Raw genomic sequence first — 115,343 nt, 5'->3', positions numbered from 1 at the left:
ATCGTCTCAACCTCTACAGGTGGGGGAGGGGGCGGTACAGCTGCAACTTTTCTGTTCATAATGCCAAAATCCCATTTATAGATCCGTTGCAGAATTAAAATCACTAATATACTAGCGACTGAAATGGAGATAAGACTTGCTACGGGATCGAGATCGTGTAACAGAAACAAAGCATCGGTCTGTAATGCCGATGCTTCGTGTGTGACAAGCAGGGCGGTGAGTGCATTGTTAATGAAATGAATGCCGAGAGCCAGTTCAATGCCATCATCGAGGATGGAGATGAGCCCCAGCATCAACCCCATGATAAGATACTGTGGCATAGAGAGCCAGAAGCCATACTCTTTTACTTCCGGATTAGCGAGGTGCATCAGAGCAAACAGTACAGAAGGGATGATCAGTGCCCACCAGCGGCTTTTAGTCCATCGTGCCACACCTTGTGCCAGATAACCGCGGAATAGAAGTTCTTCGATACTTGTCTGGAAAGGCATTACAAGAAGAAGGATCAGTAGTAGCGGGAGAAAAGCGCCTGCATTGAACCGGAATTCATATTCACCTGGTGAAGAGACTAACAGGCTGATGGCAGTATCTGCGAGAATGATGATCCCCCAGACGATGATTCCCATCCGGATACGGTCCCAGCGTATCTGCTTCCGGCCGTTGATGGTCTCGCGCACCGTACGCCCGTGTAGCGGTTTTACCAGTACGGCAAACAGAAAATATGTGATAGCGAAGGTAACCAGCATCACCAGTAGAAAAAGATTAGATGAAATACCGTAGTCGGATGGATTTTGAATGGCGGCCGAGAGGTCACTGATATTTCCCCCGTTCGACAGGATAGCAGGAAGCATTATCAAAAACAAGGGAATAGCAGCTATTTGTGCTACAACCATTACAATTACGGCCATTAAAATGTACCGGCCGATACCGTTTTTGCCTTGTAAAGCACGTTCTAAGTGTTTCATTTGTGTATGTTTTAAAAGATTATTCTTTCGCTAAAATTATTCATCTCTCCACTCCATAATATCTCCCGGCTGGCAGTTCAACTCTTTACAGATGGCTTCCAGCGTACTGAAACGGATGGCTTTGGCTTTCCCCGTTTTCAGGATAGAAAGATTGGCCGGAGTGATTCCCACCCGTTCCGATAACTCGTTCAGGGAGATTTTTTTCTTGGCCATTTCCACGTCTAAGTTTATAATAATAGGCATAAGTCTTTTTCTAGATAGTTAATTCTTGTTCTTCCTGCATTTTTATACCGATCTTAAAAATATAGGACACAAAAACAAGTGTTCCGCCAAGAATAGCAAGAATGCGTGCCCCTGAAGGTCGATCACCTGTAAAGTAACTAAAAAGTATGTCAGATAAAAGTCCCAGGAAAAGGATGATAAAACCAAAATAGCGGAAGGTTATCTCATTTCTGCGAATAAAAACGCCTTTCTTTTTTATATTTTGTAAAATTGTAACATAAAAGGCAATAAGAAATACCGACCCAAGTATAAAAACACTCTGGGGAATAAGATTGTTTGTAGAATTTTCAGGTACATTGGTGAGTAGAAAAGGATAATCCAATATATCTTTGAGAATGAATATTCCCAATAAAAATCCGATTAGGTTGCTGATCCTTTTGTAATGCTTTATTTCCATATCTGTCTTAATTAAATAGTGAGCTCCTGTTCTTCCTTTATCGCGATGGCGCGTTTCATTACGGCCGCGACAATCAGTGCGACTACTCCGAATAGTAACATTTCATTTGCCAACTCTGGAAAAGCTATTTTATATTTCTCCAAATCTATGGCGGTCTTTGCCTGAATATACAGGTGTAGCCCAAACAAAAAGAAATAGGCATATACGATAATACAGAAAAGACCTATTCTTTGTATTCTTTTTACGTTTTCTGTTGTGAAAACATGATTTCGGTATAAAGAGAAGATCAACCTGTAAAAAAGGACAGGGATAAAGACCAGTAAAGCCATAACCGGTAAGGCTGCAAACATTAGGAACATCAGAAAAAGAATACTCCATAATGGTTGGCTTTCTTTGAATTGATAGAACACATGGACGGTTCCAAATCTGGCCGGAAGGATTTCATTGGTTGTGGTATTTAAAATCGAATCGGGATAATAATTCTTCTTGTCTTTTATTTTCAGTCTTAAAAAGTATGACTCTGAATAGAAGTCGTTGTAAAGATCTTCATCCATTGTTTTCGGAGATGATTTAAATCCCTCTTTCGCCCCCTGAATGCCTCCTTCCACACCTTCAATGACAGTAGGAACCAAGATCAGCAAATAGACAATACCTGCCAGAATACAAAGAAGTGCAAGTGAATTTTTACCAGAAACTCGTTTCATGTTCGGTATATTTTAAAAGATTGACACGGCAAAGATAGAATATTAATTTGACATAACAATAAAAATATATCGAAAAACAATAAATATTTATTGTGAAATGAATTTATGCTTTATAATGCTTGTCGTTTAATGTTTTTTGTTGGATAATTCGTTATCAACCGACAAGTAAAAAAAATGTGCAACCCCTTTTTGAATTGGATTACACGTTTTTGAGTTGTCCTGAAATAAAAATTATTTTATATTCAATGTCTTTTCATCCCGCCTGCTGTCCCATATTGTTAAGACAACAAGAGTTGTTTCATTTATTTCGTAGAATAACAGATAATCACGAACAATCTTTACCCTCACATTTTTTAGCGTAGTTTTTCTCCCCGTATTAGGATATTGGGCAGCTAATCGCAGCGTTTCCTTTATTAATTTATTCAGTTTTATACTGTAAGCTTTAGACTGATTCCGTTCTATTCAATAAGCCAAAATCTCTTTTCGCTCCTGATTAGCTTTTTGAGTCCAAACTATTTTTCGCGTAACCATCGCTCAATTATTTCATTTGCCTGCTGTTCCGGCAAGATATGCCCTGCGAGATATTCGGCCTTTGCTTCACTAATTCTTTGCTCTTGTTCTGTAGTTAGTTGGTATGTCTCTTTCTCAAGCTCAAAATCGAGTACTTTGCGAAGCTCCTCTATGATGCCGGGTTCATCTGTGCTGGCAATGCGGTTTATTAAATCTATTTTTAATTCGGCAGTACTCATTATTTCAATGGTTTATCGTTTTCTCTATTTCTATCCACAAATATAACCTTTTCAGTCGAATGACAATTCCTATGGAATCAATTTAACGTTTGTTTATCCTGTCGAACATTCTCTATATCTTTCGTATTGACTGGCCTCACTCACTAACACCTATTCAATTCATTCGAATTTTGCCGTTTTTCCATGCTCTTTTCTTATCTTTGCATCCTGAAAACTTCTATTTTTGAATTGACGCCCCTCTGTCGGCGTTCCAACCCGGTTATACGATATGCACGAAAAAATTATCATCCTCGATTTCGGTTCGCAAACTACGCAGCTGATAGGTCGCCGCGTGAGAGAATTGAACACCTACTGCGAAATAGTGCCTTACAATAAATTCCCTTTCGGGGATGACTCGGTAAAGGGAGTGATCCTTTCCGGGAGTCCTTTCTCGGTGAATGACACCGAAGCTTTCAAAACCGATTTAAATGAGATTCGCGACCAATACCCTGTATTGGGTATTTGCTACGGTGCGCAATTAATGGCGCAATCGGCTGGAGGAGCTGTGGAGAAGAGTGATAGCCGTGAGTACGGGCGTGCCCGTTTACGCGTTACAGATAAAAATGATCCTTTGCTGGGATTCATTATTCAGGAGAATCAGGTATGGATGTCGCACGGAGATACAATTGTTCGTATACCGGACAGCTTCCGGGTGATTGCCTCAACCGATGACGTAGCTTTGGCCGCTTACAGGGTAGATAATGAAAAAACCTGGGGGGTGCAGTTTCATCCCGAGGTGTTTCACACGGAACGCGGAACGGAAATATTGGATAATTTTCTCGCTGTTTGCGGCGTGAAGAAGGACTGGACACCTGCCTCATTCATTGAAACCACCGTACAGGAATTAAAGGAGCAGTTGGGTGACGACAAAGTGATCCTTGCCCTTTCGGGAGGTGTGGATTCGTCGGTCACGGCAGTGTTGCTCAACAAAGCCATTGGCAGGAATCTTACCTGTATTTTTGTGGATCACGGCCTGTTACGTAAGAATGAGTTCGAGACCGTATTGGAGAACTACGAACATCTGGGATTGAACGTAATCGGGGTAGATGCAAAAACCTATTTCTACAAAGAACTGGAAGGCGTGACTGACCCGGAGCGTAAACGTAAGATTATAGGGAAAGGATTTATCGATGTGTTTGATAGGGAAGCCCATAAACTGGAAGATATCAAATGGCTGGCACAGGGTACCATCTATCCCGATATCATCGAGTCGCTCTCTATTACCGGTGTTACCATTAAAAGTCACCATAACGTAGGGGGATTACCTGAGAAGATGCACCTGAAATTGTGTGAACCATTGAAGCTTTTGTTCAAGGATGAAGTGCGCAAGATAGGCTTAGAACTGGGTATGCAACCTCACCTGATCCATCGCCATCCGTTTCCCGGACCGGGATTGGGCATCCGTATCCTGGGAGATATTACCCCTGAAAAGGTGCGTATAGCACAGGATGCCGACGATATATTTATATCAAATCTCCGCTCAGCCGGATTGTATGATAAGGTATGGCAGGCAGGAGCTATTTTGTTGCCGGTGCAGTCGGTCGGTGTGATGGGGGATGAGCGCACCTATGAAAATACGGTCGCATTGCGAGCCGTGACATCGACAGATGCCATGACGGCCGATTGGGCACATCTGCCTTACGAATTTCTGGCGAAAGTATCGAATGAGATCATTAACAAGGTGAAAGGGGTCAACCGCGTTGTGTACGATATTTCATCGAAACCCCCCGCAACCATCGAATGGGAATAATTCTTATTACTGCTCCGGCCGTTTTAATTCGGGATAGGCAATTCGTGAATGGTACATCGTGACAAGTTTTTCCACGAAAACATCTTTCACAGTCTGTATATCTTTAAAAGTGATAGGTGCCGATTTGAAATAACCTTCGGCCACCTGGGCGTCTATAATTTTGTCAACCAGGTTACGGAGTGATTCTTCCGTATATTCAGGCAGGCTGCGCGATGAGGCCTCTACCGCATCGGCCATCATCATAATGGCAGTCTCTTTTGAAAACGGATTGGGTCCCGGATAACGAAAATCTGCCTCATTAGCCTCTTTGCCAGGATTGGCATTTTTCCAGGAGATATAAAAATACCTGGGCATACTTGTCCCGTGGTGGGTCTCGATAAAATCGACAATCTGCTGCGGGACATTATACTTTTGTGCGATCTTCACTCCGTCCTTCACGTGATTGATGATAATGCGTGCACTCTCTTCGAAAGGTAATCCCGCATGAGGATTCATACCGGGTGCCTGATTTTCCGTAAAGAAGGCAGGATTGGCCATTTTCCCAATGTCGTGGTACAGTGCTCCTGTTCTTATTAAGGATGCATTCGCTCCTAACTTTGCCGCTGCCGCCATTGCCAGATTGGACACCTGTAATGAGTGCTGGAAAGTACCGGGCGCTTTTTCAGACAGTTCTTTCAATAGCGGCTTGTTGATATTGGAGAGTTCAACTAATGAAACACCGGAAATAAATCCGAATGATCTTTCCACCAGATAAACCAGCGAATAGGAGAACATAATAAAGATGAAGTTGATAAGGAAATAGACCAGTACCACCCAGTGGATCTCTTTCACATTTCCTTCCTGATACAATTCCAATCCGATATAAACCACAATATAGGTGAGCAGGATAAAGAACGAACTTTTGATTAGCTGCGAACGTTCCGACAACTCTTTCAACATAAATATGGATACCATGGCTACCGAGATCTGGATGACGATGAATTCGAAAGGAAACGGTACCATAAGCGAACTCATAAGGATGGTGGTAAGGCTGGCAAATAATGCCGTGCGTGAGTCAATAAAGGTGCGGATAAGAATGGTGACGATGGCGTAAGGGATGATATAAATACTGAAAAGTTCAAATCTAACGGTAATAGCTGTGAGCAGTACAAAAAATGCTATCAGCAACACCATGAAAACCACATGTTTCCGGTTCCGGTATTCTGTCGGCCGGAAATAGAGAAGAAAAGTATAAAATGAGCCGAATATGAACAATATAAGCATAAACTGCCCCAGCAGCATCCAGTTGTTTCTTGTGGTACCTCCACTGCGCTCTTCCGTTACCCGTTTCAGAGAGGAGAGTATGTTATATGTCTGTGAGTCGACAATCTCACCCTGATCAATGATACGTTGCCCTCTTTGGACCATGCCATGGCTTATGTCGACCTGTTGAATGAATTCGTTTTGAGCCTTCTCCGATGTAGTTGCATCATACAATACGTTTTCCCGGATATATTCATTGATATTGGCGGTTTTGAGGATATTGGCATCGATACTTGATGGAACATCATTCAGCACTTTCTCATAAGCAGAACGGATAGTAAAGAAAGTTTCCACTTTTCTGGACTCGGCCACATTGCCTTTTTTTATTCGCAATGCCTGCGTACGTGATTTGTATATCCGGTCATAATCTTCCGAACGCATAATGCCGTTATTATATACCTCATTTAATTTATTTCGGATATAGAGTTTATATTCGGGAGCAAGTTCGGCAAGCCTGGCTTTCAGGTTTGCATCCGCATCAAATTCAGCAAGGGCACCATTTTGTATCTCCTCATCAATCAGGAAATAAGGCTCATAAAATTCCAGGATACTGTCCTGCTCTGCTTTCAGTTGTGCAGCAGGTTTATACACAGGGAAATCGAACGGAGCGGTGAGCAATCCGTATTGCCACGGCCTGCCTTCGTTGAAGTTATACTTGAAACTTCCTTGGCGGGGAAAAAAATAGGTAATAAAAAGAACGGCGATAATAAAGACTAACGGTACAAATATTTTTGTCTTGATTCTTATTCTCTTTTTTTTCGTTTGCATAGTCTTTGTATGTATGGTATTTACATTTTTATAAAACATCTGACCTCCATGAATTGTTTATTACATTTGTGATTATCATACTACAGTTAACCAACATAAGATTTTTGATTCGCCCTCTTTCTCTTTATGTATAGTTTTTCAAAACAGTTTCAAGCCGCCCATTTTTGATCGATTTCTCTTCCGATTCGATTTTGACAGTTTATCATCTCATAATAGGAGGTTTTTAGACCTTGCGGTTATGATCCGCCTCCGGCGAAAACTACAGATATAAATCCGGGAGATTGTCCTGATAAGACAATCTGATTGCGCAGCTTCCTTTGCCAGTAAAAGAATCTGGACGTTACAATACATTCATTCCGAAAAAACTCGTTTACCCGTAACCCGCTGGATTGGTAACGGGCATAAATCTCTTCAAATTGTTTCTGGTTCCACATAGACCTTTTTCCCACAAAAATAGGATACCCTAAACTGGAATGAAGAAAGAAGGGTGAGGTAAAATGCTTACAATCATTGAGATTGAGATGATGGATAAAAAATCTCGTTGTATGGAACGAGTGTTTGTAGTTCTCTTTAAAAATTAAAAAACTAGGGAACAGAACAAATTGATATTTTGTCAGTTCCCTATGTGTATTTATATTTGTTTGATATTTAGTTGACTAGTTGTTCTGAAATATCATTATGCATAATGTTTATAGAAAAATAGCATAAGTTTGGAAGATAAATATAGATTTTTATTTGCAGTAAGATTATCTCCAATATTGGATAAGTCCAGAATTGGTGAAACCAAAACCTGTCATATATACCCATGCATTTGTACCTTTAGGATTGTCTATTGCTGTGAATACTATATCAAGTTTTCCGTCATTATTGATGTCATAAATAGCACAATCTCCACCTTGGTGCTCATGTCCTATATTCATACCAGTAAATGTTGGTGCCACGTGGGTTGGAGAAATATATGAATAGCCTGCACTATTCACATCCCACAATATTTTGTATTGGAATTTATTTTCACCATTAGGATTGTCTAAAGCTGTAAATAGGATATCCGGGATTCCATTACCATTTATATCGGCCACCGCAACACCAGCACCTTGCCCTTCATTTCCAATACCATCTATATCGTATTGCCCTGATACTCCTCCTTTTGGTATTCCGTCGGCATCGAAATCATAAGCAATTCTATACCTAAATGTATTTCTTCCTTTAGGATTGTCATATGCCATATAAATGACATCTGGTTTTCCATTCTTATTAAAATCATATACATCTATTCCCACGCCCTGATAGTCGTGTCCCATAGCTGGAAGTGATTTTCCCCCAGAAATGTATTTTGGTTTTCCGGTTAAATCAACATCAAAAGCAACCTTATAAAAGAGAGGATTTGCTATATTTTTAGGATAATCTGCTGCAGCAAAAATAATATCAGATATTCCATTATTATTTAAATCTGTAACAGCAATAGATCCTCCTTGATTTTCATAGCTATCTACTTTCCCTAATCTCATCTCAGCGGAATATCTGTTCGAATTGCCAAATTCATCAATATCAAATAATATTTTATAGTAATAATAATTATCCTTAGCAGGATTATCCACGGCCATTAGGATAAGATCTGGTATTCCATTTCTGTTTATATCCGCAATTGCTACTCCACATCCTTGATTTTCGCTTAGGGTCAAAGGTATATTTCTTACACCACCGCTGGGGCTATAATTATTCACAGATTCAGGCTTGGCATCATCAATGTATTTTTTTACGTAACTTTCAACAGCAGACCTCTTGGAGGGATTATCTATTAGTTCATATATTGGTATAAGTGTATTTGGTTCAACCTTTATAAATCTGGGGGTATCATTCTGTATTGACTGAGACCATTTTACCATATCTAATTTGGGAGATTTAATATTAGTTCCATCTACATCCATGAATTCTCCCGACTCTAATTCAAATGTTCCTCCTACAGTTTTATAAAAAAACTTAGAATTCCGCGTCTTATTCACTAAAGACTCATTATAAGAATAATTTACATCTGTCTTAAAAAGTTGTTTGTATGTATATGCTAACTTAGCATTTACAGCTTCTTCTTTCTCTGAAGTTGTAGCTTCTGTTTCTAGATATGCTTCTAATCTTGCACCTACATAGACGCTTTTCAGAATGTGAGTCCCATATACCTCTACAATTTGGGTGGGGCTCATGGAGTTTAGATGATTTTTAAAGTTAGTGGTTAAATTAGCTTTTATATCTTGTGTGGATGCACTAATTACATATCTTTTTTTCAAATATTCGAGACTATAAAATGCGTATGATTTTTTTGAATCGAACTTATAACTACTCTTGAAATTAAAATTAAGACTTCCTGAAAATGCGGGGGAACTTAATCCTATTTCCGCTGACATGTCATTACTAAATTTTACGATATCTGTTCCTGAACTATGAGAGAATGTCGTTTCGTTAAAGTTCCCGAAAGTTATTAAGTTTTGATTATTTAAAGATGTAACATCTATTACCAAAGCCCTAGTTGAGGATCCGTCCAAATATTTCCCTGTTATGTCATATCCATGTCCCAGTACGTCAAATTGCCCGTCGCCAAGGCTTCTCAGCGGAATAGATTCATTAATGAGTGTGTCACCATTTATGTCTTCAACTAAATTGTCTTCCTTACATGATATGAAAGACAGAAATAAAAAAACACTTAAAAGAAAAAGATTTTTTTCATAAAATTTTAATTTTTTTATTAGTAATTGTTTGTATTTGAAGATTGTATATGTTTAATAATGTGGTTGGTTTTGTAAATCTATATTGCAAAGCAATCAGTTATTTGGCATATATGAAACGAAGGTATGAAAAATATTGTATGATTTTTCCTTTCTTGCAATCTCTTATTGAAATATAAGTAAACTTTAAGTTATTAAGGAAAAATTTATGGATGCTTATTTAGTGATATCGTGCAAATTTATAGAGTTTATTAATAGAAATATAGTTAATAATTAAGACTTTGTAGTGACGTGCCCTTTTGCTTTTGTTTTCTTGTGTCGCGTTGCGTTATTTTTTTTGTTTTGTTTGCATATCTTTGCGGATTATTATTGTGCTTTTTTATGATAGGTATGAAGATAATTAGATTTAAAGATATAGAATTTTCGAGCTGCTGAAATTGAAAATAGTATATTACAAGATTCTCAAGAAGGATGTTTGAACTTGACTTTATATATTAGTAGTTGAAAACATTGGAAGTTAATGATAGAATAGCTACAACCCAGGCAATAGCTATGGTGCCTGTCAAGTCTGAGAGAAAGGAGATCACTTCCTCTGATGAAAAATGAATTAATATGCGTAAATTTGCATTTCATGACTAATTTGTTTTGTATGGACAAATATATTATTGAGTCAATAGAGAATGGAATAAAATTAAAGCAGAAACTATTGAATAACAGTGTAATGCTGGCCGAAATAGGAAAAGTAGGAGAATTGGCTGTTCGTGCAATATGTTCCGGCAATAAGATCCTTATATGTGGAAATGGCGGTAGTGCGGCAGATGCCCAGCATATTGCAGCCGAGTTAGTCGGTAGATTCCTAAAGGAACGAAAGGGGTTATCTGCTATTGCACTTACGACCGATAGTTCCATACTTACCTCCATAGGGAATGATTATAGTTTTGATGAAATATTTTCCAGACAGGTTGAAGCTTTAGGTATAAAGGGAGATATATTGATTGGGATTTCTACGAGTGGTAACTCTGAGAATGTATATAAGGCCATGCTTAAGGCGAAGGATATGGAGATGAAGACGATCGGCTTTTTAGGCAGGACTGGAGGTAAGTGTAAGGATGTAAGTGATAACCTTCTTTTAATTGATTCTTATGAATCTGCAAGAGTCCAGGAGATTCATATAATGTTGGGCCATATTATATGTGGAATAGTAGATCATTTACTGGACGAACTCTATAGACAAGAACCATAAATTTCAGATGACTCAGAAGGCTGTTTTTTTAGATAGAGACGGAACGATAAATGTTGATCGCGGCTATGTATATAAATTATCCGACCTGGAACTGTTGCCAGGCGTCGGAGAGGCTCTGCAATTATTCCAGAAGAATGGTTTCAAGTTGATAGTGATTACAAATCAATCAGGAATTGGCAGGGGCCTTTATTCATTAACCGATGCAATAATGTTTAACAATGCATTAGAGGCCGAATTGGGAAAATACAATATACATATAGAAGAGTTTTTTATCTGCACACACGCTCCTGAAGATAACTGCATTTGTCGTAAACCTTCTCCTTTTATGGTGCTTGAAGCGATAAAAAAATATCATGTCGATGTGGAAGCTTCTTATCTGTTTGGAGACAAATTGTCGGATTTGGAATGCGGTGAAGGTGCAGGAGTACCCTCTTTTTTAGTAACGAAAGATAATTCATTGCTATACTGGGCGAATTTATTATTAAGACAGTCTTAATGAAACTTGAAACAATTCGAGGTAAAAGAATCCTGATCATCGGAGATATCCTGATTGATAAGTATTATGTGGGTGACGTCAAACGGATATCACCCGAAGCTCCGGTACCGGTTGTCAGAATAAATAATACCTATTCTGTGTTAGGAGGTGCAGCCAATGTTGCACGCAATCTGATCGGTATCGAGTGTAATCCTGTTGTTTTGGGACTCACCGGAAACGATGAAAACGGGATATTGATTAAGAGAATGTTTGACGATATAAAAGCCGAATGTGTTTTATTTCCGACATTGGAAACTACTACTACAAAAATCAGGATTCTCGGGAATAACCAGCAAATAGCGCGGCTTGATTTTGAAAAAGAATTCCACTTTTTATCCCGCCACGAAGAAATGTTATTGATCCAGGCAATGGAAAAACACATTCCGGAAGTGGATGTCGTAGTCGTTTCGGATTATGGGAAGGGTGTATGCAATGAATCGGTATGTAAAAATGCCATTAAACTATCCACTCAATATCATAAGCCTGTCATAATAGACCCCAAAGGAGTTGATTGGCATAAATATGAGAATGCCACCATTGTGACTCCAAACCTAAAAGAACTGTCTGAAATTTACGGGAAAGAAGTTGAAAATAGGGATCACCCCATTAGTATGACAGGTCGGTTCATTCTAAATAAATACAATATACAATCATTATTAGTGACCCGATCTGAAAAGGGAATGTCTTTTATAGGTCGAGAGATGTCAGTACACATACCTACGGTTGCAAAGGAAGTATTTGATGTTTCCGGAGCCGGAGATACTGTTGTTGCTACCCTAGCGGCAGCTTTGGCAGCGGACTTTTCGCTACATGATGCTGTCACACTGTCGAATAAAGCTGCCGGGATCGTGGTGGGCAAGATAGGAACAGCCCCGATCCTGTACTGGGAACTGGAAGGCGATATCAGGAAAAGAAAGGATAATAAAAAAATTATATTGGCCGATGATGTGACGCAAATAGTAAAGAGGCTAAAGGATACTCAAGCTAAAATTGTATTTACCAATGGCTGTTTTGATATACTACATCAGGGGCATATCTCTTGTCTGCAGCAAGCAAAAGCGTTGGGAGATGTATTAATTGTCGGAGTAAATTCTGATGATTCAGTTAAAAGGTTAAAAGGATCCTCCCGGCCTGTGAATGATGAGCTCTCCCGAATGATCGTATTAAGTGCATTGGAGTGCGTGGACTACGTAGTGGCTTATGCAGACGATACGCCTCTGGAATTGATAAAAACGATCAGCCCCGATGTGTTGGTAAAAGGAGGCGATTATGCCGTTGATGATGTTGTTGGAAAAGAATTTGCCGGAGAGGTTGTTATCATCCCTCTTGTGGAAGGATTTTCCACCACTTCCATCATTGATAAATTAAATTGAAGAAATTAGATGAGGGCACGGGAAAGGCGCAAAAGAATCTACTCTATCATCCTGATCCCACGGGTTCTGAAGATCAGGCGATTTTTAAAAAATTATATTCGAAAAGAACAAGGGAATGTCTCTATCATCGTCCTAACTGAACATATAGGTGATATTGTTGCCTGTGAACCGGTTTCTTATTGGCTGAAGAAAACATATCAACATAAAGTTGTCTGGCTGGTACAAAGAAAATATCACGATCTTCTGACCATGTTTAATAATGTGGATGAAATTGTAGATCTGAGTTGTCTCTCCGAATGGGTATATCTTGACAAATTTACCCACTTGCCGAATCTCTATAATCTACATTTCGATGGCAGAAAGTGTTCCCGTTTTTATTTAAAGAACAAGTCGTCGCAGAAAGATATTGGTTTTGATAATTATTACAATTATGGCTGCTTATTGGAAACTTTTTGCATGGTAGGTAAGTTGCCCCGGTTAAATAGTAGGCCTCGACTTTTTTTAGCCAGGAACACCCTCTCTTTCAATTATTCTTTGCCGGATAGATATATTGTGGTACATGCCCAATCAAATGATGTTTCTCGTAATTGGGATATACACAAGTGGAATCAACTGATCGCTTCCTTTCCCGATTATATTTTCATTGAAATGGGGTTGACGCCGGTTTTATCCGGGAAAAACTGTGTTACATCGTTATGTGGTAAACTGACATTTCAGGATATAGCATTCATTGTGAAGAATTGTTTCCTTTTCATTGGGATAGACAGCAGTATGGCTCATTTTGCCAATGCTTTGGCAAAGCCCAGCCTTATTTTATTGGGAAAATATGCTACTTTTGATAAGTATATGCCCTATTCAGGGATTTCTGAGAGTAAAGACTTTCGTGTAATACAATATCCGGAATATGTATGCGATCTTCCGGTTTCGAGGGCAAAAGAAGAGACCGAAAGACTCATTGCACTATTATGATCAAAAAGATTATTTTGATTTTATTTTCGTTTAATTAAAAAAGAAATGATGGATAATAATGGAAACGCCATAAGGGCGATAGCTTTCTATCTCCCTCAATATCACCCGATACCGGAGAATAATGAGTGGTGGGGAAAAGGCTTTACCGAATGGACAAATGTGGGTAAGGCAAAGCCTTTGTTTAGAGGCCATGACCAACCCAAGGTTCCTGCCGATCTTGGATATTATGATTTGCGTTTGCCCGAAGTACGTATGGCCCAGGCAGAATTGGCGAAAGAGCATGGTGTCGATGGGTTTTGCTATTACCATTACTGGTTTGGCGAAGGGAAACAGTTATTAGAAATGCCTTTTAATGAAGTGCTGAATTCAGGGAGTCCCCTCTTTCCCTTTATGCTTTGTTGGGCAAATGAAAGTTGGCACTCCAAATTCTGGAGTTATGATGGCGTTTATTCTAAAAAGACACTTATTGAGCAAAAATACGGAGATGAACAGGACTATGAAAGACATTTCTTTGCCCTTTTAGATGCATTCAAAGATCCCCGTTATATACAGATAGAAGGGAAGCCTGCTTTTATGATCTATAAACCTCTGGATTTTCCCGGGATCGAGAATTTTATAAAAAAATGGCAATCGTTGGCTATTGAAAATGGTTTAAATGGTATTTTTTTTATAGGACAATACGGCAATCCCCGGGGGAGCAAAGGTGAAATGATAAATAAAGGCTTTTCTGCATTTAATTCATTGAGGCTATTTGATTTGTTCTATAGAAGAGACCTTAAGAATAAGATTTTGAAAAAATATAGCTCTTTGATTTATGGCCCTCATATTATTAAATATAAGAAAGCTATGAGAACCTTTATCACCGAGGAAGATCGTGATAAGGATGTCTTCCCGACTATTATCCCGAACTGGGATCATACACCAAGAAGTAAGTATGCAGGAAATTTACTGAAGGATTGCACCCCTGGACTATTCAAAGAGCATCTGGAAAATGTTTTTTCAGTGTTAAAAAACAAGGATGGTGAACGTATTTGTTTTATTAAATCCTGGAATGAATGGGGTGAAGGTAATTATATGGAACCTGATTTAAAATTTGGCTTGAAATATCTTGAGGTTTTTAAAGAAGTCAAAGACAAGTATAATAATATGATCTCTTGATATTGGTTGCCACTGTAAGTATCAAATGCTCGCTTACAAAAAGAATAAACAATTTATGGATAAAATAGCAATAATCGTACAGCGATATGGTAGAGAGATCAACGGAGGGGCAGAAGTGCATGCACGGTTGCTGGCAGAGCGTTTGAAAGAGAAGTATGACGTGGATGTCCTGACCTCTTGCTCTTTGGCTTATCCTGCATGGGATAATTATTATCCTGCAGGTGAGGAGATGATAAATGGTGTACGGGTATTGCGGTTTAAAGATGAAGGTGCAAACCGTAAAAAGACCCGACGGTTAGGACGCTATCTCCGTGGAAACTGGAAGTATTACCATAGAGGATATACGATAAATAATTTCATCACCCTTTCTATTAGGCGTATATGGTACAGAAGAAAAAAAAATCATGGCAGGGTCTTTGATCGTTGGATTGTGAATCATGGTCCTGTTTGTAAAGGAATGATAACATATCTGGAACAGGAGAAGAATCAGTATAAGGCATTTATTTATTTTAATTACCCGTTCTATCCTACTTATTTCGGGTTGCAACACACATCTGGCAATAGTATTCTTATCCCATTGGCGCATGACGAGCCGATGCTTTATCTTTCAGGCTTCGAAAAGATGTTCTCTCTACCGGGATTCATCATGTATAACACAGAAAGTGAGAGGCTCCTGCTTGAATCAGCTCATCCCGTTACGCGAACAATCAGGTCTGACCTTGCAGGTGTCGGTTTTGATTTGCCGGTATTGGATGAAAACAGTGAACCCCCAATCGGTTTTCCTTATTTTGTGTATATCGGGCGTATAGATGTTGGTAAAGGGTGTTTGGAATTGATGAACTATTTTTCTATGATGAATAGATCGCAACATAGAAATATAAAACTGGTAATGATTGGGAAGAACCATCTGAAAACCTTTGTGAAGGATGATAATATTATTTTTACCGGATTTATCGGAGAGGAGGAAAAACTGTTATACCTTCAGCATTGTGCGGGTTTAATTATCCCTTCACGACACGAAAGCCTGTCGATGGTTACCCTGGAAGCAATGTCCTTTGGTAAACCGGTTTTAGCGAATGGTTATTGCGATGTGTTGAAGCGACACATAGAGAAGAGCCAGGCAGGGTTCCTCTATTATGACGTGAAAGATTTTAGCGTACAGGTTGATAAGATACTGAATCTTTCCGATAACGACAAGCAGGTTATTGCACGAAATGGCATGCAGTACGCCGAAAAAAATTATCGATGGGAACGCATCATTGAAAAATTTGACGATGCAATTGACTATGTGGGGGCGTAAGATATGTGGAGAAGAAACAAGAGAAAACAGACGAAGGTTTTGGTCGATTTGTCGGAGTTGAGCAACACCTACTGTGGGTTAAAGCAGGTTGCATTAGCTTATGGGAACTATTTCAAGGAGAATTATAAAAGAAATGAGTCCGGGTATATATTGACGCTTCTTATGCCCAGAAAGATGTTCGGCAAGTTTGGACGTGAAGTACACTATATCAGTTCTTCGAGTTGGCTTTTGAGACATTGCCGTTATCTGTTTCCTTCATTCGATATATGGCATGCTACCCATCAGTTAAGCAGATTTAAACCTGCTTATTCCCGGACGAAATTCATACTTACGATTCATGACCTGAACTATCTCTATGAAGCCACCGGTGAGCAGCGGGAAAGGAAACACCGGCGATTGCAGCGTAAAATCAACCGGGCTGATGAAATTGTTTGCATCTCGGAATTCACCAAACAGGAAGTGGAGAAAAATCTGGTATTGAATGGCAAGAGATGCAAAGTCATTTATAATGGTGTTGAAAATATCGTTCGGAAACCTGCTTTGAAACCCAATAGAGAAATAAAAGGACATTTTTTCTTTACCATAGGGACGGTCATGAAGAAAAAGAACTTCCACGTATTGCTCGACATGATGAAACTAATGCCGGACAGGCATCTTTATATAGCCGGCGATAGCAGTCTGGAAGAATATGGCAAAATGATAAAACAACAAATTGAGACAGAAGGGATTCAGAATGTTACTCTTTTGGGAACGATTCCTGAAGAAGAAAAGGTTTGGCTTTATGCGAATTGTAAAGCTTTTTTGTTCCCTTCGTTATTCGAAGGTTTCGGACTTCCTGTCATAGAGGCCATGCAATTTGGCAAACCTGTTTTTTCATCCCGAGAAACCAGCCTGAAAGAAATAGGAGGGAAATTCGCCTATTTTTGGAAAAACTTCGATCCGCAAGAAATGAAACGGTTAATCGATGAAAACCTGGAAGGATTTTATCAGGACAAGGATTTGGTACAGAGACAAAAAGAATATGCCCATTCCTTTTCGTATGAAAAGCATTTTAAGGAATATCAAAAACTATATTCCTCTCTTTAATTTGTAGCTTAAGTTAATAGTATAGATTTGTAGTTGGATTAAAAAAAGCTACATTTGTGATTTGATGCTATCGGTATGAGTGTGCCGCAAATATAAAGTTATGCAACCATTTGATATTGACTTGGTATATCTCTGGGTAGATGGGGATGATCCTAAGTGGTTAAAGAAAAAAGAAAAGTTTACAGGAAAATTGGCAGATCGTTCGGAAGAGAATAATAAGGGGAGATATGTCAATAACGATGAACTGAAATATTCATTGAGGTCTGTAGAAAAATATGTTCCATGGATCCGGCGAATTTATATCGTCACAGATAATCAATGTCCGGAGTGGTTACAGGGAGATCATCCCAAAATTCGTATCGTTGACCACACCGAGATACTTCCCGAAGAGGCATTGCCTTGTTTCAATTCAAGTGTCATCGAGTATTTCCTCTACAAAATACCCGATCTTGCTGAACATTTCCTGTTTGCAAACGATGACATGTTCTTTAACAAAGCACTTTCCCCGGATTATTTCTTCAATAAAGAGGGTTTTCCTATTGTCCGGCTGAAGAAGAAGTTTTTTGGGAAATGGCATTACCGCTTAAAAAAACTTATTCGCAAAAGGTTGGGACAATATATCTCGATGGTGGTGGAAGGCGCTTCACTTGTTGAACAGAATTTTGGGAAGTATTATTCCGGTATTCCGCATCACAATGTGGATGCTTACGTGAAATCTGATTACAGATATGTTGTAGAGCATGTTTTTGAAAGTCAGGTGAAGAAGTCATTATCGAGTCATACCAGGATGTATGGAGATATGCACCGTTCCGCTTTCTTGTATTACTCATTGGCTGTAGGTAAAGGAGATATGAAATATGTGGGACGGAAAGAATCTAATCGCATACTTGTTCATAAACACAAATATGCCGACCGGATAAATAAATACCAACCGGACCTGTTTTGTTTAAATGATAGCCAACGCACTAAAGACATAGACCGTGAAAGAATAAAACCTTTTCTGGAGGCGTTATTCCCGGAGAAATCCTCTTTCGAAAAGTAGTTCTTGCCACCTCTACTTTTGCATCCGGATCCGATATGTATGCAACTAAAGCGGAGATATTTTAGATGACTTATGGAAACCCATTGCCCGTGATGAGCGTAAAAAGAGTAAGGGTGGTGAGGTGAATCTTTTTCAGGAAGGGGCCTGTCAAAAATGCCGTGATATATATTTTCTCCAGATATAAGAGATCTTGTCCGAGTTAATTCCGGGTATTTTAAAATTGTGTTCATCAGCAAAATTGAGAATATAGGATCTTGCATGAAGCCAATCCCGACGATATTTTTCACGATGTGCTTTCTCCCGGATTGTTGATATGGAATTTTCCCAATTATAATAGAAATAGATAGTATTGGGCACGACTACTAATTTATCGGCATAGTATACTGCATGAAAAGAGAATATAAGGTCCTCCACAAGACGTCCTTCCTCAAATCTCAAATTCTGCTTTTTTAGAAAATCAACTTTGAAAAGGTATCGCCATACATATCCCCATTTTCCGACATAAGTAGCTTTGAGTTTATCGTGTGTCGAAGTATATACTTTGGTTTTTCTGAAGCGTTGCGATTTATAACTGAATCTTTCATTCCACATGCCACCGCAGGCTATATCGGCATCGGTTTTCTTAACAGCTTTCGCCATTTCCCTGTAATAATCGGGATTAATAGAGTCATCCACATCCATGAAATGAATATATAGCCCTTTAGCTGTGTCTATACCGACATTTCTGGCTGTCGACAAGCCCCGATTCTGCCCAAGATGGATTACTTGTATCGGATACTCTTGTGCGATAATTCCGGACTGATCGGAGGAACCGTCGTTTACGACAATAATCTCCAGATTCTTATACGATTGGTTAAGTATGTTTTCTATACATGGCCTTATATACTTCTCCCCGTTATAGACAGGGATAATAACAGAAATTAATGGTTCTTTCTCCATAGCACAGAGTGTGGATATGACTATAACTCAAACCGGGATTTTTCCGGCAGGATAAATTCAAAAGCTTTTTCTATCTCCTGCATAACCTGTGTATAGTTCCTTATATGGGCATTGTCATTGAGGCAGATCAACTTGTAACTCTGATCGTAGATGGCTTTTATAGCCTTCTTCGACCGAAGTACGAGCGGGAACATCTTTGTATTCTTGTAGGTGTTGTAAGGTTCAAAGTTTGAACGGCAGATCTGCCAGGTACGGAATAACTCCTGGGTGTAATCCTCGGGACTGCGAAAGCGGTTAGTCGATACCGCGGTCAATTTGTCTCCGGCGTATTCCCAGACCTCTTCAAAAGTCGATTTGAGGTAGGGCTGGGCATTATGTGGAGTAATAAGCGTCACAAACTTTCCGTAAGGTTTCAGTAATCGCGTCAGATTGGCTTTCTTTCCGTAAGAAGGATGGAACCATTTATCATGATCGCGTTGCAGCACTTCATGTTTATCAAACCTTTCGTTGATAATCCTGATATTGTTCTTCAGGCATTTCGACCATAGTCCCATTCCTGAATTGTAGCGGAATGCGGCAATATCATTGGGTAACCCATTGGTATAAAAACGGCCCTCTCCGATATGGTCGATGATGAAAAAATCGTCATTGAAGTAAACAAAACGATCTGCCAGATCCGGGATTTTATGAAGATATATTTCTATGAGCGAGGAGTTGAATACGGGTAAGTATTTTGCGGGGATGTAATCATTGTGATTTACCAGTGCCAATTTGGGATGATCGGCATTGAGCCATTCCGGTTTCTGACCACAGGTGACGAAATGTATTTTCCTCACCCATGGCGCAAATTTCTCTATCCCTCTGAACCAATATTTCAGAAAGCCATAGTCACGGAAACGGGCTTCCGAAACCTCATTCTTCGAGTTGTCGATTTTACCCGAATATTTGGTGAAATCGGCTTTCCATTTTGGATCGTCCATATCAACCCAGGTAATCACAAAATCGATATCCATTGCTGTTATACAGAATTAAATTTATCTCTACGGCAGAGTAGATATTGCCTGTTCCAAACGGTGGAGTGTTTCCTCTTTACCGATCACTTCGGTAATGTCGAACATATGCGGTCCCTTTCCGGCACCTACGATGGCCAACCGGAATGCATTCATAACGTTTCCGGTATGTAATTGGTTCTGTTGGATCCAATCCATTACAGTTTTCTCCTGGTTTTTTGCAGAGAAGTCGTCTGTTCCTTCAAGCAATGCTGCTAATTGTTTCATCTGCGCAGGAGTCTCTTCTTTCCAGCGTTTATTTACCGTTTTTTCATCGTAGGCCGTGGGGGCGACAAAGAAAAAGGATGATTGATCCCACAGCTCACTGATAAAATGTACACGCTCTTTTACCAATCCGACTGCTTTTTCCACTTTTTCTGCGGGTGTGGAGATCCCTTTTTCATATAGAACAGGTATAAACAGTTTTGCCAGATCAGGGTCGGACATTTTGAGGATATATTGGTGGTTATACCATTTGGCTTTTTCCACGTCGAATTTGGCTCCGCTCTTACTGCATCTGTCGAAAGAAAATGCCTGTACCAGTTCATCGAGGGAGAATATCTCCTGTTCCGTACCCGGGTTCCATCCTAAAAAAGCGAGAAAATTAATGACTGCTTCCGGTAGATAGCCGCTTTCGCGATATCCCGACGATACTTCACCTGTCTTCGGGTCTGTCCATTGCAATGGAAAAACGGGGAAACCAAGGCGGTCTCCATCACGTTTGCTCAGTTTGCCGTTTCCTTCCGGTTTGAGCAGGAGCGGGAGGTGGGCGAATTGCGGCATACCTTCTTCCCAGCCCAGGCTTCGGTACAACCATACATGCAAAGGAGCCGAGGGAAGCCACTCCTCACCACGGATCACATGGGTTATTTCCATCAGATGGTCGTCCACCACATTGGCCAGGTGATAGGTGGGCAGTTCATCGGCCGATTTATAGATCACCTTGTCGTCAAGTACCGAGGAGTTGACAACTACCTTACCGCGGATCATATCATCGACGATAATCTCCTGATCAGGGTCTATTTTGATGCGGACAACATATTGTGTGCCTGATTTTATCAAAGATTCTGTTTCTTCTTCCGGGAGGGTAAGCGAGTTACGCATCCTATCCCTGGTAGAAGCGTCATACTGAAAATTGGCAATCTCCGCCCTTTGGGTTTCCAGCTCTTCCGGTGTGTCGAACGCGATATAGGCTGCTCCTTTATCGAGCAGAGCATTGACATATTGTTTGTAGATATCTTTTCGTTGAGACTGTTTATAGGGTCCGTAGCTTCCTCCTTTCAGTGGGCTTTCGTCAAAGGGAAGACCCAACCAGTCGAATGTTTCCTGGATATACTCTTCCGCACCCGGCACAAACCGGGAGGAGTCAGTATCTTCAATTCGCAGGATAAAATCTCCGCCCTGTTGTTTGGCAAAGAGATAATTGTATAGTGCCGTACGTACCCCGCCGATATGCAGCGGTCCTGTGGGGCTGGGCGCAAAGCGTACCCTTGTCTTGTGATGCATCATAATTTTTTATTCAAGTTCCGAAGGTGTTCATTTCCTGATATATCCTACCGAAAGTAAAACCCTGTTTTTTCCGGCTACAAAAATAGAAAAAAATAGTGATGAATTGAAATAAAGCAGGAACGGATGAAGGAATTGATTTTCTAATACCGGTATCAAAAATGTACCCTGAAAAAAAAGTAGGAGAAAACTACTTTTTTTCTCCTACTCTTAGTCTGTTTTTACTCTACCCCTTCATTCATTGGTATCGTAGAACAGTGTCCATTCTGCTAATTGGAATATACTGGATCCGTTATTTGCGGTAACCCTTAACCTGTAATGAGAGTAGGGGGTCACATTGGATAACGGGAATGTCTTCTTCTGGAAACGTGTTGTAAACTTGATATCGGATTGTTGATCGAGTACAGTCCAGTTGCTTCCGTCATTTGAACCTTCCAGTACCCAGTCTTTCGGATCTCGGTTGTCGGCATCATTTGCCGATGTGAGTTCATACGTGTTGGCAATAAATTCACGGTCCATCTTCCACATCATCCATGTGAGCTGGGTTCCGCACAGGTATTTGGTGTTAGGATTGCCATCGACCAGCATCTGGATACCTTCGCCGCCTCCGGTGTTATGCTGGTCGGATACGGTTCCGGGAATTGTCATCAGATTGATTTTTACCGGTTCTACCGTAATTGTCTGAGTGTTGGAAAGCCATACTTCGTCAACAGAAACCAGATTGCCCTGAAGAGGCCATACAGAGACTTTAATATTAAATGTATAATCCCCTATAGGTAGAAACGGTAAAGATATAAGGTCGGCGACAGGAATATCAACTTGAGGCTTCCCTGCCAACTCAGGTAAGTAGATTTCGTCTGATAAAGAGAAATCATCCGGTCCGGTAACCGTATATTCAACATGACCCGAGAAATTCATCAACACGTTTGAGGTTCCCATGATCGACATGTATTGATCGGGACCGATTGTCTGGACAACCACCATTGGCGGTGTTAAACTTTCGACAAAGGCTTGTGAAATAGGGAAAGCAGTAATATAGGTCGGCACAGACAGGTTGTTATGAGCATCCATTGTGTAGACAATGAACTCGTAACCGGTCCCCGCAGTTAATCCTTCAATACTGATAGAATCTACCAACGTGTCAAACGATATAACAGTGCTGTCGCTACCATATACAACCCTGATCGATTTTGATTTTTGATCTTTTGGATTATCCCATGCCAATATTACTCTCTCATAACCGGGATAAACGCGCAAACTGTCGATCTTGCCGGAATAGTTATATTCTTCGAGATATTGCTTAAAATTATCCTCCATACTGTCGCATCCGTAGTTCCCCACGAAAGCAATGAGAATACTTAATGTTATTATTGATTTTATTTTTTTCATCTGTATTATTAATTTGAAAATTAATGTACCGTTGATTTATTCCCATCCTTCTAAAACACCTGTCAATGTTTCAGGATCTTCGATAATGGATCCGTCAGCTTCCGTACCGAAAATGGTGATTTCGGAAGTACATCCCGAATTTCCACCTCCAAAAGCCTTGATACCTTTATACCGCAGATAACGGAAAGATTTGGTAAAACGTGGATTATCAGGATAAAACATGTACTCATGTCCGTTACGGGCTTCGTTTCTTGCTTCAATTACATTCGAGGGCTGGGTAATCCGGTATCTTCCCACATATTCCCATCCGTCAAAGACACCGTCAGTCGGATCTTTATCGTCACTGATCCATATCTCCCATATCTCCACATTCTCTCCGCCGTATAACATACCCCACGCATCGCGTTGCCATATTTTAAAACGGCTTCCTTTTACTTCACGTCCCAAGTCTATGAAATAGGAAAACGGGTAGCTGACTTGCCCTGTATTGAAATAATTGAGGTTGAGTTTAGGCTCATAATCATACTCATTATCCCAGAATTTCTCAATACGGCCTTCTACATGAGACATGGGTGCATTCATCATGCTGTCTTTGCGATAGGTGCCTGCATATTCCTCAAACGGTTTCTGTTCAAAAGGATTAGGACTGCTGTTATAATCCCACCGGTTACCATACAATAACTGATCACGAAGGAAAGACCACTGTTTTTTCGAGATCGCTCCATCCATAAGAGGAGTGATTTCCCCAAAATTCCTCACTTCCGTCTGATTCTCATAAGTATCTCTGATATATACATTTACCGTATGTGGTTCTCCTTTCAGATTATCAATCATAAAACGATCTTTCTCAAGATTGGAAGCATAAATTTTGGTGGCTTCCGTTTCCCCGACTTTTACATTTACGTAAATGGTTATGTTCTTTTTCTGATCGTTTTCCCAGTCAACCACCAATGAGGAAAATCCGGGCTGTACCTGAACGGTTTCCAATACTGCCAGTGTGGTAGGTTCTAACGGTACCACTTTCATAGTGACGGGTGAGGATTGGTTATTATTTCTGTCAATCGAAAAAATTTGTACATCGTACTCCTTTTCTTGTCCGAACCCGTCGATAAATAGTGTATCGGAATAGACGCTGCTGGTTTTGGATATTTTCGCCCCGGTGTCAATGATGTATTCTGCCCGGGTATAGAGAAAATCTGCATCGGATGGAATGGTGTAAGTGAAGTAACCTCCACCGTATTGCGGCGTGAAAATCACGTTTGTAACCTGCCCCGGGGGAGTAGTGTCTCCCACCGCAGTGTCCTGGCAGCTGTTCATGATAAAAACCGCTGCAAATAATAAGATAGAAGTGTAAAAATAATATATTCGTCTCATAATTGTTTATATTTTAATAGATTACCATCCCGGATTTTGCACTAAATTCGGATTTCTATTTAAGTCTGAAATGGGTATGGGCATCAGGTAGTCGCGGGGTGTCTGCCATCTGCGTGGTTGTAATGTTGTTAGCACGTAGAATTGTTCCGGATCCACACCTGTAGTGTTCCATCCTCTGACAGGCGATAAAAAGTACCTGTCTGCCTGTTTCCAGCGCAAAATATCAAAATAACGATGCCCTTCGAAGGATAGCTCGATCAGGCGTTCCCGTTGAATGATATCGCGCAGCCCTTCTTTCGTGAGGTGTTTGTCTGGCGTCCTTACTATATTGGCATCACTCCATACTTGTTCTATCGGTTTCAGTCCGCTTGTGGCCCGCACTTTGTTTAGGTAATCGTATGCAGGTGCTCCCGGTCCGTGATACTCGTTATATGCTTCGGCATACATTAAATACAGATCCGATAATCGGATAATGGGATAGGGGTATTTTACCACACGTGCCCAGTGACCGGTGCCCGACTCGGGATGCACCAGTTTCTTTACCCCGATACCTGTCCAGTAAAAGTCGGTTGTGTGTTGAGAACCTCTACCTCCCGGGAATTCGTTGTATCTCATTTTTACATCGTTGGCAAGGTCATGTGTACGCCAAATACTTCTGTCTACGACCATCCATGCATAAAATCTCGGTTCCCGGTTCAAATGTAATTTAATGGTTCGCTGACCGGCCTGCATGTATCCCTTATGATAATTGTCATCAGGAATTTCAGTGATCTGGAGTCTGTTGTCGTATTCGTAAGTTTTATCCTCTTCAATGGGTACTCCATTTTTTGAATAGAAAAGTTCAGCCATTCTGTAGTCGGCACCCAACCATTGCCATGCGTATCCGGCCTGCGTGGGGTCGGCTACAGAGCGCATATTGGTAGCGTGGGCAAACCCTCCCTGTCCTTCATAATCCAATCCGGAATATCCCCAGATCAATTCGTCGTTCCAAGAATCGACAATGGCGAAACGCTTATTATAAGCATATTGTATGATTTCTGAAGTTTCAAAGTTGTCCACATCCCAAAATTTAGGTTGCCCGTTGAATGTATATAACTTCTTGCCACGGGTTTCGGCGAAATCAATGGCTTCTTTGATGCCATCCAATGCTTGTTTCCATTTCTCAGGATCGTATTGCATAGGGAAATAGGTTTCTCCCGCTTTATTCCTGAAGTTACTGAAATATTCGGAGTTGCCGTTAAACAGTGGGCTTGCCCTGGTGAGGAGCACCTGGGCCTTAATGGCGCGGGCATTGATCTGGTCTATCTGTCCGTAATAGGCACTCTCTCTCTCAACGGCGAGTTCAGATCTCGGGCTTCCACTCTCGTCATACAATACTTCATCGATCAGATTCAACACGTAATTGAAGCAGGAGTCTATCGTTTGCCTTTCCTGCCTTACCTCTTCTACAGAAGAGAACGGTTCCAGATTTTTATCGGCAATAACAATCGGGCCGTATAGCCTGAGCAGGTAATAATGGTAATAGGCTTTCAGTATCTTCACCTGTGCTACCCAGTCGTTACGCTCAGCAGGTGTCAGGTCCGGAACATTGTCTATATTTTCGAAGAAGATATTACATACACGAATGCCTCGATATAGACCGGTAGCTCCTCCACCCTCTGCCCAGTAATTTAAAATGGGATCGTTAGAGTTGTTCCATCCACGCATCAGTTGCATCCCTCTCAGCAATCCCCTGTTTTCACCATGGTCGGCATCCAGACGTCCCACCCATTCATCGCCGGCAAGGGACATGGAGTAGTGAAGTTTTTCATGATTCGGCATATATCTGTAGCAGGTGGATAGTGCATTGAGCGCCTTATCCCGGTTTTCGAACAAGCTGCCCACCTGTACCGTGTTATCCGGGATAATGTCCAGATAATTACAATTCGTCAGAATGACGGATAAGCTTAAAATAAAGCTTATGGCAATTATTTTTGATTTCATATGATTACTCTTTTAATAATTAAAATGTTATGTTTAACCCGACGTTGTACACGCGCTGCAATGGATAAGCCAGCCCGTTTCCTGCCATTTCCGGATCCCAGAGTTTGAAATCGGAAATGGAGAGCAGGTTCTGTCCGGTGAAATAGAGGCGAACCATGCTGAAAGGTACTGATCCGATCCACTTATTCGGTAGTGTGTATCCCACTTCTACTGTTTTTAACCGTAAAAAACGTCCGTTGCGGAGCCACCAGGTTGAATTCTGCACGCTATTGTTCTGGTTGATGGTGGCGGACAATCTCGGCCAGAAAGCATGCGATACCGGGTTATTCGGATTCCAGTGATCCTCGGCGATAATTTTAAGAGCCCCTCTATGTCCGGCGAAAGGTGCTATACCGAATCGGTCGGGATCGTATCTTCTTGCATTCGGGTCGATAAAGAAGGAGACCCTGTCTTGTCCCTGGAAGAAGCAGGAGATATCGAAATTCTTATAACCTCCGGACAATCCGAATCCGTAGGTGATCTCAGGTACGGTCGGATAACCAATATGCACCTGGTCGTCGGAATTTACCCTTCCGTCGCCATTGATGTCTTTGTATTTGATGTCTCCCGGTTGAGGAACACTTCCCAACTCCTGTACAGGCGAATTATTCACATCGGCCTGATCGATAAACAACCTTTCGGCGATGTATCCCTTCCATGTATTGATGGGCCACCCGATGTCACTCAAATAGGGCCAGCGATATTCAGGTTCTTCGTTTTGGACATATTCATTCTGTGCGAAGGTGAAATTGAAACGTCCTTGAATCCAGAGATCCTTGTTAAACGAATGATTTACGTCGATAGATCCGTCCCATCCGCCGCTCTTCACCTCTCCCACGTTACCATGTACGGCACTGGTCAACCCCATGGTTGCAGGCAAATTAGCACGTGCCTGATAGATCTGTTTCCGGTTTTCTGTAAAATATTCCAGGATCAATTTCACTGCGTGGTTCTTGAACAGGTCTACCTCGATACCTATATTCTGTTTTTGTGCAATTTCCCATGTGATCATGGGATTGGCATAACGGTTGATGTTAAATCCTCCATAATTGGTGTTGAAATCCCTTCCCCAACGGTATCCGCCTGCTCCGGTAGAAATGTCGGAGAGGAAAAAGAATCGATCTGCAGCTCCGGCAATCTGGTCATTACCTACTTTTCCCCAGGAATATTTCAATTTAAAATTGGAGATAGTATTCTCAAGTGGAGACCAAAACGGTTCGTTCGACACGATATATCCTAACCCAAAAGCCGGGAATATCCCCCAGCGGTGTGATTTGTCGAATTTCTCCGAACCGGTGTAGGTTAAGCTTAGTTCAGCAAGATATTTTGAGTTGAATCCATAATTAACACGTGCCCGTAATCCTTGGTTCCGTTGAGGTAACGTCCTTTGGATGGTCATATCCTGCGGTAGATAGATTCCGGTGTTTTTTGCTTCCTCCTGCGTATAGATCAACAATCCGCTTACGTCATGTAAATCGTTTAACGTATTGGCGTAAGTGAGTCCGCCTTCCATATATACTTTGAATTCACCATCACGGGTGATAGTGGGATCACTTAAGGCATCAGTCCCTCTGCGTACCTCTTGTAGTACGTAAGTGTCGCTAAACTCATCATAGCTTTTTATATTATACAGATACGGAACGTAACTCCTGTAATTCTCATACCGGTTGTCGTTCTTAATGGATATTTTGGCTCTTGCCATCAATCCTTCCAAAACGGCATCCATATTCTGATCCAATGAAAATTGTGAGGTAATCCGCCCGAGAGAACCGTCTTTATAACCACGCACCATTTGTGCATATGGGTTGATCATCGTACCGGTGGCATCTGAACCGAACAGCGTATGTTTCACGTAGGCAGTTTTTTCGTCGGGCAGGTAATATTTAGGAAACTCCACCGGATTCGAGGCTACCACACTGGCGAAGATATCATTCGTGTTATCGAGCGGGCCTGTGAAGTTCTCGAAAATGGAATTCATATTGATGTCCATCTTAGTGGTGGACGTAAGGTCCATAGTTATATTAGCAAGAATATTGAATCGGTCGATGTCGATATTGTTCTTGAAATTATTCAACTTATTATCCCGCAGAATACCGGTATCCTTATCGTAAGATACGGATAAGTAGTATTTTACGACAGAGCCCCCTCCACTCACATTCATGTTATAGTGCTGGTTGAATGTATGGGGTTTGAACATGATATCATACCAGTCGAGATTCGGATAGGCGTATTCATTCAGATTATCAATGGTATTCTGTATTTTTTGCGCGCTGTAATAGGGTTCGAGCAACGGGTTGTCGTTGAACTGTGCTTCGTTGTATAGTCTCATGTAAGTAGGACCATCCACGGTTTCCAGCACTTGGGTGGGTGCGGACAAACGGCCGTCGGCACGAATCGATATCTTGGGTTTTCCGGCTACCCCTCTTTTAGTAGTAACCATAATTACACCGTTCGCACCTTTCGATCCGTATAAAGCGGCTGCGGTAGCATCTTTTAATACAGCAAATTGTTCGATATTATCGGGGTCTACTCGTGCCAGATCAGAAGAACTTACTTCAAAACCATCCAAAAGGATGAGCGGGCTGCTGGCGTAACCGAATGTGGTAACCCCTCGTACGAAGAATTGTGCGTTGTCATTGCCCGGTTCCCCACTTCGCTGGTAGGAAATCACTCCTGCCAATCGTCCCGCCAGAGCAGTTGTAAGGTTACTCGAAGGAATCCTGAGTTCTCTGGGATTAATGGTCTCTATGGAAGAAACTACGCTCTCTCTTTTTTGTGTAGCAAAAGCGGTAATGGTAACCTCGTCCAATAACTCGGCATCTTCCTGCATAGTGATGTTAAGGGTGGTAAGGTTACCCGCTACTGTTGTAACCTGTCTCATCCCAACATAACTGAACCTCAATGATTCTTCAGGGGCTGCATTGATAGTGTATCGTCCGTCAATATCGGTTATTACACCACCTTCCCGACCTACCACTTGCACAGTTACACCCGGTAAGGGTTCTCCATTCGAGTCCGAAACGATACCGGTAATTGCCCTCCTCTGCTGTTGTACTTCGAGATTATTTGCTGAAATCCCTGAAGAATTTGCTACAGCATTCTGAGCAGAAAGTGAAAGAGTTATCACAAGCAATGAAAGCCATAGCTCTCGTTTTCGGCTTGATACGTAAATCTTTTTCAGATTTTGTTTAAGATTGATTTTTCTGTTCATGCAATAATGTTTTTAAAATGGAATGATATTATTATGGATAAACGACTGTCCACTTCATTTGAGAGAGATTTTTAGCCGTTAAATTGTATTTTTTTAATGGTTTATTTTTTGTGTTATCCCATCCTTCAGATTCCAGTGTCTCAGCGTCGTAAATATATATATACAAGTACCCGTCAGCACTTTCTATTACTTGTTCCCAGCATGAAAGGGTGATGCCTATTCGGACTTTCTGGGTTTGGCCGACGCCTATTTTATAATCTGATGCATACGTCGGATTCGACGGGTCATAGTTGAGAAAACCGTCTTTTAGTGTAGTAGCATAATAAATTGAAGATTGTGAATTATTTTTCAAATACAAAGACTCATTGCAGTCTTCAAACTTTTTACTGCATGATATCGTATTTAATAATAAAGCAATTATTATACTTAAATAGGCTGAATGAATTCTTTTCATATCTCGTATTTTTAGTTAAGAAATAAATAATTCAGAGTATGCGAAACGTTATCGTTTCCTCTCCATAATATTGAATATCCTTTTCGATAAATAGTGAGGTCGTCTTGTAATGTTGGAATCAGCCACCACTTTAACAATCCTGAAGAACGTTGGACGTTGTACAGGACCTCATTTGAATGAGTATTTAGTAGGATTGAAAATATCTTTTTGGAAAAAAGAGTAAAAAGTTGATTAAATAAAAGAGGCAGATGAATGAACGAAAAGGTATATTTAGAGAAATAAGGTATAGTATTCCGCAAGTATCGGAACACAACCAGTATTGGAGTAGATGCAATATACTCCAATATTAATCTTATTGTATTAATTAATGTTAATGGGGGGGGGGGGGGGGGGTAAATATGTATACACTTTAGCATACAACAAATGTGTTGCTAAATGTAAATTTAATTTAGATTTATTTTTAATGTATGCGCACATTAAATTGAGTCTTTTTAGATATTCTCTTATTGATATTAAATAATGTTGATTTATAATTGATATTTCTCACTATATTTAACGCTGCAAAGATAGTAAAAAAGTATTATGTACAAATTATTAATGTTAAATTTTTTAATGTTACAGTTATTGATTTTCTTTTTCAATTGAGGAGGGTGGTGTTAAATATTGTGTTTTAAGGCTTTGTGGTATGAATATTTATCAGGTAAAGTCTTGCTTCGTTGCCCAGGTTGAAAAGCAGATCGATAATACTCAAATTTGGAGTAAATCCCAGTTTTTCGGCAAAAACCTGGTAATATTGAGGTATTTCGCAAGAGGAGGTCTTTTTTGGATCTATGGTTTCGCGCAGATCTATTATATTTGGAGGAGGTTCTTTCACATATTCCAAAGTATAGCTATACGGTGTTTCAATGCCGATAAAACTACAGATAAGCTGACGTAGTTCCTCGTTGAAATCGTGCAGGAATCGGAATTTGTTTTCATAGAAAGGCCGGAAATCCTCTTCAAAATATTGAAAAAAAGGGGTGGAATTATATGCCGAAATAATGGCGTTCCAATGCAGATGTCGCCAGTCGCCGTGTTCCGCGATACGTATATCCTTCATCCGGCTTTTTCCTTTTTCCGGCTTCTCCACCGGGATACTCAGGGAGAGGGGGCCGTTTGCTCCGCCAATGATGCAACGGTTACGATACGACTGCTTCCGGTAATTGTCCTGAATCTCAATAATCACATTTTCGGCATGAAAAAGTGCTGCATAATACTCGACCGGCGCCAGGTAAAAAGATGACAGCAGTATCATCACAAATAAATCAATAAATCATCAAATCTCCACATCAACACATTATTTTCATGCCGGTATCTTGGCGCTACGGAACAATCTTTTCCATCTTATCTTACCGTTGAACCAGTTGTTGTCTTTTTCCAGTGATAGCCAGATAAGAATAGGTTGCCCTACGATATGGTCTTCAGGGACAAATCCCCATACGCGGGAATCGGCGGAGTTATGGCGGTTGTCTCCCATCATAAAATAATAATCGAACTTGAAAGTATAAGAGTCGACTGCCTGCCCGTTGATATATACTTTACCGTCGCGATAGGCAAAGTCATTGCCCTCATAATTCTTGATGCACCGCTCGTATGCGGCTACCTTGAAATCAGTGTCAGTATCGAAATTGATGGTCGCACCTTTCTTGGGAATCCACAACGGGCCGAAAGTGTCACGTGTCCATCCTGTCTCATAGTTGAGTGGATAATAGTAAGCCTGTCCCGGTCGTTCCTTCTCTTTGATTATATCCCAGACAAAAGGTTTGGCTTTCAACTGCTCTATCATCCCGGAGGTGAGAGGAATGCTGGAATAGACTCTTCCGTTATTGCCATTGCGTGGATGCAGGCCAAATAGAGATAGGCTAAGACTATCGACGCCGGCGAGATCTTCCGAGCGGGGGCCCATCTGTCCATAGTTGTTCAGTCCGAGATAATCTGCTTTGTTAATGCCTAAATCCTTGAATACATCGGTTGCAATGATGGTTCCGTCAGTATGTATCATATAGTTGTGTTGTGCCAGGCGAGGGTTAGGCAAAAGAGTACCGTCGATGAAAACAGAATCGTTTTTCATCTCGATGGTTTCCCCGGGAAGTCCTATACACCGTTTTACATAGTTTTCGCGCCGGTCGACCGGTCGATAGACAATCTCTCCGTAGGTACGCTTGTCCGACCGTATGCCGGCACTACCGTTTGGATTGTATCTTGAAAGTAGGTAAAAATCCGTAGCCTGCTGATTAAGGGCGACAGTATCGCCGGTAGGGAAGTTAAATACAACGATATCGTTTCTTTTCACTTCACCAAACCCTTTTAAACGCCTGTATTTCCACTGCGGTTTTTCAATATATGATTTTCCACCGACTACCGGCATGGTGTGCTGGGCCAGTGGGAACGACAATGGTGTGATCGGGGCGCGGGGGCCATAGCTCAGTTTGCTTACGGCCAGAAAATCACCTACCAGCAATGATTTCTCAAGTGATGATGTGGGTATCTGGTAATTCTGAAAGAAGAAGGTATTGATGAAATAGACGGCTATCAACGCAAACAGAATGGCATCCACCCATTCCATGGTTTTTCTGAAGGTGCTGTTCTTTGACTGTTTCCAGAAAGACCATGGTACGAATTTAGTGACATAAATATCAAAGAATAGCAGGATAAAAAGCAATATCCATAGGGAACCGGCCCATACAGAGAACAGTATTGTAGCCACTAGCCATACGGCAAACCACACCCATTGCCGGCGTGAGGCATTTGAAAGTCTCATGCCCAAACTGGAATGAGACGTTGCGGCATTTTTAGCCTGTTGATTTTGAGATGGTTTATTGCTCATTTTATTTCTTTTAATTATCTTTCGAATACATTCGCACTTACGTTACGCCTGATGTTTCAACGGGTGAAATCCAACAGGTCTTCCATTGTAAGGAACCCTTTCTTCCCTTTGGTGAATTCCGCTGCGAGTACGGCGCCGAGGGCGAACCCTTTCCGGTTTTTCGCATCGTGTGTGATACGAATGGAGTCGGCATCTGATTCATAAATCACCGAATGGATGCCAGGCACTTCTCCTTCCCTAAAAGCATCGATACGCAGTGTATCTTCATCTGTCGCATCGTTACCCAAAGCCCATCCCTCTTTTCTGTCGATATTCGTAAGGATACCTTCTGCCAGGGTTATAGCTGTGCCGCTTGGTGCGTCCAGTTTATGGATATGATGAGTTTCCTCCATACGTACGTCGTAACCGGGGTAGTTGTTCATCAGTCCCGCCAGATAATTGTTCAACGCGAAGAAGATATTGACTCCCAGACTGAAGTTGGAGGCATAGAAAAATGTTTTTCCGTTTTTCTCACATGCCTCCTTAATTTCATCGAGGTGAGCAAGCCATCCGGTTGTTCCCGATACCACCGGCACTCCGGCGGTAAATGCCTGTCTATAGTTTTGTAAGGCGCTTTCGGGAGAAGTAAATTCAATCGCTACATCTGCACTTTTGAATTCGGGAGAACCGAACTTTTCCTCCTGGTTCATATCAATAATGCATACTATCTCGTGACCTCTTTCGCGGGCAATTTTTTCAATCTCATGCCCCATTTTTCCGTAACCGATAAGCGCTATCTTCATTTTGACCTTTTATTTATGATAGGCAAAAATACAAAATTAATGGATATATCTTGTTGTCGGTGATGATAGATTAATCTTTTTTGCAAGTTGCTTCATAGCCAAACGGTCGATTTTGCCGTTCCCTGTTTGTGGAATGGCCTCGGCAATATGGATAAGCATTGGTTGCTGATGACGGGGAAGGAGTTGTCTGATGGTTTTTTCTACGTAAACCGGATCATCCGATTGTTCTAGTATAAGAATAATTGCTTCGCCTAATTTAGGGTGGGGGATGGAAGTAATCGCGAAATTCCCGGTGATATGAGGCTGTAAAACCTGCTCGATCTCCTCTATCTGTATTTTTATACCACCGGAATTGATCACGTTATCGATTCTTCCTATAATGCGGAAACTGCTATCCGGGCGAAGTTCGGCAATGTCATTGGTTGTGAATGGTTCATCTGCCACCAAAGGAGCATCTACTATCAATCTGTTGTCTTCGGATAATGCCAGCCGGACGGATGGAAGAGGAGTATAATAGCTGCTGGCTTCGATCCCGCTGATCCTGCGCAGAGCGATATGTGAAAGGGTTTCGGTCATGCCGTAGGTAGAGTAGATCGCGTTCGGAAACATTTTTAGTTTTCTTTCGAGAATTTGATCTATTGCTCCTCCGCCGATGATAAGGTGTTTGATCCGGGATAAACGTTGTTTTTCTTCTTCGGTTTGAAGGGAATTGTACACCTGCAGCGGTACCATGGCTGCAAAATCAAACGGAATATCTGTATGGGCAAGAGGATACCCGTCAGGCACTACCGGATAGATATCCAAACCGGCATATAAGGCACGGACAACCATCATCTTGCCTGCAATATAATCCAATGGCAGGCAGAGTAATGCCTTGTCCTCTTCTTTCAGAGTGAAGAAATCGCATGTGCTCTTTGCACTTTGCAACATCTGTGCTTTACGTACAATAATTTCCTTTGGTATTCCGGTAGACCCTGAAGTGTGCAGACGGAGCGTGGGAGAATCGGAGAACCACTCTTTCAGGAACAGGTATAACTGGTGATGGAAAGAGGATATGCCTGCAAAATCACTTTCCCGATCTCCTGTAAAGTCGGCCGGAGTGTAAATGATACCTTCTATGCTTATTTGGGACATTTTTTTAGAAATAAGAAATAAGAACTTAGAAGAAGTTGAGAAGTCTGAAGTAAGAAGTTTAGAATTCATTGGTAATTAGTAATTCTCCAGGTACCTCAGTCTCCCCAGTCCCCTTCCCGAACCACAACTGATCTTGCCTGATCTCCAAAGGTATTGGGATATTATTCGTATAGAGAGTTCCGGTACCTAATCCCTGTGGTAACGGGTTATTGAATGTAGCACACCATTGAGCAATACTGTTGAGGCCTATATTCGATTCCAATGCCGAGGTGATCCACCATCCGATATTCATTTCTCCGGCTATTCCGATCCACTCGGTACATCCGGCTATCCCCCCGTGTAAAGAGGGTTTTAATATGATATATTGGGGACGGATAGTTTCCAGCAATTTTCTTTTTTGATCAGGATCGTTGACCCCGATCAACTCTTCATCGAGTGCGATGGGTAGGGGAGTGGAGGCACATAATCCTGCCATTTTCTGCCATTGTCCCGCCGGAATAGGCTGTTCGATGGAATGGATATCGAGTTCGGATAATTGATGGAGTTTGTCCAATACCCTGTTATATTCAAAGTTGCCATTGGCATCCACGCGCAAAGTCGTTTCCTTTGAGGTGTAATGACTTCGAATGAAACGCAGCAGATCGAGCTCCCGCTCGAAACCGATCGCCCCGATTTTGAGTTTGATACAACGGAACCCTCTTGACAATAAAGATTCTATCTGTGTCATCATGCAGGCATGATCTCCCATCCAGACAAGCCCGTTGATGGTGATACCATCTTCTCCGCGACTGAACGGTGCATCCCATAACTGCCATGTCCGCTGTTGATAGTGCCGCATAGCCGTCTCCAATCCGAAAAGAATTGATGGGTAATTACGCAATAATTCCGTGTCGACCTGCTGTTTTTCTTCCGTTATTTTACAGAGAGCGGCCAGCGTCTCAACGTAATCTGGAGTATAATCACAACTGAGGTCATGGAGCGGCGCACATTCACCTATCCCAAAATGAGATTCATCCTCTTCGTCCTGAAAAATGACATACCATACCTTGTGTTCGGTATAAACACCTCTCGATGTGCCTGCCGGTCGTTTGAACAGGAGATTGTATGGTATGATCTTTATACTGAACATAATCCTCTTCAATTTCATTGGTTGTTTTGAGTCGCCTTCGCTCCTCTCTTTGTTAATTGAGTCGCCTTCGCTCCCCTCTTTGTTAATTGAGTCGCCTTCGCTCCTCTCTTTGTTAATTGAGTCGCCTTCGCTCCTCGATTTTCAATTCTACGCTCGGCAGAACAAATAAATTTGACTTTGTCTTCTTCCTTCGAACCTCACCAAAATCCAAACAAGTTTGTTCTTTGGTTTCGGTTTGTCGTCAGGCTCTTGGGTCTTGTTCAGGGCAGTTTGGGGAATTGTTTGAAGTTCGGTTTCCGTTTTTCCAGGAACGCCTGTTTTCCTTCCTGTGCCTCGTCAGTCAGGTAGTAGAGCATGGTGGCGTCTCCGGCTAACTCCTGTATTCCTGCCTGTCCGTCGAGTTCAGCATTCAGCCCTGCTTTGATCATGCGGAGCGCTAACGGGCTATGCTGCATCATCGTTTCTGCCCATTCCACCACTTCGTCTTCTAATTGGTCGAACGGTACGACTTTGTTCACCAGCCCCATTTCGAGCGCTTCCTGTGCGTTGTACTGGCGGCAGAGAAACCATATCTCGCGGGCTTTCTTTTGTCCCACAATGCGGGCGAGGTAAGAGGATCCGAAGCCGGCATCAAAACTTCCCACACGGGGGCCGGTCTGTCCGAAGATGGCATTCTCCGATGCAATAGACAGATCGCAAACTACATGGAGTACATGTCCTCCGCCGATGGCATATCCGTTGACCATTGCGATTACCGGTTTGGGGATTGACCGGATCTGCTTTTGCACATCCAGCACGCTTAGGCGTGGTATACCGTCTTTGTCGATATACCCTCCTTTTCCCTTTACATTCTGATCGCCTCCCGAACAAAAGGCTTTGTCACCTGCCCCGGTGATTACCACCACACTGATATCCGATTCTTCACGGCAGATGCGCAGGGCATCGCTCATTTCACCGGTGGTAGTGGGTGTAAAAGCATTGCGGTAGCGCGGACGGTTGATCGTGATCCGCGCGATCCCATTATAAAAATCGAAAAGAATATCTTCGTATCCCTTGATGGTTGTCCATTCTCTGTTTGTCATAGTTCTATTAAAATTAGTCGTTTTGTCACTTTAGTATAAACTGCACAGGTTTGACTTCTAGTCATCTAACTTAAAACGTCTTTTTTGCTTATGATAATATAATCGTATTTGTTCTGCATTCTTTTCCATGGAAGTAAACACTTCCAATAGAACCGGTTTTTCGCTGTCAGTATCTGTAAAGAGTGGCAATTGCTGTTCCAATTCCCCGGCGTTGTGGGCAGAAAGATAGAGAAATCCCTGTTGTTCTGCCCAGGCCTTTGCTTCGGTTGTATGAGCGGCAGCAATATACTCATGCAATACTTCCGACTTGTTCAGTCCTGGAAGCATACCGAATATCTCTCCTCCGCCGTTATTATTCAGCAGGATGCGTAAATTGCGGGTGCTGTAATTATTCCAAAGTCCGTTCATATCGTAGAAGAAACTTAAATCGCCAATCAACAGAAAAGTGAGTTTACCCGACGACGAAGCATATCCGACCGCTGTGGAGAGTGAGCCTTCTATCCCGTTGGTTCCCCGATTACAAAACATTCTTACCGACGAGGGGATATCGAATAACTGTGCCAGACGCACACTATTGCTGTTTCCTAACTGTAAGGAAGAGTTTTTCGGCAACGCATGCATCAATGCACCGGCTGCATAAAGATCGGAGAAGGCCACGTCCGGTTCCGATACGGATGCACAGGCTCTTTCCCAAAGGTCCCGGAAACCTCTTGCCTCTTTGGAATTTTTTATTTCCCTAAAATCTTTTGTCTCATCGAACTCTCTTACCCTGCTAAATTCTTTTTCCTCCAAACAGGGCAGTCTCTCTGTCAGATAGAGCAGAAATGTTTCATTATCGCTCCTTACAATATCAGTAACCCGCTGAAATGTATCTATGACTTCGCCGGAGGGAGAAATATGCCAATGTTCGCGGATACGGGCTGAGCGGATGAACTGTTTCAGCCGCTTGGAAACGATATGTCCACCTAATGTGATGACCAGATCAGGTGTTAACTCTTCTAATTCTTTTTCCGATGCCGCATAAAGTACCGTGTCAAAAACTGAAGTCTCTTTTACGGGGATATTGGATAACTGCTCCGCCAGCACTACAACGTCCCATTCCTTACGGAGTTTTTCCAATATTTCGGTTAAGCCATTGCCCGGCAGCAATTGTCCGACAATGACCATCCGTTTGGAATAACTGCCGAATCGTTCTCTATATCTATCTTCCTTATGGATCATGTATCCGGGTGCAGATTGCCGGATCACACGGACAAGAGGGAGGGTTGGTGTATTGAAGCCAAACAGAGGTTCACCTAAAGGGATATTTATATGTGAGGGACCTTTTACCTCGTTATCCAGGCTGAGTATAGCCTCATTGATCAACCGGTTGCAATACCATTCTTCCTCCTCATCTGCTATTTGGGGGAGTTGAACCGACCGGCGGGTGAGATCTCTGAACAGGCCGCTCTGCGGAATGGTTTGCCCGTCCATCTGCCCGATCCATGCGGCAGGGCGATCCGCAGTGATCACTAACAGGGGTAACTGCTGATAAAAGGCTTCAGCCACAGCCGGGCCGAGGTTCAGTGTTGCCGTTCCCGATGTACAGCAGACAGCTGCCGGTTTCCCGATAGCCTGTATGATGCCCAAGGTAAAAAAACCGGCGCTCCTTTCGTCTACAACACTGTAACAGGTGAAATCCCTGTCTGTCGCAAAAGAATGGGTAAGCGGTGAATTCCGTGAGCCGGGAGACAGCACGATATGGGTAATATCATGCGCTTTGAGCAGCGCTACCAATTGTAAAACATTTCTTTTTTCGGAATACATGCCTTTATTGAAGTATATTCAACATCACCTCCAACTTATGTTCGGTTTCTTCCCATTCGTCATCCAAAGATGAAGATACGAGTAAACCACTGCCGGCAAACAAAGTAAGCAAATTTTTCTCAATATGCATGCATCTGAGGTTTACATATATGTCGGTTTCTCCTTCTGTGTCGAGCATGCCGAGGAATCCGGAATAATAAAGACGATCTTGCTCTTCGTTATGCTGAATAAACTGGTAGGCTTCATCTTTCGGAAGTCCCGATACTGCCGGCGTGGGGTGGAGCGCTTTTAGTAATGTACCAGGCTTTGGCGTTTCCGGCAAGTTGAAACTGAAGTCTGTCCGCAGATGCGCCAGATTTCCGGCTTTTATTGTGTAAGGCCCGTTTATTTCCGGTGTGATATGAAAGGAGGAAAGTTGTTTTAGAAGATAGGACGTGACCAGATGCTGTTCTCTTAGATTCTTGTCATCCCACGTTACAGTGCCCGAATTGGGATAGCGGGTTCCGGCAAGGGCGACTGTATGCCATTCATCTCTTACCCCTCTTAGCAGTATTTCGGGTGTGCTTCCCAGCCATGTGCCGCTTTGAGGTGTATGGAAAAGGTAAACATACGAATGGGGATATTTCTCCACGGCATTGAAAAAAGAACGTCCCGGAGAAAATGTGTCTTTTCTATCGATGATCTTGCTTCTCGACAGTACCAGTTTTTTCAATTCCCCGTTTGCCAATGGTTTGTGGAATCGGTCGAAGAGGTAGCTGTACTCAACTTTATTCTTGCTTATATGCTTTTGGAGATATGCTTTTTCCTGCCCATCTTTCCGGATAGAGATATTTACTTCCGGAAAAGTGGTACGATCCGGCCGTATCACTATGAGGGGAGATGTTGCGTTTGTCCGGAAAGGAGCGATCACAAATCCCTGTTGCTCGTTCAGTTCCTCGATATCCCTGAGGATAGAGGGGGTACCGGACGTTTGCATCACAAACCGGGGTGCTGTTTCGTGCGGCAGCCTGAAAATCGCGAAATAGGCGTCCTGTTCGATCAGTACATCTAAAATACGGTAACTATGTTGTTCTGTCATCTCTTTTTTAATACACTATTGACAACCCTGATGGAAGAGATTAGTTTGTTGGTCGAAGTAAAAACATCTACATTCCATACATGAGATGAACGTCCTTTGTGGATAATTGTTCCCACAGCCCGTACCGTATCGCCTTCGTGGGCCGAAGATATATGGTTACCGCTAACCTGCATCCCGGCAATAATCTCATCCGGTTCGCAAATTAGCATCGATCCCATTCCGGCCACTGTTTCGGCGAGCGCTAATGTGGCGCCGCCATGCAGTACTCCAAAGGGTTGCCGGGTACGTTCATCTACGGGCATTACCGCCTCAATCCGGCCTGACGAAGCATAGGTATATTGAATGCCCAGATTACCCATCAGTGTATTACGGTTGCCGGCATTCAATTTGTCCGGTGGAATATCTGCTGGACGGACTGCGGCAATGATAAATTTCTGGACTGCAATAGCGACTCCGTCATTATCATTACTTTCGGTGATATAATCGGCACATGCCTTGATCGAGTCCTGCGCATTTCCCATAGCAATACCTAAACCGGCGAGTTGGAGCATCGAGAAATCCCTCCGTCCATCACCGATTGCCATCACCTCTTCCGTACTGATCCCCAGCTTTTCAATCAGGACACCCAATGTATTTCCCTTATCGACAAACTCCGGTACCACTTCAAGGAAGAACGACTCCGACCGGTATACGTCCAGTACGCCGGCCAAACGTTTCCTCCACTGATCTTTTAAAGCTACCAGCGCCGTCTCGTTATCGCTGACCAGCACACACTTACAGGGAGAGAAGTCCACAGCTGCGGAAAGGTTTTCTACCGCCACAATTTCCATGCCGTTGAGGGTTGCTTCTTCCCGGATATGTTTGTTTTCCGGATGTGTGGTAATAAGTTGATTACTGTGATAGGTGAAAATGCCGAATCCGTTCTTCAGTGCTTTCCTTTCCAGATAGGGAAACATTACCGGATCTATCCTCTTTTCAAATAGCACCTTATCGTTTCCCGCATCAATAATCTGCGCACCATTATATGGAAGAATATAACCGCCCCATTTCTTCATTTCCAGTTTTTCAACCAGATGGCGGAGTCCATACGGTGATCGGCCCGAAGCCAATACAATGCGTATGCCTGCGTGCTGTATCTTCAACAGCGTAGTCAGTGTCTGTACGGATAATTCTTTTTTGCTGTTCACCAATGTGCCGTCCACATCGAGAACCAATAGTTTATATTCCATATTTATTTAATTCAAAATTTAAGATTATGAAATTTTCACTTCTCAACTTCCGACTTCTTTTTTAATCATCATATCATTAAATTGTTAAATCATCACATCAATCAGAGCCATCCCTCTTTCCGATACCACTCAATCGTTTTCTCAACCCCCTCTTTCAATCTGTATGCCGGCTGAAAACCGATATCTTCTTTCAATGGAGCAATCTCACAAGCCCAGTTGCGTTGTTTCATAATCCTATACTTATCGCTGTTAAAAGTAGTCGCTTTACCAAAAATAGCAGCGGTTTTTTCACTTATAAATGCTGCGGACTTTACCAGAAAGAGCGGGACTTTTAACCTCAATACATTTTTTTTATGCAATACATCCCGTACAATGGCGTTGAATTCACTATCAGTATACATATCTCCGTCGGAGACGAGATACTCTTTTCTTCGAATCCCTTTTTCAATCAGGGAGAAAACTATATTTACCAGATCTTCGATATAGATAAACGAGAGGAGTTGTTTTTTATAACCTGCTCCCACGTCTAATCCACTTTTTACCGCTCTCATCAGGATAAGATAATCCCTGTCGCGGGGGCCGTAGACACCGGTAGGGCGTAGAATCAGGTAAGGAAATCCGTCGATACTCTTCAGCCAGTTTTCGGCTTTCAGTTTGCTCTTCCCGTAAGCTGTATTGGGGGTGGGAGTCTTATCGGCACACATGGGAGTATACCCAACTTCATCCCCGGGCCCCATGGCTCCGAGGGAGCTCATAAATACAAAAGAATCGGGAACATTATCCGTCTCTATCAGTGCTTCTACGAAATTTTTGGTATATTCCCAATTTACTTTATCGAAATCCGATTTGCGGCGTGCCTTTGTCAGTCCCGCAATATGTATGATATTATCGAAACGTCCATACTCATTTGTAAAATTCCGGAGTTGTTCCTTCAACTTCGTTTTATCGCCATAGTGCAGGTCGATAAAACGAATATGTTCGTCCTGCAGATACTGCCGGCTACTGCTCTTCCGTATTCCGGCCCAAGTTTCATATCCCAGTTCCAGCGCCTTGTCAACAACGGTACTTCCTATAAATCCGCTGGCACCGGTGATGAGTATCTTTCTTTTTTGCATACTATCTCCCTTATCTTTTATACAAAAATAGCGATTACTTCAGGATTTGAAAATGAAGAAACGATTTAATTTTGTTTTATCGTATGTAATATTTATGAGATAAGTTCACACGCACAAGGATATGATTAAAATGTCTTGATTCTTGGCTCTTGGCTCTGTTTTCTATGAAATATTTTATTACTTTGTATTTAACTAAAATGCGTTTGAATTGTTTAAGTAAAAACCGACGTAATAAATTATGAGCAAAAAAACAACATCTATACCTTCCGTTAATAAACCCAAAAAAAAGGAATTGATCCCTTTAGTGACCAATTTTCTCAACCAGAATAATGATAAACAGTTTAATTATAAACAAATAGCTGCTGCGCTGGATATTCGTGGAGAAGAGGGCCGACGTGTGCTGATCAGTGTACTCGACAAGCTGCGCGATGAAGATGTGCTTCTAGAGACATCCCGTGGCAGATACCGTATCAACAACCGGGGATTGATGTTGGAAGGACGTTTTGAACGACGGAGCAACGGTAAGAATTTCTTTGTGCCGGACGATGACGGAAATATTATTTATATACCCGAACGCAACAGTAAGCATGCGATGAATGGCGACAGGGTTCGCGTGCAACTGTTGGCAAAGCGGAAACGTGCAGATACAGAAGGAACAGTAGTAGAGATACTGGAACGTGCCCAGAGCCGTTTTGTGGGAATACTGGAAGTGCAGAAACACTTCGCTTTTTTAGTGATGGATAGTAAGTTCCTGTCGAACGATATTTTTATTCCAAAAGAGGATCTTAACGGTGCCAGGAATGGCGACAAAGTGCTGGTGGAAATTACCGAATGGCCTGCAAAAGCCAATAATCCGGTGGGAAAAGTGATTGATGTCCTGGGTAAGCCGGGACATAACGATACTGAGATGCATGCCATTCTTGCGCAGTATGATCTGCCCTACAGCTATCCTGAAAAGGTCGAGAAATTTGCTGATCTGATCCCTGAAGAGATAGATAAAGAGGAGATTGCCAGGCGGGAAGACTTTCGTGATGTATTCACCATCACTATCGACCCGAAAGATGCCAAAGATTTCGATGATGCCCTTTCCCTTCGCAAAGTCTCGTCCAACCAGTGGGAGGTGGGAGTACATATTGCCGATGTGACCCATTATGTGAAACCGGGTGACCTGATCGACCGGGAGGCGGAAAACCGGGCGACCTCCATCTATCTTGTCGACAGGACGATCCCCATGCTGCCGGAGCGGTTGAGCAACGGAATATGTTCATTACGCCCTTATGAAGAGAAATTGTGTTTTTCGGTTATCTTCACGCTCAACGATAAGGCGGAGATAAAAAAATCACGTATCGTACGGACTGTGATCAAGTCGGACAGCCGGCTTACCTATGAAGATGCACAGGCGGTGATCGAAACCGGAAAGGGTGATTTCTCGGCAGAGATACTTCAATTGCATCATCTTGCCAGGCAGTTACGTGAGAGGCGGTTTGCCAATGGTGCTATCAATTTTGAGCGATATGAGGTAAAGTTTAATCTCGATGAGAAAGGAAAACCGCTGGGAGTATATTTCAAGGAGTCGAAGGAAGCCAATCATTTGATTGAGGAGTTTATGTTGCTGGCCAATAAAAACGTGGCCGAGTCTATCAGCATAGTACCCAAAGGGAAGAAACCCAAAACTTTTGTCTATCGCATACACGATGTGCCTGATCCGGAAAAACTGGATACATTCAATACATTTATCCTGCGCTTCGGACATAAGATAAAATCCGACGGCTCAAAAGTGGAGGTGGCAAAAAGTATCAACTCCCTGTTGGATAAGGTACAGGGACGTCCGGAGGAGAACCTGATCGAGACCATCGCGATCCGTACTATGTCCAAAGCAATCTATTCCACCAAGAATGTAGGACATTACGGTCTGGCGTTCGATTATTATACCCATTTTACTTCTCCCATCCGGAGATATCCCGATATGCTGGTGCACCGTCTGCTGGAACGTTATCTGGAGGGAGGACAAAGTGTAGATCAGGGGCCGCTGGAAGAAGAATGCAAGCACTGTTCACAGATGGAGCAGGTAGCAGCCAACGCCGAGCGGGATTCTATCAAATACAAGCAGGTGGAATTCATGGCCGATAAGATCGGTAAAGTGTACGATGGCGTAGTCTCCGGTGTGACAGAATGGGGGATTTATGTGGAGATCAATGAGAATAAGTGTGAGGGTATGATCCCTATCCGCGAGTTGGATGACGATTTCTATGAACTGGATGAAAAGAATTTCCGGTTAGTCGGCCGGCGTACCAGAAGAGAGTATCGTCTCGGCCAACCTGTTTCCATTCAGGTGGCAAGAGCCAATCTCGACAGGAAGCAGCTTGATTTTACGCTCGCTTGAGTTCTTTCCTTTTTATGACATTTTCTGAAGAGATCAAACAATATGCGTTATCGCTGGGTTTTGATGCCTGCGGTATCTGCCGCGCTACCGATAGCGGGGAAAAGGAGCGGTATATGCAGTGGCTGGCAGAAAACGGCAATGCGGGTATGGAGTACATGGCCCGCAATATCGACAAAAGGCTTGATCCCATATTACTGGTGGACGGTGCCAAATCCATTATTTCGGTAGCATTGAACTATTATCCACACGAGAAACTGCCCGAAGAGGTGCCGCAATTTGCTTATTATGCTTATGGGAAAGACTATCATGATGTGGTACGTGGAAAATTGAGCGGATTGTTTGAATTTATAAAATCCCGATATCCAGATGTTACAGGGCGCTATTTCTCTGATTCGGCTCCGGTATTGGAACGTTTTTGGGCGGCACAGGCAGGATTGGGATTTATCGGGAAAAATACGTTGCTCATCATTCCCGGTAAGGGGTCTTATTTTTTCCTCGGCGAACTTATTATCGATATGGAGTTGGATTATGATTCTCCTGCCTCACAAAATTGCGGGAAGTGCCGCCGTTGCCTGGATGCCTGCCCTACCGGCGCCATAGAGAGACCCCATTATCTCAATGCAAATAAATGTATTTCGTATCAGACCATTGAGAATAAGGGAGAGATCTCTTCTGACATAGCTCCTTTGTTAAGCAATAATGTGTATGGCTGCGATATTTGTCAGAAAGTGTGTCCATGGAACCGGTACTCCAGGCCACATAGTACTCCTGAATTTATGCCGTTGGATGAATTTTTATCGCTCGATCTGAAAAAACTAATTGAGATGGATGAGGAGGATTATCGCCGGATATTCCGTAAATCAGCCGTGAAAAGGGCCAAATTCTCCGGATTAAAACGGAATGTGGCTGCAATTTCCAAAACTCCCGATAAATAGTTATTTTTGCAATAACAATGATGGAAGATACTTTTGATATACATAGTAACCGCAATTTCAGGGAGACCGAGCGTGAATTTGAGAATAGTTTGCGTCCATTGACCTTTGGCGATTTCAAGGGACAGGGAAAGATCGTGGAGAACCTGAAAATATTTGTCAGCGCAGCCCGTTTGCGTGGCGAGTCGCTCGATCATGTGTTGTTGCACGGCCCTCCCGGTTTAGGTAAAACAACCCTTTCGAATATTATCGCCAATGAGTTGAGTGTGGGATTCAGGGTGACATCCGGCCCGGTACTCGATAAGCCGGGTGATCTGGCCGGAGTGCTTACCTCGCTGGAGCAGAATGATGTGCTTTTTATAGATGAAATTCATCGGCTTTCACCAGTAGTGGAGGAGTATCTTTACAGTGCTATGGAAGATTACCGGATCGATATTCTGATCGATAAAGGTCCCAGTGCACGCTCTATCCAAATAGATCTGAATCCTTTTACACTTGTGGGAGCTACTACCCGCAGCGGTTTGCTGACCAGCCCGTTAAGGGCCCGTTTTGGGATTAATATGCACCTTGAGTATTACGATCTGGAAACCCTTACCGGGATCGTCCTGCGGTCGGCTGATCTGTTGCAGGTTAGCTGTGATAGCCAGGCAGCGTTAGAGATTGCTTCCCGAAGCAGGGGGACACCCCGTGTGGCTAACGCACTATTACGGCGGGTACGTGATTTTGCCCAGATAAAAGGTAATGGGAAAATAGACAGGCAGATATCGTCTTATGCACTGGAAGCACTTAATATCGATAGATATGGACTGGATGAGGTAGACAATAAAATTTTACTGACTATCATTGATAAGTTCAAAGGGGGACCGGTAGGTATTACTACGATTGCTACGGCTGTGGGAGATGATGCCGGCACGATCGAAGAGGTATATGAGCCGTTCCTTATCAAAGAAGGATTTATTAAACGTACCCCACGAGGCAGGGAAGCAACCGATCTGGCATACCGACATCTGGGACGAAAAAAAGGAGAGGAACAGGGACTTTTATTTTAATGTCCCAATCGCAACGAAGTGAATACCTTGTAAGACCGGATGAGACAAACAACGTTCAACGGAGTGAAGCGTAGTTAAATATGCCAATGTGCCAATAAAAATAAAACGGCTCGTTTTAGAAATTACTGAAAATCATATCCAGCTTCAGATTCCCTTTGCGTTTATCCAATCTGGCTGCTGTCGGCCACATGCGGTGGTTAATTGAGATTGGAGTTGTTGTTGCATATCCGTAGCTATCGGTCGCGAAAGTGACATCCACAGGAATCAGGTAATAAACCAGATCAAAGGGTTCCCCCTTGTGCTTCTCATTATAGTGGTTTACCATCGTGGAGATATTGCCGAAGCTGTAAGAGTAGGTGGAAGAGTCAAAACCACTCAACGTCAGGAAACTGGTTACATTGTCGATGAGCTTTCTGTTTTCAAAAAATCCCGCCAACGAATCTTTATTTATCAGTAGCAGGTAGTCCGGAGGGCTCAATTTCACCATAGTGTCCTCATCGGGCTCAGGCATGGCATATACAGTAAAATTTGCCAGATTCAGGGCCTGTGACTTCAATTTCTCATTCATCTCCGAGAAGGGAAATGTGACCTCGGTCATTACCCCGGCAGGACTTTTGACATACGCATAGTCAGGATTCTCTTCCAGTAATTGGTCGTTTTTGTTTTGAATATGGTTGATCTGGGTGACCTCAGGAGTGATGTTCAGGCGCATGGCGCTTGTACGGACAGTATCCTCATTCGTTGAGGAGCCGCCTTTGTCCAGATACTGATAATGTACCATAAGAGAGGTAAGGCTCACACTGATGATAGTACTTTTTCCAAAAGTGGTGGTAAAATACAATCCCGGGAAGAATTTTCTGAATTCATCCACATTCACCAGTTGTCCATGCCCATCCTTCTTATATTCGGCAAGAAATTTTTCACCGAGAGCGTTGGGAAGCATCGCATTGATTTCATACACCCTGACGGAGGTTCCCGAACTAGTGGTTTCTGTTCTGTAGGTTGAATTCTTTCCGGTAAATGTTTGTGTGCCCAGAGGCGCCGACATATCGGCATACTCTGTGGGATCGGCATGAGAATAATTATTTATTCCTTTCAGCGATTTTGTCACCTCATATACAGACAACCCCATCGGCGACAATGAATCTCCCATCATCGTGGTGTAAGCGAGCTGCACTCTCACCGAGTCAATGGAAGCACCGTCATGGAATTGTGCCCCTTCGGGAAAATAGAACTCTCCGATATATTCGGACTTAATAGTACCGAAAACAGGATCGGTATATTCGCCCAATACAGGATATTGTATTTTGGAAAATATGGAATCTATCTGAACGGTGCGTGCCTGTAACTCCAGTGTATCTGTGCCTATCGCAAGACGATCTTGGTCGGGTTGTATGGTAAATCCTATCGGATCAAGATTGTCGTTACACGAAATGGCGGACAGGGCGATAACGGCAATAACAAGTGCTCGGCACAGGAATTTGAATTTCATTCGTTCAATCAAGTTTGTTTTCAATGACGCAAATATCTGAAAAAAATGTGGCAAATAAAAACCGTCGAAACGCTTTCTTTTTATTTTTAAAGATATTTGTATATAGATGCGGTAAAAAAATAAATTCATTAGGGATTTTAACCGGATCAGCTGTCAATTTCCTCGTAGAATGCGTCGATCTCTTCCACTCTTTTGTCAAAATCAGAATGGTAAGGCAGGAACTTCACTCCTTTCTCCTGAATGTATTGGATGATTTCGGGATTTACCTTTTCACTGCCTTGAACAACACCATCAGAGAAATCGATAGCCAGTTTCATTAGATTTGTGTAATCAATTAAACCCCGTTCTTTTATTTTTTCGATTTCGGGATCGCCAATCCCGTCAAACCGGAGCTTTTCTGCAAAACCATTCTGGAAAGCTTTGTCAAAAGATTCGTCATACAGGGAGTAAATCACTTTTGCACCTTTGAAGCAGGGATCGTCGGCATATCCTTTCTTGATATAAAGAGGAGCCAATGCACTGAACCATCCGTGACAGTGGATAATATCGGGGACCCAACGCAACTTCTTGATGGTTTCCATTACCCCGCGGATAAAAAAAATGCTCCGTTCGTCGTTGTCGTCATATTCCAGTCCTTTCGCATCGATGAGTGTTTCGCGGTTCTGGAAATAATCATCGTTATCAATGAAATAGACCTGCATCCGGGCCGACTGGATGGAGGCCACCTTTATAATGAGGGAATGGTCGGTGTCATCAATGATGAGATTCATTCCCGAGAGGCGGATCACCTCATGAAGTTGATTACGGCGTTCGTTGATGTTCCCGTACTTAGGCATAAAAGCACGTATCTCTTTACCCTTCTCCTGTATGGCCTGGGGCAGATAACGTGAAGTATTTGAAATATTAGTCTCTTCGAGATAAGGATAAATTTCCTGTGAAACGTACAAAACTTTTTTCTGGGACATGTAGCTAATTATCTAAATTTGAGTACAAAGATAATAAAAAAAATCCACATAAATACAAAATAAAAATGCATCTATTTTGTAATCAGCTTATATAGAGCTGTGTAACATCTTTTTGCTTTCTGTTATATGGAGAATTGGCACGGTTTTTTTCTGTATGTGGCAAATATTTTGTTGCTTTGCACTGTAAAATCAGATCAATGAGAGTTATTCATACTATAGCAGAGCTGAAGGAACTGCTTCAACAGCACCGGCAGGAGGGGAAAACCATTGGTTTTGTGCCTACCATGGGTGCGCTTCACAAGGGACATATCACCTTGGTGGAACGTTGTGTAGCGGAAAATGATATCTGCGTGGTAAGTATTTTTGTCAATCCCACGCAATTCAACAACCATGAAGACCTGAGGCTTTATCCCCGTACTCCTGAAGAAGATTATGAACTGCTGAGAAGTACCGGAACTGATGTTGTGTTTGCCCCTTCGGTGGAAGAGATATATCCCGGGCCGGATATCCGGATCTTTGATTTTGGCCTGCTCGACAAAGTGATGGAGGGTGCCTTCCGTCCCGGTCACTTCAATGGTGTGGCTCAGGTAGTAAGTAAACTTTTTGCTTTTGTGGAGCCTCATAAAGCCTATTTCGGTGAAAAGGACTTCCAGCAATTAGCTATTGTCAGGGAGATGGTTAAGCAGCAGGAGCTACCCGTGGAGATCGTGGGAGTCCCTACTGTCAGGGAACAGAACGGTTTAGCTATGAGTAGCCGTAATCAGCGGCTGTCGGTAGAACAGAGGGAGCATGCTTCGGAAATACACCGTATCATGCGGGAGAGTACCCTGTTAACCGAAGAACAATCGCCGGATCAGATCATTCACTTCGTAACCGGATCAATAAACAATGTGCCTGACTTACGTGTTGAATACTTCGGGATTGTTGATGGGGATTCATTACAACCGGTCTCTACCTGGCAGGATTCCGGAAATATTGTGGGAGCAATTGCCGTCTATTGCGGTGATGTGCGCCTGATTGATAATATAAGATACAGATAAGCATATATGTGGTTAGAAATATTGAAATCCAAAATACATAGGGCAACGGTAACCGATGCCAATTTGAATTATGAGGGAAGCATTACGATCGATGAAGATCTGATTGATGCGGCCAACATGATCGTACATGAAAAAGTGGCGGTAGTGAATAATAATAACGGTGAGCGTTTTGAGACCTATGTGATCCGTGGTGAGCGCGGATCGGGAATTATTTGCCTGAACGGAGCTGCTGCCCGGAAAGTACAGAAAGGCGATGTGATCATCATCATGAGCTACGTGTTGCTGTCGCCCGAAGAGGCAAAAACGTTCCAGCCTGCAGTCATTAATCTTGACGGTAACAACCGGATAAAAAAATAATCCTGTCGATAATCATACATATCCGCCGGTTGCCAGAGCAATCGGCGGCTTTTTAGTTTAAAATAGGTGTATTCTAATAAGCACATCATCAAAATAAGTACGCCCATCCTGTTAAGTTTGCTTGCGCAAAACATCATTCAGGTGATTGACACCGCTTTTCTCGGTCGTGTAGGAGAAGTGGAACTGGGTGCATCAGCTTTGGCAGGGATCATTTATATCGCTTTATATACACTGGGTTTCGGATTCAGTATGGGGAGCCAGATCCTTATCGGGCGGAGAAATGGTGAGAAGAATTACAACAAGATAGGAGATATTGTTATTCAGGGAGCTATTTTCCTGCTTATCCCGGCTATATTGCTGATACCTCTGCTGCGCTACGGAGCTGTTCATTGGATACCGGCAATGTTTGAGTCGGCCGATGTTGCCGGGGCCGTAACGGAATATCTTGAATGGCGCGTTTTCGGTATTATTTTCGCCTTTGTCAATCTTATGTTCCGGGCGTTCTATATCGGCACCGCACGTACCAAAGTTCTTACTGTCAATGCTGTGGTGATGGCCGGGACGAATGTGATATTTGACTATGGTCTGATTTTCGGTAATCTGGGAATGCCCGAGTTGGGAATTGCCGGGGCAGCTATCGCATCGGTAATTGCAGAATTTGCTTCTACCGTTTTTCTGCTTGTTTATACACGCAAAACGGTTGATCTTGATAAATACGGTTTCAGGAAAATCAGGTTTCAATGGTCTGTAATTAAAAAAGTGCTGGATATTTCTGTCTTCATGATGGTGCAGTATCTTTTTTCCATTGTCACCTGGATGCTTTTCTTTGTGTTTATTGAGAATTATATGGGAGAAAGGCCTCTGGCGGTAACCAATATCGTGCGGAGTTTTTACACTATTCTTACAATCCCTTCGCAAGCATTAGGGGCCGTGGCGAGTACGCTGGTGAGCAATACCATCGGAGCGGACAAAAGAGATGAGGTGATCAATCTGATAAAACGAATAGCTTTTATAAGTCTGGGAGTAATGGTCTGCGTGATAGGTATTGTCTCTGCCTTTCCGAGGACGATGATCCGTATCTATACGGATGATCCCTCCCTTATCAATGATACCGTTTTGCCGTTTTATGTGCTTATCTCATCATTACCTATCTATAGTATGGGATCGGTACTGTTTAATTCCGTATCGGGCACAGGGAATACCCGTACCGCCCTTAAATTTGAGATTATCACATTGTTTTTTTATCTCTCATATATGTGGTTTGTCATTATTCACATGCGTTTTTCCGTAGCTGTGGCATGGACAACGGAACATGTGTATTGGCTCTTCTTACTTACGCTTTCGTTTATTTACCTGCGTAGCGGTAAATGGAAGGAAAGGAAGATTTAAATTTCTGAATTTATACTATCTTTACCATCGGAAAGGAGATAAGATGGCCCGGTGGGATGATCTGAATAAATTAATTACATCAATTAGTCAATAAGTCAGCATATATCGATACTATCGGTAAATCAATAAGGGTATGTGGAAAAGACTTGCCTTTGTAATATGTATATTATTTGTGATGTCCGCGTTACATGCGCAAGAGTACCGCTGGAAGGTGGGGCTTGACTATTTTTTCGATAATCAGGAATATGAGAAGTCTTCTTTCGCCGATCCGCAGACTTTACACGGGATATGGCTGAATACTCTGGGAGGTGTCACCTGGGATTCAACGCATACCATTTATGCAGGTATAAACCTGCTCAAGATTCCCGGAATGAAAAAAGCCGTCAATAAAACGGTTGTAGCGCTCTATTACCAATATAAAAAGCCAGGGATACTTTTACGGGCGGGAGCTTTTCCGCGAAAAGAGGTGCTATCTAACTATTCCGACCTCTTTTTCAGGGATTCGGTGAATTATTTTATGCCGCTTATGCAGGGTGTTTTTTTGCAGATAGGAAAGGACGATAACTTCTTTAATGCATGGATGGACTGGACCGGGCATGCGGCGGCGGATACCCGGGAAAGTTTTTATCTGGGTCTCTCGGGAAAAATCTCCGGAGGAATCTTCTTCGGCGATTTTCAGTCTTATCTTTTTCATTATGCAGGTACCTTTCCCGAAAATCCGGCCTATGGCGTAAGCGAACAAATACAGGGTATGGCATCGGTGGGGCTGGAATATGAGGCAGCAAACAGCTTTAAAGGATTATTGTCCGCCGGTATTTTTGCCGGATTCGAAAGGGATCGGGAAGCGGAAGAGAGTTATAAACCGGTAGGCTTTACCGCAAGGGCCGATGCCGAATTGTACGGGATCGGTACGGAGAACAGGTTGTATACCGGAGATGCACGGATGCGCTTATTCCCCGTATATGGCGGAAATCTCTATTGGGGCACCCCATTCCTGAGAGGTTCTACTTACCTCCAAAGCAAATGGTATATACGTCTGCTGGAGTCGCATCATGTCTCTGCACGGATCAACTGCAACCTTCATTTTTCAGAAGGACATGTATTGTTTCAGCAAGTGTTTTCCATTACGGCGAATATTGGTAATTTCTACAAACCTGCGAAGAAGAAAGTGGATTATCCCTGGATGGAGATCTTTCGCTAATCCCTTTTTTCCTTTGGAATGAATTTTTCTCCGCATTATCTTTGTCAATAAAAACTATCAATAATGGAATCAGTCAAACAGCAGATTGAATCGCTTCGCTCCCAACTGCACGAGCATAATTATAATTATTACATATTATCGCAACCTACGATCTCCGATTTTGAATTTGACCGGTTGATGCGACAACTGATGGAATTGGAAGCAGCATACCCTGAATATTATGACCCTAATTCGCCATCAGTACGGGTGGGAAGCGATATTAACAATAATTTCACACAGGTGGTTCATCGTTTTCGCATGCTTTCGCTTCAGAACACCTACTCTGAAGCGGAAGTGACTGATTTTTACAATCGTGTGAAGAGGACACTGAACGAAGAGTTCGAGATAGTGTGTGAGCTCAAGTTTGACGGGACTTCTATCTCTTTGGTCTATGAAAACGGTCGGCTGACACGGGCGGTGACCCGTGGAGACGGATGGAAAGGAGACGATGTCACCGCCAATGTGCGGACTATCCGTAATGTGCCGTTGGTGTTAAAAGGGGTTGATGTACCTCCTTATATAGAGGTACGCGGTGAGATATTGATGCCGTGGAGTTCTTTTGATGCACTGAACAAAGAGCGGGCTGAACAGGAAGAACCTCTGTTTGCCAATCCGCGCAATGCCGCTTCGGGTACCCTGAAAATGCAGGATTCCCGGGTGGTGGCTTCCCGTAAGCTGGAATCCTATATCTATTCAATGTTGGGTGATTCCCTCCCGTCTCGCAGCCATTTTGAGAATATGACCCTGGCCCGCAAATGGGGATTGAACGTATCAGACACTATGAGAAAATGCAGTACCCTGGAGGAGATCTTCACTTATCTGAAAGAGTGGGATGTTGCACGAAAGACACTTCCGGTGATTACCGATGGAGTTGTACTGAAGGTAGATTCACTGACACAGCAACGGAATTTAGGGGCTACCTCCAAATTTCCCCGATGGTCTATCGCTTTTAAATTCAATGCGGAACAAGCGGTTACACGCCTGGAGTCGGTTTCCTATCAGGTAGGACGGACAGGCGCCGTTACTCCTGTTGCCAATCTGGAGCCGGTATTGTTGTCCGGCACTACAGTGAAAAGAGCTTCTCTTTACAATGAAGATGCGATCCTTGCCCTTGACCTGCATATTGGCGACAGGGTCTATGTGGAGAAAGGAGGAGAAATCATTCCCAAGATTACCGGTGTAGATAAGGAAGCTCGTTTCTTATTGGGTGATAAGGTTACTTTTACCCGCAAATGCCCTGATTGCGGAACCCCTTTGGTGCGCAATGAGGACGAGGCCGTCTATTACTGTCCCAACAGTGAGGGATGTCCCACGCAGATAAAGGGGCGTATCGAACACTTTGTCACCCGTAAAGCCATGGATATCACCATAGGTCCGGAGACTATCAATCTGCTCTATGAGAAAGGATTGATCCGTGATGCTGCCGATCTTTACCTGTTGCGGTTCGAAGACCTTGCCTATTTGGAGCGTTGGGGAGAAACAAGCGCCAATAATTTACTGGAAAGCATAGAGAGATCGAAATCAGTACCCTATGAACGGGTTCTATATGCCCTGGGTATCCGCTTTGTGGGTGAGACCGTAGCGCAGAAACTGGCACAGGCATTTCCGGATATCGATCAGTTGGCTCAGGCGACTGTGGAGCAACTGATCACTGTGGATGAGATCGGCGAGCGGATCGCACGAAGTGTGACCGCTTACTTTGTTAATCCCCTCTATGTTAATTTTGTCCGGAGGTTGCGGCAGTACGGTTTACAGTTTGCATTGAGCGAAGAGGTACTGGCTGCAAAGACTGATAAATTGAAAGGATTATCTATCGTCATCAGCGGAACATTCGAACTTCATTCGCGGGATGAGTATAAGGCTATGATCCTGCAAAACGGGGGAAAGAACAGCGGATCAGTTTCGAAAAATACTGACTACATTCTTGCCGGAGAGAATATGGGACCGGCCAAATTAGAAAAAGCAGAAAAATTAGGTGTGAAAATTATTGACGAACAGGCTTTTCTGGAGATGTTGCAATAGACCGGGTAGTTCACGCTATCCCATGATCCCGTTTTACCCTACTTGTTATTATAGGCTTTAACCAGCCGATCGGTTCTTTCGTGTCTTTTCCTGTTACGGGTACGTATTGGATCGAAATCCCGGCCGGAAGGTTTCACTATTTGGCCGCCGGTGGGGATTATTTGCATATTTTTTCCAACAAACTCATACCGAACCGATCCTGCCGGTCGTTGATTGATTGGAGGAGCATTGGTGACAGTCGTATTTATGTGTATTTTGTATTTTTCCGGGGGATTAAGTAGCTGGATCTTGTCTCCTCTTGTAGGAAGCCTGGTTGTAGGAGATACTTTGAGGATTTCTCTGTCTTGCTCTGGTAATATTTGGGGAGAATGTTGATATTGTTGCTGCCCGGGTTGTTTTTCAGGCGTAATGAGTGACTGACGAAGTCTTTTTTTCATTTCATCATTCAAATCCTGTGCATGTAATTCCGTTACGATTAATCCGAATAGTATACACAAAGGTACCAAACAGGAAGCATTTTTCATTTGTCCATTGTTATTACCGGAAAGGGGGCAATTACTAATATAGATGCCTGTATTCCGGAAATGCTGCATGATTTTCCGTTAAAGAAATTTATCGGAGTGTTAAAACGACGAAAAATGCTAATCTTTCATATCGAAACTATACGAACCGATATGATGTCCGTCGGCAAAGATATCGGCTTTGTAAGTGCCGGGCATCAGAAATTCTTCAATATCCCAGTACATGGTGACCGGTATTTCTTCGCCTCCGTATTCTACGATGCGTTTCATAGAATAGAGGATATTTCCGTTCTCATAAGGGAATGTGTTGGACGGGCTTTTTGAGAGGACTGATCCGTCGGGTGTCATCATGCGGACGTATATGGTGCGCTCTCCCGGCTCTGCAGTGATATTACGGGCAATAGTGAAGGAAACTACAAACTGCGTACTCCGGCTCAGGCGCGACTGTTCCCTGCCTCTGTCGTTTACCGCTTTGGCGCTGATATTTGTGGCAACCAATTGCGCTGCCAGCGATACTCTTTCCGAGAGTTGTTCCCGCTCCTGAGATACCTGCCTGAGGGTTTGAGTGGTTTTCTGATATTGATCGGTAATCTGTCGGTTTTCTGCACGTAGTTGCTCATTGAGCCTGTTGAGCGAATCAATCTGCTGCACATAGGAACGAAGAATTTTGCGCAATGTGGCCAGCTCATCCTTCAGTCGTTTGATTTCAGCCTGATCGCTCGCTTTGGTCATTCGAAGCTCTTCCTGTAAACGAAGCACCTTTGCCTGTTCATTCTCCAGTTTATACAACAGCGAGTCGTTCTGGACACTGAACTTAAACCCTTCGTATTGCAATGAAATGGCTTCATATTCATCCTCCAGTTCCTGTTTATCGATAGTGAACTGTTCCTGCATCTCACTCATCTGTGTATTCCTGGTGATGAGAAATCCGATGAGAATAGCCATCACAATGACGAGTACACCTATTACGGCAATCAGCTGTGGCGTTCGTTCTTTTAAGTTTATCTTCATCTAAGTGCTTATTTTCCAATCGACCGCAAAAATAACCCTTTTCAGGCTAAAGCCCAATGATTCACCGACCTTTTTTGTAAATTTAAGAATTAATCGTCTCTTTACCGTCTGAGAACTATGGATGACATTTAGAGCCGTTGGGGCCGTTTTTATTCCCCCGATGATAAAAGTCTATGCGTCGTTAAAAAATAGAAGAACTGGTTCTGGAGGTGAACTCTTCCAGGAACAACATGCCCTTGAACGAATTTCCTTTTTTGTTGAGGCGTGGACTCCATACGGCAATGGTGTACTTTTCCGGATGGACTGCCACGATACCCCCACCCACACCACTTTTTCCGGGTAACCCAACTTTAAAGGTGAACTCTCCGGCTTCATCGTAAAAGCCGCAGGTCTGCATAAGCGCATTGACTCTTTTGGTGCGGCTGACAGAGAGTATTTGTTCGCCGGAAAATGGAACAATCCCGTTGTTGGCAAGAAAGAGAAAAGATCGGGAAAGTTCTTTACAACTCATCTCAATGGAGCAGATATGGAAATAAATATCCATCACCCTGTCGATATCATTTTTGATGTTGGCGAATGATTTCATCAGGTTAACCAGGGCATAGTTTCTGTAACCGGTTTTTTTCTCCGATAACGCTACTTTAGAATTATAGTTGATACTATCCGCTCCCGTTATTCTGTGGATGAACGACAGGATATTTTCTTTTGGAGAAGCCAGTTCACTCGCAAGAATATCACAGATCACAATGGCTCCGGCGTTGATAAACGGGTTACGCGGTATACCTTTGTCATACTCCAACTGAACCAGAGAGTTGAACGGTGTACCCGCCGGCTCTAGCCCGGTGCGTTTCCAGATACTGCTCTTTATACGTGAATAAGCAAGAACAAAGGTGAATACTTTGGCTATACTTTGAATGGAAAAGCGCTTTTCTGCATCCCCGAAAGCAAATTCTTCACCTCCGACAGTTGTGAGATGCACGCCGAACTGATCGGGATTTACATGTGCTAACTCAGGGATGTAATCGCCTACCTGTCCGGGGTCTTCTACCGACTGCAACTCACTGTGAATTTCCTGAAAGAGTGTTTCGTAATGCATTTTATTGTGAAGATTAGAAATAAGAATTTAGAAAAAAGAACTTAGAATTAGAAGCGCTGATCTATAAGAACTAAGCATCAGGCTTACGTTTCAAAGATAGGGAAAAGCTGGAATTAATTACCTTTTTATGGCATTTTTTCTTAACTTTATCGACTCAAACGGGAAATTAATGTGGAAAGGTGGAAAAGGTGAATTTGATAATTCTCCACTTCTCCATTTCAGACTTCTTAGTTCTAAATAAAATCATATGAAGAAATTGGTGTTATATCTGCTTCTGTGTTGCTCATTTATCTTTACTGCTTCTGCCGATGAGGGGATGTGGATGCTCCATCTGTTGAAACAACAAAAGTTAGCCGAGATGCAGAAACTTGGGCTGGAACTGGAGGACTACGATATTTATGATCCTGACGGTATTTCATTGAAGGATGCAGTCGTCTTTTTCGGAAGAGGATGTACAGGAGAAGTAATCTCGTCAGAGGGATTGGTACTCACCAATCATCACTGTGGGTATGGGCAGATACAGAATCATAGTTCTTTAGAAAATAATTATCTGGATGACGGTTTCTGGGCAATGACCAGAACCGAAGAACTTCCCAACCCCGGGTTGACTGTTGCCTTTATCGACCGTATGGAAGATGTGACCGATTATGTGAAACAGTGCCTTGAAAGGGATAAAAAGCAGGATACCGATGGTGTTTTCTTTCTTTCGCCCTCTTATCTTAACCGGATTGCACGGGAGAAAGCAGGAGAGGAACTCCTGGCCGTCCCCGGTACCGAAGTGGAGATAAAGCCTTTCTTTAACGGTAATCAATACTATATGTTTACCAAAAAGATCTATTCTGATATTCGCCTTGTTGGTGCTCCGCCGAGTTCCATCGGCAAGTTTGGTGCCGATACCGATAACTGGATGTGGCCACGCCATACGGGCGATTTTGCGTTGTTCCGTATCTATGCTGACAAAGAGGGAAATCCGGCCGATTACTCGCCGGAGAATGTACCGCTAAAACCCAAACGATGGTTGAAAATATCTGCCGGAGGGGTTGAAGAGAGCGACTTTGCGATGATTATGGGATTTCCCGGTACAACCCATAAGTACTATACCTCATGGGAAGTAGCCGAACGAAGAGATATCGATAACAGGGTACGTATCGATATGCGGGAAGTGCGCCAGAAGGCTATGTTGGAGGAGATGCTGAACGATCCGGCTGTAAAGATCCAGTATGCAGCTAAATATTCCGGCTCCACCAATGCCTATAAAAATGCCATTGGTACCAACTGGGCTATTGATATGCGCGATTTCGAACAGTTGAAGCTGGAACAGCAGAATCGTTTGTCGGAATGGGCAAAAAATAATCGAAAACCTGAATATATTGAGGCGCTGAAAGAAATTGAACGAATAGTTGATGAAAGAGCCGATCTACGTTACAGAAGCTGGATGCTCAATGAAGGAATCATACGGGCTGTGGAATTTGCCAATGTGCCTCAAAGGGGATGGAATATGCTGACACAAGCGGTGGACAGTGCTGCGGCCGAAGGGGCGGATTCCAACGTTCCGGATGGTATAGAGGACGCAGTCCTGCAACTGGAGCAGGATTATAACTTATTTGCCGATAAAGATTACAATATTGATGTAGATAAAAGGGTTTCTGTGGCCATGCTCACCGAATATACCCGGTTGATTGGCATTGAAAAACAACCTGCTTTCTTCAATATTCTTTATACCCGGTTCAATGGGGATGTGGAGGCATTTATTGATTATATTTTTGATCGGTCTCTATTTGGAAACAGGGAGAATTGGGACTTGTTTTATTCCGATCCCCGGGCGTTCATCTCCGATAAGGCTAAGATGGAGCAACTGAGGAATGATCCTATGTTCCTGTTTGCCCGTTCGGTGACCGAAGAAGCACTTTCGCTCGGCACTCAACTAAGTAAATACGATGTACCGTTCTCCCTGGCGCGCCGTACCTATATGGAAGGGATTCTTGCCATGGACGGACCCTATACCCATTTTCCCGATGCTAATCTTACATTGAGGCTTACTTACGGGCAGGTGAAAGGCTACCAGCCCCGTGATGCGGTCACTTATGCCCATCAGACCACTCTGAAAGGTGTGATGGAAAAAGAGGATCCTGATAACTGGGAGTTTGTTGTGGCGGAAAAACTGAAAACTCTTTACCTGGAAAAGGATTTCGGTAGCTATGCCCTGGCCGACGGTAATATGCCGGTCAATTTCGTGGCTACTACCCATACTACAGGCGGTAACTCCGGAAGCCCTGTGTTGAACGGTAAAGGAGACCTGATCGGGATCAATTTTGACCGGAACTGGGAAGGAGTAGGAGGGGATATACAGTATTTACCCGATTACCAGAGAAGTATCATCGTAGATATCCGATATGTGCTTTTTGTGATCGATAAGTTCGCAGGAGCCGACCATCTGATAGAAGAGTTGGAACTTATTCGTTAAACAGGCGGCTTCGGGCAATCATGCAGGCACCGATGATCCCGGCCTTATTCTTCAGTTTTGATGTCACGATCCGGGTATCTTTATTGACCAGATTCAAGGAGTGTTTTCTGATGGAACTCCGTATGGGTAGCATGATAAATCCTTCTGTTTCGGCTACTTGTCCGCCAATAATTACCAACTCCGGATTGAAGATATTGATGAGGCCGGCAATATATTTACCCAATTTATACCCCACCTCTTCCACGATCTCGATACAGAGAGGATCTTCCATATTGGTGGCCTTGATAATGTCGGTAAGGGTGAGTTTATTGATATCTTTTATCTGCTCTGTGAGGAGAGTACTTTCTCCTTTCGAGATACGCTCCATCACCATTCTGTGTATTGCTAAACCGGATGCTTCTGTTTCGAGGCATCCTTTTTTCCCGCAATGACAGAGAATCTCATTCTCGAAAATCGGAAAATGGCCGAATTCACCGGAAAAACCTGATTTCCCGTAATAGGGCTTGCCGTCGATAATAATACCAATACCCAACCCCCAGGAAATATTTACAAAAATGACATTCTGTTCCCCTTCCGATACACCCTTCATATACTCGCCATAGGCCATGGCACGCGTGTCGTTATCAATTCCTACATTGTAATTTAACTTTTTTGTAAGTGTTTCACTGATAGGGTTTTCGCTGAAATAAAAACTGCTGTAACTATATCCCGATTCGGGATTTACACGGCCTGAGATATTCAGGCTGATGTTGAAAATCTTTTTTTTGAGTTCTCCGGTCTTGTCAATAAATTTCTGGATGTGGTCGCAAAGAAGATCAAATGATTCCGTTGTATTTTCATAAGTGTAGGGAATACTCATCTGATATTCAACTATATTTCCAGTAAAATCCATCAGAGCTATGTTCAGGTGATGCCGGCTCATATCCACTCCTACAAAATAAGCGGAAGTAGGATTTAATCCGTACACGCTCGGATGTCTCCCGCCGGTCGTCTGAATCTTGCCGAACTCGGCTATCAATCCCTGATCCTTGAGTTCGGCTATAAATTTGGTTATAGTGGGTACACTGAGGTCGAGCTCTTTGGATAATTCGGCGATGGTGTCATTCCCTGTAGTGATAAAGTGATTGATAATGTCTTTCTTTATCTGAACATTTTTCGGGCTTTTATCGCTTTTTAAAAGAAAATTCTTTACCATGATATATCTGTTTAGTATGCAAATCCAGATCACTCTAATCCATTACTGTGAAACTACTCGTCCTGGGTGGACGAGTTTCTGCAATGAAAACAAACAAAGATATGAACTTTTTCGTTAAGCGAGTGCAGAACAAATTTATTTGTTTTGCCGAGAGTAGAAAAAGCCTAATGTAATTGAAAAAAATGATCTAATAAGGGTAAAATATAAAGAAATCTTTGTGATATGCCTTTCCGATCTTTTCTTTTTTGGTACTTTTGTACGAAATAGTGATAATGCCTTTTTTAGTGACCTGGTTTATGGAATAGAAACATAACATTAAACTATAAATAAATAATCTATGAATTACTTTTATCTTGTACCAGTCGCCTCTATTGTGGCGCTGATTTTTGCATATTACTTCTTTAAGAGAATGATGAAGGAGAGTGAGGGCACGGAGAAAATGAAAACCATTGCCCGTCACGTTCGAGAGGGTGCCATGTCGTACCTTAAACAACAGTACAAAGTGGTGACCGCAGTATTTATTGTGCTGGCTCTTCTTTTTGCTGTCATGGCCTTTTTTGGCTTACAAAACAACTGGGTGCCGTTTGCTTTTCTAACCGGCGGTTTTTTCTCGGGACTGGCGGGTTTCTTCGGAATGAAGACAGCTACCTATGCATCGGCCAGGACAGCCAATGCTGTACGCCGTTCGTTGAATAGCGGGCTGCAGGTCGCTTTCCGGTCGGGCGCCGTGATGGGGCTTGTGGTAGTAGGGCTGGCACTGCTCGACATCTCTGCATGGTATCTGATCCTGGATCACTTTGTGGAGGATGCCGATGCCGGGCATAAGTTGATTATGATCACTACCACCATGCTTACCTTCGGGATGGGGGCTTCTACACAAGCCTTATTTGCCCGTGTAGGCGGCGGGATCTATACCAAGGCAGCCGATGTGGGTGCCGACCTGGTGGGAAAGGTGGAAGCGGGTATTCCTGAAGATGATCCTCGTAATCCGGCTACCATTGCCGATAATGTGGGAGACAATGTGGGAGACGTGGCAGGAATGGGTGCCGACCTCTATGAATCTTATTGCGGCTCTATCCTTTCCACGGCTGCATTAGGAGCATCGGCCTTTATAATGAATCCATCGATGCAGAAGAATGCCGTATTTGCCCCTATGATTATTGCCGCCATTGGTGTGTTTCTTTCCATTCTTGGGGTCTTTTTGGTAAGGACCAAAGAAAATGCTTCTGTAAAACAATTGATGGATTCCCTCAATAGAGGGGTGAATGTGAGCGCGATCCTGATCGCCGGTGCCACATTTGGTATATTGTACCTGCTGGGTTTCACGAACTGGTTGGGCTTGTCCTTCTCCGTAATCGCCGGTCTCCTTGCCGGGATTATCATCGGGCAGGGCACTGAATATTTTACATCACATTCATACAAGCCGACAAGAGGTATTGCTGCCAGTGCCCAAACCGGCCCTGCTACAGTAATCATCTCCGGAATGGGAACAGGGTTTATATCCACGGTAGTGCCGGTGGTTACCATTGTGTTGGCTATTGTGATTTCCTACCTTTCCGCCATTCGTTTCGATGTGCAGAATATGATCTCTGCAGGCAACCTGAGTATGGGATTATACGGTATCGCCATTGCTGCGGTGGGGATGCTCTCCACACTGGGAATCACCCTGGCTACCGATGCTTATGGCCCTATCGCCGATAATGCCGGTGGAAATGCGGAGATGAGCGGGCTGGAGCCGGAAGTGAGAAAGCGTACCGACGCGCTGGATGCATTGGGAAATACTACTGCCGCTACCGGCAAAGGATTTGCCATAGGATCGGCGGCACTCACCGGACTGGCGTTACTGGCATCCTATATGGAGGAGGTACGGATCGGCATGCTTCGCCTGGGTGACGATGTGCTTGAATTGGCAGACGGAGACACAGTGGAGGTGGTCAAAGCCAGTTTTGTCGATTTTATGAACTATTTCCAGGTTACATTGATGAATCCGAAAGTACTCGCGGGCATTTTCCTCGGATCGATGATGGCCTTCCTTTTCTGTGGACTCACGATGAATGCCGTGGGCAGGGCGGCACAAAAAATGGTGGAAGAGGTACGCCGCCAGTTCCGTGAAATAAAAGGGATAATGACAGGAGAAACTACGCCCGACTATGCACGTTGTGTGGCTATCTCTACCAAGGGGGCACAGCGGGAGATGTTGTTGCCTTCGCTGTTGGCTATTATCATACCCGTATTGACCGGTTTGATTTTTGGTGTAGCCGGAGTAATGGGACTGCTGGCAGGCGGTTTGGGTGCCGGTTTCGTGCTTGCCGTCTTTATGGCCAATTCAGGTGGAGCCTGGGATAATGCAAAGAAATATATCGAAGAAGGTCATTTGGGCGGAAAAGGAAGCGAAGCACACAAGGCCACTGTGGTGGGTGATACTGTCGGTGATCCGTTTAAAGATACTTCCGGCCCCTCCCTCAATATCCTTATCAAGCTAATGAGTATGGTGGCGATCGTGATGGCCGGTTTAACAGCAGCATGGAGCCTCCTGTAGGTCGTTCCTTTTTAGGGTTTATTATTAGTTGGGATGCCTTTGGGTTCGGTAACATTTTGTATATTTGCAGAATATAGGATGCGCCTCGGAAAAGTTCAACAAGTTAGACTATTCCTGCGTTCGGCAAAACGAGTAAACTCGTTCTGCGCTCTCTTAACGGAATAGTTCAAGCAAGCTTGGCTTTTCACTCGGCTTTCGCTATATTTGACGCTTCAAATTACACTTTTACAAGAGGTATTATTAACATTCAAATATAAATCAATTATGAGCTTTCTGACGAACGACAAATTAACGATTGTAGGAGCTGCCGGCATGATCGGTTCCAATATGGTGCAAACAGCTGCCATGATGCGTTTAACGCCCAATATCTGTCTTTATGACCCGTTTGCACTCGGTCTCGAAGGGGTAGTGGAAGAGATGCGTCACTGCGGTTTCGAAGGAGTAAACTTCACCTACTCCACAGATGTGAAAGAAGCATTTACCGGTTCCAAATACATGATCTCTTCAGGTGGTGCACCCCGTAAAGACGGGATGACCCGCGAAGACCTGCTGAAAGGTAATGCTGAGATCGCTGCACAACTCGGAAAAGATATCAAGGCATATTGTCCCGACCTGAAACATCTGACCATCATCTTCAATCCGGCCGATATTACCGGATTGGTAGCACTGATCTATTCAGGCCTGAAGCCGTCACAGGTGACTACCTTGGCAGCATTGGACAGCACCCGTCTGCAAAGCGAGTTGGCAAAACATTTCGGTGTTGAGCAGAGCAAAGTTACCGGTGCCCGCACTTATGGCGGTCACGGCGAACAGATGGCTGTTTTCGCTTCTACTGCTAAAATAGATGGTAAACCGCTTACTGAACTTATTGGAACAGACGCGCTGACTAACGAAGCATGGGCTGAATTAAAAACACGCGTAACCAAAGGTGGTGCCAATATCATCAAACTGCGTGGCCGTTCTTCTTTCCAGAGCCCTTCTTATACCTCTGTTGAGATGATCCGTGCTACTATGGGTGGTGATGCTTTCCGTTGGCCGTCAGGATGCTATGTAAACATCCCCGGATTCGAACATATCATGATGGCGATGGAGACTACACTTGACAAGAACGGTGTTTCTTTTGGTGAAGTGAAAGGTACCGATGCCGAAATCGCTGCACTGAAACAGAGCTACGGACACCTGGTGAAACTGCGCGACGAAGTGATCGCTATGGGTATTATCCCGCCGGTAGATCAGTGGAACAGCGTAAATCCGAATCTGTAAGAAAAGGAAGTTTGCCCTAATATTATACAGTATAGTTAAAAAACCGGCTCTGAAAAGGGCCGGTTTTTTCATATATGGAGCATATTTTCCAATTATCTTATTATGAAATCAAATCCATGTTAATAAACATTTCTTCAGGTTTATTTTGTAGATTTGCAAGAAGAAAATAATTTATACCAAATGGCTCAGATTTACGATAATATTCAAACAATTAAATCTCGGATTAAAGATTGATATAATTGAATGAAAAAAACCTTGCGCTAAAATAGATTTTTTAGTTGATAATACTCGTATATATAAATAAAATATCAACTTTTTAGTTGTATATATAAACATTATACTATATCTTTGCGTTACCATAATGAGAACCAGACAAGACGTTGAGAAGTTCTTGGAAGAGATCAGGACCAAAGAAGCTTGCGGTTTGATAACCTTTATGTTCCTGAACCAGCGGGAAAAGAATGCGCAAGCATTGCTTGATTTGGATATACCTCCGGATAAGCGGAAGGAAGTAATTTTACAATTGAAGGCTGAAGATTTCTACAGAATAGAAGAAGGAGTCTATCACGAGCAATACGAAATGGTGGCTTTCGGTAAAATAGTAAAAGGTATTGAAGTGTATATAAAAATCTCTGTCACCAAAAGAAACGTAATATGTATCTCATTTCATAAAGCGGAGCATCCCATCATCTATCCTTTTAAAGATTAAAGTTGAATAACAATGTTAAGTCCGTTTACAGAGAAAGAAATGTTCGTTCGGAAGGAATGGCGTGATATGACATTCCGGAAAGAAACGTTCAAGGTATGTTTTCATACATGGAAGTGTGAAGATACGGGTGAAGAGTTCGAAGATGAACATTTCGCGCAATTGAATTACAATCAGGTCATCAATCAATATAGGGAGAAATATAATATTCCCTATCCCGATGAGATAAAATCCATACGGGAAAAATATGATCTATCGGCAATAAAAATGTCGCATGTTTTGGGATTCGGAGACAACACATACCGGCAATATGAAGCGGGAGAGGTGCCTACCCAAGCCAATGCCCGATTGATTCAAATGGCTGCCGACCCGAGAAAATTTCTCGATATGATTGATCTTTCTCACGCATTGGAAGGTAGTGCTCTGGAAAAAGCAAGACGCAATGCGGAAAGATTGATTGATAAGGCTGATAAGGAAGAAGCAGTAGTCAGAAACTATCTTTTTGACGGTAAGCGGCGAAGTAGGTTCACCGGATTTGGCAAGCCGAATTTTGAGAAATTTGTGGAAATGATTATATATTTCTGCACCAATCAACGACCGTGGAAAACGAAATTGAACAAGTTACTGTTTTATGCGGATTTTACCTTTTTCAAAGAATATGGTGTCTCCATAAGTGGATCGGAGTATTACGCGATTGATATGGGCCCTGTCCCAGATAATTTTAATAGTATTTTTGAACATCTGACAAAAACTGATCTGTTGAAAGTGTATAACAAAATATTCTCTGATGGGGGAGTGGGGGAAAGGTATCTTCCTGCAAGAGAGTTCAATGATAAGTTATTTGAAGAGCCGGAACTGAAAATACTACAAAGTATTAATGACAAATTCAAAGATTTCTCTACCCAGGAAATGATTGATTTAAGCCACGAAGAGATTGGTTGGCAGCAGAGTTCCGACGATTCGCATCGTCCAATTGATTATTTATATGCATTTGAGTTAAAGAATTAGTACTCCCATGTAATTTGCCCTTTCCTGGAAATAATGATTTACTGAAATTGCCAAAAACAGCTTTTTTGAGCAGTAGGAAAATTTCTCCGATAGCCATACTGAGCAACCCATCATATTGGTTATGGGGAGGGTGCTTTACAAACAAATCCCCGATCTTTTGCAAAATCCTTTGAAAGAGAAGCGACTTCTACTTATTTCACCTGTTTCGCAGACGATAATGCGTCAATCCCGACAAAGTTGTTTTACCCGAAACAATTATATCATTGAGATAGCAGATAAAGTTGTCTTCGGGTCTTTAGACGAAAAAGGGAGTCTATATCGCTTGTATCTCGAAGCCAAAGCGAAAGGTAAGTACATTCAAATAATAAGTAAGATATAGGTAATCCTTTTTAATAAGATAAAACTTTTTCTGATGCGAAAGTTATCCAAATCATCTTTTCACAAAGGTCCTGACCAATTCCTTTTCCGGTGTAAGCATTGTAACCTTGAATCCCTTACTTTGCAGTAGGTTGATCAATGGAACCGGAGGAAAAGGAGAGATCAGTTCCATACATTCTCCGGGCAACAACTTTTCAGCCTGTGAAATAACCAAATCTTTGGGATGATCCCCTGCTTTGATGATCGGGCGTACATCCAGGGTAAATACAACGGACGTTTCGGAGATTTCGTGTGAGAAAGGAACAGACACCTCTTCCCCGTCAGGACAAAAATCTTCCCCCAATTCAGGCATTCCGGCTTCTTTCCGTAATGTGTTTACCATGTCTACTACATTGACATTCCCCACTTTGGCGGCCTGCTGCAGCGAAGTTACTTTAGCCACTGTATTTCGTGGCACCGGGTTTTTCAGTGCTGCGAAAGCGGGTGAGAACTGAAGAATGATCCCCTCTAATTCCGGATAATTCTTCAGTAGTTCAGCCACCTTTGTGTCGGGTGTGATATCTATTCTATCTCTGCTCATACGATAACAAACGTTGGTCGCCTTCCAGCTTTCGCATGGTGGTGATATCCTGTGTCACCTCCACTACACCGAGGTATTCACCTTCTTTCCCGCGGACGGCAGAATATTCGATGTAAATAAAACGTCCCTGAAAATTCGACATCCAGAAAACAGCCTTGTTCTCTTTCCCGCTTCTGAAATCGGTGAGTATCTGCTCCACTATATGTACACTGCCGGGCGGGTGGCACATCCGTACATCGCGGCCAATGATGGACCGGTTGCGTTCGAAAACGCGGTTGGGACTGTGCGAGAAGAAACGTACCTTGTCGTTCTTATCTACAAAGGTGATGTCGATAGGTAAGTGCAGGAACAGAGCCTCTAACTCGTCCAGATTAAATGCGCCTGAAGAGAGACGGATGGCATCGGCTGTCACATATTCCTGTTTTTCCACCTTCACACCGCCCGGCGCCCATTCATCCTCCGGATCGATCAGGCAATAACCAAATTCCGGCGTCTCCTGATAGATTTTGTACCATTCATCTTCAGTAAGCGTATCCATAGACATCGGCAAGAGAATCTCCTCCTCTTTCATGATCATTCCGGCAATCATCTCTACCGTGTGGTCAAGCACCAACTGTATAATCGATCTTAACTCTTCCGCTCTGGAAATAGGTGATGCAAGCGCTTCATGCGAATTTTTTAGTAATTCTCGTGTCTCATCATGTTTACCCCACATCACTTTGGGCGGCCCGGTGATCAGGTGTTTTTCCAGAAACGGGAAAAGTTGATACTCCTTCCGTTTGTAATGCTTGTCGATATCGGAGAAGTTGTTGAAGATGGTACGCAGTTGAAGTACATATCCCGTCACTTGTGCATCGGTGATATCCGCAATCTTTTTCTTTATCTCTTCGTATGCCTCGATCTGTTGGCGGATAGCGATATTCTCTTTCTTGAAAGTGTCTACCGGATGGCCTGCAGGTATTTGTTTTGCCCCTTGCTGGTCGATGCTCCCGTCGAGTACCGCCGTATGCAGGTCGCAGAATTCAAGTATCTCCTGTTCGGTAAGTGCATTGCTGTTGATCAGTTCCTGCTCTACCTCCACTACTTCGTGGTAGGGAATGCTTTTCAGCACTTCAATCATCCGTTGGCGCAATATTTCGGGATTGTCCCCTTCGTGCAGCCTGAGAAGGAGATGACGCAGCATCTCTTTGCGCTGCGTTGAGTTATTGATGAATTCGCTCATATATAAAGTTTATTTTACCGGTCAGTTTCTACCCTTTTATTCTTCTCCGCGGATCATAGTCAGCAGCATCTTGAAGCGCTCAACGGCTGTCAGAGCATGGGGTATATTAGCCGGCATGATGATGCAATCTCCTTTTTTCAGAAGATGCGGTACACCGCCAATCCGTATTTCAGCTTCTCCGTCCAGTATCTGTACAAAAGCGTCGTAGTTTGCGGTATGTTCGGTCAGCCCCTGGTCTTTATCGAAAGAGAAGAGAGTGATATTCCCTACTTTGTTTTTGGTGACTTGTTTGCTGACTACCCCGCCGGAAGCGTAATCTATCGATTCTTCGAGGGCGATGACTTTTGATTTTTCGTATGTTGCCATAATCTCTGTTTTTATTTGTTATTTGTGGGGGACATTTTCATCCTGTTGTATTTACTGGAAAGATCCCGTCTATACTTTTTGATTTGATAAAAATATCTCATGTTGCTCACAAAAATACTATTTAGAATCAGTATAAATTGTAACCGAAGTTACATAAACTGTGGTTTAATGTATTTTAATATGATTTATCGGGTGATTTTGATGTGATTTGTAAGGTGATTTTGATATAATCTGTCGGGTGATTTTGATTCTTTTTGACAACAATACTGTACTGGAATTGCCAACTTATTTGAGACAATAAGTTAAGCAACATTTTTAATTAATTGTTTTTTAATATTGTACTGTTTCCAAAATTCATCAATAGTCAAATTACCCAATGCTGAGAATCTTCTTTTATGATTATACCAGGATTCAATATATTCAAATACATCCAAGCACATCTGCTCTTTTGTTTTAAGCTTGGTACCATAAATCAACTCGGTTTTGAAAGATTTAAAGAAACTTTCAGCCACCGCATTATCCCAACAGTTGCCTTTCCCGCTCATGCTTTGCTCTACCCTATGGTACTGCAACAAATTAACGGTCTGTTTGCAGGCATATTGAATGCCCCTGTCAGAGTGAAAGATCATCCCTTCTTTAAACGGTCTGTTTCGGTTGGCCATCCTGATAGCCGGTATGACAGTGCCGGAAGCAGTCAAATTATCGCTGATAGACCACCCAATGAGTTTTCGATCAAAAAGATCAATCACGCACGTAAGGTAAAGGAATCCATCCTTACAGCAGATGTAAGTAATGTAGGACACACAAGCCCTCATTGGTTCTTTTTGATTGAACTCACGGTTAAGCAAATTAGGCGCTACATTGTAATTGTGGGATGCATCAGTGGTTACCCTAAACTTCTTAGAAAGCTTGCTGCGCAATCCCATATTTCTCATATGACGGGCAACAGTTGTTCTGGAAACATTGACTCCGGATGCTTGCAAATCTTTAGCCAACCTGGGACTGCCGTTGCGCCCCTTGGCATCGAAGTATGCATCTTTAATCTCTCGGCTAAGTTCCATATGCTTTTGTTCTCGTTTATTTATAGGGTTCTTAATCCAACGGTAATAACTGCTGCGAGATACACTCAATACTCTGCACATCATCCCAATCGTCCACTCCCTCGAGTTGTAATCCTTTATAAATTGATAAATCAACGATCGCTCGTGGAGATGATGCCTAAGGCTTTTTTTAATATGTCACGCTCTGTTTCAGCCTCTTTAAGGCGTTTTTCCAGTTCTGCAACCCTTCCGGCTTCTCTTTCACGAGAACGGACTCCGTTGCCCGGGAAACTGCTTTCCCCACGTTCCCGGTACTCTTTGCACCAGCGATACAATAGTGCAGGTGATATGCCCAATTCGTGTGCGAGTTCGGAAACATTCTTCCGCTCGAAACTTAATTTGACGGCATTATCTTTAAATGCCTTGTCATAATGTGTTCTTTGTTTTCTCATACTTTGACAAATGTAAGTTTTTTATGCTTAACTTTTTGTCCCAGCAAAGTTAGTAACTCCGTAACAGTTATTCCCAGTCGACAAAGATATCCCTTAATCTAAAGAACAAGACTGTTAAACAGGTCTTCTCCGAAATAGAAAAGAACAGCGAATTTATTTTCTTTTATCAGGACGATATTCTCGATGTGAACAGGAAAGTTACGGTAAATGCCGATAACGGGACAATTGAACAGATCCTGAACGAGATACTCAGCGCTACGGGTAATACATATTTTGTTTCCGACCGTTCAGTTTACATTATAAAAAAAGCCTCGGATAATATTGTGCATGAAGAAAATGTTGTCCAACAACAAAAAAAGACAATTACCGGTACCATTACCGATAAAGATGGAGAATCCATTATTGGTGCCAATATTGTGGAAAAAGGGACCACAAATGGCACGGTAACGGATGTGAACGGGAATTTTTCTTTACAAGTGGAAGAAGATGCTACACTCCATGTTTCGTATATCGGTTATTTAGCTCAGGATATTAACACGATCGGAAAATCATTCTTCGAGATCGTTTTGCAGGAAGATACTCAGGCATTGGATGAATTGGTAGTGGTGGGTTTTGGTACTCAAAAGAAAGTGAATTTGACGGGAGCCGTGGGTACAGTTGATTCGAAAGTTCTTGAGGGTCGTCCGGTGCAAAATGCCACACAGGCTCTGCAGGGGTTGGTGACCGGGTTGAATGTTACCCAGACAAATGGAGCCCTTGATGACAAAACGTCTATTGATATCAGGGGGATCGGTACAATTGGCGAAGGATCAACTTCAAATCCGCTGATATTGATTGATGGGATGGAAGGAGACCTCAATGCGATTAACCCCCAGGATATTGATAATATTTCTGTGCTAAAGGATGCCTCATCGGCTGCTGTTTATGGTTCACGCGCTGCTTTTGGGGTAATATTGGTAACGACTAAAAAAGGGCAGGCAGGGAAACCAAAAGTTAATTATAACAACAGTTTACGATGGAACTCTCCTATATTGTTGCCAAAGATGGCTGATTCATACTCTTTTGCCCTTTATTTTAACGATGCGGATAAAAACAGGGGTGCATCAGGTTTCTTTAGTGAGGATTACCTGCAGAAGATTAAAGATTTTCAGGAAGGCAGATCAACCATAAACTTATCCAATTGCTGGGGTAATCCTCAATATTATGACGGATATTCCTGCGGTTATGATAATATCGATTGGTATAGAGCAATATTCAGAGAAACAGCCTTTTCCCACGAACATAACCTGAGTGTAACGGGAGGAACCGATAAAATAGGGTATTATTTGTCCGGTAATTATCTAAATCAAGACGGCCTACTGAATTTCGGGCAGGATCTTTTTGACCGTTTTGCCGGAACAGCCAAAGTAAATGTTCACCTTACAGACTGGGTTTCTGTAAACTATACAACAAGGTATATAAGAGAAAATCATGAACAACCATATGCATTAGGGAGCGGTGTTTATGCAAATATCGGGAGCCAGGGCTGGCCTAATTTACCCCTTTATGATCCCAACGGATATTTGTTCAGTTCGCCTTCACCTGCTCTTGGATTGCGCGACGGGGGCAGAAACAGGCAACAGAATGACTGGTTGTACCAACAGTTACAATTTACATTAGAACCGGTAAAAGACTTGAAAATATTCGGGGATTTGAATTTTAAAACGCATAACACTTTCATACATTGGGATCGCCAAAAATTATACAATCATGATGTTGACGGCAACCCTTATGAACATAATTCTAATACGGAAGTATATGAATATGCTCAGAAAGTAAATTTCTTCAATCCGAACATTTATACGGAGTATTTTCGCAGTTTTGCAGACAGTCACAATGTCAAAGTTATGGTCGGATTTCAGTCGGAAGTAAACTATACACGCAATTTGTCTGCAAAAAGATTGGGTATAATAGTTCCTTCGATCCCTACCATTCAAACTACTACAGGTATCGGGCCGGCGGGAGAGCCCGTCACTCCCGAGGTCAGTGGCATTTATTCTGATTGGTCAACCGCCGGTTTCTTCGGGCGATTAAACTATAATTATAAAGAAAAATACCTGTTTGAAACCAATTTGAGATATGATGGAACTTCCCGGTTCAGAGAAGATAAACGATGGAACTGGTTCCCGTCGGTTTCCGCAGGATGGAATATTGCCCGGGAACCATTCTGGCAGCCGCTTATACCTGTTGCAAATACTGTGAAAGTCAGAGTATCTTATGGTGAATTGGGAAACCAGAATACGAATAGCCTGTATCCCACTTATGTCACGATGCCGATAGGTATTACCAATGGTGAATGGCTGGTGAATGGCAATAAGCCCAATACTGCCGGAATACCTCCGCTGGTCAGTTCTTTATGGACATGGGAGCGTGTACGCAGCTATGATATAGGTTTAGATTTGGGTCTGTTTAATAACAGATTGACCGCGAGTTTTGATTATTTTATGAGATATACTTTAGATATGGTAGGTCCTGCGCCTGAATTACCGGCTATTTTGGGCATTGATGAACCCAGATTCAACAATACCGACTTAAAAACATGGGGGTTTGAATCTGATATAGCCTGGACAGACAGGCTTAATAACGGATTAGGATATAACTTTCGTTTCCTTCTTTCCGACTATCAAACGGAAGTAACACGATACCCCAACGAACAGGGCTTTATCTGGACCTACAGGGCGGGACAGAAACTCGGTGAAATATGGGGATATGAAACCATAGGGATTGCAAAGACGCAGGAAGAAATGGACGCCCATCTGGCCACTTTACCCAATGGTGGTCAAAATCCTTTGGGTGCTCAATGGGGAGCAGGCGATATAATGTATGCAGACCTTGACGGCAACGGAGAAATTAATGAAGGAGCCCAGACGGTGAATGATCCCGGTGACCGGAAAATAATTGGGAATAGTACCCCGCGTTTCTCATTTGGTTTTGATGTGGGTGCCGACTGGAAAGGCTTCGACTTTCGCGCTTTTTTCCAAGGTGTTATGAAGAGGGACTATTTCCAGGATAGTTATTTCTTTTGGGGTGCGACAAGCAGTATGTGGAGTTCCACCGGTTTGATAGAACACATGGATTATTTCAGGGATGACCCCAATCATCCGTTAGGGCTGAATATAGACTCATATTACCCGCGTCCGGTTTTTAATACGAGTAAAAATATACAGACTCAATCAGGATACTTGTTGGATGCTTCTTATATAAGGTTAAAGAATATACAATTAGGGTATACCTTGCCTACAGATTTCACTTCTAAATTCAGTATCCAGAGACTAAGGGTGTATGTTTCAGGCGAAAATATATGGACAGCAACAAAAATGCCGAAAATGTTCGATCCGGAAACCGTCGGCGGCGGGTGGAACGGTAGCGTTTATCCACTGTCGAAAGTATTTTCTCTCGGTTTAAGTGTTAATTTCTAAAATGAATGCAATGAAAACATTAAAAACATATTTATTCTCTATTACAAGTATAGTCGTACTTTTGGTAACGTCATGTAATGATTTCTTAGACAGAGAACCTTTGTCTGATATATCTCCCGACCAGTACCTGTGGGAAGAGGAGCAGCTTGGCGCGTATGCCATTAATCAGTATGATGCAATTCTCCCGACTCACACAGGGCGAACATTTGGTACCTTTGGTATTGACGCTGTAAGCGATAATATGACAGGAATGTCGTTCGACGCAAAATACGTACCCGGCGAATGGAGAGTACCTGCTTCCGGCGGTGAATGGAATTTTGACAATATCCGTAAAATAAATTACTTCCTTCATACGGTTGTACCCCGCTGGAAAGAAGGGTTGATTTCAGGTAATGCAAATTACATTGAACATTACATTGGCGAGATGTATTTCCTGCGTGCATACGAATATTTTTACCGTTTGCATACATTTGGTGATTTTCCCATCATCAGAGAGCCTTTGCCGGATATTATGGAAACTCTTGTAGAGTCAAGCAAACGTGATCCGCATACCGAAGTTGCCCGCTTTATTATTTCCGACCTAGACTCTGCAATTATGTTGCTTCGTAATAGTGGACCAAATGAAAATAAAACAAGGATTTCACAAAACAGCGCTTATTTGTTGAAGTCGCGCGTAGCGCTATATGAAGGCACCTGGCTTAAATACTTCAAGGGTACGGCTTTAGTGCCCAATGGCCCGGGATGGCCGGGTGCAGATAAAGATTATAATGCAAATTATCAGTTTCCGTCTGGTAGTATCGACGGAGAGATTGAATATTTTCTTAACCAGGCTATTGATGCTTCTAAGATAGTTGCCGAGGCAGTGGCGCTTGTTGAAAATAACGGAATAATTGAAGCCCTGGATAATACCAATCCTTATTTTAATATGTTCAGCAATGAGGACATGAATATATACAGCGAGGTTCTGCTTTGGAGACAATATAGCAAATCGCAGGGGGTTACCCATAATGTGCCGGTATATGCCGGAGGGAACAATGATGGTGTAGGTCTTACCCGTAGTCTGGTTGAAAGTTTTCTTATGGCATCCGGATTACCTATATATGCTGACGGCAATTATAGAGGCGACAATTCAATATCTGATGTAAAAGAAGGAAGGGACGGTCGTTTGGTTTTATTTTTAAAAGAACCGGGACAAAAAAATATTCTGAGGGAACACTCTGACGGCACTCATGCAATCCCTGTTGAACCGGTTCCTGCTATTGATAGATCCGTACATTCAGAGAAATATACCTCTGGTTATACCATTCGTAAAGGTTTGAATTATGACGCTAAACATTTTGGTAACGGATTGGGGTATACAGGTTGTCTTATATTCAGGGCTACAGAGGCATACCTTAATTATATCGAAGCTTATTACGAAAAAAACGGCGTGTTGGACGAAACTGCAGAACGTTACTGGAGGGCTATACGTAACAGGGCTAAGGTCGACAATAATTTTGGCGCTACAATAGCGGCAACCGATATGTCGAAAGAAACTAAAGACTGGGGAGCATATTCGGCAGGACAATTGATAGATCCTACGCTTTATAATATACGGCGTGAACGTCGTTGCGAATTAATGGCTGAGGGGTTCAGACACATGGACTTAAAACGATGGAGGGCTCTTGATCAGATGATAACCACGCCTTATCATATTGAAGGATTTAAGCTATGGAATAGCGACATGACATCCTGGTATACTTCTGAACAGTTGCAGTATGGCGATGCTACCCCAATAGTATCGAATCCTGTATTAGGAGACTATTTACGACCTTATGCCCTCAGTTCCACAACCCATTCATATCAGGGATGTAGATGGACTTTAGCTCATTATCTCACTCCGATTGCGATGGAGCATTTCGTAATAACATCTTCAGGAGGAGATTATGCCAATTCGCCGATATATCAAAATCCCGGATGGCCTATTCAGTCAGGTTTGGGTGCGACAGATCTTTGATATCCATTTTATTTTTTATAAAACATAAAGTCTTTTTGAAACTGAGAGTTCATAACGAATCATGAACTCTCAGTTATCAGATAAATTATCAGAAAGTAAGCATAATCTATACTCTTTGGGGCTGATTGGCAACAAAGTTTATAACAAAAAAGTAAATAAATTACAGAAGATGAAAATAGGTTTAAGGCTAATAGGTATAACTTTATTGATGGTTTTTTATATTGTTTCCTGCAATAACGCCAATCAGGATAGTAACTCCAATCAGGATAGTAAGAACCCGGCTGGAATTGATTTTAAGCGGGAAACGATAAAACGTGTAGGCCATACAGGCGATAACTGGTGCATGACATGGCTCAAGGACGGGAACATAATGGTATCCATGGATGATGGAGACTGGTTAAACGAAGGACAGGAATATCATCATAACGTATACCGGCTAAAAGGAGGTAAGAATGATTTTACCATATCCGAAGTCCCAAATTATCCGAAGTTTAAAGACGAAGGCGAAGGATGGTTTGGCTATGGCATATATTCTGTGAACGGCGTGATATATTCGTTTGTATCAAGGACACAGAATGACAGGTGGTCAGGCCCTTTTAGAGGAATGAAACTCCTCAAATCGACAGATAACGGTGAAACATGGTATCGAGTCAACAGGTATGGTGAAACCCGTTTGATTGATCCCATGGATGAAGAAGCCAAAGAAGACATCTCAGAAAATGAGATGTTCTTTTGGGAAGAATATGGTTTATACCAGGATGGACAGATAGCATATCCGTTTTCATATTGTGCGTTTGTTGAACATGGACAAGACAATAAAGAAGCTAAAGACGACTATCTATACATCTATTCCCCGGAAGGCGCACAGGCGCACAGATTATTATTGGCTCGTGTAAAAAATACGGAAATAGAAATACGTGATAACTGGGAATATTTCTCGGGTTGGGATAACGGCAATCCTACCTGGTCTAAGAATATAGAGGAACGTGATGCCGTTCATGTTTTCCCACAAAAGAACGGGAAAAATGAATATTTCGGTTGGTATTCATGGCTTCCGTCCGTTGTATGGAATCCGGGGTTGAGTCTTTATATAATGACTAGTGGCGGAACTTATGGCGGTCATCGTTTAACCGATTCCGCAAAAGATTATTATGACGCATGGATGCATACAAAAACAGGAAGCCTGGGCTTCTGGTATTCGGAAAATGCGTATGGTCCATGGAAAGAATTTTATTATACGGATTACTGGGTTGCCGACGATAAGGATAATCTGACATATCAACCCAAGTTGTCGCCGAAGTGGATCAGTGAAGACGGTACGGAAATGGTTCTTGTATGGTCTGACGCTATGAAAGATGAAACCGGGAAGACACATGCGATAAACTATCTGTGGAACCAGATGGATGTTGTAATTAAACTTAACAAATAGTAGTAAACGATTAAAATCGGAAAATAAATTCATCTTCCTGAGAATAAAATAGCAATAATTCTGTTTAGGATCGGCTGTTGAAATTTTAATCATGTGGGTGTTAATGCCCTCATCTTAGGATTACCATGAACATAGCGGCGGAATATTTGTGTCTGCACAGCATTGAGAGAGAGTACAATATAAATTGTAAACCGGGTAAATAATGAAACAGAATAAATATTGGGGTTTAATAGTACTTGTTTTACTGGGTGCGGTGTTGATATACACCCATTCAAAAAAAAATCAGCAAATAAAAACAGATAATATGGTTTTAACTAAAAAAATCTTTGGAATTGCACAAAATGGAGAAGAAGTGCATTCCTTTTTGCTAAAAAATAAGCACGGGGTCGAGATTGAGATTATAGAGTTTGGAGCCATAGTAAAGAGCATTATAGTACCCGACACTCGGCATGAATTAAAAGATATTGTACTAGGTTACGATGATCTCAAAGGCTACGAGGATGACGGTTATTATTTCGGTGCCACCATCGGCCGCGTGGCCAACCGTATCGGGAACGCAAGCATTGCTGTTGGGGGTATGACCTATCCATTGGCAAAAAACACGTTACCCGACTTCGGTCCCAACCATTTGCATGGAGGTGTCAAAGGGTTTAACAAGGTGGTCTGGAAGGGAGAAGGGTTTAGCAATGAATCCGGAACAGGAGTGAAACTGTCGTACCTTAGCCGTGACGGAGAAGAGGGTTATCCCGGCAATTTAAGTTGCCAGGTCGTTTATACCCTGAGTAATGACAGTGAATTAAAAATCAGGTATTTGTCTAAAACAGACGAGACGACCGTGGTGAATTTCACTCACCACAGCTATTTTAATCTGGCGGGAGAAGGCAACGGTACAATCCTGGAACAACAGGTAATGATCAACGCCAACAAATATACCGTGGCCGACGATGACCTGATACCTACCGGCGAAATCGTTGACGTAGCCAATCTTCCGGTTGATTTTCGAACACCCCGGACAATAGGCTCCCGGTTTGAAAAAATGAAAATGGCAAAATTCCAGGGCTATGACCTGAACTACGTGATTGACCATAATGAAGACCTGAATCCGGTATTGGCAGCCGTAGCCACTGATCCGAAAAGTGGCAGGATTCTCGAAGTATATACCACACAGCCCTGCATGCATTTTTACACAAGTAATTTTTTAACCGGAAAACCGGGAAAAGGAGGCAAGGCATACCTGCAAAATGGCGCTTTTTGTTTTGAACCCCAAGGATATCCCGACGCGCCTAACAAACCGAATTTCGAATCGATTGAATTGCAACCGGGCGAAAAATATGATGAAACAATTATCTATAAATTTCTGACAAAATAAATCCTATAAATATGAACCTGTCAATACCCCCTGCAAGTTCCGTTAGCGAAAGTGATTATCTCTACTTCATGGACACTTCCTGCAAACTGTTAAGAGAATTTCCACTGTATATGGCCGGGGCAGAGAGCGCCGATACGCTTGAAATAGCACATTTGATTCCCGCGGTTCCGGAAACCGTTCTCGCCATTTATATCGGTATCAATGATGTGGTGTGCAACAAAGGTCTGGTATCCCCTTTTCTGCCAAGGCATTCACACAACAACGTGTTTGTTTTCGACCCCCAGGTTTACAGTGGGGATACCGACGTTCCTACGGGAACAATCGATGCAAAAAAGATTATCAATGATTTTTCGCCCCCGAATGATTCATGGTCCCCGGATTGGACGTATGTGATGATTGCTGATCCTGGCCGTATGTTTGACAGTGTATGGAAAGAGAAAGGGTACATAGACATGATTCCTGCGAAATTCGAGGATTTCACGATGCTTTCGGACACTACCAAAAGCAAAGTATGCATATTTATCGACCCCGGGGCATTCGATCACCCGGTTAACAAGAACCGTCCATACCTAACTACCTCAAGGAAGAGAGGCGAACGGATGTTCCCGGATTTTATCATACCGGAGCAACTTGCCGGTGAAAACAAGGATCTGGTTCCCGTTGTATTGGAACAAGGGGAAAAGCTGTATGTGGCAAAGCCTGATTTCCAGCCATGCGACCACGGCTGGACCAATATCCATCCGCAAAACTCGGAATATGCGGTGGTAAACGAAAACTCTGCTGTACCGCTCAACCTTGTCATATCAAAACCGCCTGTTAATGAGAAGTACAAATCGAAGTTGAACCCGCCTTCTGGAAGTGCCGATTCAACAACTGATTGGTTCTACAGGAGCGATAAGGTTTTCAGAAAGCCCGTAAAAGCGGGGCATATCGGGGGCTAAAACCATAACAATACTAAGAATGAAACGCACATTAATATTATCAGTGATAGTAGCAGCCCTGGGGGGATTGTTGTTCGGTTTTGACACGGCTGTTATTTCCGGCACCACGGCATTGCTCGAAACAACGTATGATTTATCTCCTTTCCAGTTAGGTCTTACAGTGGCCAGTGCTTTGATAGGTACCATTATTGGGGCTTTGGCCATCGGCAAACCAACGGACAGATACGGACGGAGGTTTGTACTGTTCACGCTTGCCGTACTGTACTTTGTATCGTCAATCGGAGTCGCATTTGCCTGGGATTGGTATAGTTTTTTATTCTTCCGTTTTATCGGCGGATTGGGTGTTGGTGGCGCTTCGGTCGTGTCACCCATGTATATAGCGGAAATTTCGCCTGCAAAATACAGGGGACGCCTTGTCGCCACAGCACAACTGAACATTGTTTTCGGGATGCTGCTGGCCTACATGTCGAATTATTTCATTGCGTCACTGGAATTAGGGGATGTGGAATGGCGTTGGATGCTGGGTGTGGAGGCAATTCCCTCGGCGGTGTTTTTCGGATTGTTATTTTTAATTCCCGAAAGTCCGCGCTGGCTGGTGGCAAATGGATCTGTAGATGCAGCAAAAGAAGTACTCCTTGTATGCGGTAATGAGCCCGGCGTGGTAACGCAGGAAATTGCGGATATCAGGGCTTCCCTGGATTTGGAACGCCATTCCCTGAAAGAGCCTTTCTTCACGAAAAAATACAAGGTTCCGATCACGCTGGCCGTCATGTTGGCTTTGTTCAACCAACTGTCGGGGGTAAATGCCGTGCTCTACTATGCCCCCCACATATTCAACATGGCCGGTTTTGAAAAGAGCGCGGCGCTGTTGAATACCATGGGTGTTGGTTTGGTTTTTCTTGTTTTCACCATAGCGGCGATGTTCGTCATAGACAAATTCGGCAGGAAGCGACTCATGTTGATAGGATCTGTAGGATACATCGTGAGCCTGGTAACCATATCTGCAACTTTTTTCACCCTTGGGACAGACTTTACACAAACGGGGAGTTGGGTGGTGCTGGCCAGCCTGTTCCTGTTCATTGCATCACATGCCTTTGGCCAGGGTGCAGTGATCTGGGTTTACCTCAGCGAGATCTTCCCAAATAGGGTAAGGGCGAGAGGACAGTCATTGGGGACAACCACCCATTGGATTGCTGCAGCGTTCGTTTCATGGACATTCCCGCTTATAGCACAACTATCCGGAGGACTGACATTTGCTTTCTATGCCGTATGTATGGTCGGGCAATTGATATGGGTCATATTTTTCATGAAAGAAACCAAGGGAATTTCATTGGAAGCGATACAAAAAGAACTGGGTATAAAATAGGAAAGAAACCTTTTGAGGTATCAGGTAATGATTAAAAGAATAAGAGAATCTATCTCATGATGGTCATTAAACATATATGGTGCATGATATTATCCTTAGGGGTAATACTACCTGGATTTTCACAAGGATATGAGATTGCAGTGACGATTGAGAATATCCAGGATACGGTAATTTTGGGGCATTATTATGCTCGGGAAAATATATTCATAGCTGATGATACGTTGTTTCTGGATCATCTGGGTTCCGGAGTTTTCAAAGGAGATAAACCGTTGCCCAAAGGGTTGTATTTTCTTAAAATAGGGAATCATAAAATGGATATCATTATGGGGGACAAACAGCAATTTACCATACATTCTGATATATCAGATTTGATACATAATGCCCGTTTTGCTTCATCCTCAGAAAATGATATCTTTTATCAATTTCAACGTCATAATTTATCCATCACCAATAAGATACAGAAATTGACTGAACAATGGATAAAAGCTCCGACTAACGAGCAGAAAACAGCTATACAGGCAGAAATACAATCTTTGCACGGAAAAGAAAGAATAGCATATCTCAGCCAAGCAGTAAATTCCAATAAAGATACATATCTGAATAAATACCTGAGATCTCTTATGCCTCCCTTATCGACCCCGACTGTTACTGTGACTGACATGGAAGGGAAAGTGACCGATCCAGGTGATAGGTACGATTACTATAGAGATCATTATTTTGATAATTTCGACATATTTGATCCTGAACTGTTGCGTACACCTTATTATACTGATAGGCTTTTGGGTTATATGGGAGACGCAATACCCCAACATCCCGATACTATATGTGCAGAAACAGATAAGATATTGATAAAAGCACAATATAATGACGAAATATTTCGCTGCATCTTAATGACTCTTTTTAACTACTATGTAAAGAGTCCTGTAATGGTACATGAAAATGTATGGGTGCATATTGCCGAGAAGTGGTATATACCTTATGCCACATGGAGTAATTTTGAACAAATCGAGAGATTGCGATTTGAAGTAGCTCTGCGGAAACCATGCCTTGTGGGCAAATATGCTCCTCCTATAGAAAAGCTGATGTCGTTATCTCCCGAGCAGTTCGAGGCAGCAATAGACACGGCAATAAAATCCGACCTTAATACAGGAAGTATTATACAAGACTTCAGGCAAAGTGTAACAGCGAAATATACCGCGATCTTATTTTGGGACGTAGGTTGTGACCATTGCAAAATAATGATAGAAGAACTATATAAGGTATTTGAAGAAGGAAGAGACAAAGGACTACAGGTTGTTGCTATACAGGTAGCAAGTACAAAAAATTCGAAAGCTGAATGGATTGATTATATAAACAAACAAAAATTCTTAGGATGGATTAATGGATGGAGCCCCAATAGTGTAAAATACATGGGCTTATATAATATTACTACAGTTCCTGTTATATATCTATTAGATGATAACAAGAACATTATCGGAAAAAATTTGACTCCCGATCAGGTAAAAAGATTTATCGAAGCGTATGAAAAATAGAATGTTATTCCCTGCCGGCAGGTTTATCCCAGAGAAAGAAAATGATTTTCGAACACCTGATAGAAGAGAACAGGGAGTCCTTCACAGGAAAGGTGAAGGAGATCAGTCCATACCTGAGGATCGATTCCAACTGGCTGATGCTAGTAATGTGGTTCGAGACGGGTGGAATAGGTCAAATGTCTTTATGGAGGCTGTATCATTTAATTATCTTCCGATAAAATTGATAAGCCATATCTATGAAGACTTTCTGACAAATCGTTGTCTTGTAGATGAGATTAATTCTGCCTAAAGGGAATTACCAACTGGTGTTGATCACACAGTTTACCGGCACCAAAACATTACTGAAAGAACCTCGTTTGATATACATTCGAATATCCTCTTATCGTATAAGAACATTCAAAAAATCGGACAACTGAAAAGAGGAAATAATGATCTGCTTCTAATACTCCATCTTTCTACTCGACTGTTTTCAAACAGTTAATTCCTTTTTTCGAAAAGGTTGATCGGATTTTTTTGTTATAGATTTATTGATATGGGAAATGCGTAATATATTGAGATTGTTGTGTCCATAGTCTTTTTTTATAATACGGAATTAATCAATGATTATTGAATTCATAAATTCACAAATATTTTTTGTAATAAAAAAAACCGGCTTTGTCAGAGCCGGCTTTTCAACAATCAATTTTACCTTACTATCACGCACTTAAAAGTGTTTTCATATCTTCATCCACATTGGTGATACCTGCTATCCCGAAATTGTTGACCAATACGTTGACCACATTCGGTGAGAGAAATGCAGGCAGGGTAGGACCTAAATGAATATTCTTCACTCCCAGTGAAAGCAATGCCAACAGTACAATTACCGCTTTCTGCTCATACCATGCAATATTATAGGCAATAGGCAGATCATTCAGGTCGTCAAGGCCGAAGGCTTCTTTCAACGCCAATGCAATCTTTACCAGAGAATAGCTGTCGTTACACTGTCCGGCATCCAGTACACGGGGAATACCGTTGATCTCTCCCAAAGGCAGTTTGTTGTAGCGGTATTTTGCACATCCGGCGGTAAGGATCACTGTATCTTTAGGTAGCTTCTCTGCAAATTCGGTGTAATAGTTGCGCCCTTTCATACGGCCGTCACAACCGCCCATCACGAAGAACTTGCGGATAGCCCCTGTCTTTACGGCATCTACTACTCTGTCAGCCAATGCAATGACCTGGTTATGGGCAAATCCGCCGATGATCTCACCACTCTCTATTTCTGTAGGAGATGCGCATTTTTTTGCATGCTCAATCAGAGCGGAGAAATCTTTGGGTTGTCCGTCTTTGCGGTCTTCAATATGTTTGAACCCTTCAAATCCGGAAGCGCCGGTAGTATATACCCTGTCTCCGTAAGTAGAAGTTTTTCTGGGAGGAACGATACAGTTAGTAGTGAAAAGGATTACGCCGTTGAAATGTTCAAAATCCTCTGTCTGATGCCACCACGAACTACCGTAGTTGCCTGCAAAATGATTGTATTTTTTGAATGCCGGATAATAGTTGGCCGGTAGCATTTCACTATGGGTATATACGTCTACCCCGGTCCCTTCGGTTTGCTTCAGGAGCTCCTCCATATCTTTCATGTCGTGTCCGCTGATCAGGATGCCGGGGTTATTACGAACGCCTAAACTGACTTTGGTGATTTCCGGATTGCCGTAGCTCGATGTGTTTGCCTTATCTAACAATGCCATCACCTGCACACCGTATTTGCCGGTTTCCAGTACCAATCCTGTCAACTCTTCGACGTTCAATGAGTCGTTGGTTACATCCACCAAAGCACGCTGCATAAAACCGTAAATCTCATTCTCTTCATAACCCAGATTGAAGGCATGTTCAGCATAGGCAGCCATCCCTTTTAATCCGTAGACCGTCAATTCGCGGAGTGAACGGATATCTTCGTTTTCAGTGGTGAGAATATTTGTTTCCAATGCCTTTTCGGCCATCTCCTCTTCGGTATCTCCTCTCCAGAAGGCTCCCTCAAAAGTGATTCCTTCTTTATTGCCACCTGCGGAAAGCAATCGCTCTTCGGCGGCATTTCGCATTTCATAAGCCAATAAAATACGTGTGATAAAACGGCTCTTGTCGAAGTTGGCATTGGTGATGGTCATGAACAGACTATCGGTAATAAACTTATTGATCTGGGGAATCTCTATTCCCAATTCCCTTAAACGAACAGTGTAGTGGGAGATACCTTTACACAGGAACATCAATAGATCCTGCAGGTTGGCCACATCAGGCGTTTTCCCGCAAAGACCTTTTACGGTACAACCTTGGTTTTTACTCGTCTCCTGACACTGATAACAAAACATTTTTTCCATATAATTCAGATGATTGATTTATGCAATTGTTTATTGCAAAGGTATTGGACTATCACAACAAAAAGTGTAACCGTAGTTACACCCCTTGGGATTAACCGATTTTGATAGCTGTAGATTTTACCTGTTCTATTTCCATTTCTGTTCATCGATGCGGTTTGCAACAGAAAATCATGTAATTTTGTATTAAAACGATAAAATGGCAATGTCTGGTTACAATATATCTTCTTGTCCGCTTTTCTTTCGTCTCTCCGAAGAGGAGATAGATGAAATCCTGGAGCGTTCCGTATCTGAAGTACGGGAAGTCGATAAAGGAAACTACGTGGTTCGGCAGGGCGATCCCGTCCAGTTCCTTTATCTGTTGATGGATGGCCTGGTGCGAACTGAGATGGTGACAAAAGAGGGAAATGTACTGGAAATAGAGTTTATCGAGCCGGTCAGACCGTTGGCTCCTGCTTTTCTGGTTGCCGCCGAAAACCGTTATCCGGTAGATGTGATCACTGCTGAGAAAAGTACTTTTTATGTGATCCCAAAATCAATGTGGATGAAGGAGATGATGTTGAACGAGATGCTGATGACCAATTTTATGAAGGTCACTTCCAATATGACCGTTTTTCTTTCGAAAAAGGTACAGATGATGTCTATCAAAAGCCTGAAAGGAAAATTATCTCTCTATATACTGGAAAACACAACTCCGCAAAACAATTCTTTCCTGTTAAGACGTACCCAGACCCAACTGGCGGAATATTTCGGTGTACAACGCCCCTCTTTGGCACGCACCCTGGGAGAAATGATCAGGGAAGGGATGATCTCTCTTTATAAAAGAGAATTGAGAGTGTTAAACAGGGGGAAACTGGAAGAATTGGTGTGAGTCATCCTGCCGTCGGAATTTCTGTAAAGGGAACTTTTGAAAAAGAAGCGAAAAAGGCCCTTTACCGGTTAAAAAAAGTCAATAATCTCGTCCTAAGTAAGGATCATCTTCGTATATTTTGCCCCTTCAAAGAAAATATTTATACCTTTGCTATACCGGAAATCGTTTAGCAACAGTTGTGAGTGCTTATTATGAATCTGTTTTTCAGCCTGTTTTGCTAATCCGTTTCTGTTTATCGTTTAAAGTTTAATATACCCTGTAACTGGGTAAAAACCGGAGAATACGATTATTCGTAGCTCAATTTTTGAAATCAATTCGAAGATTAAAAAGAGAAAAGTACCCACGTACGTATTGAACATGTTTAATTCCGATGTGTTAAACAAGTCTGACTTGTTATACATAACCGGGATATATATTCCGTTGGGTATTATTTAATCAAACAAACTACAACAATTTATGTGTATAATGCAAAGACGATTCTTTTTAGGGTTAATGCTTGTATGCTCATTTCTTCCTTTCTATTCCTGTAAAGAGACAGCGGAAATATATCCTGTCGTGGAGATAGAAAATGTTTCACGGGACAATATCGAAATCCATGGTTATTATGTGGGTTCCATCCGGGCTTATCGGAAGGTGGAGATACATGCGAGAGTGGAGGGATATCTGGAAAAGATGACTTTTGAAGAAGGAAAAAGGATCGAAGAAGGAGAGCCGCTCTTTTATATCAATAATGCTACTTATAAGGCCAAAGTAGAGCGGGCCAGGGCACAACTGAAGAAAGACGAGGCGATGGCAGCCAAGGCCAGACGGGATGAGGAACGTCTTCGTCCGCTTTATGAACAGAATGCCGCAAGCCGGTTGGATCTCGATAATGCGATCGCTGCCAGGGAGATGGCCGATGCCAGTGTTTCTATGAGTAAGGCCGAGTTGGAGCAGGCCGAGTTGGAACTGAGCTATACGGTTGTCCGTTCGCCCCTGTCGGGGTATATCAGCGAACGATATGTGGATGTAGGTACGCTGGTTGGCAAATCGGAATCGTCGCTGCTTGCCACAGTGGTCGAACGTGATACGGTCCTCGTTGAATTCAAATTGACAGCATTGGATTATCTGAGAAGCCAGCAACGGAACGTCCGTTTGGGAGAGCTGGACTCTACCCGCTCATGGCAACCTACCGTAACCATCACACTGGCTGATAACAGTACGTACGCAGAGAAGGGAGTCGTTGATTTTGCTTCGCCGCTGGTCGATCCGCAGACCGGTACTTTTGGTGTGCGCGCCGCTATTCCCAATACCAATCAGGAACTTTTACCAGGGCAGTTTACAAGGGTAAACCTGTTATTGGATGTGTTGGAAGATGTAGTGGTTGCTCCTCGAAAATCCCTGATCATTGAGAAAGGAGGAGCCTTTTTATTTGTCATCCGTCCCGACAGTATAGCCGAGAGGCGTTTTGTGGAGACCGGGTATGAACAGGGTAATAAGGTAGTTATAACGCGCGGCTTGTCTGCCGACGAGAAAATTGTTACAGAGGGTTATCATAAACTCACTCACGGGCAGAAGGTGATTCCCCGTACACGGGAAGAGATAGAAGCTGATGAACAAAACAGAATGCAAGGAGATAGCATATGAAGCAGGGATTTTTTATAGACAGACCTGTCCTTTCTACCGTAATATCTCTCTTTATTATTATAGTTGGTATCATAGGACTTGCTTCGTTGCCGATTGAGCAGTATCCCAATATAACTCCTCCGATGGTAAGGGTCAGCACATCCTATCCGGGAGCTGATGCCTCTACCGTTTCGCAGGCTGTGGCTACCCCTATTGAACAGCAACTGAACGGAACTCCCGGGATGCTTTATATGGAGTCGAGCAGCAATAATACCGGAGGATTGACTATCTCAATTACTTTTGATGTAAATACGAATGTCGATCTGGCAGCGGTAGAGGTGCAGAACCGGGTAAAACTGGCTGAGGCACGCCTTCCTGCCGAAGTGTTGCAGAACGGGATTACTGTGGAGAAACAGGCTTCCAACCAGCTTGTTACATTGGCGCTTGTGTCGGACGATCCTAAGTTCGACGAGATATATTTGAGTAATTATGCCACCATCAATGTGCTGGATGTATTGCGGCGTATTCCCGGTGTGGGGCGCGTGTCAAACGTGGGAAGCCGGTATTACGGTATGCAGATATGGGTTTATCCTGACCGTATGGCCAGTTACGGGCTCACCGTACAGGATCTGCGGAATGCGTTGAGAGACCAGAACCGGGAGTCAGCAGCGGGTGAATTGGGAAAACCGCCTGTCGAAGGGGTGGATATATCCATACCCATTACCGCACGGGGACGTTTGTCCACAGTGCAGGAATTCGAAGATGTGGTGGTCAGGGCCAACAGCGACGGTTCTTTTATCCGTATCGGCGATGTGGCACGTGTCTCTCTGGAAGCTTCTACATATACCACAGAAAGTGGATTGGACGGAAAAAATGCTGCGATCCTTACAGTCTATATGCTCCCGGGTGCCAATGCCATGGAAGTGGCTAAAGAGATAAAAGATGCTATGCAAACCATATCAGATGATTTTCCCGATGGTTTGGACTATCTGATCCCATTTGATATTACGGAATATATCTCTGAATCGATAAAGGAAGTATATAAAACGCTCTTTGAAGCATTGATACTTGTTATACTGGTGGTATTCCTTTCTCTGCAAAGCTGGAGGACCGCAATGATCCCGATCATAGCGGTGCCGATATCATTAATAGGTACTTTCGGATTTATGCTGATGATGGGCTTTACACTGAATACCCTTACATTGATGGGATTGGTGCTTGCCATCGGAATAGTGGTGGATGATGCAATCGTGGTTGTAGAAAATGTGGAGCGTATCATGGTGGAGGACAAGATGACCGCCCGGGAGGCTACTCACAAGGCGATGAGGCAGTTGACAGGAGCGTTGATCATTACTTCACTGGTGCTTGCGGCCGTATTTCTTCCCGTAAGTTTTCTGGGAGGTATTGTCGGCTCGATGTACCGGCAATTCACCATCACCATCGTCGTCTCCGTATTTATCTCTACTGTAGTGGCGCTGACGCTCAGCCCCGCGATGTGTGCACTGATCCTGAAGCCACGACACGGCAAGAAAAATATTATCTTCCGGCGGATCGACAATTGGTTTGCCAAGGGGAACAGGCTATATATAAAAGGTATTTACAAGACAATCGGTCATCCCAGGCGGATCATATTATGGTTTGGGATGATATTGATTTTTATCTTTCTGTTGAATCGGTTCATTCCTTCGAGTTTTATTCCCCAGGAGGATCAGGGTTTCTTTACCGTAGAACTGGAGATGCCTGAGGGAGCCACCATCGAACGCATGCGGAATGTAACAGAAAGAGCAATAGATTTTATAGACCGGCATGAAGCAGTAGATCATGTGCAGAATACAACCGGTTCGAGCCCTCGTGTAGGTACGAGTCAGGGGCGTTCAACCCTGATCGTGATACTGAAACCCTGGAAGGAGCGGGACGTGGGAGTAGATGATGTGATGGATGATATACGGCAGGAGTTTTATCATTACCCCGAAGTCAAAGTCTATGCCAGCAGGCCTCCGGTGGTGCCCGGTCTGGGAGAGGCAGGCGGTATCGAGATGAAGCTGCAGGCACGGTCGGAGGCTTCCTGGGATGAATTGGTCGCCGCTACCGACACCTTTTTACACTACGCCAATAATAGTCGCCAGTTAGCCAATATCTCCGCCTCTCTGCAACCGGAAATACCGCAACTTTATTTCGATCTCGATCGTGATAAGGCTATGGCGCTGGGAGTTCCTGTTTCGGATATCTTCTCTACTATGACCGCCTATCTGGGAGCGTCGTATGTGAATGATTTCAACATGTTTAACCGTGTGTATCGTGTGTATATTCAGGCTGATCAGAGTTTCAGGATGACAGGAGATGACCTCAACCTGTTTTTTGTCCGTGGTTCTAACAGGACTATGGTTCCCCTGACCTCTCTTGGCTCACTCGATTATACTACCGGTCCCGGAAATATATCCCGGTTTAACATGTACACGTCGTCATCAATACAGGTTATGCCTGCCGCCGGTTATAGTTCCGGAGAAGCAATGGCGGTGATAGAGCGGATAGTAAGGGATCATTTGCCCGAAAATATCGGCCTTGAATGGAGTGGCCTTTCATTTCAGGAGCGGAGGGCACAGGGTAGTACATTCCTTGTGCTGGCACTGGTATTCCTCTTTGCATTTCTGTTCCTGGCGGCCTTATACGAAAGTTGGTCTATCCCCATGGCTGTCATTCTCTCTTTCCCTGTTGCCACATTGGGCGCTTTCCTGGGGATATGGGCCGTGGGACTGAATAACGACATCTTTTTTCAGATAGGTCTGGTTACATTGATCGGTCTGGCCGGAAAGAATGCTATTCTTATTGTTGAATTTGCCAAGGTGCAGGTAGATAAGGGGATAGAGCCTGTCCATGCGGCCATTAATGCGGCGAGATTGCGTTTTCGCCCTATTGTGATGACATCACTTGCATTTATCCTCGGACTTATTCCATTGGTTCTCGCATCAGGCCCCGGTTCATCCAGTCGCCATTCGATCGGTACGGGTGTCTTTTTCGGGATGATCTTCGCGACAGTATTGGGTATTATAGCTGTGCCTTTTTTCTTTGTACTCCTTTATCGATTAAAGAATAAAGTCTCCTTACCCGCCTGGAGCAGATTCCCTAAAATGAGAGATAAAATCAAAGCATTTTACAACAAGAAAGGCAAAAAAAAGAATGAAACCATTTAACTGTTATATATTAATTGTATGTGTGCTGATCTTCTTGTTAAGCTCTTGTAAAATAGGCCGTGAATTCAGCAGGATAGAGCAGGCGGACATGCCGGCACATTTTAACGGTTCAAAAGAAGATCAGATCCCCGGATTATCTGTTGATGACATAGGGTGGAGTACATTGTATCAGGATACTGTGCTGCAGAGTCTTATAGATAAAGCATTGGAAAACAATAAAGATATGCTTATAGCTGCGGCACGTATAAAAGAGATGATTGCCAGCAAGCGGATCAGTTTTGCATCCATGCTTCCGGAAGCATCGTTAGAAGCTGGAGGGCAAAAAGAAATGCTCAATTATGGCGGAGATGACCAGGTGTATGATCCGGAGTTCAGAGCGAATATGAGTATTGGTTGGGAGGTTGATATATGGGGTAATCTGCGGTGGCAGAATGATGCCGCTATGGCCGCCTATATGCAGTCGGTAGAGGCGCAGCGTGCTTTGCGCCTGACAATTGTGGCGCAGGTGGCGCAGGCTTATTTCGAGTTGAGGGCACTGGACAGGCAGTTGACCATCGTCAGGCAGACATTGATCTCGAGAGAACAGGGGGTGCAGTTTGCAAAACTTCGCTATGAGGGCGGACTCACATCCGAGATACCCTACAGGCAGAGTTTGGTGGAGCTTGCCCGTACCGAGACATTGGTCCCCGATATAGAGAATGAAATCAAACTAAAGGAGAATGATCTGGCAATTCTGGTGGGTGATTTTCCCTCTTCTTTCATTCCCCGTGGGCAACGTATCGACGAGATTGATTTTCCACCTGAACTCCCCGTCGATTTGCCCTCATCTCTTCTGCGTCGCCGACCCGATATTCTGCAGGCAGAGCAGCGGCTGATTGAGAGAAATGCCATGGTAGGAGAGGCGCTGACCGATATGTTCCCCAAACTCCATCTTACCGGACGTCTGGGAGGAGAGAGTGACGAACTGGGCAATTTTCTCCAAAGCCCGACATGGTTTATATCGAGCTTCCTGACCGGACCTGTTTTTAACTTCGGAAAAAATAAGGCGCGTCACGCTGCCGCCCAGGCCGCTTACGAAGCTGAGGTATATGAATATGAGAAAACCGTATTGAATGTATTTGCCGAGGTAAATAATGCGATCTCTTCCCTGGAGAAGGCTAAGACGATGAGATTGTCGCATCAGAAATTGTATGATTCTGCCAATTCATACCACCAATTAGCACAATTGCAATATATAAATGGTATAGTGAGTTATCTTGATGTGCTTGATTCCCAGCGTCAGTTATTTGATGCGGAGATTGCTCTCAATGATGCAACGCTCAATGAACTGATCGCTACTGTAGATATGTATAAAGCCCTTGGGGGAGGAATTACACGTTGACAGAAAGGTTATATTGTTACTTTGACTTGTTTTTATATCTTTTTCCGTTAAAAATAAAGAAATTGATAATAAAACCATATATTTGCAGCAGAAAACAACTATTTCGGTAAGCGAATACAAAGGCAAAACTTGTTTTGACTATGTTGAGTGTAGAAATAGTCTGATGAAATCGAACTATTATCATATTATCTAAAAGTCATGAGTAATCAATTAACAAGAAGGAAATTTCTTAAGACAGCTGCTGTAGGTGCAGTCGGAGTCGCTGTTTTCCCGCAGTTCCTTGCCTCGTGTAAACAAAACAAGGGTACGGAGGTCGATGATGGAATTATTCGTCTGGGTTTTATCGGCCTGGGACAACAGGCAATGTATCTGTTGAATGGTTTTATTGGGATACCGGACGTACAAGTGGTTGCCGGAAGCGATGTATACGGTATTAAGAGGGAACGTTTTCTGCAGCGTGTAAATAAATACTATGCAGATATTCAGTCGGAAGTAGCCGTAGAAGTATATGAAAACTACAAAGAACTGATTGCACGCACAGATATCGATGCTGTGGTAATTGCCACACCTGACCATTGGCATGCATTTATGGCGATTGAAGCATGCAACGCCAAGAAAAACGTTTATCTGGAGAAACCGTTGACATTCACCATCAAAGAGGGACAAATGCTGACGAAAGCTGTCCGCGACAACGGGGTGATCCTGGGTGTGGGTAGTCAGCAACGTTCCGATGCCAATTTCCAACATGCAGTGAAGATGGTACAGGAAGGTAAAATCGGAAAAATTGAACGGGTGAATGCCTATGTAGGTGCTCCCCCTACACCTTACGACCTGCCTGAAGAGCCTGTACCGGCTGATCTGAACTGGCCGTTGTGGTTAGGTCCGTCAGAGTACGTACATTATAATTCTCAGTTGAATCCTCCTATCTCGCTCGATCCCGAGCAGAATGAGCAGTTCTGGGGCGCATGGCGCTGGTATAAGGAGCTGGGTGGTGGTTTTACTACTGATTGGGGTGCACATATGTTCGATATCGCTCAATGGGGACTTGGGATGGACGGAAGCGGCCCGATCGAAATTATTCCGGCAGGGTATGAGGATACCAAATATCTGACTTACAAATATGCCAACGGGGTGGTGATGACCGAGGAACCGTTCGACGAGAATCAGACGAAAGGTGTTAAATTCTGGGGTGATAAGGGTTGGATCGAAGTGTCCAGAGGTCATTATAAGGCTTCTGATGATAGCCTGTTGCCACCTGTAGAGGAAAACGTAGAGGGTGCTTATGAGACAAAGATCCCACATCTTGTAAATTTCATTGAATCGGTGAAAACAAATACCGATCCGGTGGTTCCTGTGGAAATAGGACACCGTTCCTGTACGGTTTGTACATTGGGAAATATTGCCTACGACCTGGGGCGTCCCGTTAAATGGGATCCGGCAACAGAGAAGTTTGTAGATGATCCCGAGGCAGATGCGAACAGATTGTTCAATAAAACCTATAGTGAAGGATATATCCTTTAATGCGAAGATGATTAAACCAAAAAAAGCTGCTTAAGGCAGCTTTTTTTGTGACAGTACAATGCCCAGCTCATCCAGTTGTTCCTGTTCTACACGGGAAGGCGCATCAATCATCATATCGCGTCCGGCATTGTTTTTCGGGAAAGCGATACAATCGCGGATACTATCCAGTCCTGCAAAGACAGAAACAAACCTGTCCAGCCCGAAAGCAATTCCACCGTGCGGAGGAGCACCGTATTGGAATGCATTCATCAGAAACCCGAATTGCTCCTGCGCCCGCTCCTCGGTGAAACCGAGTACGGAGAACATCTTCTTTTGCAATCCGCTGTCATGAATACGGATGGAGCCGCCACCTATTTCCACACCGTTGATCACCATATCGTAGGCATTGGCACGAACAACTCCGGGATCGGTGTCGAGCAGCGGTATATCTTCCGGTTTAGGAGAAGTGAATGGATGATGCTTTGCGAAGAAGCGATTCAACTCTTCATCTTTCTCCAATAATGGAAAATCTGTTACCCACAGGCATTTATAGTTGTTTTTGTCTCTCAATCCCAGGCGTGTTCCCATTTCTAATCGCAGTTCACACAATTGTTTTTGTGTCTTTTCGGTTTCACCGCCCAGTATCAGTATCAGGTCGCCTGATTGGGCATCACATCGTTCTGCCCATTTTTTGAGATCCTCTTCACTGTAAAATTTGTCGACAGACGATTTCAACGAACCGTCTTCATTATATCGCAGGTAGATCAACCCTTTAGCTCCGATCTGGGGGCGTTTTACGAAATCGGTCAATTCGTCCAGTTGCTTGCGTGTGTAAGAAGCACATCCCCTTGCACAAATGGCACCTACATATTCTGCCGAATCAAATACTCCGAATTCACGCCCGACGGTAATATCTTTTATCTCCGTAAATGTCATTCCGAATCGGGTATCCGGTTTGTCCGACCCGTACAGCCGCATGGCGTCAGCATAACTTATACGGGGAAAATCGGGTATTTCGATGTTTTTGATCGATTTGAACAGGTGTTTTGTCAATCCTTCAAAGGTTTGTAATACATCTTCCTGGTTGACGAATGACATTTCACAGTCGATCTGGGTGAATTCCGGCTGACGGTCGGCTCTCAGGTCTTCGTCACGGAAGCATTTCACGATCTGGAAATAGCGGTCGAATCCCGATACCATCAGCAACTGCTTGAACAATTGTGGAGATTGCGGCAGCGCGTAGAATTCACCCGGATTCATGCGGGAAGGAACAATAAAGTCGCGTGCTCCTTCGGGGGTGGACCCGATCAGTACCGGTGTTTCCACTTCCAGGAATCCTCTCTCGTCGAGGTACCGGCGTGTCTCGAAAGCCATCTTATGACGTAGTTCCAGGTTCTGCCTTATCACATTACGACGCAGATCCAGGTAACGGTATTTCATCCGTAATTCATCCCCTCCGTCGGTATCGGTCTCGATAGTGAAGGGAGGTGTTTTGGAAGCATTTAGTACAGTCAGAGTCGAGACGATGATCTCGATGTCCCCGGTAGGAATATGAGGGTTCTTGCTACTGCGTTCCTTGACGGTACCAGTAATCTGGATCACCCACTCACGTCCCAGTTTATTGGCCTGATCGCAGAGATCATGATTCAGTTCCTGGTTGAATGACAACTGTGTGATGCCATACCGGTCACGCAGGTCAATAAAGGTCATCCCCCCCATCTTACGGATTTTGGATACCCAGCCGGCTAAAGTCACCTCTTTCTCTACGTCGGCCAACCGGAGTTCGCCGCATGTGTTGCTTCTGTACATAAGATATTATCGTTTGATATATTGGACTGCAAATTTACACAATTCTCGCGTGAATCATGCGGTAAAGCAAAAAAACCGGATAGTTCTTTATATAATCGGAAAATAGTTGTACTTTTGCATCCGATTTCGGGGTGTAGCACAGTCCGGTTAGTGTACCTGCTTTGGGAGCAGGGGGTCGCGAGTTCGAATCCCGCCACCCCGACGAAATCTAAAGGGCTTATATATAGCCGAATAATCATAAAGCGAGTTGGTGCAATTTTGTACTGACTTGTTTTTTTTATTAATATTGATCTTATTTTACCTTGTCCATCCATGATACACATGGATATGCTATCTTTGTAGATGTCAAAGCCACTGATTCGTGTATAAAATATCGACTTTTTTATATAAGTTTGTGGTATAGGATATACGACAATTATGAATCTTAAGAATCTTATCTGAAATGAAAAAATATAGTTTTCTCGATTTAGTCTTTGCTATGTTATGGATTCCCAATTACCGGCAGCCAGGCAAAACAGAAGTAGTAAGTGAGAAACCGAAATCAGATTATTATGCTTAAATGGCCTTGTTTAACGATATATGTAGCGTTTTTTCTTTGCCCGGCGATGGGGATGGTATACACTCAGGATATCAAGGATTCCATAGAAATATCTGTACGGCCTTATGCCGGCTTACGGGGACATCTGGCTGTGTATGACCGTGAAATGGAAGTTCAGGAAAATGCATCCAGAATCGGGATAGACCTGGGTATTAGAAAAGAGAGGCTGACTTTTATTGCAGGAGCAGAGGTTCAGGTAAATATGTTCAGAGGCGGTTCATCTTTCAATGCTGACGGGAATCTTTCAGGTGGATTTTTGATTATCCAATCTGAACAAAAGCAACAGGTTTTTGGAAACCGATTGGGCTATTTAGGAGTGGACTTTGATAAATATGGCTCCCTTACAATCGGGAAACAATGGAGCGTCTACCGTGATATAACATCTTATACGGACAGGTTTAATGTCTTTGGAGCAAGAGCCTCTGCTACTTTTATAGGAGGAACTGACGGCGGCGCGAACGGGACAGGACGGGCAGACCAATCCATTGTCTACCGAAACCAAATGGGACCTCTGCATGTTGGTACCCAGTTTCAGGCAAGAGGAGGAAATAATGACAGATTTATAGATGGATTTGGTTTATCGGTTCAGGGGGAGATCAGGAAAGACTTTTATGTAGGAGCGGCGTATAACCGGGCCTTTCTTAGCGAAAACCTTTTAAGCAGCGGGAAAATATTAGGACTTTCAGGCCATCCCACTTATATCTCTTTGGGAACTAAGTATATTGGCAAGAAAGTAGATTTTAGTATTGTAGGCGTATTACAGAAAAATGGTGATTTTACACAAGGGTATTATTATGACCCGGTATCAGGAGGATTGAACCCAACAGTAGTATTCAATGCCAAAGGACTGGAGGTCTTCGGAAAGTATAAGCTATCTAAATTTGCCTTTTTGGCAGGTTATAATTTATACGTTCCCGACACAGATGGTATTACAACTATTTCCGGACAATATCCTGTTAATACCGGGTTTGGGAAAAGCGATTTAATTGCAGGAGTGGTATATCAGCCCATAGAATTTATTCATATATATAGTGAGCAAAGAGTGTCGTTTGGGAAAAATGCTTTAGGTGATAAAGAGCAAAGCGTGTTTACTATTGGAATGAAGATAGAACTTTCGAAGCGCTATAAGAAGCGAATAGTGCTTTACCAGAACAACGTTGCTTCAGGCCAGGCCAATATGAAGTGACCTGTCAGATTTATAATTTCAGGCAACCTCTTGTGGCAGCAGGTGGAATTTTTTGGATTTGTTTTATTGTTGTTGGTATTTACCGGATGAATGTTTCACTCGTTTTTGCAAAATAGGTTATTTTACGATCTCCGCAAAATCTTCCAGATTCTCATCCACATATTGCGCGATAATGGAGATCTCTTCCTCTTCTATATAGAAGAACTTTTCCTCCAATTCATCGAACTGTTCAAAGTCGGTATACATCGCCATGAATTCTTCCTCCGTCGTTTCCCGTTCCAGTTCCGTACGATGGGCGTCGTATATTTCTTTGGCCTTATAGAGTATCTTTGAAAATCCTTTTGCGTCCATCTGTTTCAATGCTTTTGCGACCGGATTATCGAAGATATACCCTCCGTAGCCATTCTGGATGAGTTGTACGAATCCGCCTTCATTCACTTCTTCGGTAAAGAAACGAAGTGCCAGCAGTGTGTGCTGATACCCGTTCAGACGATCCATATTTTCTGCTGTGATCTCCCCGTCCAACACTTCAAGATAAGCATCGGTAAATACTTTCAGAAATTCGTCCATCCCTTTTTCAGCAGCCTCAATAAGTTTGTTTTCGTGAATCTGTATCATGTGACCCTTGTTTAATTGTTGTGCGAGAAGCTTATTATGCAGGAATTAAACCTGTTTGTGTCGTACACCTGTTTCTCCATGACAAATGTAACGGTTTTTTCTTAAATGGCTTTGTGTTGTTCCTTTATTCGGGAGAAAATAGCTATATTTGTAGAATATAAGATGCGCCTTAGGCAAGCTCAAGCAAGCTTGGCTTACCCTTCGGCTTTCATTATATTTGTAGAATATAAGATGCGCCTTAGGCAAGCTCAACAAGTTAGTTGTTTTCTACGCTCGACATATCCAAAACAAGTTTTACCTCTGTGCTCGCTTATCGAAAACATTCAAGTAAGTTTGGCTTCTCTCCCGGTTTTCACTATATTTGCGCAATAATCTTTTAAGAATAAACCTAAGATGAAAGTAAAACCTTTTAAGGGTATTCGCCCGCCGAAATCACTGGTAAAAGAGGTGGCATCACGTCCCTATGATGTACTGAATTCAGAAGAGGCCCGTAAAGAGGCCGAGGGAAATGAGAAATCACTGTATCGTATCATCAAACCGGAGATCGATTTCCCCGTAGGAAAGGACGAGCATGATGCAGATGTATATGAAAAAGCCGCCGAAAATCTGAAACTGTTCCGGGATAACGGATGGCTCGTGCAGGATAATAAAGAGATGTATTATGTATATGCACAGACAATGAATGGCAAAACCCAGTACGGCTTGGTGGTGGGAGCTTATGTAGAGGATTACATGACCGGGAAAATCAAGAAACATGAGTTGACTCGTCGCGATAAGGAAGAGGACCGCATGAAGCATGTGCGGGTGACCGATGCTAATATGGAACCTGTTTTCTTTGCCTATCCTGACAATAAGGATTTGAATGAGATCGTGGATAAAGTTACGGTCCGTGAACCTGAATATGATTTCGTTTCAGCTGACGGGGTAGGGCATCACTTCTGGTTGATACCGGATGAGGAAACTATCCGCAGGGTCACGGAGATATTCGAAGCCGTTCCGGCAATGTATATTGCCGACGGTCATCATCGTTCTGCCGCTGCAGCGCTGGTGGGCGCCGAGAAAGCAAAGAACAATCCCAACCACATAGGTGATGAGGAGTACAATTATTTTATGGCGGTTTGCTTCCCCGATAGTCAACTTACCATTATTGATTATAACCGGGTGGTGAAAGATCTCAATGGACTCACTCCTGATGAATTCATAAAAAAATTAGAGAAAAACTTCGTTGTGGAGCCTACCGGATCGGAGATACAGAGACCGAAAAACCTCCATCAATTTTCTATTTATCTTGACGGACGCTCATTTAGCGTAACCGCAAAACCCGGTACATACGACGATAATGACCCTATCGGTCAACTCGACGTGACCATTACTTCCAACCTGATACTGGATGAGATATTGGGTATCAAAGATCTTCGTAGTGATAAACGGATCGACTTCGTGGGCGGTATCCGTGGCCTGGGAGAACTGAAGAAACGGGTAGACACCGGGGAAATGGCGCTTGCCATCGCTTTATATCCTGTTTCAATGAAACAGTTAATGGATATTGCCGATACGGGTAATATCATGCCTCCCAAAACTACCTGGTTTGAACCGAAATTGCGCTCGGGACTGGTAATACATCAATTACACTAATAATATTCAATTTAAAACGATCTATGGCACATCATGAATTAGACGAACTGGATGAAAAAATCCTCAGGATGATAGTGGATAATGCACGTATCCCTTTTCTGGAGGTAGCACGGGCATGTGGTGTTTCGGGTGCGGCTATCCATCAACGGGTACAAAAACTTACCGGATTAGGAGTGATCAAAGGCTCGGAGTTCCTTCTGGATGCCGAAAAGATCGGTTATGAGACCTGCGCTTATGTGGGGATATTCCTTACTTCTCCCTCGACTTTTGAATATGTTGTAAAAGAATTGGAAAAAATACCTGAAGTGGTGGAGTGTTATTATACTACCGGGCAATATGATGTTTTAATCAAAGTGTTCGCGAAAAACAACAAAGATCTGTTGCGCATCATCCACACCGAGTTACAACCTCTTGGTTTGTCAAGAACCGAGACATTGATCTGTTTTAAAGAAGGATTCCGGAAAAAATTGCCTATTCAGTTTATTGAAAAAGAGGCGTGATTTTCTTTGATAAATAATTTTATTCTTACACCGTCTTACTTATAGGTAGAAGGACTTGATGGCACTTGAGATTGTCATTGCGGGAGTTATGGCTTGGTAATACTTGGGAAATTATAGAGTGTACTCCCGCTATTGAGTTTTTCTATCAATTGGTCATTTTGATCCATTAACGTTTTATTCTCTATTTTCAGCATTGTATTCTCTGTAACCAGTTGTTTTATCTCCTCTATTAACCTGTTGACTGTTTTATCTGATATTTCTTCTTCCCGGAGAGGTGCTGATCTTAACATTTCACCTCTTCCCGTGATCAGCCACTCTGTATTATATCGGGGATAATTTTCAACTATCAGTTGAATCCATTTCGCTTGTATATCGGTGCCATTGTTAATGGCTCGTGATAAAACGCCCTTACTGGCTCCTATTTTTCTCTCCAGAGCCGTTATTTTTATATTTTCATAATCGGCAATTTGCTGGATTCTATATAAAATGCTCTTCATTTAGGTAAAATTATCTTCGTTATTCCTTGTTTGTTGAAAATTATCATCTATATTTGCAGTGATTCAAAAATTACTACACCTACTACATGGTAAAGTTAGTAAAATTTAAGAGAAGATATATGAATCAAGAAGAATTTAACAAATCTGGACTTTTCGTTCAGTTGTTATCAGCACCACAGTGATGATATGATGCGCAACCGTATTGTAAAAAACAGTCCCTATACAATACGGAACCAGGTTGGGGAGAAAAAGTAAAAAAGAAAAAAGATGAGCATGGATGGACTTGAATAAACAAGATCAGCCAATTTATTAATCTAAAAACTGAGAATCAAAAATTTTAATCGTATGAAAAGACTAAATTCCAATTTAGTAAAAGGAATTTTGTTTACATTTTTGTGGACATTTTCCTTATGTATGTTTGCACAGAATATTACCGTTACCGGGACGGTAACTGATACAAGTGGAGAACCGCTGATCGGGGTGACTATTCAGGCACAGGGAACTGCCAATGGTACTGTTACCGATATGGATGGTAATTTTACACTCAATGATGTAGCGCCGGATGGAATATTGGAGATCTCTTATGTAGGGATGGAATCGCAGGAAGTAGCCATAAACAGTCAGACTAACATTCAGATAACCATGTCGGAAGATACGGAACTGCTGGACGAAGTGGTGGTAGTCGGATATGGCACGATGGACAGGCGAGAAGTAACGTCTGCCATAAAAACAGTGAGTGCCCGTGATTTCAACCCGGGAGGTACGCGCAGTCCTCTGGATCTGATCCAGGGAAAAGTGGCCGGATTGAATATGACCCGGACGCAGGGAGCTAACCCCAATTCCGGCGTAGATATCCAGCTACGGGGAGTTACATCCCTTACCGGGACAAGAACTCCGTTAATTGTGATTGACGGTGTACCGGGAGGTAATCTGGATCTGTTGCAGCAGGATGATATTGAATCGTTCAATGTCTTAAAGGATGGTTCTGCCGCCGCTATTTACGGTACGCGGGCCAATGCGGGAGTTATTCTTATCACCACGAAAAAAGGACAGGCAGGGGAACCGCAATTCAACTATTCGACCTATCTGCAACATGACAGGGTGAGTGATAAGCCGGGTATTTTGAGCGCTACGGATTTCCGCGACCTGATCAGTCAGGGAGTAATCGATGCCGATCAGGATTTTGGTGCATCGACCGATTTATTTGATGAGCTGATCAATAAAAATAATCTGAGTCATTATCATAACTTCTCCGCGTCGGGAGGTACGCAGAATACCAATTACCGTGCCTCGGTTTTTTACAGTAACCTCGAAGGTATTGCCAAAGAAAATTCCCGTGAACAGTTCGGAGGGCGTATCAATATTAACCAGAAGGGGTTGCAGGACTTGTTGACGATGTCGTTGAATCTTGCCACGAACGTCAATAAGGCTAATATGCTGGGTGGAGCAAGCGGTGATTTCGAACAGGCTATTCAACGGAATCCAACAGCCCCTTTGTATAATGAAGACGGTAGTTTTTTTGAAACAGAAGCATTTAATAATTACAACCCGTTGTCCCGTCTGGCTAATCGTATTTCCGAGAGAAACCAGCAAACAACCTCTGCCGATCTCAGCCTGCAACTGCAGTTGACGAACGACTGGTCGGTTTCCGCCTTCGGTTCTTATTTACGTAATACTTACAATGACCGTTTTTATCGTTCCTCGGAAGATTGGGATAATCGTGTGGGAACGGAGTATCAGGGAATGGGATATGCTTCCAAATCGAATCATCTGGCCTGGACAAAAACTTTTGAAGCGACAACCGACTATCGGAAAACATTCAACGATATACATACGATTACGGCCATGGCAGGTTACAGTTATCAATATGAAACATTTGAAAATTTTAATGTAAACAATAGTGGTTTTACTACAGATGCTTTTCTGGACTGGAATCTCGGTGCGGGAAGCGCGATCAATGACACCAGTTTGCCGCGTCCGGGAATGGGTAGCGAAAAGCAGGATAATACACTGGTCGCCTTTTTTGGCCGTGTGAATTACTCTCTCGCGGATAAGTATTACCTGCAGGGAATTCTGCGACGGGAAGGCTCCTCCCGCTTCGGGGCGAATCACAAATGGGGTAATTTCCCGGCTGTGTCGGCCGGATGGACCATCAGCGAAGAAGAATTTATGGACGGTGTGGATTTTGTGGATGAACTCAAATTCCGTGTCGGATACGGCATTACGGGTAATCAGGGAATTCCCAATTATCAGTCATTGGTTACTTTGGGCACCGGGGGAGTATATCCTCAGAATGGCGTATATTATCAAACCTACGGTGCCGCCCGCAACCCGAATCCGGACCTTCGCTGGGAGCAGAAAGCCGAATTGAATTTTGGAGTAGACTTCGCTGTCCTGGAAAGGAGGATCAGCGGTTCCATCGATGTATATAACAGGAATACAAAGGATCTGTTATACAATTATAACGCACAACAACCACCGTATGTACGTGATCTGATATATACCAATGTGGGAACATTAAGGAATTCGGGGATCGAGTTTCAGATCTCTGCTATACCCCTACAACAGAATAATTTCAATTGGAATATTGATTTTACGGCAAATACCCAAAGTAACCGGTTGACGAAACTTTCCAGTGATCTGTATGAGGCTAATTGGCTCTCGTTCTACGGACTTCCTTCCCCGGGTAACTTAGGAGATGCATTCCGTCTGGAAGAAGGCGGTTCGGTCGGGAATTTCTACGGCAAGCGTTTTGCCGGATTTACGGAAGACGGAAAATGGCTGTTCTATAAACAGGACGGATCGACCGGAACAGCCACTGAAATGAGTGATGACGACCTGACTGTTATCGGGAACGGTGTCCCGAAATTTCAGGCATCACTCACGAACACCTTTACATATAAAAATTTTGACCTGACGTTTATGTTCCGGGGTAAATTCGGTTTTGATATCCTGAATTTGAAGGAACTATATTTCGGGAATAAAAAATGGCTGCCGAATAACCTGTTCAAGAGTGCTGTTACGAAACATGATCAATTAGATGATGATCCTCAATACTCAGACTATTATCTTGAAAAGGGAGATTTTGTGAAGCTCGACAATCTGACGTTGGGATATAATGTCCCATTGAATACCTCCTATATCCGGAATTTACGGGTTTACGTGACAGGAAAAAACCTGTTTACCATTACAGGATACAGTGGGTCGGATCCTGAATTGCAGGATACAGGATTTGAGCCCGGTGTGGATGCCCGGGACTATTATCCCCGCACACGCTCATGGTCTGTTGGATTGAATATTGGATTTTAACTGTAAAAAATCTAATGGAATAGAAAATAAAAAGTATTAATCATATGAAACGAGCATGATAATCATTATCACACAAGATCATGACTAATGCGAGTTCCATATGACACCATTGAAAATAAATATTTTAGTCATATGAAAAATAAAATATATCATATATCTGCTCTCATTTTGGCAGCGATACTCATGGCCGGAATGAATAGTTGTACCGATCTGGATGAGAATGTCTACAGTGAATTGCATGAGTCGAATTTCTATAATAACAGGTTGGAAGTGCTGCAAGCCGCTTTGAGGCCGTTTACACATATGCAGGCCTGGCTGGCGCCCACCGGTCAGAACGGATATTATTATCATGCAGAATTGTCGGCTGATCAGCTGGCATGGCCGCAGAAAGGGCGTCATGGATACGATGGCGGAGACCATTTCCGTCAGCACTACCATACATGGACAGCCAATGAAGGACGTATGCGTACGGCATGGACCCTGATGTGGACAGGGGTTGGTTATGTGAATGCTGCAATTATGGACCTGGAGGAGGTGGATTATGAAGCATTGGATATTTCCGAAGAAGAAATGATCGCCATTTTGTCCGAATTATATGTGTTGCGTGCTTTTCATTATATGAAGATCATGGAGCTATGGGGCAACGTGCCTATTATCACAGCCGTAGCGGAACCGATAAATCCGCCTACGCAATCGAAAGCCGAAGTGTTTGATTTCATTAAGACGGAACTGGAGGCACATGTGCCTAATCTTCTCCCCTATTCGGAAGAGTTGATAGGGCGTGTATCGCAAACCGCCGGATATGCTATGCTTGCGGAGTTATACCTGAATGCAGAGTACTTTATCGGAGAACCTATGTATGACGAATGTATTGCTGCTTGTGACAAAATTATCAGTGGGGAAGCAGGAGGTATTAATGGTACTCCTGAACTGGCATCTGACCTGTTGGAAACATTTTCCAATACCAATCAGAATGCAAGTGAGGCATTGTTCCAGTTCGCATTTAGTCGTTTAGGCGGATTTACATTCGATTGGGGTGGATTTTTTATGGGATATTCCAACATGAGCCGTGCGCTTAATGTCGGTTATTCCGGGAACAATGCCTTTGTGGTGATCCCGTCGGCATTCGATGCTTATCAGGATAATGATCTGCGTAAGGAAGAGTGGTTCTTGTTCGGCCCTCAATATGAATATGGTACAGATACTCCGATCTTAGGAACGGAAGAGTATAACGGGCAGCCGCTGATTTATGTAAATTCTATTCGTCGGGAAAGTCAGGGCGACCTTACCAGCGAAGGAGGAATGGATCAGGGAGAAGAGAACAGCGGAGCCCGGTTTCATAAATATAAGAGTGGAACGATAGATGATGAGGACTATCGCGAAAATCACTATATAATTTACCGGTTGACGGAGATTTACTTTAATAAAGCAGAAGCATTGATGCGGAAGAACAACGGCGTGGCCACACAGGAAGCCGTGGATCTGGTGAATGCTTCCAGAAAGAGAGCATTCACAGACGAAGATTGGGCAGAGGCACAATATACAACCTCTACCTTGACCATGGATGAGTTGCTGGCCGAACGCGGCAGGGAATTTATTTTCGAAGGAAAACGCCGCACGGATATTATCCGTTTCGGTAAATTCACGACCGGTAGCTGGTGGGATCATGAACCGACGAACGATCCGAATCGGGAAATCTATCCCGTTCCTCATACCCAGTTGGCTGCTAATCCGAATCTGGTGCAGAATCCCGGTTATGAATAAAATGTTTTGAAAACATAAAGCAATTAGCCAGGACAATCTGAATAAAAAATAACGTGGCGGAATAAAGCCACGTTATTTTTTTATCTGCATAGCAAAGTATGGTCTTTATACCTACAGTAGTTATTCTGAATTTGTTAAAATAAAAGATATACAGCATCGTTTTTTAGAAAAAGGAATATTTGTTTTACTTTTGTAAGATACGGTTCTTGTAGTGGCAATATAAAAGAGATTTGTCTATATAAGAAATGGATCGAGAATTTCCTGGAAGTATAAGATAGGTTGGGGGTAATTCAAATGAAAAAAATATTTCCATCGGATAGATTTGCTGAGTTATACAGTGCTTATTATAAAAAATCCTTTTTGTTTACCAAATCCTATGTTCAGGACAAATATGTAGCGGAAGATATCGCCTCCGAAGCGTTGATGAAATTATATGAGAAATTGCAGAAAGAAGAGATTGAGAGTATTCCTGCTTATTTATTGACTTTATTGAAAAACCAATCGTTGGATTATCTGCGTAAAAAAGCTGTCAGGGATAAAGCACATGTAGATTATTCCACTGCGGATTATGAGGAACTGAATTACCGTATATCCACTTTACAGGAATGTGACCCCAGTCTGATCTTCTCTAAAGAAATTCAGAGTATTATTGATACAACACTGGAACAGTTGTCCCCGCAAACCCGTAGGGTTTTTGTATTGAGTCGCTATGAGAATTATTCCAATAAAGAGATTGCCGCGGCGCTAAATATCAGTGTGAAAAGTGTTGAATACCATATTACCAAAGCCTTGAATCTATTTCGTGAGAACTTGAAAGATTACCTTCCTTTGTTTTATTTCCTTTTTCTTTTTTAAAAAAAACAGATTTTTTGTTTAGGGTTGCCGGGATGTAATACGTCATCTATTACAACGACGGTAATTTAACTTGCTTTTGCGAGAGATGGACGATTTATTAAAAAAATATCTCGAAGGAGATACCAATCGAATAGAAAACAGAGATGTTTTTGAATGGATCAGGCAGTCAGATAAAAATGAGCAGAAATTCAAAGCGTTAAGACGATTGCATGATATTGCCATATGGCGGGATGATGCAACCTCTGCGCCAGTTGTACGGAAAAAAGTTCAAAAACGGAATGTCAGCATTTTTATACGTATTACGGCAGCATGCATACTGGCTATGGCTTTATTTTATTTTTATCAACAGGTATCGGACAGCGATATTGAATGGATAGTCGGACAATCCGATGCCGGGATGCAGGAGATGAGTGTACCCACCGGACAATATGCCGAGTTGGTGTTGGATGACGGTACAAAAGTCTGGCTTAATTCTAAATCGACTCTTATTTTTCCTTCTCGCTTTATCGATACAGAAAGAGTTGTGTGGCTTTCCGGTGAAGGATATTTCGAGGTGGCTCACGATTCCGGTCGTCCGTTCAAAGTTGAAACACAACAATATAGTATAGAGGTGCTTGGGACGGAATTCAATGTCCGTGCTTATGAGGGATTACAGCTTTTTGAGACATCTCTATTGGAAGGAAGTGTGATGGTCAGATCGGTACAAACGTCGGAAGACCTGTATTTAAAACCGAATGAGCGGGCTATCGGAAAAGACAGTGAACTGAATATAACCTCTTTTAATAAAGATGAATTTTTGTGGCGGGAAGGAATTCTTTTTATTGATAATAAATCTATTTATGAAATCCTACCGGTATTAGAGCAATACTTTGATACCAAATTCATAATAGAGGAAGACAGCGTTGAAAAACATAAAAAATATACCGGAAAATTCCGTATTCAGGATGGAGTTGAGCACATTTTGAATGTACTTCAGATCCAAAATACATTCTCATACGAAATGCATCAGGAAGATAAAACAATTATAATTAAATGAAGGCCTATGGAATAAGAGATATTTTATCAAAATTTAAGAACATGAGTAAAACGACTAATTATTAATAATCTAAAATCAATTTAATGAATAATGGAACATATTAGTAGGAAAAGAGTGAACATTCTTAAGAACATGAGAGGACTCTATACACATAATATACGTGTCTCGGTACTTCTTATATTTACTTTATTCACGTATTCTCTGAGTGCAAATTCTCAGGATGTAAAGGTGAGTTTAACGATTAATAACAAGCCTGTTATAGATGTATTGACAGAAATAGAAAAGCAGACAGATTATTTATTTGTTTACAGTTCCGATGAGATCAGTACCAATAGGAAAGTTTCAGTGCGTGCTAATAATGAGTCTATTGATAAGGTACTGAAGGATATTTTTTTCAACACGGATATTGAATCAAAAATAGAAGGGAAAAATATTCTTTTGGTTAAAAAGCAGGAAAATATAGCAGCCATACGTCAATCGGGGCCAGTCGTGACCGGGATCGTCACTGATTATTTGGGAGATCCTCTTCCCGGTGTTAATATACGGGTGAAAGGAATCGATGCGGGAGCCATTACGGATATTGACGGTAATTTCAGGCTCGAAGTTCCTTATGCGAATGCTACGCTGGTATTTTCTTTTGTAGGTTTTCAGCCGCAGGAAGTAGCGCTTGGAGGAAGGGATCATATAACCGTACAATTAGTAGAAGACAGCAAAGCATTGGAAGAGGTGGTGGTTGTCGGATATACCACACAAAGGAAAGCAACCATCACCGGTTCGGTGGCGACTATAACCACTAAAGATCTTAAGCAAAGTCCCACTGCAAACATCAATAACGCTTTGGCAGGGCGTATGCCGGGATTAATGGTCAATCAATTCAGCGGAGGAGAGCCGGGAGTAGATGTGGCCGATGTCAATATCCGGGGTATGGGAACATACGGAGATAAATCTCCTATTGTGATCGTTGATGGTGTTGAGCGGGATATGAGTTATCTGTCTGCGGAAGAGATAGAGACTTTTACAATACTCAAAGATGCTTCTGCTACTGCCGCTTATGGTATCAGAGGCGCAAATGGTGTTATTATTGTAACGACAAAGCGGGGACAGGCCCAGGAAAAAGCCACGGTGAATTTTAAAGCATCCGTGGGTACGAATCATCCCGTGAAATTCCCTCAATATTTGGGTTCGGCCGATTATGCGACACTTTACAATGAAGCGATGATAAACAGTAATCCGAATACCGATCCCTCCTCTCTTACTCTGTTTTCAGAGCAATCCATAGAAAACTTCAGGAATGCAAAGGGAGATAATTCGGATGGCCTGGGATATAACTGGGATTATTTCGATTATGCTTTTAAACCGGGAATCCAGCAGGACTATAGCCTTTCTGTCAGGGGAGGCTCCAATCAGGCGCGTTATTTTGTGATGGGGAATTACTATGAGCAGAGCGGTAATTATAAACATACGAATTTAACACAATACGATACGCAGGCGGTATTCAAACGCTATAATTTCCGTGCTAATGTAGATGTGGATATTACGAAAGATTTTTATGTGAAAGTAGATCTTGGCGCGCGTATTACGGACAGGAACGCACCCGGAACCACAGCTTCGAGAGTGGTAGCCATTGCCAATACTCAACCTCCCTATCTGCCTATAACCCTGCCTGATAACGGACATCCGGAAAATGAGTCCTATGTCTTAAATAATCCGTATGGCCTGCTATATGGTGATTTTTTACATCGCTACAATATATTGGGTGAGTTATCGCGTACCGGTTATTTGAACGAAAAGAAAACTTTTTTGAACGGTTCTTTTGCATTAGGACATAAGCTCGATTTTATTACCGAAGGTTTAAAAATAGAGGGGATCTTCTCTTATGATGCCGAAGAGGGACGTTGGATCAGAAGGGTGCTTGAAACACGTGCCGACGGTTATGCAAGTTATGGTCGGTATGCCACCTTTCAGCCTGCAGAAGGCAATCACGGGGCGTTCTATATGAATAATACCTATTATGACGGGCGGTATGTATTAGGTAATCCCTGGTATAATACTGATGAGACAATAGGGAACAGTTTAAGCCATAATGCTGCGCAGAGTAAGACCTATTATCAGTTGAAACTGGAATATCTGCGTCAGTTCGGAGGACAGCATGATGTGTCGGGTCTGGTTTTATTTAACCGCTCAACACGTAGTTATGACAACAGGGTGGAATACCGTTATCAAGGTATAACGGGACGGATGACCTATGCATTTGAGAACAAATACCTGGCGGAATTCAATATCGGGTATAACGGCTCAGAAAATTTTGCTCCCGGTAAACGGTACGGGACGTTCCCCGCCGGTTCATTGGGATGGGTTATCTCCGAAGAACCGTTTATGGATGGTACGAAAAATTGGCTGGACAACTTGAAAATAAGGGGATCATACGGTCTGGTGGGAAGTGATAAAATATCGGACTCCAATGATGATCGCTTTGCTTACCTGCAATTTTACGTAGGCGGAAGCGGATACAGTTTTGGGATCAACGAGTTTGGCAGCGGACTCAGTGGGTTACGGGAAGGTAATTTTGCCAATCCGAACCTTACATGGGAGAAGGCCCGGAAATTGAATATCGGTATCGATGCTTCACTTTTTGGGCAGCGTTTGAACTTCTCTATTGATTATTTCAATGAGTATCGGTATGATATCATCACCAGCTTAAGCGGAGGAGATAAACTGGGATTTCCTGATATTGTGGGAAAAGACGCTCCCTTTATCAATTCAGGGATTGTGGAAAACCGTGGTATTGATTTTGAAATAGGATGGAACGGACGTATCGGAAGAGATATAAGATACTATATCCGGCCTAATTTCACTTTTGCACGCAACAAAATAAAGTTTATGAATGAAATTCCTTATGATGAGGAATACCGGAGAAATACCGGTAAACGAATTGATGAACATTTTGTGTATGTATTCGACCGTTTTGTCTATGATCAGGAAGATGCTGATCGTTTGAATGCCATGAACAGTGGAAACGGATTTCAACCGTGGGGCAGGCTCTATCCCGGTGATGTGGTATATAAGGATCTGAACGGTGATGGAAGGATCGATGATGAAGGAGACCGCATGAATATGGGATACCCAAGGACTCCGGAAATACAATTCGGGATCCCTTTGGGAATACAATACAAAGGATTTGACCTGAGTGTCCTTTTTCAGGGGGCGACGAACAGCAGTGTGCTTTTGAACGGTGCGGCCGTATGGGATTTTCCGGCATACGAACAAGATCAGACAGGTAAAGTAAAACCCATGCATCTTAACCGATGGACGGAAGGGACGAAGGATGCGGCTACTTATCCGCGTCTTACTATCGGTGCAAATAATAACAATAAAAACGGGCAAAGTAGTTTGTTCTTATATGATGCATCGTACCTGCGATTGAAAAATTTTGAAATCGGATACTCTTTACCGGGGAAAGCCATCCGATTCGCCGGATTACAAACAGTAAGAGTTTATATGCAGGGAATGAATCTGCTTACATTGGATAATCTTAAAGAAGTTGACGTTGATCCCGAAACAAGAAGCGGTGACGGTTCCTGGTACCCCGTACAACGTATTTTCAATTTTGGAATAGATATAACTTATTAATACAGATAAAAAATGATGAACAAGATAAAGTTATTTGCCGGATTAATAGCATCTATATCTCTCTTATTCATGGGATGTGATGATTATTTAGATAGAATGCCGGATGATAAAGTAAACGAACAGGAAGTCTTTACCCGTTTTGATTACGTCAATCAGTTGGTAACAGATCTTTACCGGGATAGCAAGTTGGCAAACAGACCTCTCATATATTTCAACCACTTTGGGACTGCTGCTATTACGGACGAAGCCAGTGCCAGTAGTCATGAAGCGGCCATCCCGCACCAGTTTCATATCGGTAATTACGGCCCCTCTCAGGGGATGCCTGATCGCAGTAGTGTAGGCCAATATTGGTGGGATCTGTATACCAAGATACGTAAAGCAAATATTATACTGGAAGGCGTGGAAAAATACAACACGCCTGACAATCCGCAAATGGGGCGGGAAGGAGATATTGTGAAAAGAGTGGGGGAAACGTATTTCCTGCGTGGGTATCTTCACTTTCTGTTATTGCGTGCTTATGGTGAAGTTCCCTATGTGGATCATGTGATAAATCCAGATGATGATATGTCATTCACTCAATTATCGGCACATGAAATAGTGGAACGTATTTGCGCCGATGCCGATGAGGCATACGCCAGGGTTGCAGCCTTTAACGGAGGACAGGATTTTGGTCGTGTAGACCAAGGAGCCTGTCTCGGATTGAAAGCGATGGCAAGGTGGATTGCTGCCACACCTATGTATAACGGAGGTAATTTCCCGAACGATACACGGTTATACAAAGATGAATACGGGTATGACGCAAGTAGATGGGAAGCAGCTAAAACGGCAGCAAAAGCGGTGATGGAAGCCAAAGATAACAGCGGAGGGTTACGTTATTCTTTATATTCAAAACATGATGTGAACGATTTCGGTGATCTTAACAACGATAATACCAACAATAGTAAAGTCTACCGGCGTTTATGGAATATGTTCTTTGATATGGATGCCATACAAAGCGAATGGGTATGGTTTGTGACGAGAGATAAGGATACCGGTTGGTCGGGAGATGTGTTGCCTCCGTCGCAAGGCGGGCATGCAAGACAGCGACCTCTTCAGCAACAAGTAGATGAATATGAATATATTGCTCCGGATGGGTATGGGTATCCTATATATGCCGACAGAGCCGTCTCGGACGGATACGATGATGAGAATCCGTATGAAAGCGTCCGGCGGGATCCCCGTTTTTACCGGGATATCCGTTACCACGGTTCTGTTTATCGGGGTGCAACATTGAATACCGCTGAAGGAAATGACGCTGTCAGCGGAAGCTATCTTGGTAACGCATCGCATACCGGTTATTATTTACGTAAATTTTACAAGGATGGATGGACCAGAGGCGATGGTGGACATATAATCAATGGCCCGGCTATCTGGCGGCTCCCCGAAATAATGTATATCTATTGTGAAGCTGTAAATGAGACAACCGGTCCCAATGAAGAGATATACGATATACTGAATGAGATACGCGCACGTTCTTTTATGGCTCCCATTCCACCGGCCGCAAGAACGGACAAAGAGTTGATGAACGAATATATACAAAGGGAGCGTCGTGTTGAATTATTCTATGAAAACCATCGTATCTGGCATACACGGTTATACCTCGAGCCCGATGATCCGGCCGAAATCGCACTTGAAAATGCGTATGTGAATGCCGATAGCTGGCCGTATCCTAAAACACAACGTTGGTCTCATGGAATGAGACCCGTTGAAGATGAGAATGGGAAAATAGAAGTGAACGGTAAAAAATATAGAATGCAACGATTTGAAATCCAGGAAGGCCGTGTATTCGAAACGCCAAGACATTACCTGTTCCCGATAATGACGGATGAATTAAGAAGAACTCCGGGATTGGTGCAAAATCCGGGTTGGTGAAAATTTGATAACACCGGTAATATAAGTATGAATAAGGTTGTCTGAATAACGATTTGATTTTGGGCAACCTTATTTTATAGGAGAATTGATCCTTTAATTTGGTAGATTGGGTAAAAAAAGGTTGAGGAGGTATTGTACAGTATATATACATTGACAAGTGGATGTTTCAAAATCTTAATAAATACAATCAAACATGAATATATCCGTAAAATAGTTGCACACGTTCTTAGGAACTTCTATTTTAGTTCCCGTTTTTCAGACAGTTTCAATAACAGGGATAACGATACAGTCCATTTGTTGTTTTGGAATTTTTAAATCCGATCAGAAGATAGTATAATAACTCATATAATTTAATTATGACAACGCGTAGAAATTTTATTAAAAAGACCGCGATGGGATTAACTGCACTTGCCATACATCCTGCCTGGGCCGCCTCATCGGTAAGAGGAGAGGCTGCCAAGAGAAAATTTGTTTCCAACCGTCCTGCAACGGGTGACCGGCATTTTACTTCGGTTGCCGTAGAACAAACCATTACAAGGGTCAAAGCAAAGATAAAAGACCCCAAACTGGCATGGATGTTTGAGAACTGTTTTCCCAATACGCTGGATACAACGGTCAATTTCAGTATGAAAAACGGTAAGCCCGATACCTTTGTGATCACCGGCGATATCGATGCCATGTGGCTCCGGGATTCGTCGGCACAGGTATGGCCTTATCTGCCGCTTACAAAATCCGATGCAGAACTGAAGCAACTGATCGCAGGGGTGATCAACCGGCAAACACAATGTATTCTTATCGATCCTTATGCCAACGCTTTTTATGCGGAGCCCAACCCCAACGGGCATTGGGTAAGCGACCGCACAGAAATGAAACCGATGCTGCATGAACGTAAATGGGAGATCGATTCGCTTTGTTATCCGGTAAGGCTCGCTTACAACTACTGGAAAACGACAGGCGATACTTCCGTTTTCGATGCCGATTGGAAAAAGGCGATGGGGCTCGTGATAAAAACATTCAAAGAGCAGCAACGTAAAGAGGGTCTCGGCCCTTATAAATTTCAACGGGTAACTGAACGTCAATTAGATACGGTGAACAACGATGGCTACGGTAATCCGGTCAACCCGGTGGGTTTGATCGTCTCTACGTTCCGTCCGTCGGATGACGCTACTACCTTCCAGTTTCTTGTTCCATCCAACTTTTTTGCCGTCACTTCACTGAAACAGATCGCTGAGATTGCCGAAAAAGTTGCCGGAGACAATATGCTGGCAGCTGAAAGCAAGGCATTGGCCGACGAGGTGAGCAATGCGCTTAAGCAGTACGCCATTGTAGAGCATCCCAAATATGGAAAAGTGTATGCTTTTGAAGTAGATGGCTTTGGCAATGCCTATTTCATGGATGACGCCAATATACCCAGTTTGTTGGCGATGCCTTATTTGGATGGCGTTGCACAAAATGATCCCATTTATCAGAATACTCGTAAACTGGTATGGAGTGAAGATAATCCTTACTTCTTCAGAGGAACTGCCGGAGAGGGTATCGGAGGCCCGCATATCGGATATGATATGGTCTGGCCGATGAGCATTATTATGCGTGCACAGACCAGCAGTAGCGACGATGAGATCCGGGATTGCCTGCGGATGTTGCGCGATACCGATGGAGATACAGGCTTTATGCATGAGTCGTTCCATAAGGATGATCCGGCTAAATTTACCCGGAAATGGTTTGCCTGGGTAAATACCCTGTTTGGAGAGTTG

88 protein-coding genes and 1 tRNA gene (2 of these 89 running past the window's edge) are annotated in these 115,343 nt (G+C 42.9%); 47 read left to right on the top strand and 42 right to left on the bottom strand.

Annotated features, from left to right (window positions below; translation table 11 throughout):
• The 6 genes from F597_RS19940 to F597_RS0101830 all read right to left on the bottom strand — a co-directional run.
• A protein-coding gene (locus F597_RS19940; protein ID WP_019538008.1) for a CPBP family intramembrane glutamic endopeptidase crosses the window boundary here: on the bottom strand, positions 1-962 show its 5' portion. The gene continues 22 nt to the left of window position 1, outside the view; only the first 962 of its 984 coding nucleotides appear in the window; its start codon is at positions 960-962; its stop codon lies beyond the left edge, outside the window.
• A gap of 36 nt (positions 963-998) precedes the next feature.
• Positions 999-1,205: a helix-turn-helix domain-containing protein gene (locus F597_RS0101845; RefSeq protein ID WP_019538007.1), complete on the bottom strand. Its 207-nt coding sequence runs from the start codon at positions 1,203-1,205 to the stop codon at positions 999-1,001.
• A gap of 10 nt (positions 1,206-1,215) precedes the next feature.
• Positions 1,216-1,641, bottom strand: coding sequence for a DUF2975 domain-containing protein (locus F597_RS21420; protein ID WP_019538006.1), 426 nt, complete (start codon positions 1,639-1,641; stop codon positions 1,216-1,218).
• 11 nt (positions 1,642-1,652) lie between these two features.
• Positions 1,653-2,345: a DUF2975 domain-containing protein gene (locus tag F597_RS0101835; protein ID WP_019538005.1), complete on the bottom strand. Its 693-nt coding sequence runs from the start codon at positions 2,343-2,345 to the stop codon at positions 1,653-1,655.
• 231 nt (positions 2,346-2,576) lie between these two features.
• A complete protein-coding gene (locus F597_RS23055; protein ID WP_425413884.1) occupies positions 2,577-2,771 on the bottom strand; it encodes a type II toxin-antitoxin system RelE/ParE family toxin in 195 nt (64 codons plus the stop codon).
• An 86-nt stretch (positions 2,772-2,857) separates the two neighbouring features.
• Positions 2,858-3,094: a hypothetical protein gene (locus tag F597_RS0101830; RefSeq protein ID WP_019538004.1), complete on the bottom strand. Its 237-nt coding sequence runs from the start codon at positions 3,092-3,094 to the stop codon at positions 2,858-2,860.
• Positions 3,095-3,362: 268 nt separating this feature from the next.
• Here F597_RS0101830 and guaA point away from each other — a divergent pair, with 268 nt between their 5' ends.
• Positions 3,363-4,883: a glutamine-hydrolyzing GMP synthase gene (guaA, locus tag F597_RS0101825; RefSeq protein ID WP_019538003.1), complete on the top strand. Its 1,521-nt coding sequence runs from the start codon at positions 3,363-3,365 to the stop codon at positions 4,881-4,883.
• Between the two features lie 6 nt (positions 4,884-4,889).
• Here the strand turns inward: guaA and F597_RS0101820 are convergent, their stop codons facing one another.
• The 3 genes from F597_RS0101820 to F597_RS19930 all read right to left on the bottom strand — a co-directional run bounded on the left by F597_RS0101820 (position 4,890) and on the right by F597_RS19930 (position 9,352).
• Positions 4,890-6,953, bottom strand: coding sequence for an HD family phosphohydrolase (locus F597_RS0101820; RefSeq protein WP_044059967.1), 2,064 nt, complete (start codon positions 6,951-6,953; stop codon positions 4,890-4,892).
• Between the two features lie 236 nt (positions 6,954-7,189).
• Entirely contained in the window at positions 7,190-7,387 is a 198-nt protein-coding gene (gene tnpA, locus F597_RS0101815; RefSeq protein ID WP_019538001.1) for an IS66 family insertion sequence element accessory protein TnpA, read from the bottom strand.
• Positions 7,388-7,699: 312 nt separating this feature from the next.
• The gene (locus tag F597_RS19930) at positions 7,700-9,352 is read right to left on the bottom strand and encodes an MAC/perforin domain-containing protein (RefSeq protein ID WP_169337960.1); all 1,653 of its coding nucleotides are present in this window, start codon (positions 9,350-9,352) and stop codon (positions 7,700-7,702) included.
• 967 nt (positions 9,353-10,319) lie between these two features.
• Here F597_RS19930 and gmhA point away from each other — a divergent pair.
• The 8 genes from gmhA to F597_RS0101770 all read left to right on the top strand — a co-directional run bounded on the left by gmhA (position 10,320) and on the right by F597_RS0101770 (position 18,376).
• Entirely contained in the window at positions 10,320-10,913 is a 594-nt protein-coding gene (gene gmhA / locus F597_RS0101805; RefSeq protein ID WP_026327015.1) for a D-sedoheptulose 7-phosphate isomerase, read from the top strand.
• A gap of 7 nt (positions 10,914-10,920) precedes the next feature.
• Positions 10,921-11,409, top strand: a complete 489-nt coding sequence (locus tag F597_RS0101800; protein ID WP_019537998.1) for a D-glycero-alpha-D-manno-heptose-1,7-bisphosphate 7-phosphatase — start codon at positions 10,921-10,923, stop codon at positions 11,407-11,409.
• On the top strand, positions 11,409-12,821 hold the full coding sequence (gene hldE / locus F597_RS0101795) for a bifunctional D-glycero-beta-D-manno-heptose-7-phosphate kinase/D-glycero-beta-D-manno-heptose 1-phosphate adenylyltransferase HldE (protein ID WP_019537997.1): 1,413 nt from the start codon (positions 11,409-11,411) through the stop codon (positions 12,819-12,821). The genes F597_RS0101800 and hldE overlap by 1 nt, the downstream gene beginning before the upstream one ends.
• A 9-nt stretch (positions 12,822-12,830) precedes the next feature.
• Positions 12,831-13,790 (top strand): glycosyltransferase family 9 protein, encoded by a 960-nt coding sequence (locus F597_RS0101790; protein WP_019537996.1) that lies wholly within the window; start codon positions 12,831-12,833, stop codon positions 13,788-13,790.
• A gap of 45 nt (positions 13,791-13,835) precedes the next feature.
• Positions 13,836-14,948, top strand: coding sequence for a glycoside hydrolase family 99-like domain-containing protein (locus F597_RS0101785; RefSeq protein WP_019537995.1), 1,113 nt, complete (start codon positions 13,836-13,838; stop codon positions 14,946-14,948).
• Positions 14,949-15,003: 55 nt separating this feature from the next.
• A complete protein-coding gene (locus tag F597_RS0101780; RefSeq protein WP_019537994.1) occupies positions 15,004-16,248 on the top strand; it encodes a glycosyltransferase family 4 protein in 1,245 nt (414 codons plus the stop codon).
• Between the two features lie 3 nt (positions 16,249-16,251).
• Positions 16,252-17,334, top strand: a complete 1,083-nt coding sequence (locus F597_RS0101775; protein WP_044059918.1) for a glycosyltransferase family 4 protein — start codon at positions 16,252-16,254, stop codon at positions 17,332-17,334.
• A 100-nt stretch (positions 17,335-17,434) separates the two neighbouring features.
• Entirely contained in the window at positions 17,435-18,376 is a 942-nt protein-coding gene (locus tag F597_RS0101770; protein WP_019537992.1) for a Stealth CR1 domain-containing protein, read from the top strand.
• 147 nt (positions 18,377-18,523) lie between these two features.
• Here the strand turns inward: F597_RS0101770 and F597_RS0101765 are convergent, their stop codons facing one another.
• The 18 genes from F597_RS0101765 to F597_RS0101670 all read right to left on the bottom strand — a co-directional run bounded on the left by F597_RS0101765 (position 18,524) and on the right by F597_RS0101670 (position 42,541).
• Positions 18,524-19,315 carry a glycosyltransferase family 2 protein gene (locus F597_RS0101765; protein ID WP_019537991.1) on the bottom strand — a complete coding sequence of 264 codons (792 nt, stop codon included), beginning with the start codon at positions 19,313-19,315 and terminating at the stop codon, positions 18,524-18,526.
• A 20-nt stretch (positions 19,316-19,335) separates the two neighbouring features.
• Entirely contained in the window at positions 19,336-20,328 is a 993-nt protein-coding gene (locus F597_RS0101760) for a Stealth CR1 domain-containing protein (protein ID WP_019537990.1), read from the bottom strand.
• Between the two features lie 27 nt (positions 20,329-20,355).
• Positions 20,356-21,873 carry a glutamate--tRNA ligase gene (gltX, locus tag F597_RS0101755; RefSeq protein ID WP_019537989.1) on the bottom strand — a complete coding sequence of 506 codons (1,518 nt, stop codon included), beginning with the start codon at positions 21,871-21,873 and terminating at the stop codon, positions 20,356-20,358.
• A gap of 231 nt (positions 21,874-22,104) precedes the next feature.
• Positions 22,105-23,259, bottom strand: a complete 1,155-nt coding sequence (locus tag F597_RS0101745; RefSeq protein WP_019537987.1) for a DUF4998 domain-containing protein — start codon at positions 23,257-23,259, stop codon at positions 22,105-22,107.
• Between the two features lie 36 nt (positions 23,260-23,295).
• On the bottom strand, positions 23,296-24,633 hold the full coding sequence (locus F597_RS0101740) for a DUF4959 domain-containing protein (RefSeq protein ID WP_019537986.1): 1,338 nt from the start codon (positions 24,631-24,633) through the stop codon (positions 23,296-23,298).
• Between the two features lie 21 nt (positions 24,634-24,654).
• Positions 24,655-26,616 carry a RagB/SusD family nutrient uptake outer membrane protein gene (locus F597_RS0101735; protein WP_019537985.1) on the bottom strand — a complete coding sequence of 654 codons (1,962 nt, stop codon included), beginning with the start codon at positions 26,614-26,616 and terminating at the stop codon, positions 24,655-24,657.
• 19 nt (positions 26,617-26,635) lie between these two features.
• The gene (locus F597_RS0101730) at positions 26,636-29,866 is read right to left on the bottom strand and encodes a SusC/RagA family TonB-linked outer membrane protein (RefSeq protein WP_019537984.1); all 3,231 of its coding nucleotides are present in this window, start codon (positions 29,864-29,866) and stop codon (positions 26,636-26,638) included.
• 31 nt (positions 29,867-29,897) lie between these two features.
• Positions 29,898-30,320, bottom strand: coding sequence for a hypothetical protein (locus tag F597_RS0101725; protein WP_019537983.1), 423 nt, complete (start codon positions 30,318-30,320; stop codon positions 29,898-29,900).
• A 670-nt stretch (positions 30,321-30,990) separates the two neighbouring features.
• Positions 30,991-31,614: a WbqC family protein gene (locus F597_RS0101715; protein WP_019537981.1), complete on the bottom strand. Its 624-nt coding sequence runs from the start codon at positions 31,612-31,614 to the stop codon at positions 30,991-30,993.
• A gap of 48 nt (positions 31,615-31,662) precedes the next feature.
• Positions 31,663-33,120 (bottom strand): signal peptidase I, encoded by a 1,458-nt coding sequence (gene lepB, locus F597_RS0101710; RefSeq protein ID WP_019537980.1) that lies wholly within the window; start codon positions 33,118-33,120, stop codon positions 31,663-31,665.
• Between the two features lie 122 nt (positions 33,121-33,242).
• Positions 33,243-33,968: a 4-hydroxy-tetrahydrodipicolinate reductase gene (gene dapB / locus F597_RS0101705; protein WP_019537979.1), complete on the bottom strand. Its 726-nt coding sequence runs from the start codon at positions 33,966-33,968 to the stop codon at positions 33,243-33,245.
• 36 nt (positions 33,969-34,004) lie between these two features.
• A complete protein-coding gene (locus F597_RS0101700) occupies positions 34,005-35,102 on the bottom strand; it encodes an AMP-binding protein (protein ID WP_019537978.1) in 1,098 nt (365 codons plus the stop codon).
• 58 nt (positions 35,103-35,160) lie between these two features.
• Positions 35,161-36,231: an o-succinylbenzoate synthase gene (locus tag F597_RS19925; protein ID WP_044059965.1), complete on the bottom strand. Its 1,071-nt coding sequence runs from the start codon at positions 36,229-36,231 to the stop codon at positions 35,161-35,163.
• A 260-nt stretch (positions 36,232-36,491) separates the two neighbouring features.
• On the bottom strand, positions 36,492-37,313 hold the full coding sequence (menB, locus tag F597_RS0101690) for a 1,4-dihydroxy-2-naphthoyl-CoA synthase (RefSeq protein WP_019537976.1): 822 nt from the start codon (positions 37,311-37,313) through the stop codon (positions 36,492-36,494).
• 57 nt (positions 37,314-37,370) lie between these two features.
• The gene (gene menD, locus F597_RS0101685) at positions 37,371-39,119 is read right to left on the bottom strand and encodes a 2-succinyl-5-enolpyruvyl-6-hydroxy-3-cyclohexene-1-carboxylic-acid synthase (RefSeq protein ID WP_019537975.1); all 1,749 of its coding nucleotides are present in this window, start codon (positions 39,117-39,119) and stop codon (positions 37,371-37,373) included.
• Between the two features lie 4 nt (positions 39,120-39,123).
• Positions 39,124-40,197 carry an isochorismate synthase gene (locus F597_RS0101680; protein ID WP_019537974.1) on the bottom strand — a complete coding sequence of 358 codons (1,074 nt, stop codon included), beginning with the start codon at positions 40,195-40,197 and terminating at the stop codon, positions 39,124-39,126.
• Positions 40,194-41,426 carry a Cof-type HAD-IIB family hydrolase gene (locus F597_RS0101675; protein ID WP_019537973.1) on the bottom strand — a complete coding sequence of 411 codons (1,233 nt, stop codon included), beginning with the start codon at positions 41,424-41,426 and terminating at the stop codon, positions 40,194-40,196. The genes F597_RS0101680 and F597_RS0101675 overlap by 4 nt, the downstream gene beginning before the upstream one ends.
• Before the next feature lie 101 nt (positions 41,427-41,527).
• Positions 41,528-42,541: an NAD-dependent epimerase/dehydratase family protein gene (locus F597_RS0101670; RefSeq protein WP_019537972.1), complete on the bottom strand. Its 1,014-nt coding sequence runs from the start codon at positions 42,539-42,541 to the stop codon at positions 41,528-41,530.
• A 238-nt stretch (positions 42,542-42,779) separates the two neighbouring features.
• Here F597_RS0101670 and rnr point away from each other — a divergent pair, with 238 nt between their 5' ends.
• Genes rnr through ruvB form a run of 3 tightly spaced genes read left to right on the top strand, consistent with a single transcriptional unit; the run spans position 42,780 to position 46,905 of the window.
• Positions 42,780-44,924 carry a ribonuclease R gene (gene rnr, locus F597_RS0101665; protein ID WP_019537971.1) on the top strand — a complete coding sequence of 715 codons (2,145 nt, stop codon included), beginning with the start codon at positions 42,780-42,782 and terminating at the stop codon, positions 44,922-44,924.
• A 14-nt stretch (positions 44,925-44,938) separates the two neighbouring features.
• Complete coding sequence (gene queG / locus F597_RS0101660; protein ID WP_044059964.1) at positions 44,939-45,859, top strand: tRNA epoxyqueuosine(34) reductase QueG; 921 nt, start codon at positions 44,939-44,941, stop codon at positions 45,857-45,859.
• A 20-nt stretch (positions 45,860-45,879) separates the two neighbouring features.
• The gene (gene ruvB, locus F597_RS0101655; RefSeq protein WP_026327010.1) at positions 45,880-46,905 is read left to right on the top strand and encodes a Holliday junction branch migration DNA helicase RuvB; all 1,026 of its coding nucleotides are present in this window, start codon (positions 45,880-45,882) and stop codon (positions 46,903-46,905) included.
• Positions 46,906-47,020: 115 nt separating this feature from the next.
• On the opposite strand, the gene F597_RS0101650 is transcribed toward ruvB, so the two are convergent.
• Together F597_RS0101650 and F597_RS0101645 are read right to left on the bottom strand one after the other, a co-directional pair.
• Positions 47,021-48,397 carry a DUF4270 domain-containing protein gene (locus F597_RS0101650; RefSeq protein WP_157278878.1) on the bottom strand — a complete coding sequence of 459 codons (1,377 nt, stop codon included), beginning with the start codon at positions 48,395-48,397 and terminating at the stop codon, positions 47,021-47,023.
• 146 nt (positions 48,398-48,543) lie between these two features.
• Positions 48,544-49,362 carry a glycogen/starch synthase gene (locus F597_RS0101645; protein ID WP_019537967.1) on the bottom strand — a complete coding sequence of 273 codons (819 nt, stop codon included), beginning with the start codon at positions 49,360-49,362 and terminating at the stop codon, positions 48,544-48,546.
• A gap of 197 nt (positions 49,363-49,559) precedes the next feature.
• Here F597_RS0101645 and panC point away from each other — a divergent pair, with 197 nt between their 5' ends.
• From panC to ligA, 5 genes are all read left to right on the top strand, one after another.
• A complete protein-coding gene (gene panC, locus F597_RS0101640; protein WP_019537966.1) occupies positions 49,560-50,402 on the top strand; it encodes a pantoate--beta-alanine ligase in 843 nt (280 codons plus the stop codon).
• Positions 50,403-50,408: 6 nt separating this feature from the next.
• On the top strand, positions 50,409-50,759 hold the full coding sequence (panD, locus tag F597_RS0101635; protein WP_019537965.1) for an aspartate 1-decarboxylase: 351 nt from the start codon (positions 50,409-50,411) through the stop codon (positions 50,757-50,759).
• Positions 50,760-50,825: 66 nt separating this feature from the next.
• On the top strand, positions 50,826-52,148 hold the full coding sequence (locus tag F597_RS0101630) for an MATE family efflux transporter (protein WP_026327009.1): 1,323 nt from the start codon (positions 50,826-50,828) through the stop codon (positions 52,146-52,148).
• A gap of 133 nt (positions 52,149-52,281) precedes the next feature.
• On the top strand, positions 52,282-53,349 hold the full coding sequence (locus tag F597_RS0101625; protein WP_019537963.1) for a hypothetical protein: 1,068 nt from the start codon (positions 52,282-52,284) through the stop codon (positions 53,347-53,349).
• A 63-nt stretch (positions 53,350-53,412) separates the two neighbouring features.
• On the top strand, positions 53,413-55,410 hold the full coding sequence (ligA, locus tag F597_RS0101620) for an NAD-dependent DNA ligase LigA (protein WP_019537962.1): 1,998 nt from the start codon (positions 53,413-53,415) through the stop codon (positions 55,408-55,410).
• A gap of 38 nt (positions 55,411-55,448) precedes the next feature.
• On the opposite strand, the gene F597_RS0101615 is transcribed toward ligA, so the two are convergent.
• From F597_RS0101615 to F597_RS0101605, 3 genes are all read right to left on the bottom strand, one after another.
• Positions 55,449-55,934, bottom strand: coding sequence for a hypothetical protein (locus F597_RS0101615; protein ID WP_169337959.1), 486 nt, complete (start codon positions 55,932-55,934; stop codon positions 55,449-55,451).
• A 117-nt stretch (positions 55,935-56,051) separates the two neighbouring features.
• Complete coding sequence (locus F597_RS0101610; RefSeq protein WP_019537960.1) at positions 56,052-56,942, bottom strand: coiled-coil domain-containing protein; 891 nt, start codon at positions 56,940-56,942, stop codon at positions 56,052-56,054.
• Between the two features lie 181 nt (positions 56,943-57,123).
• Positions 57,124-58,038 carry a glutaminase gene (locus tag F597_RS0101605; protein WP_019537959.1) on the bottom strand — a complete coding sequence of 305 codons (915 nt, stop codon included), beginning with the start codon at positions 58,036-58,038 and terminating at the stop codon, positions 57,124-57,126.
• Between the two features lie 247 nt (positions 58,039-58,285).
• On the opposite strand from F597_RS0101605, the gene F597_RS0101600 reads away from it, so the two are divergent.
• Positions 58,286-60,502, top strand: a complete 2,217-nt coding sequence (locus F597_RS0101600; RefSeq protein ID WP_019537958.1) for a S46 family peptidase — start codon at positions 58,286-58,288, stop codon at positions 60,500-60,502.
• On the opposite strand, the gene F597_RS0101595 is transcribed toward F597_RS0101600, so the two are convergent.
• The gene (locus F597_RS0101595; RefSeq protein WP_019537957.1) at positions 60,492-61,697 is read right to left on the bottom strand and encodes an ROK family transcriptional regulator; all 1,206 of its coding nucleotides are present in this window, start codon (positions 61,695-61,697) and stop codon (positions 60,492-60,494) included. The genes F597_RS0101600 and F597_RS0101595 overlap by 11 nt on opposite strands.
• Positions 61,698-62,034: 337 nt before the next feature.
• Between F597_RS0101595 and F597_RS0101585 the strand changes: the two genes are divergently transcribed.
• The 4 genes from F597_RS0101585 (at position 62,035) to F597_RS0101570 (ending at position 67,213) form a co-directional block, all read left to right on the top strand.
• Complete coding sequence (locus F597_RS0101585; protein WP_019537955.1) at positions 62,035-64,236, top strand: sodium-translocating pyrophosphatase; 2,202 nt, start codon at positions 62,035-62,037, stop codon at positions 64,234-64,236.
• A gap of 264 nt (positions 64,237-64,500) precedes the next feature.
• Complete coding sequence (locus F597_RS0101580) at positions 64,501-65,499, top strand: malate dehydrogenase (RefSeq protein WP_019537954.1); 999 nt, start codon at positions 64,501-64,503, stop codon at positions 65,497-65,499.
• Positions 65,500-65,860: 361 nt separating this feature from the next.
• A complete protein-coding gene (locus F597_RS0101575) occupies positions 65,861-66,208 on the top strand; it encodes a type II toxin-antitoxin system MqsR family toxin (RefSeq protein ID WP_019537953.1) in 348 nt (115 codons plus the stop codon).
• 39 nt (positions 66,209-66,247) lie between these two features.
• A complete protein-coding gene (locus F597_RS0101570) occupies positions 66,248-67,213 on the top strand; it encodes a type II toxin-antitoxin system antitoxin SocA domain-containing protein (protein ID WP_221406081.1) in 966 nt (321 codons plus the stop codon).
• A gap of 430 nt (positions 67,214-67,643) precedes the next feature.
• On the opposite strand, the gene F597_RS0101560 is transcribed toward F597_RS0101570, so the two are convergent.
• From F597_RS0101560 to F597_RS0101540, 5 genes are all read right to left on the bottom strand, one after another.
• A complete protein-coding gene (locus tag F597_RS0101560; RefSeq protein WP_019537950.1) occupies positions 67,644-68,171 on the bottom strand; it encodes a DUF1858 domain-containing protein in 528 nt (175 codons plus the stop codon).
• Complete coding sequence (locus F597_RS0101555; RefSeq protein ID WP_019537949.1) at positions 68,158-69,393, bottom strand: DUF438 domain-containing protein; 1,236 nt, start codon at positions 69,391-69,393, stop codon at positions 68,158-68,160. Before F597_RS0101555 ends, F597_RS0101560 begins: the two co-directional genes overlap by 14 nt.
• A gap of 36 nt (positions 69,394-69,429) precedes the next feature.
• Positions 69,430-69,759 carry a cupin domain-containing protein gene (locus F597_RS0101550; protein ID WP_019537948.1) on the bottom strand — a complete coding sequence of 110 codons (330 nt, stop codon included), beginning with the start codon at positions 69,757-69,759 and terminating at the stop codon, positions 69,430-69,432.
• Between the two features lie 302 nt (positions 69,760-70,061).
• Entirely contained in the window at positions 70,062-70,955 is an 894-nt protein-coding gene (locus F597_RS0101545; protein WP_019537947.1) for an IS3 family transposase, read from the bottom strand.
• Complete coding sequence (locus F597_RS0101540; RefSeq protein ID WP_019537946.1) at positions 70,952-71,251, bottom strand: transposase; 300 nt, start codon at positions 71,249-71,251, stop codon at positions 70,952-70,954. Before F597_RS0101540 ends, F597_RS0101545 begins: the two co-directional genes overlap by 4 nt.
• Positions 71,252-71,406: 155 nt before the next feature.
• On the opposite strand from F597_RS0101540, the gene F597_RS0101535 reads away from it, so the two are divergent.
• The 9 genes from F597_RS0101535 (at position 71,407) to F597_RS22525 (ending at position 83,758) form a co-directional block, all read left to right on the top strand.
• Positions 71,407-74,709: a TonB-dependent receptor gene (locus F597_RS0101535; RefSeq protein ID WP_081624303.1), complete on the top strand. Its 3,303-nt coding sequence runs from the start codon at positions 71,407-71,409 to the stop codon at positions 74,707-74,709.
• A 10-nt stretch (positions 74,710-74,719) separates the two neighbouring features.
• Positions 74,720-76,705 (top strand): RagB/SusD family nutrient uptake outer membrane protein, encoded by a 1,986-nt coding sequence (locus tag F597_RS0101530; RefSeq protein WP_026327006.1) that lies wholly within the window; start codon positions 74,720-74,722, stop codon positions 76,703-76,705.
• 169 nt (positions 76,706-76,874) lie between these two features.
• Positions 76,875-78,134 carry a glycoside hydrolase family 183 protein gene (locus tag F597_RS0101525; protein ID WP_157278872.1) on the top strand — a complete coding sequence of 420 codons (1,260 nt, stop codon included), beginning with the start codon at positions 76,875-76,877 and terminating at the stop codon, positions 78,132-78,134.
• A gap of 304 nt (positions 78,135-78,438) precedes the next feature.
• Positions 78,439-79,503, top strand: coding sequence for an aldose epimerase family protein (locus F597_RS0101520; RefSeq protein WP_157278869.1), 1,065 nt, complete (start codon positions 78,439-78,441; stop codon positions 79,501-79,503).
• Positions 79,504-79,514: 11 nt separating this feature from the next.
• The gene (locus F597_RS0101515; RefSeq protein ID WP_019537941.1) at positions 79,515-80,444 is read left to right on the top strand and encodes a hypothetical protein; all 930 of its coding nucleotides are present in this window, start codon (positions 79,515-79,517) and stop codon (positions 80,442-80,444) included.
• Between the two features lie 19 nt (positions 80,445-80,463).
• Positions 80,464-81,810, top strand: coding sequence for a sugar porter family MFS transporter (locus F597_RS0101510; protein WP_019537940.1), 1,347 nt, complete (start codon positions 80,464-80,466; stop codon positions 81,808-81,810).
• Positions 81,811-81,893: 83 nt separating this feature from the next.
• The gene (locus F597_RS0101505) at positions 81,894-83,342 is read left to right on the top strand and encodes a DUF5106 domain-containing protein (protein WP_019537939.1); all 1,449 of its coding nucleotides are present in this window, start codon (positions 81,894-81,896) and stop codon (positions 83,340-83,342) included.
• A 41-nt stretch (positions 83,343-83,383) separates the two neighbouring features.
• On the top strand, positions 83,384-83,560 hold the full coding sequence (locus tag F597_RS22260) for a hypothetical protein (RefSeq protein ID WP_157278866.1): 177 nt from the start codon (positions 83,384-83,386) through the stop codon (positions 83,558-83,560).
• 51 nt (positions 83,561-83,611) lie between these two features.
• Complete coding sequence (locus F597_RS22525; RefSeq protein ID WP_169337958.1) at positions 83,612-83,758, top strand: hypothetical protein; 147 nt, start codon at positions 83,612-83,614, stop codon at positions 83,756-83,758.
• Between the two features lie 279 nt (positions 83,759-84,037).
• Here F597_RS22525 and hcp read toward each other — a convergent pair whose 3' ends face one another.
• Positions 84,038-85,687 carry a hydroxylamine reductase gene (gene hcp, locus F597_RS0101495; protein WP_026327004.1) on the bottom strand — a complete coding sequence of 550 codons (1,650 nt, stop codon included), beginning with the start codon at positions 85,685-85,687 and terminating at the stop codon, positions 84,038-84,040.
• Positions 85,688-85,898: 211 nt separating this feature from the next.
• Between hcp and F597_RS0101490 the strand changes: the two genes are divergently transcribed.
• The 5 genes from F597_RS0101490 to F597_RS0101465 all read left to right on the top strand — a co-directional run bounded on the left by F597_RS0101490 (position 85,899) and on the right by F597_RS0101465 (position 94,262).
• Positions 85,899-86,564, top strand: a complete 666-nt coding sequence (locus tag F597_RS0101490; RefSeq protein ID WP_019537936.1) for a Crp/Fnr family transcriptional regulator — start codon at positions 85,899-85,901, stop codon at positions 86,562-86,564.
• 465 nt (positions 86,565-87,029) lie between these two features.
• Positions 87,030-88,190: an efflux RND transporter periplasmic adaptor subunit gene (locus F597_RS0101480; protein ID WP_026327003.1), complete on the top strand. Its 1,161-nt coding sequence runs from the start codon at positions 87,030-87,032 to the stop codon at positions 88,188-88,190.
• Positions 88,187-91,360, top strand: coding sequence for an efflux RND transporter permease subunit (locus F597_RS0101475; RefSeq protein WP_019537933.1), 3,174 nt, complete (start codon positions 88,187-88,189; stop codon positions 91,358-91,360). The genes F597_RS0101480 and F597_RS0101475 overlap by 4 nt, the downstream gene beginning before the upstream one ends.
• The gene (locus F597_RS0101470) at positions 91,347-92,741 is read left to right on the top strand and encodes an efflux transporter outer membrane subunit (protein WP_019537932.1); all 1,395 of its coding nucleotides are present in this window, start codon (positions 91,347-91,349) and stop codon (positions 92,739-92,741) included. Before F597_RS0101475 ends, F597_RS0101470 begins: the two co-directional genes overlap by 14 nt.
• Positions 92,742-92,939: 198 nt before the next feature.
• Entirely contained in the window at positions 92,940-94,262 is a 1,323-nt protein-coding gene (locus F597_RS0101465) for a Gfo/Idh/MocA family protein (protein WP_019537931.1), read from the top strand.
• 30 nt (positions 94,263-94,292) lie between these two features.
• Here F597_RS0101465 and aspS read toward each other — a convergent pair whose 3' ends face one another.
• The gene (aspS, locus tag F597_RS0101460; RefSeq protein ID WP_019537930.1) at positions 94,293-96,050 is read right to left on the bottom strand and encodes an aspartate--tRNA ligase; all 1,758 of its coding nucleotides are present in this window, start codon (positions 96,048-96,050) and stop codon (positions 94,293-94,295) included.
• 127 nt (positions 96,051-96,177) lie between these two features.
• Between aspS and F597_RS0101455 the strand changes: the two genes are divergently transcribed.
• Both F597_RS0101455 and F597_RS0101445 read left to right on the top strand, forming a co-directional pair.
• Positions 96,178-96,252 (top strand) — tRNA-Pro (locus F597_RS0101455).
• A 349-nt stretch (positions 96,253-96,601) separates the two neighbouring features.
• Positions 96,602-97,834, top strand: coding sequence for a porin (locus tag F597_RS0101445; RefSeq protein WP_019537929.1), 1,233 nt, complete (start codon positions 96,602-96,604; stop codon positions 97,832-97,834).
• A gap of 117 nt (positions 97,835-97,951) precedes the next feature.
• Here F597_RS0101445 and F597_RS0101440 read toward each other — a convergent pair whose 3' ends face one another.
• The gene (locus F597_RS0101440; RefSeq protein ID WP_019537928.1) at positions 97,952-98,452 is read right to left on the bottom strand and encodes a DMP19 family protein; all 501 of its coding nucleotides are present in this window, start codon (positions 98,450-98,452) and stop codon (positions 97,952-97,954) included.
• A gap of 393 nt (positions 98,453-98,845) precedes the next feature.
• On the opposite strand from F597_RS0101440, the gene F597_RS0101435 reads away from it, so the two are divergent.
• Positions 98,846-100,087, top strand: a complete 1,242-nt coding sequence (locus F597_RS0101435; protein ID WP_019537927.1) for a DUF1015 domain-containing protein — start codon at positions 98,846-98,848, stop codon at positions 100,085-100,087.
• Between the two features lie 23 nt (positions 100,088-100,110).
• Positions 100,111-100,587, top strand: a complete 477-nt coding sequence (locus tag F597_RS0101430; RefSeq protein ID WP_019537926.1) for an Lrp/AsnC family transcriptional regulator — start codon at positions 100,111-100,113, stop codon at positions 100,585-100,587.
• 86 nt (positions 100,588-100,673) lie between these two features.
• Here the strand turns inward: F597_RS0101430 and F597_RS22775 are convergent, their stop codons facing one another.
• Positions 100,674-101,084 carry a hypothetical protein gene (locus F597_RS22775; protein ID WP_019537925.1) on the bottom strand — a complete coding sequence of 137 codons (411 nt, stop codon included), beginning with the start codon at positions 101,082-101,084 and terminating at the stop codon, positions 100,674-100,676.
• A gap of 345 nt (positions 101,085-101,429) precedes the next feature.
• Here F597_RS22775 and F597_RS0101420 point away from each other — a divergent pair, with 345 nt between their 5' ends.
• The 7 genes from F597_RS0101420 to F597_RS0101390 all read left to right on the top strand — a co-directional run.
• Positions 101,430-104,393 carry a SusC/RagA family TonB-linked outer membrane protein gene (locus F597_RS0101420; protein ID WP_019537924.1) on the top strand — a complete coding sequence of 988 codons (2,964 nt, stop codon included), beginning with the start codon at positions 101,430-101,432 and terminating at the stop codon, positions 104,391-104,393.
• A gap of 132 nt (positions 104,394-104,525) precedes the next feature.
• The gene (locus F597_RS0101415; protein ID WP_019537923.1) at positions 104,526-106,157 is read left to right on the top strand and encodes a RagB/SusD family nutrient uptake outer membrane protein; all 1,632 of its coding nucleotides are present in this window, start codon (positions 104,526-104,528) and stop codon (positions 106,155-106,157) included.
• Positions 106,158-106,451: 294 nt separating this feature from the next.
• Positions 106,452-107,012, top strand: a complete 561-nt coding sequence (locus F597_RS0101410) for an RNA polymerase sigma-70 factor (RefSeq protein ID WP_019537922.1) — start codon at positions 106,452-106,454, stop codon at positions 107,010-107,012.
• An 85-nt stretch (positions 107,013-107,097) separates the two neighbouring features.
• Positions 107,098-108,048 (top strand): FecR family protein, encoded by a 951-nt coding sequence (locus F597_RS0101405; protein WP_019537921.1) that lies wholly within the window; start codon positions 107,098-107,100, stop codon positions 108,046-108,048.
• 132 nt (positions 108,049-108,180) lie between these two features.
• Positions 108,181-111,678 (top strand): TonB-dependent receptor, encoded by a 3,498-nt coding sequence (locus tag F597_RS0101400; RefSeq protein ID WP_019537920.1) that lies wholly within the window; start codon positions 108,181-108,183, stop codon positions 111,676-111,678.
• Positions 111,679-111,693: 15 nt separating this feature from the next.
• Positions 111,694-113,589 (top strand): RagB/SusD family nutrient uptake outer membrane protein, encoded by a 1,896-nt coding sequence (locus tag F597_RS0101395; protein WP_026327002.1) that lies wholly within the window; start codon positions 111,694-111,696, stop codon positions 113,587-113,589.
• A 356-nt stretch (positions 113,590-113,945) separates the two neighbouring features.
• On the top strand, positions 113,946-115,343 hold the 5' portion of the coding sequence (locus F597_RS0101390) for a glycoside hydrolase family 125 protein (RefSeq protein WP_026327001.1). It continues 51 nt past the right edge of the window; 1,398 of the gene's 1,449 nt are visible here — the first part of the coding sequence; it begins with the start codon at positions 113,946-113,948; the stop codon falls past the right edge of the window.

Source organism: Proteiniphilum acetatigenes DSM 18083 (assembly GCF_000380985.1).
GTDB classification, from domain to species: Bacteria; Bacteroidota; Bacteroidia; order Bacteroidales; family Dysgonomonadaceae; genus Proteiniphilum; species Proteiniphilum acetatigenes.
Note: the sequence above shows the minus strand (reverse complement) of the source record. Positions and strands in the feature narration are given on the sequence as shown.

Coding starts and splice junctions, on each gene's coding strand:
- F597_RS0101845 (WP_019538007.1), bottom strand. CDS start 1,205: ATGCCTATTATTATAAACTTAGACGTGGAAATGGCCAAGAAAAAAATC.
- F597_RS21420 (WP_019538006.1), bottom strand. CDS start 1,641: ATGGAAATAAAGCATTACAAAAGGATCAGCAACCTAATCGGATTTTTA.
- F597_RS0101835 (WP_019538005.1), bottom strand. CDS start 2,345: ATGAAACGAGTTTCTGGTAAAAATTCACTTGCACTTCTTTGTATTCTG.
- F597_RS0101830 (WP_019538004.1), bottom strand. CDS start 3,094: ATGAGTACTGCCGAATTAAAAATAGATTTAATAAACCGCATTGCCAGC.
- guaA (WP_019538003.1), top strand. CDS start 3,363: ATGCACGAAAAAATTATCATCCTCGATTTCGGTTCGCAAACTACGCAG.
- F597_RS0101820 (WP_044059967.1), bottom strand. CDS start 6,953: ATGCAAACGAAAAAAAAGAGAATAAGAATCAAGACAAAAATATTTGTA.
- tnpA (WP_019538001.1), bottom strand. CDS start 7,387: ATGTGGAACCAGAAACAATTTGAAGAGATTTATGCCCGTTACCAATCC.
- F597_RS19930 (WP_169337960.1), bottom strand. CDS start 9,352: ATGTCAGCGGAAATAGGATTAAGTTCCCCCGCATTTTCAGGAAGTCTT.
- gmhA (WP_026327015.1), top strand. CDS start 10,320: ATGGACAAATATATTATTGAGTCAATAGAGAATGGAATAAAATTAAAG.
- F597_RS0101800 (WP_019537998.1), top strand. CDS start 10,921: ATGACTCAGAAGGCTGTTTTTTTAGATAGAGACGGAACGATAAATGTT.
- hldE (WP_019537997.1), top strand. CDS start 11,409: ATGAAACTTGAAACAATTCGAGGTAAAAGAATCCTGATCATCGGAGAT.
- F597_RS0101790 (WP_019537996.1), top strand. CDS start 12,831: ATGAGGGCACGGGAAAGGCGCAAAAGAATCTACTCTATCATCCTGATC.
- F597_RS0101785 (WP_019537995.1), top strand. CDS start 13,836: ATGATGGATAATAATGGAAACGCCATAAGGGCGATAGCTTTCTATCTC.
- F597_RS0101780 (WP_019537994.1), top strand. CDS start 15,004: ATGGATAAAATAGCAATAATCGTACAGCGATATGGTAGAGAGATCAAC.
- F597_RS0101775 (WP_044059918.1), top strand. CDS start 16,252: ATGTGGAGAAGAAACAAGAGAAAACAGACGAAGGTTTTGGTCGATTTG.
- F597_RS0101770 (WP_019537992.1), top strand. CDS start 17,435: ATGCAACCATTTGATATTGACTTGGTATATCTCTGGGTAGATGGGGAT.
- F597_RS0101765 (WP_019537991.1), bottom strand. CDS start 19,315: ATGGAGAAAGAACCATTAATTTCTGTTATTATCCCTGTCTATAACGGG.
- F597_RS0101760 (WP_019537990.1), bottom strand. CDS start 20,328: ATGGATATCGATTTTGTGATTACCTGGGTTGATATGGACGATCCAAAA.
- gltX (WP_019537989.1), bottom strand. CDS start 21,873: ATGATGCATCACAAGACAAGGGTACGCTTTGCGCCCAGCCCCACAGGA.
- F597_RS0101745 (WP_019537987.1), bottom strand. CDS start 23,259: ATGAAAAAAATAAAATCAATAATAACATTAAGTATTCTCATTGCTTTC.
- F597_RS0101740 (WP_019537986.1), bottom strand. CDS start 24,633: ATGAGACGAATATATTATTTTTACACTTCTATCTTATTATTTGCAGCG.
- F597_RS0101735 (WP_019537985.1), bottom strand. CDS start 26,616: ATGAAATCAAAAATAATTGCCATAAGCTTTATTTTAAGCTTATCCGTC.
- F597_RS0101730 (WP_019537984.1), bottom strand. CDS start 29,866: ATGAACAGAAAAATCAATCTTAAACAAAATCTGAAAAAGATTTACGTA.
- F597_RS0101725 (WP_019537983.1), bottom strand. CDS start 30,320: ATGAAAAGAATTCATTCAGCCTATTTAAGTATAATAATTGCTTTATTA.
- F597_RS0101715 (WP_019537981.1), bottom strand. CDS start 31,614: ATGATACTGCTGTCATCTTTTTACCTGGCGCCGGTCGAGTATTATGCA.
- lepB (WP_019537980.1), bottom strand. CDS start 33,120: ATGAGACTTTCAAATGCCTCACGCCGGCAATGGGTGTGGTTTGCCGTA.
- dapB (WP_019537979.1), bottom strand. CDS start 33,968: ATGAAGATAGCGCTTATCGGTTACGGAAAAATGGGGCATGAGATTGAA.
- F597_RS0101700 (WP_019537978.1), bottom strand. CDS start 35,102: ATGTCCCAAATAAGCATAGAAGGTATCATTTACACTCCGGCCGACTTT.
- F597_RS19925 (WP_044059965.1), bottom strand. CDS start 36,231: ATGTTCAGTATAAAGATCATACCATACAATCTCCTGTTCAAACGACCG.
- menB (WP_019537976.1), bottom strand. CDS start 37,313: ATGACAAACAGAGAATGGACAACCATCAAGGGATACGAAGATATTCTT.
- menD (WP_019537975.1), bottom strand. CDS start 39,119: ATGTATTCCGAAAAAAGAAATGTTTTACAATTGGTAGCGCTGCTCAAA.
- F597_RS0101680 (WP_019537974.1), bottom strand. CDS start 40,197: ATGACAGAACAACATAGTTACCGTATTTTAGATGTACTGATCGAACAG.
- F597_RS0101675 (WP_019537973.1), bottom strand. CDS start 41,426: ATGGAATATAAACTATTGGTTCTCGATGTGGACGGCACATTGGTGAAC.
- F597_RS0101670 (WP_019537972.1), bottom strand. CDS start 42,541: ATGCAAAAAAGAAAGATACTCATCACCGGTGCCAGCGGATTTATAGGA.
- rnr (WP_019537971.1), top strand. CDS start 42,780: ATGAGCAAAAAAACAACATCTATACCTTCCGTTAATAAACCCAAAAAA.
- queG (WP_044059964.1), top strand. CDS start 44,939: ATGACATTTTCTGAAGAGATCAAACAATATGCGTTATCGCTGGGTTTT.
- ruvB (WP_026327010.1), top strand. CDS start 45,880: ATGGAAGATACTTTTGATATACATAGTAACCGCAATTTCAGGGAGACC.
- F597_RS0101650 (WP_157278878.1), bottom strand. CDS start 48,397: ATGAAATTCAAATTCCTGTGCCGAGCACTTGTTATTGCCGTTATCGCC.
- F597_RS0101645 (WP_019537967.1), bottom strand. CDS start 49,362: ATGTCCCAGAAAAAAGTTTTGTACGTTTCACAGGAAATTTATCCTTAT.
- panC (WP_019537966.1), top strand. CDS start 49,560: ATGAGAGTTATTCATACTATAGCAGAGCTGAAGGAACTGCTTCAACAG.
- panD (WP_019537965.1), top strand. CDS start 50,409: ATGTGGTTAGAAATATTGAAATCCAAAATACATAGGGCAACGGTAACC.
- F597_RS0101625 (WP_019537963.1), top strand. CDS start 52,282: ATGTGGAAAAGACTTGCCTTTGTAATATGTATATTATTTGTGATGTCC.
- ligA (WP_019537962.1), top strand. CDS start 53,413: ATGGAATCAGTCAAACAGCAGATTGAATCGCTTCGCTCCCAACTGCAC.
- F597_RS0101615 (WP_169337959.1), bottom strand. CDS start 55,934: ATGAAAAATGCTTCCTGTTTGGTACCTTTGTGTATACTATTCGGATTA.
- F597_RS0101610 (WP_019537960.1), bottom strand. CDS start 56,942: ATGAAGATAAACTTAAAAGAACGAACGCCACAGCTGATTGCCGTAATA.
- F597_RS0101605 (WP_019537959.1), bottom strand. CDS start 58,038: ATGCATTACGAAACACTCTTTCAGGAAATTCACAGTGAGTTGCAGTCG.
- F597_RS0101600 (WP_019537958.1), top strand. CDS start 58,286: ATGAAGAAATTGGTGTTATATCTGCTTCTGTGTTGCTCATTTATCTTT.
- F597_RS0101595 (WP_019537957.1), bottom strand. CDS start 61,697: ATGGTAAAGAATTTTCTTTTAAAAAGCGATAAAAGCCCGAAAAATGTT.
- F597_RS0101585 (WP_019537955.1), top strand. CDS start 62,035: ATGAATTACTTTTATCTTGTACCAGTCGCCTCTATTGTGGCGCTGATT.
- F597_RS0101580 (WP_019537954.1), top strand. CDS start 64,501: ATGAGCTTTCTGACGAACGACAAATTAACGATTGTAGGAGCTGCCGGC.
- F597_RS0101575 (WP_019537953.1), top strand. CDS start 65,861: ATGAGAACCAGACAAGACGTTGAGAAGTTCTTGGAAGAGATCAGGACC.
- F597_RS0101570 (WP_221406081.1), top strand. CDS start 66,248: ATGTTCGTTCGGAAGGAATGGCGTGATATGACATTCCGGAAAGAAACG.
- F597_RS0101560 (WP_019537950.1), bottom strand. CDS start 68,171: ATGAGCAGAGATAGAATAGATATCACACCCGACACAAAGGTGGCTGAA.
- F597_RS0101555 (WP_019537949.1), bottom strand. CDS start 69,393: ATGAGCGAATTCATCAATAACTCAACGCAGCGCAAAGAGATGCTGCGT.
- F597_RS0101550 (WP_019537948.1), bottom strand. CDS start 69,759: ATGGCAACATACGAAAAATCAAAAGTCATCGCCCTCGAAGAATCGATA.
- F597_RS0101540 (WP_019537946.1), bottom strand. CDS start 71,251: ATGAGAAAACAAAGAACACATTATGACAAGGCATTTAAAGATAATGCC.
- F597_RS0101530 (WP_026327006.1), top strand. CDS start 74,720: ATGAAAACATTAAAAACATATTTATTCTCTATTACAAGTATAGTCGTA.
- F597_RS0101525 (WP_157278872.1), top strand. CDS start 76,875: ATGAAAATAGGTTTAAGGCTAATAGGTATAACTTTATTGATGGTTTTT.
- F597_RS0101520 (WP_157278869.1), top strand. CDS start 78,439: ATGGTTTTAACTAAAAAAATCTTTGGAATTGCACAAAATGGAGAAGAA.
- F597_RS0101515 (WP_019537941.1), top strand. CDS start 79,515: ATGAACCTGTCAATACCCCCTGCAAGTTCCGTTAGCGAAAGTGATTAT.
- F597_RS0101510 (WP_019537940.1), top strand. CDS start 80,464: ATGAAACGCACATTAATATTATCAGTGATAGTAGCAGCCCTGGGGGGA.
- F597_RS0101505 (WP_019537939.1), top strand. CDS start 81,894: ATGATATTATCCTTAGGGGTAATACTACCTGGATTTTCACAAGGATAT.
- F597_RS22260 (WP_157278866.1), top strand. CDS start 83,384: ATGATTTTCGAACACCTGATAGAAGAGAACAGGGAGTCCTTCACAGGA.
- F597_RS22525 (WP_169337958.1), top strand. CDS start 83,612: ATGAGATTAATTCTGCCTAAAGGGAATTACCAACTGGTGTTGATCACA.
- hcp (WP_026327004.1), bottom strand. CDS start 85,687: ATGTTTTGTTATCAGTGTCAGGAGACGAGTAAAAACCAAGGTTGTACC.
- F597_RS0101490 (WP_019537936.1), top strand. CDS start 85,899: ATGTCTGGTTACAATATATCTTCTTGTCCGCTTTTCTTTCGTCTCTCC.
- F597_RS0101480 (WP_026327003.1), top strand. CDS start 87,030: ATGCAAAGACGATTCTTTTTAGGGTTAATGCTTGTATGCTCATTTCTT.
- F597_RS0101475 (WP_019537933.1), top strand. CDS start 88,187: ATGAAGCAGGGATTTTTTATAGACAGACCTGTCCTTTCTACCGTAATA.
- F597_RS0101470 (WP_019537932.1), top strand. CDS start 91,347: ATGAAACCATTTAACTGTTATATATTAATTGTATGTGTGCTGATCTTC.
- F597_RS0101465 (WP_019537931.1), top strand. CDS start 92,940: ATGAGTAATCAATTAACAAGAAGGAAATTTCTTAAGACAGCTGCTGTA.
- aspS (WP_019537930.1), bottom strand. CDS start 96,050: ATGTACAGAAGCAACACATGCGGCGAACTCCGGTTGGCCGACGTAGAG.
- F597_RS0101445 (WP_019537929.1), top strand. CDS start 96,602: ATGCTTAAATGGCCTTGTTTAACGATATATGTAGCGTTTTTTCTTTGC.
- F597_RS0101440 (WP_019537928.1), bottom strand. CDS start 98,452: ATGATACAGATTCACGAAAACAAACTTATTGAGGCTGCTGAAAAAGGG.
- F597_RS0101435 (WP_019537927.1), top strand. CDS start 98,846: ATGAAAGTAAAACCTTTTAAGGGTATTCGCCCGCCGAAATCACTGGTA.
- F597_RS0101430 (WP_019537926.1), top strand. CDS start 100,111: ATGGCACATCATGAATTAGACGAACTGGATGAAAAAATCCTCAGGATG.
- F597_RS22775 (WP_019537925.1), bottom strand. CDS start 101,084: ATGAAGAGCATTTTATATAGAATCCAGCAAATTGCCGATTATGAAAAT.
- F597_RS0101420 (WP_019537924.1), top strand. CDS start 101,430: ATGAAAAGACTAAATTCCAATTTAGTAAAAGGAATTTTGTTTACATTT.
- F597_RS0101415 (WP_019537923.1), top strand. CDS start 104,526: ATGAAAAATAAAATATATCATATATCTGCTCTCATTTTGGCAGCGATA.
- F597_RS0101410 (WP_019537922.1), top strand. CDS start 106,452: ATGAAAAAAATATTTCCATCGGATAGATTTGCTGAGTTATACAGTGCT.
- F597_RS0101405 (WP_019537921.1), top strand. CDS start 107,098: ATGGACGATTTATTAAAAAAATATCTCGAAGGAGATACCAATCGAATA.
- F597_RS0101400 (WP_019537920.1), top strand. CDS start 108,181: ATGAGAGGACTCTATACACATAATATACGTGTCTCGGTACTTCTTATA.
- F597_RS0101395 (WP_026327002.1), top strand. CDS start 111,694: ATGAACAAGATAAAGTTATTTGCCGGATTAATAGCATCTATATCTCTC.